Origin of the sequence: Glutamicibacter sp. NPDC087583, assembly GCF_044743685.1 — a bacterium.
Taxonomy (GTDB): Bacteria; Actinomycetota; Actinomycetes; order Actinomycetales; family Micrococcaceae; genus Glutamicibacter.
In genome coordinates this window covers 1-115,343 of the sequence record NZ_JBIUWY010000004.1, presented here as the reverse complement: position 1 = coordinate 115,343, position 115,343 = coordinate 1, and the positions used below count along the sequence as shown (strand labels likewise).

Genomic DNA, 115,343 nt, shown 5'->3' with positions numbered 1-115,343 from the left:
GCTGGCCCTGCGGTGCCCGCGAATCATCAAATTGCGAGGGCTGGGCAACAATCATGAACGGCTTCGCCGCTCCCCGGCGCACTGCGGCGCGTTCGGCCTTCCCGACCTGCGCCGCGGTGCCGCCCAGGTGCACGGTGCCGGCCTTGCCCAGAGTCTCGTCGCGCCATGGAACCGGTGCCGAAAGGACGTAGTGCACCAGGCAGCTTCCCGGCGAGCGCCGGATACTGCTCAACGCGTGCGAGAGCCGTTCAGGCAGGTGTCCTGTTGAAAGCTTGGCCGCGTTTTCGGCGGAGGTATCGAAGAGGATGCTCTGCGCAGAAAGCTCATCAACATGGTTGACGCGGGTGCCGGTAAGAATTTTTGCTCCATGAGCCATCGCTTCTTCGGCCAAGGCGTCGCTGATGGCTTGGGAACCTCCACGCGGGATGGCCCATCCCTTGCCGTGCGCTGTTGCTGCAAGGAACAGTCCTGCCCCGGCATTGGCCGGTCCGCGAGAGCCTCCCGCAACGTGGGCGGAACAGCCTGCGTAGAGCGCGGCGGCGCGTTCAAACTTTCCAGAAAAGAGTTCCTTGACGGCCATGCCCGCCACCGTGCTCACGGCAAAGGTCGCCAACGCTGCGGGGTTCGAGGGAACCCTCAGCAGAGGATTGAGCAGTGTCTGGCTGACCCCGTCAATCTGCTTGACCAGCGGGCCCAGGAGCCGGGTGTACATCTCGCCGTCCGCGCCTCCAAGTTCCTGCCCGGTGCGTTCCAGGTCCTTGTACGCGTAGGCGGTCCGGCGATCCAGCAGCACATGGGCGAAGGACAGCTCGGGGACGATGAACTCCACCTTGTCGTGGACGCCCAGTTCATGCATGGCTTGGGATTGCATGGCCATCGGATGCACTGCGCTGCCCAAATCGAATTTCGCTGCAGAACCATTCAGCGGCTGCGTTCTGGCGGCCCCGCCGATGGTGTCGTTGGCTTCATATACCGTGACGCTTAATCCAGCACGGGCAGCAACTGCTGCGGCTGCTAGCCCATTGGGCCCCGCACCGACAACGGCAACATCGCTCATGATTTATTTCCCGCCACTTCATTCGTTTTCTTGGATTGAGGCAGCAGTCCGCGCAGGGTCCAGCGGTCCTCCAGTCCGGCGAATGGGCCGGCCAAAGGATCATCCTGGCCCACGGCACGAATCGGGTCGTGGCGTGGATCAAGAATTGAACGTGCCACCAAGAACATCAGGTATCCCAGCATCACCATATGCGCCAGCACCAGCACCGCATAACCGGTCTCAGGGAAGGCCTTCTGCGCTTCTTCCGCAGAGAGGGAATCAAGGTAGAACCAAACAGCGTAGAAGTGCGCGATTTCCACGAGCATCCAGACAACGAATTCGCGCCAGCGCGGCAAGGCGAGGGCGAACAGCGGAATCAGCCAGACGATGAACTGTGGTGAATACACCTTATTGACCATGACAAAGGAAGCAATGATCAAGAAGGCCATGGAGGCCAGGCGCGGGGTGCGTTTAGCAGTCAAGCCCAGCACTGCGACGCCCACGCAGCACAGGAAGAAGAGGACCAGGCCGTAACGGGAAATCTGTTCGGCTTCAAAGAGCGGGACCCCTCCCCTGTTATCGGCGATGACATTCCATGCGTGCCAGAAGCTGGAGAAGCCTGCCCCGCGTTCAGAAGAGAAGTTGAAGAAGTGCATGAACGAGTCGGGGAACGCCAGCGCATAGGGAAGGTTCACCAGTGCCCATGTCGCCGCGGCGGTTCCGCCAGTCACCCAGAAGGTCTTGAGCCTGCCGGTGCGAATGGCCAATACCAGCACCGCGCCGAGGATGAAGAACGGATAGATCTTCATCGCGGCACCTAAGCCGATCAGCACCCCGGCAAGGACGGTGTGCTTTCGTGCGAATGCCAGCATGCCCAGGGCCAGCAAGGCCACAGCCCACATGTCCCAGTTGATGCTGCCGGCCAGGATGATGCCCGGGGCAATAGCCACCATTGCGGCATCCCACGGGCGGCGCCCGGTCATCCGCAGGGTGGCGATCACGGTGACCATCCACAGGATCGCAACGAGCAGCAGGTTGATGTCGAAGTACAGCAGCGAACGGTTTTCGATCCCCGTGGGGATGATCGAGGCAACGGCCGAGGCCACCGTGCTCATCAGTACCGGGTACTCGAACTGGGCGGTCGCGCTGAATGGCGCCCAGGGGTTCTCGGCGAAGCCGCGGGCGGAGAACAGCGGAACCCAGTCGCTGTAGCACGCATAGGCGTACGGGTTGTTGCCAGTCCACCCGTTGACCCGGCAGGGGTTCTTGGCAAGGAGCATCAGCAAGGCGCCCACGGTGGTCATCAGGATAATGACTCGTTCCACGCTGAAGAATCCTGGATCGACTCGGCCTGGATCGCTGTGTCGTCCCAGGCGGCCACCGATCATTGCGGTGAACTGTCGAAGGAACCCGTCAGCGCGTGATGGCACGGTAATCCGCAGGGGGCCACGCGTGGGCTGTGACTGGTTTGGCTCGTGCATACCCTCCAGCCTAAATGTTCTGTGCCTAAGCTCCGCCTTGCACACTCATGTTTCATTAGTCGCTTTGATCTTATATGCGGTTCCGAGGGCTCGAAATCCCTCTTCCGGATTCGCCTACTGGTACGTAAAACGCTTGCTGACCTCGCATTCAGCAAACAAACAGGTGATTACACCGGCACTTCACCGTGCGTTAACCCAGATGCCCCCTCTTAGTTAACTTGTGCCCATAGCGTCTTACTCGTGAGCAAAACCAACCAGCCAAATGCCATGGCGATCATCCCCGCCAGGGGAGGATCCAAGGGCATCCGGCTTAAGAACCTGCGTGAGATCGGCGGCAAATCGCTGCTGGGCCGCGCAATCGAATCAGCCAGATCCGCGGCGGCAGTCAGCGACGTCGTGGTCAGTACCGACCATGAGCAGATCAAGGCCGAAGCGCTTCGCTACGGGGCGCGAGTCATCGATCGACCGGCAGATATCGCCGGCGACACGGCCAGCAGCGAGTCAGTTGTGCTCCACGCGCTAGCGAATGCGGAATCTCAGCCAGAGATCACCGTGTTCATCCAGTGCACCAGCCCGTTCATCGATCCGGAGGATCTGGACGCAGCCATTGCGGCGGTTTCTTCGAAACGCGCCGACGTCAGCTTCGCAGCTGTAGCGGACCACGGTTTCCATTGGGGCCTGGATCCGCAGGGCGAAGCGGTCGCCGTAGGCCACGACAAGTTGCACCGTCCGCGTCGCCAGGATCGCGAACCGCGCTTCCGCGAAACCGGGGCCTTCTACGTGATGGATACCCGGGGATTCCGCGAGGCAGGGCACCGTTTCTTCGGAAAGGTCCGGGTTCACGAAGTTCCAGCAGAGCACGGCATCGACATCGATACCGAGGCAGACCTGCTGCTCGCTGGGCTGGCCGTTCCGGCCACCCGGGAACCGATCGAAGTCGACGCGGTCATCACGGATTTCGACGGGGTGCATACCCCGGACACCGCGTATGTCGATGAGCACGGAACCGAAACCGTGCGCGTCTCCCGCTCCGATGGAATGGGAGTGGCCCGGTTGCGGGCTGCCGGAGTGAAGTTCCTTATTCTCTCCAAGGAAATCAACCCTGTTGTCGCCGCCCGCGCCGCCAAGCTGAACGTCGAAGTGGCCCACGGAATCGACAACAAGGCCGAATACCTGGCCCGCTGGCTGGCTGACGAATCCATCAATCCGGCTCGTGTTGCCTACGTGGGCAACGACATCAACGATCTGGGCGCGATGGCATTGGTCGGCTGGCCGATCACCGTGGCCGATGCCCAGGAAGATGTGCACCGGGCAGCACGGTACAAACTGACCCGCAAGGGCGGGCACGGAGCGGTACGGGAACTAGCCGAACTGGTTCTCGCCGCACGCACCGCCACCAAGAGTTCTCCAAGTTTCACCCACTGAAAGGCAATACCCATGACTTCCATGACTACTGACATCAAGCCTGTTGCTATCGGCGACGTCCAGGTTGGCGCAGGCCAGCAGGTCTACGTCATCGGCGAGATCGGCATCAACCACAACGGCGACATCGAGATCGCCAAGCAGCTGATCGATATCTCTGCTGAAGCCGGTGCCAACGCAGTGAAGTTCCAGAAGCGCACCCCGGACATCTCCACCCCGATGGACATGCGCGACAAGATCCGCTCCACCCCATGGGGCGACATGACCTACCTGGACTACCGCTACCGCGTCGAGTTCGACCAGGCGCAGTACAAGGAGCTCATCTCCTACGCAGCTTCCAAGGGCCTGCACGCCTTCGCCTCGCCATGGGATGTTCCATCGGTCGAATTCATGGAAGAGCAGGGTGCAGTCACCCACAAGGTCGCCTCCGCATCGGTCACCGACATCGAGCTGCTCAAGGCCCTGGCGCAGACCGGCAAGCCGATCATCCTGTCCACCGGCATGTCCACCATCGAGCAGATCGACAAGGCCGTCGAGACCCTGGGTACCTCGAACCTGGTCATGATGCACGCTACCTCCACCTACCCGCTGCCTCCTGAAGAGGCCAACCTGCGCATGATCGAGACCCTGCGCGACCGCTACCAGGTCCCAGTGGGCTACTCGGGCCACGAGCGCGGCCTGCAGATCTCGCTGGCTGCTGTTGCCCTGGGCGCAGTGACCGTCGAGCGCCACATCACCCTGGACCGCACCATGTGGGGTTCGGACCAGGCCTCGTCGCTGGAGCCAAAGGGCTTCGAGTCGCTGATCCGCGACATCCGCATCCTGGAGCAGGCCATGGGTGACGGCGTGAAGAAGGTCTTCCCAGGCGAGCTGGCACCGCTCTCGCGCCTGCGCCGCGTCGACGCCTAAGCACGCCAACGTATCCGGCGGTTGGACTCACCGACGGGTCCAACCGCCGTTTATTTTTGTCTGCATGAGGAAGGCCTTGAAGCACAGATGAGTTTGATCCCCGGGCGCATTTCCGTGGTTATCCCCGCCTATAACCAAGAAGCATATATTTGCGATGCCTTGTCATCGCTGGTCCGGCAGAAGCTGGGACGCTGGGAGCTGGAAGTGCTCGTGGTTGATGACGCTTCCGATGACCAGACTGCTGCCCTGGTTCGCAGCTACCAAGACCAATTGCCTGGCCTGAACCTGATCTCGCTGCCTGAGAATGCCGGAGTTTCTGCCGCCCGCAATGCCGGGTTGGAACAGGTCACCGGCGAATACTTCACCTTCCTCGACCCCGACGACTGGTACTCCCCCGAGCATTTGGAAGCCCTGGCGGAATCCTTGACCGAACTGCACGTGGACTTCGTGCGTTGCGATCATGTGCGTGTCACCGGCACCAATCGCGTCATCCACCGCGCCCCGCAGGCGTTGCGCGGCATGCCGCTGAACCCGGCCGATGACATTGAACCTATCGATTCGCCGTCCATGGTGGACTACGCCTTCGTGTGGGCGGGCATGTACCGCACCGACCTGATGCGCGCCCGCGAACTGATGTACTTCGACGCGCAGTTGCACAGCGCCGAAGACCGCCTCTGGCTATGGAAGCTGCATCTGAACACCGAGCGCTATTCCGTCGTTTCCTCCCCCGGGGTGTTCTACCGCCGCGGCCTGCCCGGCTCGCTGACCCAGGTCTTCGACCACCGTCAGCTCGGCTTCATTCCGGCCTACTCGCAGATCCTCACCGAGGTGCGCTTGCACCCGGACGCGGATCGCCACCTGCCCAAGGCGATGCGGCAGTTCTTCGCCATCGTGTGCCACCACGAGAAGCGCGCGAAGAACTACCCGCCGGAAGTCCGCTTGGAGATGAAGCAGAAACTGCGCCAGGTATTCACCACTATTGATGCGCCGATGGCCCGCCAGGTTGCCCTCGAGATGGACGTTGCCCGTCGCCGCCATATTCTCTCCTTCCTCCAGCCAGGTCAGATCGGGGCCGCCAAGTGATCGCACTGATTGAAGCCAGCAGCTATTTCCAGCTTGCTTCTCTGGCCGCGATGGCCGATGCAGGACTGCTCCCCGAGGCAGATGAACGAATTCTCGTCTTGGCTAACGGCTCGCAGGTTCCGGAACTGACTACTGCGTTGGATGAAGTCCCGGGCTTCGAGAAGCTTGCCGCCCGCTTTGACCGCGTGGTGGATTTCGCTGCGCTGACCTCCCCGCGTCGCCCGGCACAGTTCAACCCGCGTGAGGACGAGCTGCATATTTTCGAACGCCTCCTGCGCAGCGCTTGGGATCTGGGCAATGAACCCTTGACCTTGGTTCTGGAATCCATCCAGGTCAATCCGGCGCGTGCGCTGGCGCGTATTTTCTTTGATGCCCAGCTGTGGATCCACTCCGACGGCTTGATGTCCTATGGCCCAACCCGTAATCGATTGCCAATGCCGCTTCGCCAGCGCGTCATGGGCACCATCCATGTGGACTTGGTTCCAGGACTGCAGCCTCACCTGCTCGCAGAGCTCGAGCCGCGGCGCGAGGTCTTGGCCACCGGCGGCCTGGCTGCAATCTTCGGCGAACTGGCCCAGGGGGCAGAATTCGATCTGCCAACCGGCAGTGCGCTGATCCTCGGCCAGTACCTGGGTTCCTTGGGCCTGATGGATGCCGAGGAAGAATTCGAGCTGCATCTGGAAATGCTCAACGAGGTGGCCCGCCGGGAAATTTCCACCGTCCTGTTCAAGGCGCACCCATCGGCCAGCGCCACCTCAGCGGCACGCTTGTCTGCAGCCGCCAGGGACATGGGGCTGGATTTCCGGTTGGTCGGCACCGATCATCTGGCGGAAACCGTCATCGCGGCGGTACGTCCAGCCGTGGTGATCTCCTGCTTCTCCACAGGCTTGGCCACCGCCAAGTACATCCTGGATACCGAGGTCTACGCAGTGGGCACCGGCAGACTGCTCCAGGCGCTGGCTCCCTACGAGAATTCCAACCGCATCCCGTTGTCCATCATCCATGCCTTGTTCGTCCAGGACGTGCCGGTTCCGGCGCACGGTGGCGGCAGCGACCGCCTCACCGAACTGCTGGCTGCCGTGGCCTACTGCATGCAGGCCGCGCAACTGCCTCACCTGCGCGAGCAGGCCGAGTCCTTCTTGTCCGCGCACTACCCGGAGTTCTCGGCTCATTTCAAGCGCCGGCGCATCACCAGGCTCGAGCTGCCTCCACGCTGGGCGCACATCAGCTCGCGCCGCTCGCTGCCTTCCAAAGTCCGCGGGGCCTCGCGCCGTGTGCTGCGCAATGGTTCCAAGCAGCTGGACACGCTTTCCAAATCCCTGAGCCGACTGGCAAAATGACCCTCACCATGATGAAACTGACTCAACATGACACCCACGAGGTGCCACGCCCGCGTTTCGGCACCGCGCACGTTTGGGTGGAGTCGCCACTGCAGCTGCTTTCGGCGGTAGAAACGCATGCAGCGGGGCTGCTGGGCACGGACATCCGGATCATCCCCCGTCAGGGAATGCCCCTGGAAGCCACGACGCAGGCAATGCTGAATCATGCCCCTGCAGGGGTTCATTTTGAACCGGCCGCTCGTAAGCCTCCGCAGCCCAAGGGCGCTGCCGATCGGTATGTCACCGGCGACGCCTACTCGGGCAAGATCCAGCGCACGCTGCTGGCAGGCGTACGGGCCAAGGAAATCGTGATCATCGATGACGGCATGGCTACGCTGGCCCTGATCAAGCAGCTCATTTCCGATGAGCCCACCCCGTTGGTGCGCGCCCGGACCAGGAATTCCGCAGCACGCGTGGCCATGGGATTGGCGACCTGGCATCGTTTGCGCCAGCTGGCCCGTGAAGATCGCCTGTTGATTGTTTCAGCGTTGTATGTCGACCCGGCATCCCGTCAGAAGATGGCTGATCTGGGGATCAAATTCGCGCAGCACAAGTTTGAATGGCTCGCTACCCAGCCGGTAGCCGAGCAGTTCACCGAATCTACCTTGCTGATCGGTTCGGCGATGGTGGCTGATGAGCTGATTTTTGAGCAGCCGTATCTGCGCTGGATTGAGCAGATCGCTTCCGAAGGCCCGGTTGCGTACTTCCCGCATCGCCGTGAAACTCCCGAATTGCTGGAGAAGATCTCGAGGATTGATCAGGTGGTGCTCAAGGAGCACACCGTTCCCATTGAAATGCGTTTGCGTGTCCTGCGACCAGGCCAGGAGATCCGCGCCTTGCCTTCCACGGTGATTCCATCCCTGCGCCTGCTGCTGGGTCCTGATGCCCGCTGCCTCTATCCGCAAGCCGTGATTGACAGCTGGTGGACCCCTGGTACCCCATCCGAGTTGCGCGAGCACCTATCCAGTTCATTGAAGGTGTGAATCAGCCGATGAAGCCATCAATACTTGCCATCGCCGACTCGGATTCCTATCTGAAGCTGGCAACGAGCTTCCTGAACCGCCTAGGTCCCGCATGGGATCGCAAGGTGTATTTGGCGCGGACCCCGGTGATGCCGACCGCCGACCAGATCGCAGCCGCCTTTGAAGGCACGGATCTGGATCCGGATATCCTGCAGGTGATTTCCGTATCCCAATTAGAAGCCGACACCGTAGATGAAGACATTGTTTTCGCTTCGGCCACCGGGCCGGTAGTTGCCGAGATCTACTCTCGCATGCTTCGCACCGAGCCGACTGATGGCCGGTGCACCGCACTGATTTCCGCCCTGCCTGGCGTGGCATTCCCCGCCACGCAGAAGGGGTGGAACTATCGTCGAGCCGGCGATGCGTTCATTTGCCATTCGCATGCCGAAGCCCGTGATTTCTCATTCATGATCGAAGGCCAGGTAGGGCACCAGCCGACCATCATGGTCAGCAAGCTCCCGTTCTTGCACTCGGCAGGATTCCCGCCAGCGCAAAAGCAGGTGGTCGAACGCTTGGTGTTCGCGCCGCAAGCGAAGGTACCTGCCCAAGAGAGCGAACGCGAGTCGATCCTGCTGGCTCTCGAGCAGGCTAGCAAGATGAATCCCGAACTTGAGGTGATCGTCAAGCTCCGCGCCAAGGCCGGTGAGCCCCAAACGCATCTCGAGGCGTTCCCGTACGATTCGCTGTTCGAGAAGTTGCAGTCCGAACGGCGGATCGGGCCCGAGTCGCGGCTTCGCTTCGATACCGGATCGATGAGTGAAGCATTGGCCGATGGCAGCGCCTTGGTAACAGTGTCTTCGACTGCTGCCTTGGAATCCATTGATCGCGGGTTGCCAACGCTGGTCCTTTCCGACTTCGGCGTCAGCGCGCAGATGATCAATACGGTCTTTGTTGCCTCCGGCGTCATCGGCACCTTGGATGACGTCGCCGGCTTGAGCTTCGGTGAACCTACCAAAGCCTGGTTGCGGGAAAACTACTTCCACAGGGTGGACCACAGTTTCGTTCAGTCCCTCGAGATTCTCGCGCAGCGAGCTCGAGCTGGAAAGCTGCACACTGATCCGGAAATGCTGGCGCATATTCGCCGCCAGCCATTGCGCCACCGCCTCAGAACAACGTTGCCTGCACCGCTAGTCAGGGTTTTGGTGAAGTTGCGGCACCAGTTCGGGCTAGCACGCAAAAATGGCGCCAACTCATGGTCATGACCAACTAGGTCTTAGCCCATGAAGTCACTTTAATGCCTGAATTGATCGTCATTGTCAGTAGTATCCAATCCTTAGGTGCTTTACCTGCTATTGGTGCAGCTGCGCTGAGACAGTGCAGTAATCACCTCGGTTTCGCTAGCCCAGAGAGGCCGCCCCGATAGTTATTCGGTGATACCGGGCACGATTGGGAATGTTTGCACTCCATTAAGACTTAAGATCATTGTGGGTCAATTTGCGCAATGCGCTTTTGCGCGCCCTATTGCCCAAAGGTTTTATACATTTCAATAAGGAGTTCATGTGTCGGCGAACCCGATTCGCGTTGCCATCGTAGGCGTAGGCAACTGCGCCACTTCCCTTATCCAAGGTGTTGAGTACTACCGAAACGCCGATGCTGATTCCACGGTTCCAGGTCTCATGCATGTGCAGTTCGGCCAGTACCACGTGGGCGACGTTCAGTTCGTTGCCGCCTTCGATGTCGACGCCAAGAAGGTCGGGCTCGACCTCTCGGAAGCCATCTTGGCCAGCGAGAACAACACCATCAAGATTGCCGACGTTCCAACCACCGGAGTGACCGTTCAGCGCGGCCACACCTTGGATGGCCTGGGCAAGTACTACCGCGAGACCATCGAAGAGTCTGCAGCCGAGCCAGTTGACATCGTCCAGTCCCTGAAGGACAACGAAGTCGATGTCCTGGTTTGCTACCTGCCAGTTGGTTCCGAGCAGGCCGCCAAGTTCTACGCACAGTGCGCCATCGACGCAGGCGTTGCATTCGTCAATGCCCTGCCTGTATTCATCGCCGGCACCCCAGAGTGGGCGCAGAAGTTCACTGACGCCGGTGTGCCAATCGTTGGCGACGACATCAAGAGCCAGATCGGCGCAACCATCACCCACCGCGTGATGGCCAAGTTGTTCGAAGACCGCGGCGTTGTCCTGGACCGCACCTACCAGCTGAACGTTGGCGGCAACATGGACTTCAAGAACATGCTCGAGCGCGATCGCCTGGAATCCAAGAAGATCTCCAAGACCCAGGCAGTCACCTCGAACACCTCCGCCGCCCTGGGCGAAGACGACGTGCACATCGGCCCAAGCGACTACGTTGCATGGCTTGATGACCGCAAGTGGGCTTTCGTCCGCCTCGAGGGCCGCAACTTCGGCGATGCTCCGGTCAACCTGGAATACAAGCTGGAAGTTTGGGACTCGCCAAACTCGGCCGGCGTGATCATCGATGCCGTACGCGCAGCGAAGATCGCCCTGGACCGCGGCATCGGCGGTCCGATCCTGTCGGCTTCGAGCTACTTCATGAAGTCGCCACCAGAGCAGTACGACGATGAGACCGCGCGCAACAAGGTGGAAGCCTTCATTCGCGGCGACATCGAGCGCTAGCCCTCCGCGTTAGCGGAAAGGCAATGGCCAGGACCGTTCGGTCCTGGCCATTGCTGTATTCGACAGTGCTCTGGATGCGGAGAAGCCCGCCGGCTTGCAGGCCGGCGGGCCTCTTGGCGATGCCTTGCGAGTTCATCATGGGTACCTCGGATTCTTGTTAGCGGGCAACGGTAATGGCGTTGCCGGCCTTAGCGAATTCGAAGGTACATTTCTGGTGGCACGTGGTTCTTCAGCTCACGCTGACGCATGCGGCGGTTGAACTCGGTGCTATCAAGGTTGGTGAACTTGCGCTTGTCTTGACGCTTTTTCATTTGCTGTCCCTCCCTTCGGTCAAAGTAGAAGGGGAGGGAAGATCTTGGCGCGTAGTTGAAATGGCGCGAGCTTTCAGGCTTTCTGGTCCTGCGAAGATTAATTCCGAGGTGCGAACTGCCCGTTGAGCGGATGAGGAGAACAGTGGACTAGGCATGAAAAAAGTTCCTAAGGGTGAGAGTCGATTACTGACCTGCAACCTCAGGAACTTATGCGGGATTTACCGTGAGTTAGGAATCCGCTTGTCCGGAGGTTGGGGAAATGAGCTTGCACAGACGAGACATGGGAGAGCCGCCAATAAATCGCGCTCCGCGATGAGTCTCTGTGTACCAATTGGTATTAATCATTTCGCCACCTCCTAAAATCTGCTCTCGTCCGGCCATGGATGCCATGGGGCCTCTTTGAAAAGTTTTCTCAATCCGCAAGTCTCATTGAGACTTCCCAATCACAGTATTCAGCATACATGGATTAACCCCGATGCGCTACAAATTTGCGCAGAAACTTTAAGCACTTTCCCGGGGACGGCAAAAGCACCCGAATCCATGCGGATTTCAGGTGCTTTTCCCTTGGTGCTCAGGTCAGAGGTTACCCCTCGGTAGCCGATTCCTGGGCTTCAGGCTGTTCTTTCCACCAGGCGCGCAAGCGCTCAGTGGCGATTTCCGCGCCCAGCGGGCCTTCGTCCAAACGCAGTTCCAAGAGGAACTTGTATGCGCGGCCAACGACCTTGCTCGGCTTGATTCCCAACAGGTGCATGATCTGCTCGCCGTCAAGATCCGGGCGGATTGACTGGAGCTCTTCTTGCTCGGCGATCTGCGCGATGCGCGCCTCGAGGTCGTCGTAGGCAAAAGCTAGGCGGTCGGCCTTCTTGCGATTGCGGGTGGTGACATCCGAACGGGTCAGGCGGTGCAGGTGCTCGAGCAGGTCTCCAGCATCGGTGACGTAACGGCGCACCGCCGAGTCGGTCCAGCCGGCCTCGCCGTAGCCATAGAAGCGCATGTGCAACTCGACCAGTCGGGCTACGGACTTGGTGGTGTCCTTGTCGAAACGCAGGGCGCGCATACGCGCCTTGACGAGCTTCGAACCCACCATGTCATGGTGGCGGAAGGATACCGCGCCGCTTGGTTCAAATTTGCGGGTCGCCGGCTTACCGATATCGTGCATCAGCGCCGCGAAGCGCAACACGAAGTTCGGGCCGGGAACAGGTCCCTCTTCGTCGGTTTCCAACGCCATGGCTTGTTCCAGCACGGTCAGCGAATGCTGGTAGACATCCTTGTGCCGGTGGTGCTCGTCAATTTCCAGACGCAGTGCCGAGACTTCGGGCAGCACCTTATCGGCCAGGCCAGTTTCCACCAGAAGGTCGATTCCCGCGCGCGGGTCTGCACCGTTGATCAGCTTGACCAGTTCATCGCGAACCCGCTCGGAGGAAATGATGTCGATCCGATCGGTCATTCCGCTCATGGCTTCGCGCACCTCTGGACTGACTTCGATCTTCAGCTGCGAAGCAAAACGGGCAGCACGCATCATGCGCAGCGGATCGTCAGAGAAGGAGATATCAGGTGCACCAGGGGTGCGGATGGACCCGTCTTCCAGCGAGCTTACGCCGTCGAAAGGATCCACCAGCTCGAGCTGCGGCAAGCGCAGAGCCATCGAGTTCATGGTGAAGTCCCGACGGAAGAGATCGTCGTGCAGGTTATCACCGAAGGCAACGATCGGCTTGCGCGACTCCTTGTCATAGGCATCAGCGCGGTAGGTCGTGACCTCTAGCGTGTGTTCGCCCTTCTTGAAGGCAATAGTTCCAAACTCGCGTCCCACATCCCAAACGTTATCGGCCCAGCCGGAAATCACCTTGATGGTTTCTTCCGGGCGAGCGCTGGTGGTGAAATCGAGGTCCGGGGATACGCGTCCCAAGTACAGATCCCGAACCGGCCCACCTACCAGCGACAATTCATGGCCCGCCCGAACAAAACGGTCGGCCAAGTCGAAAATAACCGAGGGCAGGATTTGACGCAGTGCGTCAGGCGAGGGAAGTGCATGCATAGTTACTTAAGCGTGCCAGAAATCCCGGAAGAATGCTTGAAATTCCGACGGATTTGCCTGCGAGATAACTTACTTGTCCACGTCGATCAGGCGGCGAACGGTACTTTCTCGATAGAGTGGTTCCATGAACCGACCGATCCCGTCTGCCCCAAAGCGCACCCCATTGACTGCGTCAATGGCTCGCGCGCAGGCAACTGGCGGTCACACGAGCCTGCCGACCGTGGAAGAAGTCTCTTCCGGCGGCATCGTGATCGACTTCAACGACCCCACCTTCCCAGTGGCCATCATTGCCCGGTACAACCGTGGCGGACGGCTGGAATGGTGCCTGCCCAAGGGCCACCCGGAGGGCGTGGAAACCAATGAGGAAGCGGCTATCCGCGAAATCGAGGAAGAGACCGGCATTGCCGGACGCATCCTCGCCCCGCTGGGTTCGGTCGACTACTGGTTCACCGTGACGAATTACCGTGTGCACAAGACCGTGCACCATTTCCTGCTGGAAGCTACTGGCGGGCATCTGACGATCGAGAATGATCCCGATCATGAAGCCGTCGATGTTGCCTGGGTCCCCATCGGTTCCCTGGGCAAGCGCCTGTCCTTCCCTAATGAGCGCCGGATCGCTGATCTGGCACGCGAGGTCCTTACAAAGCATGTCTCAGGTTCCTAATCCATCTGCGGGCTCCGATCAGCTACACACCGGAGCCATGGACGTAGTCGCCGGACCTCCCCCGCAGCAGGCAGCTCAGCCTGTTGGCTCGCGCTCCAGGATCTATGCCCTGATGGCCTCCGGCACGATGGTCTCCCGCTTGCTGGGCTTCGTGCGCACGGCCTTGCTGGCGATGGCCATTGGTTCGGTCACCTCGGTGGCTGACATCTTTGAAAAAGCCAATATCATCCCGACTATCATCTACATGCTGCTGGCCGGCGGCATTTTCAACGTCGTGCTGATCCCGCAGCTGATCAAGGCCTCCAAGGCGAAGGACTGCGGCGCCGCGTACACGTCGAAATTGGTGACGCTGACCGTCGTGGGCATGGGTATCCTGACTCTGATCCTCACGCTCTGCGCCAGGCCATTGATCACAGTGCTCACCAATAACTGGACCGAGCCGATGATCGCGTTGGGAACGGCCTTTGCCTACTGGTCGCTGCCGCAGATCTTCTTCTATGGGCTCTACGCAGTGCTGGGCCAGGTGCTGAACGCGAATGGCCGCTTTGCCGCATTCATGTGGGCTCCTGCGGTCAACAACATCATCCAGCTGATCGTCATTGGCGCTTTCATCCTGACTTTCGGCGCCTACTCTTCGGGCGACCCGATGCAGGATTGGAGCGGCGTCAAGACCATGTGGCTGGCTGGCGGTGCCACCTTGGGTATCGTATTGCAGTCGGTGGCGCTGTTCTGGCCACTGAAGAAGACCGGGCTGAAACTGACACTGGACTTCCAATGGCGCGGCATGGGACTGCGCCACGTGGGCAAGCTGGCGATCTGGACCCTGGCGGCCATGGTGATCGGCAATCTCTCCTCGCTGGTGTACTCCAAGATCGTGTCCGGAGCTACCGCGGCTCGAGCGCAGCTGCCTCCCGAACAGGCCGCCTCGGTAGCCGGCGAGTACGCGTTGAACACCTCGCAGTTGATCACCGTGCTGCCGCACTCCCTGTTCGCGCTGACCGTCGCCACCGTGCTGTTCAACGACTTCGCCCGGGCATTCACCGAGAACCGCCGCAAGGATGTTGGCAAGCTGCTCAATCAGGGCATGCGCTCCACCGCAATCCCTATCGTGTTCTGCACGCTGGTCTTCATCGTGCTGGCCGGACCGCTAGGCAGGCTCTTTGCCGGCAACTCCGAGAATGCTGCGCAGGCCGCGGGCGCTCTCGGGCAGCTGCTGGTGCTCACCGCCCTTGGGCTGCCGTTCAAGTCCTTGCAGTTCTTCATGCTGCGTGTCTTCTACGCAGAGGAAGATACCCGCACCCCGATGCTGATCCAGTCGGCCACCGCCGGGCTCGGATTGATCTTGGCGTTCGCCGCTGCCGCCGTGGTCGATCCGCTGCATATCGCCGCCGCCATTGCCTTCATCTACGGCTTGACCAACGTGCTGACCTGCGTCGGCACCCACTATCTGATCAAGCGCCGCTACGGCAACTACGGTGTTTCCTCTGTCATCGACACCTACATTCGAGTCGGTTGGATGGCTACGCTCTCCTCCATCATTGGATGCATCGCGCTCTGGCTGCTGGGTGGATTCAACTTCGGATTCGCCTACGACTCCGTATTCAGCGCCCTGGTTTCGGTGGCTATTGTCGCGCTGGTGATGGGCATCGTCTTCATTGGCTTGCTGTACAAAACCAAGGTCCCGGAGCTCCAGTCGTTCCTGGGTCCGATCCTTCGCAGAATCCCGGGACTCAATCGCTGATGGTCCGCTGAAACTTGCTAGTGATTCTGGGCAAATAGGCACCAAATAGCTTGATCTGACCGGTAACATGGCAGGTGGTGGTCCGTGGACCGCCACCGAACCAAAATCAACCCCTTGGAGATGCACGTGTCGCAGCCAATCGATGTCGGCTCTGTCCTCAGCGGTCGCTACCAAGTAACCGAGAGTGTCCTTTCATCAGCTGAAGGAGACTTGGTACTCGGTGGCGTAGACCAGGTACTGAACCGCTCGGTCAGCATCATGGTGGCTTCCGTGGAGAATTCATCGCAGCTGGCAACGAGCGCACGCGAAATCGCCATGGGCGAGCGCGCTTCGAACGTTCAGGTGCTGGATCTGGGCATCACCGATGCCAACCAGACCTACCTCGTCGCCAACACCGCGCGTTCCTCGGACCTGCTGGACCTGGTTTTGGAAACCGACGACGCTCCATATGTTGAGCCGTTCTTCACCGACACCCTGGGCACCGAGATCTTCGGCGAGTCTCGCCAGGCCGTCCCTGAGACCTACGAAGACGACAACGAGTACTACGACCAGCTGCAGTACGAAGACGAACCAGAGCAGCAGGGCAAGATCGGTTCCGCCTTGGCTGGTGGCTTCGCAGGACTGAAGAACCGGTTCGGCAAGAAGAACCAGGAACAGCCTGAAGAAGAACAGTTCGACCAGACTGCGCCTAATGAGCAGGTTCCCGCCACCATGGCTACCCCGGTTGCGCCAGCTGAAAAGCCAGCGGCCGAAGACAAGCCGAAGGTCTCCCGCCTGGAAGACGAAGACGAGCCTAATGTCACCGCAACTGCGGCACTGGCTGCCGCTGCGCAGTCCAAGGGCAAGACGCCGGCCAAGCCTACCCAGAAGCCTGCCGAGGAAGATGAGAAGCCGGCAAAGAAGAAGGCTGCAGCAGCTGGAGCCGTAGCCGGCGCAGGCGCCGCTGCGGGTGCCGCCGCTGCCGCTGCCTCGAAAGCCTCGACCTTCCCCGCAGCTGCCAAGAATGCTTCTGCCCAGGACCCCCAGGTCGGCGAAGAGGAAGAGGAAGAAGGCGGTTCCAAGGGAACTCGCCTGCTGGTTGGCGCCGTCTTGCTCATCGTGCTGATTGTTGCAGTCGTGTTCGCTTTCAACTTCCTTGGTGGGGACAAGAACACCACCGCCGATGGCGAGCAGCCAACTGCCGTGGAGTCCCCGGAAAAGCCATCCGAGACCGAGAAGGAAAAGGACTCAACCGAGGACGCCTTGCCTGCTCCGAAGATCGACGACGTATCCCGCCTGGTTCCCGGCAATCAGCAGCTGAACTCCGAAACCGATGGCAAGCTGGGCCAGATGATCGACGGCAACGCCTCGAGCACCTACTCAACGTACTCGTACACCACCGCTGATTTTGGCGGCTTCGCTTCCAACATGGTCTTCATCCTGGAACTGGACGAGCAGTCCAAGATCTCCGAGGTCAATCTCGAGGGCCTGAACGGCACCGGCGGCAACTACGAAATCCTCGTCGGCGAATCCGAAGACCTGGGCGATGCCAAGTCGGTAGCCAAGGGTTCATTCTCCGGTCCTTCGGTTTCGGTAACTGCCAAGGACGACGACAAGGACTACATGGAAGGAACCCACGTGTTCCTGGACATCACCGACCTGCCTCGCAAGGCATCCGGCGGCAATGATTCACGTCCATTCGGTCTCCAGATCGGTGAATTCTCCGCCAAGTAATAGAAGCGGAATTTTTTACGAAAGCAATGCGTTGAGGTGGATAGTGAGGTTAGACCTTGCTATCCACCTCGCATTATTAGAACGAAAGGGTTCTACCCCCGTGACTTCAGCACAGAACGACGAAATCCGCGACGTCATCATTGTCGGCTCCGGTCCGGCCGGTTACACCGCCGCGGTTTACACCGCCCGTGCGAATCTGAACCCACTAGTCATCGCCGGCTCAGTCACTGCCGGCGGCGAACTGATGAACACCACCGACGTGGAGAACTTCCCAGGCTTCCCCGAGGGCATCATGGGCCCAGACCTGATGGACAACATGCAGAAGCAAGCCGAACGCTTCGGCGCCGAGATTCTCTTCGATGACGTCACCGAAATGAACCTCGAAGGCGAAATCAAGACGCTGTCCCTGGCTGACGGCACCATCTACCGTGCTCGTGCTGTCATCGTCTCCACCGGCTCCGCCTACCGCGAGCTGGGCCTGCAGGACGAAAAGCGCCTCTCTGGCCATGGCGTCTCCTGGTGCGCCACTTGCGACGGGTTCTTCTTCCGCGACCAGAGAATCGCCGTGATCGGCGGTGGCGACTCCGCCATGGAAGAAGCACTGTTCCTGACCAAGTTCGCCTCCAAGGTCATCGTCGTGCACCGCCGCAACGAGCTGCGCGCTTCGAAGATCATGGCCGACCGCGCCCTGGCCCACGAGAAGATCGAGTTCATCTGGGACTCCGAAGTCATCGGCATCAACGGTGCCGATAAGGTCGAAGGCTTGGTTGTGAAGAACCGCACCAGCGGCGAAGAATCCACCGTGGATGTCACCGGTATCTTCGTGGCCATCGGCAACGACCCACGCGTGGATCTGGTCAAGGACCAGCTGCAGCTGACTTCCGAAGGCACCATCGCCGTTGAAGGCCGCACTTCGAAGACCTCGTTGCCAGGTGTCTTCGCTGCCGGCGACGTCATCGATTCCACCTACCGCCAGGCCATTACCGCGGCCGGCTCGGGCTGCGCCGCGGCCCAGGACGTGGAGTACTACCTGGCCAACGTTTCCGAAACCCTCGCTACCGCCTAATAGTTTTCTCAGAAAGGGGTTGTCTCTCATGAGCAACGCAAAAGCAGTAACTGAAGCAACCTTCCAGGCCGATGTCCTGGATGCCGACAAGCCAGTGATCGTCGATTTCTGGGCTGAATGGTGCGGCCCTTGCCGCCAGCTCGGTCCAATCCTGGATCAGATCGCAGAAGAGCACGCTGCGAAGGTCGACGTCGTGAAGGTCAACGTCGATGAGAACCAGGGCATTGCCGCGAAGTACGGCATCACCAGCATCCCAGCCGTATACGTCTTCAAGGGCGGCGAGCATGTCGCTACTTCCATCGGTGCCAAGCCGAAGGCTGTCATCGAGAAGGACTTCGCAGAATACCTGTAAGCCAAGAACATGATTGAAGTGGGGATCAACCGCAAGGTTGGTCCCCACTTCTTATTTAACCGTGGCGCCGCGAGAAGTTCACTTGCTTTCGTTCTCTGGCCGTTTCCGAGCCTTACCCCAGCTCAGGTTGAGCCGGTTCTTCATCTGAAGGCCCTTTTGACATGCTGTTGCGAATATCCAAGGTAAAATATTTGTTTTTATTATTCTGGCTCTGTTCTATGACGCTTTGCACAGTTCTTTGGCACCCGTCAGCCAAGATGCGCATTTCATGCTCAGCAATGGACCCGGCAAGTTCGGGTTCGCATTTGATCGTTTCTCTGGCCACCTAGACAGGTTCCCGAATTCTGAATCTTGATGTCCTATGCAAAATTCAGCGATCCGCAATCGCCGTATTTCTAGCCCTTCAACTTCGGCCCACAATTCCAGACTGCACTGTGAAGGGCCGCGGAAACGCATCCGGATACGCCGCACATGCTAGCTGATTGGATGTGCTTTCTGAGAGGCAGCCAAAACCAATTCCTCATGGGACTATCCGCTTCCGGTCGAAATTGCGTCAAATTCTGTCCATGGATAATCCAGGCCATGCCGACTGCCGCATCCCCGTGTCGCCGCGACACTCAGTTTTCATGGGCGTCTTTAGCTGGAACAGCATCTCTTGGTCTTGATTATTGGGGAGGGTTCAACGCGCAGTGAGAACTGCCAGGGCTAACGGAGTTCCAGGGAATTAGCGGAGCACTCCCCTTCCGCGTATCCACTGGTTGCTCACTGAGCCTACTGTTTCGCCGTCAATCGTCAGAATCCATGATGCTATCTCCTCCAAAGTCCGAACGGTTCAGCAACGAGTTCCTGAGGACGTTCTCTGGCTAAACTGGCACGCAGTAAGCAGAACAGAATCTTTCGGCTTGTGAGTTGTTGTCGTAAGTCAGTTGCTGCGGCCCAAACCATGTTTCGTGCCGATACGTCATCACCCACTGCGCAACTGTCACATGGGCCGCTGGGTAATGATGAGGTGCGACCTGTCGAAGATTGAATGAATCTGAGGTCGATTGCCGTGGAGCGAACGAGCCACATCATCGCTGAATAGCTGTTCATACCCATCGGGGCGAAGCTTGCCGGTAGAACCTGCATCAGGGACAAAGGCCTTAGACTCATGCTCGTTGCCCTACTGTCGACTCGCGAAGAGAAGGCCTGAATCTCCAATCTGCTAGTGATCGGAGGGGTTTCTCTCTGATCAGGTCATTGCAATTCTGCACTAGGTCCTAGTGCAATCAACTAACTCTGAACAGCGCGCTACCTATCTTTCGGGAAGTCGGTTTCCCCGAGGGCCAGTACTAACCCCACATATAAGTTCTTTCATTCACACGCTTCCCTCCTTCAGGTTCTCTTGCCTTTCAATTAATGGAGGTCTTCGCCCAGTTCTCCAACCCTGAGAAATTTAGGTTGATCACTACTACGGGCTTCGGCACCTGGGGCTTCGCACTCCACGGCATCATGCCTACCTATTGCGCGGCTGGTGCATGGACAGCTTGGTCCGAATTCCCGCGCTATTTACCTTGGGGCTTTTTTCTAGTGAATAGTTCCTTCGAACCGGGACAAAAGCAGGAGCGGGTTGAGCCGGGTTTGCGGAGACTCTAGTGAACCTATTTCACCGCTAATCCTCCTACTCTCTTGGATTGAAGGTTGTGATCCTTCTGGATTTCCCTTCGCTCACCTTGCTCATGAGCGGGATCTGGAGCGCTGCCGGGCCGCTCATGCCCGACAGGGCTCACGGAGACCCATACATCCGCCTAGGACGCGCTTCTGCAGCCTCATAAGTCACTCCTAAGGCTTTCTGGCCATCTGTTGCACGACCCCTCCCTAGGGCCTTGGCGTCATTTCCTCCTGTCAGCTGCTGGCGTTGAAGTGGTTGGACGATCGTATCCAGGCTTCACCTTCCGCGCGTATGGGACCAAGGGTCAAGTTATCCCTCGGCATCTCGCGACGCTCTTACTTTCCTGCACGCCGTGCGTGCTCGCCGGGTTTTTGGCGCTGGAACGAACTTCCTCATGTCCGCGCCGCAAGCCGCAGGCTGATCACTGTCCTCTCACGTAGGCACCGGCCAGACAGGTCCTCTCCGGCGCTCGTACAGGCCTACGCATGTATTCAGCAAGCTTCTTATGCCTCATCTCAGCAAAGGCTGTCAGCCTGCGGGTAGTGGGTATAGCATCATTAGCTATTCATCTCGGGGGCGGGGTGCCCAGGTCGTGCGTGGCCGCTCCATTCTGTGCAACGTCAACCCTGCATGTGCTTTCAGGTCGTTCTGGTTGTTTCACGTGAAACACCAAGCGCATCGTTGAGTTCAGGACAATCAAAGGGCGGTCAGGTTAATGTTTCACGTGAAACACGTTTCGCTTCGCAGACGTCAGCAGGTTCGAAGGGTGGTCTGGATCATGTTTCACGTGAAACGTTGCTTCAAGGCAGCTGCTCTCAGTGTTCATGTTGCGGTTCCGCCCGTTATCTTTTTGATAGTCCCTAAAAAGAGGATCATAGGGACTGTCGGCCGACCAATCTCGGCATGGTGTCTTGCCCCTGCTTATCCAATAGTCCGGGGGGTGTTGCCACCGAGATTGGGATGGCAGCGAGGTGATTGCTGATTAGGGGCGCGGCGCCAGGAGACTGGACGCCTGTCATAACGTGGATGTAAGACTTTGCTACCGGCGGTTGGTCGACCTTGAACAAAAACTAGTTCAAAGGAGCACTAGTCATGATCACCACAGACATCGAGATTTTCCTCGGACTGGACGTCGGGAAAACTGACCACTGGGCCTGCGCCGTCACCGGCGACGGCACCAAAATCTGGAACAAAACCCTGCCCAACGACGAAGCCAAACTCACCGCCGTGTATCAGAAGCTTTTAGCTCAAGGACATGTCTTAGTGATCGTTGATCAGCCAGCCACCATCGGCGCCCTGGCCGTTGCGGTCGCTCAGCACCTCGGCATTCCGGTGGCATACCTGCCCGGGCTCTCGATGCGGCGCATCGCAGATATGTATCCTGGGACGGCGAAAACAGACGAAAAAGACGCCTTCATTATCGCGGACTCTGCCCGCACCATGCCCCACACGCTGCGCAGCATTCAGCTCTCTGACGAAGAGGAAGCCACCTTAGGCATGCTCACCGGTTTCGACTTGGATCTGGCCCGTCAGATCACTCAGACCAGCAACCGGATCCGCGGTTTGTTCACCCAGATCCACCCGCCGCTGGAACGCGTTCTCGGCCCGTGGCTGGAGCATGACGCTGTGCTGGAGGTACTCGCCACCTGGCCCACCCCAGCGCAACTGAAGCACGCAGGCAAAGCGCGGATCGATGCGAAGCTCAAGAAGCAGGGAGCCCGCCGGCACACCGCGTGGGCCAGCGCCATCCTGGATGCACTGGATGAGCAAACAGTGGTCGTGGTCGGCACCGACGCTGCTGGCCTGGTCATCCCGCATCTGGCCCACCAGATGATCTCGTTGCATGCACAGCGCGTGGACGTGGCCACGCATTAGGAAGCCATGGTGGAGGCCCACCCTCTTTACCCGGTCCTGACATCCATGCCAGGGGTCGCCGTCAGGACCGCCGCGATCATCATCGCCGAGACCTCCGGCAAGACCTTCACCAGCGCCGCAGCGTTGTCCTCTTACGCTGGGCTTGCGCCAACCACGCGCCAGTCTGGCACCTCGATCAAGTCCGAGCGCGTCAGCCATTCAGGCAACAAACGCTTGAAACGCGCGCTCTTCCTCTCGGCGTTCGCCTCGATCAGGTTCGACCCGACCAGCCGGGCCTACTACGACCGGAAACGAGCCCAAGGCAAACGCCACAACCAAGCACTCATCGCACTGGCCCACCGCCGGCTCACGGTTCTGTTCGCCATGATCCGTGACGGGTCACTCTATGACGTTCCAGAGCTGAAAATAGCTTGACTTTTTACATAGGGGCACCCCCCACCAGTCGCAGTCGCCGATTCAAGAAATTCGAGAGACGGTGACACGATTTCATGACAGCTCGAACTCGGATTTCTAGAGATCTGGATGTCGGTTCGGCAAGGGTGCGCACCAATGTCAATCCCACACCTGCGTCAGGAATCTTAATGGAGTCGTTGCTTCTCATCAGCGTGCCCTGGCTCAGGGTGCGCGTAATGGCTTCGGGAAGGGCTAGTACCACTCCCCCATCGCACGGCATGGCGCATTCGACATAAGAAGTTCCGGTCATGCCCGCAACACCAACTGAAAATCGCCTTCTTATCGTCAAACGGAATCGGACCTGTACCGTCCAATTCTCCCTACGCCAGCTCGGCATTGGTCAGCAAACCGGACGGTTCTTCGCCCGATATGGATGGTTAGGCGAAGACAGCCTCTCCTCAGGGTGAACCAAGCAATCAGTATTCGCCGAGGCATCAACCTCGTCACCATTGGCCTCACCCCAGCGGACAATCGGCGGATTGGACCTGGTTAGCACCGACTTCTGTTAATAACGATCAGCTGCATCAACGGCCGCAGTACCGAATGGAATGTAATCCACCTTGACGATGATCAACAGTTTGTATTGCATAAGACGCAGCAACTCATGAGTCGATTTCCCTCCGTGATGCGCCGCCACCAACCTTTACGCGCAGCCAGAGCTGTTCATCGAAGAGCATTGGATACCACTGCCGGCAGGCTTTGACACCCAGCGCAATACGCGAGTTAGTATTCACCGCCCATGGCGGTCCTCTACAGGTCACGAGCATAGCTGTCGGGATGATCGCCGTCCTGGCCCGGCAGGTTCACGAGTCCATCCCTCATCATGTGCTGGATCAACATGCTACTTGCACGTCCGACAGATTGATGGCATTTTCATGGCTCTCGCCAACTGCTCAATCGTTTCTTCCGAAGTACGCATTACTGGACATCATGAAAGTCGTGGATGTCCAGGCAAGGGATTCTATTGCCGGCCGATACCTGGCGTGACGCGACCACGCAGCCGTGGTCGTGGCCAAATAACGGTTGTGCGTCGAATCTTGCTCAACGCACAACGCAGTAATCTGCACATGTGCCGGATCGGTAATCATCTGGTGCTTGTGAATATTCGGTGGTTTGAGAGCCACCCAATATTGCGCTTCTGGGCCAGTCGTTATTGTGGTTCAGATCCACCCAATAGTCTCCCTTAGAACCACCTGCCGGATCATCAGTCCGGCAGGCAGTCCTGAACGAGGATTCCATCGAATCAACGCCCCGTGGCTAATGCTCCGGCCGAGAGTACACCTCACACATGTTGCGCCCACCGGTCTCAACCCAAATCGTATCGTGCACGACATGATCCATGATCGCGTCGGCCAACGCACCAGCGTCCAGCCGGGCACGCCAATCCGATTGCTTGTACTGCGTACAGAAAATGGTGGATGCAGCGTCATACCGCCGCCCTATGAGCTCGAAGATGATTCTCAGCAACCCGCCGGCTGGAGGATCCAAAAGCCACTCATCCATCAGCAAGACGCAACCACCGGCGCGCGCGGACAGAATACTGGGTGGCTCAGAACCGCAATATTGGCGGCTCTCGAAAAGTCCAATATTCAGCTTGTCCAGCACCGCGGAGGATCAGCCACCACCGGCTGGCCGCAGACCCTCTATCCATGGTCACCGTGGAATCAACAATCCGGCCAATGTCTGAAGGATGCACCAATTAATTATTGCGGCCCAGACTCATGCTATAGGTCCTTCTCCATCGTGCCCGATGGCTGAGCCCGGTACTGATGGCATCGAAGGCGAGATGATCATTGTGCCTAGAGCCTACGGCGACCGGTCGATGCTCCGGACCTGGATCGGGCTGAACGGTGTTCATTGGCTTTCGGTAGACACCCGTCGAGCTGTTTGCTGAGATTCTGAAGGAAAGAGGATTCAAGCAACTGGTTGCATTCGGTTTGCTCTTTGAACTCAGAATCTCTCGGTGGAGCCAGAATGCTCCTGCTAGCCAGCGGCTCGGCAAGCACTGAATTGACTTCCGTGTCTTTCCTTTTGCTTCCGAATCGCGGATTCACGGTCCCAGATTCTGCTCTTGAGGACCGCGTCATCATCGTCGTTCTAGCTCCACATCCCAACGCTCAGATCCGGGCATTGCCAACTAGGAATCATCAGCGCTTTGAACACCCTCAAATGCGACAGCCTCATCATCAGCTCCGGCAGCATCAGAGCCTGGTCGGATCCGACAGATGTCCGTGGCTTGGGGAACCACAGATCCACTTGCGCGGCTTGCCCTGATTCGTGGAACATCCGGTCCGCAGGGCCCACGTTCGTGTATTCCGGACATATCAGTGCGACCCGGTTCTTCAACGTGGAGATGGAATTCGTTCATTCGATTCGTTCGTCGATGGCCGTCGCCGGCATGCGCGGATACTCGCAGACCAGCCTGCGGGTTTCTGGTTCGAAAGCGTCAGCGATGGAACCACGCTTCGTCTGCAGGTCATTTGCAGACTCGGTGACTGCCAATGCTGAACATACGGTGTTACGTGCGATGCCAAGTCGCCGCGAGTTCGCCGTTATTGGCACGCCTTCTGCTCAATGCAGTCGACGGATCTCTGCGTACTGTTCCACATTGATCCTTCCCTCAGAATGTCTGTTGAATGGATCAGGTGGGGTGAATATTCAAAAGTCGTTCAATGGTTAGCATTCAGTTAGCGTTGGCACCCCTCCGAACTTGCCCCCGGTTGGTCCTGCCATAAGTCCATAGCGGCCTTCCTTGGCCCTTCACGGCCTTCGTGCGAGCCTTCCTCTCCCCTACCCGACTCCCGGCCCTCGTGGCGTCGCTATACGCCCACCTTGCTGCTCAGAGAGTCATCACGGTATGCCTGACTATCTGATCTTGCTGTTCCAGAACATGCTGTATGCAGTCCTTACTCAACGCCGTTGCATATCTGCCCTAAGCAAGAACGATGAAACGTACCCTTGGAATCGCCCGATACGGCTTCTCGGTCCAAGGTTTTCGGAGTTGTGCTCAGTTGCGGACAGCATCCTGGCTCCCTTGCACATCAGTCCTCGAACAATCTAAGAAGCATGGCTGACACATGCCACTGCGCATTAGATGGAGTAGAGCCAGGCAGGGATAGACCGCGAAAACCATCAGTGTCTCTACTGATCGCACCTTGTGTTCTCCTTCGCACTGGAAGGTAGCCGGAATACTGTGCACCAAATGCGGCACCTATCGCCCCGGATGTCCTACCAAGCAGAATACTGGCGGCCCAAATCCGTATCCGCTGGGGTAGTTCCCGCAGCCAGGCGGGTCGAATCATGCGTTCTATCCTCTTCCCGTTCTCCGTAGAATTCATTAAGTGGAGGCATTTCGGTGACCTAAACTGAATGGCTCGCTGATCCTCAGGAGCAGGCATCGGAGAATGGTTACGAAGCGAGGTGAAGGGCTCGGCTCAGCGATGCGGTGCCAATCCCGAACCTGGTACGGTGTGTCCTGCTTTCTCTACATTTCTGGACAGCGTCGTGGCTACTTCGTGCTCATGCCATCGGCATGTACGTTCCCTCTTTGATAAGCCAACGGCGGATGCCAACAATCAGTTCTATGCTTGCTGTGGTTCATGATCCATTCGATGCGAAAGCTATGCGGGCACACCTAAGTATCCGTTTATGGACAGCAGCGGTTTCCTACCCACCAACGATTCGTCTCCATGTGCCGCCCTCATACTTGGTTGGCAGTAACCTCGCATGGAGTATTTGTTTCACGTGAAACACAGGCTCTAGATACAAGAAAGGCGCATGTTTCACGTGAAACATGCGCCAGTTCATGAAATTACGAGTTCATAGTCGGATCAATAACCTGCATGATGCGGTTCAGATCATCCACCGAAGCGAACTCGATGCTGACTTTGCCCTTGCGGCTGCCAAGCTGAATCTTGACGTTAGTGTCCAAGCGGTCCGCGAGCGAAGTTGCCAGGAAGTCCAGGCGTTCATTGCGCTGGGTCTCTCGCGCCTTCTTTGCTGGCTTTCGTGGCTTGTCGTCACTCAGTGCCACTGCTTCTTCGGTCGCGCGCACGGACAAGCCCTCATTGATGATTCGCTGAGCCAGCTGCTCGATGACTTCGTTGTTCGACAGTCCTAGCAACGCGCGCGCATGACCGGCAGAAAGAACGCCAGCCGCAACACGACGCTGAACGAGTGGAGGTAGTTTCATCAAGCGAATCGTATTGGAAATCTGTGAACGGGATCGTCCGATTCGTTCTGAAAGCACTTCCTGGGTGCAATTGAACTCTTCTAGAAGCTGCTGATAAGCAGCGGCCTCTTCCAGTGGATTCAGTTGTGAGCGATGCAGGTTCTCGAGCAAGGCGTCGCGCAACAGATCGGTGTCATGCGTGTCGCGGATAATGGCCGGGATAGTCGCTAGGCCAGCCGCCTGTGTCGCGCGCCAACGGCGTTCACCCATGACCAGCTCATACGGAGCGTCATCTTTCTCGCGGGAAGGGCGGACCACGATAGGTTGAAGCAATCCAATTTCGCGGATCGAATGGATGAGTTCATCCATGTGCTCCTGATCGAAGTTGGTACGCGGCTGCTTGCGATTTGGGTGAATCAGCTGGACGTCGAGTTCAGCGAACTGTGCGCCAGGAACTTCGACAAGATCGGGAGAGTCTGATTTTACAGGTTGCGGCTCGGTCTTCTTAGGTGCTGGTTTCTCAGCTGATGCGTCTTCCTGAGGTGCAGAGGTATTCTTTCCCCCAAGAGTTGTATTCAAGCCAGGCATAGTTGCGCGAGCGCGCTTTGCCGGCTTTGCGGGAGTGGTTGGCGCCTTAGGTGCCGAGGACTTGCGTCCCGGTTCGAAGAACATATCGACAGGACGTGTAGCGCGCGACTTCGACGCTTCCGCGGCCGGATCTACAGGAGCTGTTTCACGTGAAACATTCTGGTTTTCCTCAGGAGCCGCCGTCGCCGGTGAGCTGGAAATAAGGGCACCCAGTCCCCTGCCCAATCCCCGCTTCTTATCTGCCATGTTCTTCGCACGCCCTTTCATCCGAAATTTCAGCCCGAGACTAGTCTACTGTTTTTTGGCTTTGAACCGGGGATGCGCACAGTGCGTCAGCCGTGGCTCTCACCGTACGAATCTCGCATCCGCATCAGATAGATCTGGAAAAACAAACGAAAATCTAAGGGGATGATCTTTTCCAGCGTGAAACGTATTTATAAGGTCTTACGCGCCTCGTTCAGCCATCTCTACGGCTGCTTCGGAGTACGACAATGCACCAGTCGAATTTGGATCATAAGTAATGACGGTCTGCTGGTAGCTCGGCGCTTCAGAGATTCGTACCGAACGAGGGATGACGGCCTTGAGCACCTGCTCTGGGAAGTGCTCACGGACTTCGTTGGCGACCTGCGCGGCCAAATTCGTGCGACCGTCGTACATGGTCAGCAGTATCGTCGAAACCGTCAGCTTGGAGTTCAAATGCTTCTGGATCATTTCAATGTTCTTCAGTAGCTGGCTCAGGCCCTCGAGCGCATAGTACTCGCACTGGATTGGGATGAGAACTTCACGAGCGGCAACGAAGGCGTTAACGGTCAGCAGGCCTAGGCTTGGCGGGCAGTCGATGAAGACGTAGTCCAAGCGAGGCAGCCCCTTGCGCTGGCGGGTACGCGCGTAGTCATCCAGGGCGCGCTGCAGGCGCTGTTCGCGGGCTACTAATGAAACCAACTCGATTTCAGCGCCTGCCAGGTGAATGGTTGCAGGAGCGACCTGCAGGGTTGGCAAGTCTGGGCATGTAGCTACTACGTCAGCCAATGGAAGATCATTGATTAACACGTCATAAATGCTGTCTACTTCAGCGTGGTGTTCAATGCCCAGCGCGGTAGAAGCGTTGCCCTGCGGGTCGATATCAATGACCAGGACGTTTAGCCCGCCCTTGGCTAGGGCGGCGGCAAGGTTGACCGTGGTCGTCGTCTTGCCTACGCCACCCTTCTGGTTGGAAATGGTGAAATAGCGGGTCTTCTCAGGCATTGGCACCTTGCGGGCCTCCAAAGCTTCGCGACGACGATGTTCACTAGCTATCTGAGTAGCCAAAGGCGAGGACGAGTCGTTGAAATCAAACGCGCTATCCGATGAATCCTTAGTCTTAGACAAAGGTAAAACTCCTCCTCGTGAATTGATGCACCTAATGCTCATGGCGTGCACCGATAATGTTTCACGTGAAACATTCAAAACAAGTCATGCAGATTGCGAAATGGCTTCATCCTCGAAAACTATGAGGATGAAAGCCATTTCACTTCTATAACTATTTAACAGACTATCGCGTCAACGTTAGCCAACCTTGATGCGAACCACCGTGGTTGGCTCTGCAAGGATGCTTTCGCCCACAGTGAGCACTTCGGTTTCCCTGCCGCCAAGCTTGCGGATCGCCTTGGTAGCCTTAGCGATCTCTTCGACAGCGGAGCGGCCCTTGATGGCGATGAGCTCGCCCTGTCCGTGTAGCAATGGAATAGTCAGTCCAGCCAAGTTGGTCAGAGCAGATACGGCACGGGCCGTGACATAGCGTGCGTTGACGACGTCGACCATCTGCTCTGCACGGCCACGCATCACGGTGACGTTGTCCAGACCCAGATCATCGATAACCTCGGAGAGCCAGATGCAGCGGCGCTCCAGAGGCTCAATAAGCGTCAATTTGAGGTCCGCGCGGGCAATTGCCAAGCAGAGCCCTGGAAGGCCAGCACCGGAGCCTACGTCGGCTACCTCGGCGTCCTTCTCCATGACCTCTTCGATCACGGCGCAGTTGAGCACGTGACGGGACCACAGACGGGGTACTTCCCGTGGGCCAAGAAGCCCGCGCTCAATGCCCGAGGTCGCCAGATGCTCCACATAGCGCTTGGCAAGATCCAGGCGGTCACCGAAGATCTTCTCGGCAGCCAGGGTCTCTTCTGCAGTAAGGCTGAGGTCCTCAGTCATGGTCGTTGGTCCTTAGGTCGATCAGCACGCTCTCGCGTGATGGTTCTTAGCTGTCCAGTACCGAAATAACGATATGGCGTCGGGTCGATTCACCCTCGGATTCCGAGTGCAGTCCTGCATCGGCGATCACGTCGTGCACGAGCTTGCGCTCGTAGGCGCTCATTGGATCCAAGTGGGTCTTCTCGCCGGTTTCGCGTACCGACGCAATAGCATCTTCAGCGATCTTGCGGAGCAGTTCTGCGCGCTCTGCGCGGTAGCCGGCAATATCCAGGATCAAGCGCGAACGTTCACCGGTAGCAGTGAGCACTGCCAGCCGGGTGAGTTCCTGGAGGGCATCGAGGACTTCTCCATCCTTGCCTACGAGGCTCTCCAACGAGGCGTCTGCGTCCTCGGCAAGGATCGAGATGTAGGTGCGGCCACCGCGGATCTCGATGTCGATATCGCCGTCCAGATCTGCAATGTCCAGAAGCTCTTCGAGGTAGTCGGCGGCGACGTCGCCCTCGTCCAGAACTTCCTGGTCGTCTTCGATCTGGTTTTCCAGTTCTGGTGCGTCGATGTTCTCAGTTGCAGTCATGGCTACTTCTTCTTTCGACGGTTCTTGCGCTGCGGCTGTTCACGCTGGCCCTTGGCCTGCTGCTCTGCCGCGGCGGCGGCAGCGGCATCAGCGTCTTCCTTCTTCACGCCTACTGGAGGCAGGCCCTTGGCGGCGCGGCGAGCGTTAAGTTCGCGCTCTGCTTCCGAACCAGGGGTCGGGTTGTTGCGGATAACCCAGAACTGCTGGCCCAGGGTCCACAGGTTCGAAGCGGTCCAGTAAATCAGCACACCGATTGGGAAGTTGATACCACCGATACCGAAGACCAGGGGCAGGATGTACAGCATCATCTTCTGCTGCTGCATGAACGGGCCCTCGAGGGCCTCCTTGCTCATGTTCTTGGTCATCAGCTGTCGCTGGGTGAAGAACTGCGATGCGGTCATTGCAAGGATCATGACCACCGCAACGATGATCACTGCCCAGTTGATGGCACCGGAATTGATGGTGCCCAAGAAGGTCTCGGACAGCGGAGCGCCCAGGATCGAGGAATTGTCGAAGCTGCGGATGTGCTCAGCGGACAGAGCGCCGATCGAACGTCCATCATCGCTGGCGCGGGAGGCTTCGTTCAGAACGCGGAACAGCGCGAAGAAGAACGGCATCTGCACGAGCAGGGGCAAGCAGGAAGACAGCGGGTTGGTCTTATGCTTCTTGAACAGCGCCTGCTGCTCCTGAACCATAGCCTGGCGCGACATCTGGTCGGTCTTGCCCTTGTACTTGGCCTGCAGCTTGCGCAGATCAGGCTGCAGTGCCTGCATCGCGCGCTGGGACTTGATCTGCTTGACGAACACTGGGATCAGCAAAGTACGGATCAGCAGCACGAGGAAGATGATCGACAAGGTCCAGGTAACACCCGAATCCCCGTTCATTCCAATCGCGGTGAACAGTTCGTGGAATGCCCACAGAACCCACGAGACTACGTACGTAAACGGAGTCAGTATCGTGTCTAGGAAGTTGTTCATCAGTGGTCGAGCTCCTTGCGGCCGCTTTCCGCGGCGTCTTCATCGTCGGGAATCACAGGATGATTCAGAACTATGATCCTCGGCAGTTTGCCTTCTGGCCAAATCCTCGGTCCCTCAGGAACGTGGTCGACGCCTCCGTGGGACCACGGATTGCATCGGAGAATCCGCCAAGTGGTCAATCCGGCGCCTTTGACAACGCCGTGCTGAGTCACTGCTTCGAGCCCATAGGCAGAACAGCTAGGAAAGTATCGGCATACATCGCCATATAGTGGCGAGATGAGTTTTCGGTAAGTCTTGAGCAGCCCGATAACGATGTTGCGTGGGATATCGATGATGAACCACAGCAAACCGGTACGCGGAGCTAAGTCCTTACGCATCAGCGCGCCTCAATCTTGCGCAAAACAGCGGAGAAGGCTGAATTGACCTGGGAGTTGAGTTCTTCCCAAGAGAGTTCGGCGGCGCCAGGAAGTGCACGGAAGACGAAATCGACGTCGCCGTCCACGCGCCGCAGCTCGTGGGCGATTTCCCGCATTCGTCGTTTGGTGAGATTCCTTTTAACGGCAATACCTACAGCCTTGGAAACAATGAATCCAAACCTGTCACCAAGGAACTCTTCGGTTTCTCGGTGCCGTGCATATAGCACGACGTTCCGGCGTCCGCTTCGGACGCCGGAACGTACAGTGGCTGTAAGGTCTTGCGCTAGGCGCAGTCGCTGATTCTTAGGCAACATCGGCTTCGGGTTGCTCTTTAGCTGAGCTCGTTGAAGTCATGCTGCCAAGAGCTGTTTCGCAAATTTATGCGGACAGCTCGGTGCGACCCTTGCCGCGACGTGCCGAAAGGATGGCACGACCTGCACGGGTACGCATACGAAGGCGGAAGCCATGCTTCTTCGAACGACGACGGTTGTTAGGCTGAAAAGTCCGCTTGCTCACGGTGACACTCCAAAACGTTTTAGATGATGCGTACTACCCGTTACTAGCTAGCTGGATAACAACAGGATGACGCTCGTGCTTTTTATAAAATGCGCTTTTTTCGCGGGCTCTTCCAAAAATGAGCAAGTCGCAAAAAGATGCGCATAGGACTGAATAACAATAGAAAACTATGCGCGCAAGGTCAAATTGGCGCACGAGTTCTGCCCATGCTCCCTACTTCGAGAGTCGGCCTGTGAATAATCTACCCCAGACTTGTGGATTAAGGCTGTGCATAACGAAAGAAAATTCACAGTTTTCCGCAAAACAGCTAGTCATCTCGCAGCGAAAAACGCTTGATTTCAAGGGAAAACCCGTTTTCCACAGTAATAACACCCGGTTTTTCCACGGAGCTGTGCATAACTGTGTGGATGATGGATAGAATCAATGCAGACGTGGTCCAGAAAACGACGTTTCAGAAGCCTGGAAACAGGATTCTTGTGACCAAGATTGCATTTAAACGGAAGCGGGGCGCCCTTAGTGAGCAGCGACGAAACCAATAGCATTGGTAGCTCTTGGCGCCAAGTCATCCGGAAGATCGAGGATGATGATCGCGTCAAGGCGCGTTACCGTGCCTTCGTATCGCTGGCTAAACCTCAGGGACTAATCGGTACGACGCTCTTAGTTGCGGTACCCAATGACCTCACCCGCGATATTCTGCAGACTCAGCTGCGCGAGCCGCTGGATGAAGCACTGCGAGAAGTCTTCCAGGACGAGATCCGTTGCGCCGTCAGCGTTGATCTCTCGCTCTCGGATGAGCTCGAAGAAGATGAGCCTGAAGCCAAAGCCGCCGCGCCGTCAGCTCCAGCAGTCGTTGAGACTCCTGGTCCGCGCCCCCAGCCAGCACCGCAGCCAACTCCCCCATCGAATTCGCAGGAGTTCGGCCGGCTGAACCCGAAGTACATTTTCGACACCTTCGTGATCGGCTCATCGAACCGCTTTGCCCACGCCGCAGCCGTTGCTGTTGCCGAAGCGCCGGCCAAGGCCTACAACCCGCTGTTCATCTATGGTGATTCAGGTCTGGGCAAGACTCACTTGCTGCATGCCATTGGCCACTACGCACGCCATCTCTACAAGGGCATCCGCGTGCGCTACGTGAACTCCGAAGAGTTCACCAATGATTTCATCAACTCGATCCGCGACGACGAGGGCGCAAGTTTCAAGCAGACTTACCGCAATGTCGACATTCTGCTCATTGACGACATTCAGTTCTTGGCCAACAAGGACGCTACCCAGGAAGAGTTCTTCCATACCTTCAATGCGCTGCACAACCACAACAAGCAGGTTGTCATCACCTCTGATCTGCCTCCCAAGCAGCTGCAGGGATTCGAAGACCGCATGCGTTCGCGCTTCGAGTGGGGCCTGCTGACCGATATTCAGCCACCAGAGCTGGAGACGCGTATTGCGATTTTGCGTAAGAAGGCCGACGCTGAAAATCTTTCAGCTCCAAGTGATGTCATGGAGTACATTGCTTCGCGTATTTCCACGAATATCCGGGAACTCGAAGGTGCTTTGATCCGTGTCACCGCTTTCGCGTCGCTGAATAACCAGCCCGTGGACCTTGCATTGGCCGAAACCGTGCTCAAGGACTTGATCAGCGAAGACGGGGCCCAGGAAATCACGCCGTCGACCATCATCAAGCAGACCGCAGAGTACTTCGGACTGAGTATTGATGAGCTGAACAGCAAGTCGCGAACTCGTACTTTGGTCACCGCGCGCCAGATCGCCATGTACTTGCTGCGTGAGCTTACCGACATGTCGCTGCCGAAGATTGGTGCAGAACTTGGCGGCCGCGACCACACCACCGTGATTCACGCGGATCGTAAGATCCGTGAGCTCATGGCCGAGCGCCGAGCGATCTTTAATCAGGTCACCGAGCTAACCAACCGGATTAAGCAGAGCCAGCGGGAGCACTAGCGGCGAGAAATCACAGGTGTGGATAAGACTGTGGATGATTTGGTGACGACCTGCGGATAAGTGCGCAAACCATGTGGACGTTAAAAATCATGGAACTGAGTATCAACAGGATGGTGGAACTGAGTCTCATGTTCAACCACAGATTGTTCACATGCACAATCGTGGGCGGGTCTGGGGTTACAGGCCTTATCCACAGTATCCACAAGGGTTATTAACACTTCTCCTTTAAACCCTTAATCATCCAAATAACGAGTCCACTCCACACCCTCGAGCCAAATCCTGTGCAGAACAATTTTTTGTTGCATCGTCCACACTTCGTTCATTGAGCAGACGTTGCGCTATCAGGGCGTGGCAAGATTAGATGGATAAAACGTGCAATTACCTGCTCTATGCTTAAGAACTTGGCGAGGGAACAACCTTCTTGGCCTGACTTAAGACTTATGGGTTCCGAAAGGCGGATTTTTCGTGAAGTTCAGCGTTGAAAAGGATGTATTGGCAGACGCCGTATCCTGGACTGCCCGGTCCCTGGCACAGCGACCACCATCACCTGTTTTGGCTGGCATTCTCATCACCACCCATGAAGGCCTGGTTCGGCTCGAGGGATTCGACTATGAGATTTCCTCGCATATTGAGATTCCCGCGGACATTTCTGAGCAGGGTTCGATCTTGGTTTCCGGCAAGCTCTTGGCTGAGATCACCCGATCGCTGCCTAACTCGACGGTCACCTTGGAGACCGAAGGCTCGAAGATCTCGCTGACCTGTGGCCGTTCACGATTCCACCTGGCCACCATGCCAGTTGATGAATACCCAACCCTGCCTGAACTTCCAGCTATCGCCGGCACTATCGATGGCCAAGCATTCTCCGAAGCTGTATCGCAGGTTATCGTTGCGGCGTCCAAGGACGACACCTTGCCAGTTCTCACCGGCATCAAGGTTGAAATTGAAAATGACCTGATCACATTCTTGGCCACGGACCGCTACCGTCTGGCTCTGCGTGAACTCAATTGGACTCCGAACCAGGCAGAAATCTCGACCTCCTTCCTGATCAAAGCCAAGACCCTCAACGAAGTTGCCAAGACTCTCTCGAGCTCTGGCGAGCTGAAGCTTGCAATGAGCGAGAAGGGAGAAATGGTTGGCTTCGAAAGCTCCAACCGCCGGACCACTTCGCTGCTGATCAATGGCGAATACCCGAAGATCCGCTCGCTGTTCCCAAGCGACACCCCAATCCATGCCACCGTTCGCACCAGCGAGCTGATGGAAGCTGTTCGTCGTGTATCGGTGGTTGCCGAACGCAATACCCCAGTTCGCATGGCTTTTACCGATGGCCAGCTGACCTTGGATGCTGGCACCGGCGAAGACGCGCAGGCTGAAGAAGCTATTGTTGCGTCTCTTCGCGGCGAAGACATCGTCGTTGCCTTCAACCCGACCTTCTTGTCCGAAGGCCTGAACTCCTTCAATACCGATTTCGTGCGCTTCTCCTTCACCAGTGCGCCCAAGCCGGCCATGCTGACCGGCCAGAAGAAGCTGGACGAGGATGACCAGGACCAGTATCGCTACCTCGTGATGCCGGTTCGGTTGCCCAACTCGAACTAAGCCAATTTCGTGGTGGATGGCTAAAGCCATCCACCACCTTCTTTCTGTCAGGACCTCGGTGTATATCTCGCAGCTTTCACTCACGGGCTTCCGCTCGTATGCGCAGGCCGACGTGCACCTGGCCCCTGGGATCAACGTTCTGATCGGCCCCAACGGCGTCGGCAAAACCAATATCGTTGAGTCCGTTGGCTATTTGGCCAATCTCTCTTCGCATCGCGTGAGCAATGACGCCCCTTTGCTGCATTTCGGTTCTGAGCGCGCGCTGATCCGCGGCACCGTGCATCGCGGCCCGCAAACCACAGTGATCGAGGTCGAAATCACCAGTGGCAAGATCAATCGTGCCCGCATCAACCGGGCCAACCCGGTTCGCGCTCGGGAGATCCTGGGCATGGTGCGCACCGTGCTCTTCGCCCCGGAGGACATGGCGCTGATCAAGGGCGACCCGTCCAACCGCCGCAAGTTCTTGGACGAGCTCCTGGTAGCCCTGCGCCCGGTAGAAGCCGGCACCAAGAACGACTACGACCGCATCGTGAAGCAACGCAATGCCCTGCTCAAATCCATCCGCGGCAAGTCCAAGCTGAGCACCTCGCAGGAAAACACCCTCAAGGCCTGGGATCTGCAGTTGGCCTTGACGGGCGCTCGATTGATCCGCGGACGCCTTGACGTCCTGGCCTTGATTCGCCCGTACATGCAGGCCGCCTACGCGGATTTGGCCGATGGCGCGAAGGAAGCGCGCGCCGTCTACCGGTCCTCGCTCGAGGGCGAACTCGATGAAAACAGCCTTCCGGCAGAGGACCTTGAATCCTTGGACCAAGAAGAAATCCAGGAACTGCTGCTGAACGCCATTGAAGTTAATCGCAGTCGGGAAGTCGACCGCGGAATTTCGCTCTTTGGACCGCACCGGGACGATCTGACCCTGATCCTGGGACCGACCCCTGCCAAGGGCTATGCCTCGCACGGGGAAACCTGGTCCTTTGCCCTGGCCCTGCGCCTTGCCGCCTACCGTGTTTTCGGCGATGACGATCCGCGCCCAGGTTCCGGACCCATCCTGATCCTTGATGATGTCTTTGCCGAACTGGACACCACCCGTCGTGATCGTTTGGCGCATATCGTTGCCGGAGCCGAGCAGGTTCTGGTGACCGCCGCCGTTGTCGAAGATGTTCCAGAAGCACTGAAGGGACATTTCTTCCAGGTCTCCCCTGGCCAGGTTGTCGATGCATGAGCCATCAGAACGGGATGAACACCGCTTCGATCCAGAGATCGATGCGGCCAAAGCACTGCTCAACCGCATGCGGAAGCTCGCCGAAGAACGTGGCGAGAAGCGCATAGATGCGGCGCGCATGGACAAAGTGCGCAAGCGAAAAGCCGCCCGCCGCGGATTCGCCGCTGAAAAGCCGGAATCCGCCGAGGGGGCGATCCGCGATCCGCGCGCCATCGGCGAAGTAGTCTCCCGCTTGTCCAAGTCCCGCGGCTGGAACACCCAGGTCGCGGTCGGATCGGTACTCGGCCGCTGGCCCGACATCATTGGCGTGGAGAACGCGAAGCACTGCAAGCCGGAATCCTTTGAAGACACGGTGGTGGTGATGCGCTGCGATACAACAGCGAGAGCTGCGCAAATGCGCCTGCTCAGCCACGATATTCTGAAGAAATTCGATGCCGAGTTGGGTCCCGGGATCGTCACCGTGATCAAGGTGCTCGGGCCTAATGCTCCCTCCTGGCGCCATGGCATGCGTTCGGTGGCCGGCCGGGGTCCACGCGACACATACGGGTAGAAATTGCTGGCACGGCATATGGCGCACTCACGGACCCGGAGGGTGGATCCCCCCACACTTGATCGCCCCAACTGCCTCAGAACGTCAATTAGCAGCTTTTGGTGGGCGATTTAGGCCTCAAAGTCACCGTTTATTTTGGTCTACGCGGTAGAATTAGAGGTAGTGAAATGACTCCGCTGCGGGCTTGCCCGGCGGCGGTGTCCCTCCAGACCATGATTGCCTGACGCGCTGAATCCATTGCAGCGGGCAATCGCGCGCCAAATCCGAGGAGTTCGTAGCACCCGTGTCTACCGAAAATGCTTCACCGCAGGAACCGGCTGAAAGCCAAGCCCCCGCGGAATCGATGACTTCCAAAGTCGAACACACTTACGGCGCCCAGGATATTACCGTCCTCGAAGGACTCGAAGCGGTACGCAAACGCCCGGGCATGTACATCGGTTCCACCGGCCCTCGAGGCCTGCACCACTTGGTCTACGAAGTCGTCGACAACTCCGTCGATGAGGCGCTGGCTGGCTACTGCGACACCATCAACGTCACGCTGCAGGCCGATGGCGGCGTGCGCTGTGAAGATAACGGCCGCGGCATCCCAGTAGACATCCACCCAACCGAGGGCAAGCCAACCGTAGAGGTTGTCATGACCATCCTGCACGCAGGCGGCAAGTTCGGCGGCGGCGGCTACGCGGTCTCCGGCGGCCTGCACGGTGTGGGCATCTCCGTGGTGAACGCCCTGTCCGAGAAGGTCGACACCATCGTGCGCCGCCAGGGCCATGCGTGGCGCATCGGCTTCGGCAACGGCGGCCACACCGTCCAGGAGCTGACCAAGGGCGAAGAAACCGAGCTGACCGGCACCAGCCAGACCTTCTACCCGGATCCGGAAATCTTCGAGACCACCGAATTCGATTTCGAGACGCTTCGCGCCCGTTTCCAGCAGATGGCCTTCCTGAACAAGGGCCTGCGCATCACCCTCACCGATGAGCGAGTGCAGGACAACGAAGAGCCCGAGGCCGAGGTCGAGGAGGAAATCGAGAACCAGGTAGTCAAGCCGCGCACGGTGGACTACCTGTACAAGGACGGCCTGCTGGACTACGTCAAGCACCTGAACGCCGCCAAGAAGATCGAACTGGTCCACGACGAGGTCATCGCCTTCGAATCCGAAGATGCTGCCCGCGGCATCAGCCTGGAAATCGCGATGCAGTGGACCAGCGCCTACGCCGAATCCGTGCACACCTACGCGAACACCATCAACACCCATGAAGGCGGCACCCACGAAGAGGGCTTCCGCGCGGCCCTGACCGGCCTGCTCAACCGCTACGCACGCGATAACAAGATCCTGCGCGAAAAGGACGACAACCTCACCGGCGAGGACGCCCGCGAAGGGTTGACCGCCGTGATTTCGGTCAAGCTCTCCGAGCCCCAGTTCGAGGGCCAGACCAAGACCAAGCTGGGCAACTCGATGGCCCGAGGCTTCGTCCAGGGCGTGGTCAACGAGGAACTGGGCGACTGGTTCGAGCGCAACCCGAACGTGGCCCGCGACATCATCCGCAAGGCCCAACTGGCTTCGCAGGCCCGCATGGCCGCCCGCAAGGCCCGCGACAACGCCCGCCGCAAGTCGCCGATGGAATCCTTCGGCATGCCGGGCAAGCTCTCGGACTGCTCCTCGAAGAACCCTGCCGAGTGCGAAGTGTTCATCGTGGAGGGCGACTCCGCAGGCGGCTCCGCCAAGCGCGGACGCGACCCGCACACCCAGGCCATCCTGCCGCTGCGCGGCAAGATCCTGAACGTGGAACGTGCCCGCCTGGACCGCGCGCTGGGCAATGCCGAAGTGCAGGCGATGATCACCGCCTTCGGCACCGGCATCGGCGAAGAGTTCGACATGGCCAAGCTGCGCTACCACAAGATCGTGCTGATGGCCGATGCCGACGTGGACGGCCAGCACATCACCACGCTGCTGCTGACCTTGATCTTCCGCTTCATGCGCCCGCTGATCGAGCACGGCTACGTCTACCTGGCAGCCCCGCCGCTGTACCGCATCAAGTGGTCCAATGCGCCGCATGACTACGTGTTCACCGACAAGGAACGCGACCAGGAGCTGCTTGCCGGCCAGGCCGCCAACAAGCGCCTGCCCAAGGACAACGGCATCCAGCGCTACAAGGGCCTGGGCGAGATGGACTACTCGGAACTGTGGGACACCACCATGGATCCGGAACACCGCACGCTGCGCCAGGTCACCATGGACGACGCCGCAGCCGCGGACGAGGTGTTCTCCGTGCTGATGGGCGAGGACGTCGAGTCCCGCCGTAACTTCATCCAGCAGAACGCCAAGGACGTGCGCTTCCTGGATATCTAGCCGGCCGCCGCCACCACAGATATCCACCGAAGACTTTTTTGACTTGTAAGGGAAGAAATTGAGCGACGAGCAAACCCCTGAGAACGCACCAATGGACGGCGAGATCATCGAGCCGGTCCCAGAAGGCGGTCGCATCGACCAGATCGACCTGCAGACCGAAATGCAGCGTTCGTACCTCGACTACGCCATGGCCGTTATTGTCGGCCGCGCGCTGCCGGATGTGCGCGATGGCCTGAAGCCGGTGCACCGCCGCGTGCTGTACGCAATGTACGACGGCGGCTACCGCCCTGAGCGCTCGTACAACAAGTGCGCCCGCGTGGTCGGCGAAGTCATGGGCCAGTACCACCCGCACGGCGACACCGCGATCTACGATGCGCTGGTCCGCCTGATCCAGGACTGGGTCATGCGCTACCCGCTGGCCCTGGGCCAGGGCAACTTCGGCTCCCCGGGCAACGACGGCGCCGCCGCCCAGCGTTACACCGAAACCAAGATGGCCCCGCTGGCCATGGAAATGGTCCGCGACATCAACGAGAACACCGTTGATTTCCAGGACAACTACGACGGCAAGAACCAGGAACCAACGGTTCTTCCGGCGCGTTTCCCCAACCTTTTGGTCAACGGCTCCTCCGGCATCGCCGTGGGCATGGCCACCAACATCCCGCCGCACAACCTGCGCGAAGTCGCCGAGGGCGTGCAGTGGTACTTGAAGAACCCGGAAGTTTCGCGCGAGGAGCTGCTCGCCGAGCTGATGCTGCGCGTGAAGGGCCCGGACTTCCCATCCGGCGCCATGATCCTGGGCACCAAGGGCATCGCCGATGCCTACCGCACCGGCCGCGGCTCGATCACCATGCGCGCAGTGGTCAACGTGGAGGAAATCCAGGGACGCACCTGCCTGGTGGTCACCGAACTGCCGTACATGGCCAACCCGGATAACCTCGCGGTGAAGATCGCCGAACTGGTCCGCGACGGCAAGATCGCCGGCATCGCCGACATGCGCGACGAGACCTCGGGCCGCACCGGCCAGCGCCTGGTCATCGTGCTCAAGCGCGATGCCGTGGCCAAGGTAGTGCTGAACAACCTGTACAAGCACACCGAGCTGCAGTCCAACTTCTCGGCCAACATGCTCGCGATCGTCGACGGGGTGCCGCGCACCCTGCCGCTGGATGGATTCATCCGCCACTGGGTCACCCACCAGATCGAAGTGATCGTCCGCCGTACCGAATACCGTCTGAAGAAGGCCGAGGAAGAAGCCCACATCCTGCGCGGCCTGCTCAAGGCCCTGGATGCCCTGGACGAGGTCATCGCCTTGATTCGCCGTTCGGCTACCACCGAGGCGGCGCGTGACGGGCTGATGGAGCTGCTGGACATCGACGAGAACCAGGCCCGCGCCATCCTCGATATGCAGCTGCGCCGCCTGGCCGCCCTCGAGCGCCAGAAGATCCAGGACCGCCACGCCGAGCTCGAGCGCATGATCGCTGAATTCGAGGCGATCATCGCCGATCCGGCACGCCAGCGCCAGATCGTCTCCGAAGAACTGGCCGAGATCGTCGACAAGCACGGGGACGAGCGCCGTACCAAGGTGCTGATGGGCTACGACGGCGACATGAGCGTCGAAGACCTGATTCCCGAAGAGGAAATGGTCGTCACCATCACCCGCGGCGGCTACGTCAAGCGCACCCGCATCGACAACTACCGTTCGCAGGCACGTGGCGGCAAGGGCATCAAGGGCGCGAACCTGCGCGGGGACGACGTGGTGGAGCACTTCTTCGTCACCTCGACCCACAACTGGCTGCTGTTCTTCACCAACCACGGCCGGGTTTACCGCACCAAGTGCTACGAGCTGGCCGAGGCCGGCCGCGATGCCAAGGGCCAGCACGTAGCCAACGTGATGGCCTTCCAGCCGGACGAGCACATTGCCCAGGTGCTGGACCTGCGCACCTACCAGGATGCGGCCTACCTGATGCTGGCTACCCGCAACGGCTTGGTCAAGAAGACCCGCCTGGAGGATTACGACACTAACCGCACCGCCGGCGTGATCGCGATCAACCTGCGCGAGGACGATGAACTGGTCTCCGCGCAGCTGGTCAGCGAATCCGATGACGTGATGCTCGTCTCACGCAAGGGCCAGTCGGTCCGCTTCACCGCCACCGATACCGCGCTGCGCCCCATGGGCCGTGCAACCTCGGGCGTGACCGGTATGAAGTTCCGCGAAGACGATGAACTGCTGGCAGCCGATGTGGTCCGCGAAGGCTCCTATGTCTTCACCGTGACCAACGAGGGCTACGCCAAGCGCACCACCGTCGAGGAATACCGTGTGCAATCCCGCGGTGGTTTGGGCATTAAGGTGGCCAAGCTCAACGAGGAACGCGGTGAGCTGGTTGGCGCGCTGATCGTCGACGAGACCGATGAGGTCTTGGTGGTGATGGGCTCGGGCAAGGTGGTCCGCTCGGCCGTTTCGCAGGTTCCTTCCAAGGGCCGCGACACGATGGGCGTCATCTTCGCCAAGCCGGACAAGAAGGACCGGATCCTTGCGGTTGCCAAGAACTCTGAGACCGAGCTCGAAGAGAACTTGGAGGAAGATGCCGTAACGTTGGACGCAGAAAACACGATCGATGAGTCATCGGCTGTGCCAGAAAACGAATCCGGCGCGGAAAATGATGACAACACTAACGGAGGTAACGCATGAGCACGCCCTCGACGCCACGCCCCAGCGGCGGTGCCCCGAAGAGCGCAGCGCCGCGACCTACCCAGGTAAAGCGTCCAGCTCCGACCGGTACTGGCGCCCGTCCGGCTAGCGCCGGCGCACGACCAGCAGCAGGCCAGGCACGTCCAGCGGGCCAGCGCCCGACAGGAGCGGCGCAGCGCCCAACCAGCCAGCAGCGTCCGGCCAATGGCCAGGATCGCCTGGTTCGTCCAGCGCCCAAGGCGAAGGTCCGCAAGGCCCGCCTGCTGGTTTCCAAGGTGGAGCCCTTCTCGGTTCTGAAGCTGGCCTTCCTGCTCTCGGTAGCTTTCGGTGTGATCACCGTGGTTGCCGCCGTGGGCATCTGGGCTGTCTTGGATCTGACCGGAACCTTTGATGCGTTCAACCAGCTGATGCGCGAGGCCATTGGCGCCGACGGCAACTTCGACCTGCGCGACACCATGTCGCTGGGCCAGGTGGCTTCCTACGCGACGATCATCGCAGTGGTGAACGTAGTGGTAATTTCCGTGGTCTCCATGCTTGGCGCGGTGCTGTACAACATTGCTGCTTCACTGGTCGGCGGAGCCGGAGTGACCCTCACCGACGACTAGGAACACCCCAAGTCGAGCCCGGGATTCATGCTGTGATGCATGACACCCGGGCTCGATTTGTATCTTTGGGAGAACACCGGTAAAGTTTTATTTCGTTCCGAAGGGAACAAAAACAAAAGCAAGGGCGTATAGCTCAGGCGGTTAGAGCGCTTCGCTGATAACGAAGAGGTCCCAAGTTCAAGTCTTGGTACGCCCACGGAAACCTTGCTGGAGAGAAAGAGGGAGTAATGAAAAAGTTCCTGGTTCTCGCATCGATCGCGGCTGCTGCAGTAGTCTTGGTCAAGAAAGCGAAGGCTTCGTCGGAAACGAAGGAAACCTGGCATCAGGTAGCCGATAAAGTTTCCTAAAGCTTTTGGGGCCTTAGCTCAGTTGGTAGAGCGTCTGCTTTGCAAGCAGAATGTCAGGAGTTCGATTCTCCTAGGCTCCACAAAAGAAAGTGGCGGAAAGTGAAAACTTTCCGCTAATTCTTTTTGATTGATTCGGATGAATTGATCTTGGAGTGGAAACTTCAAAATTGAATACGGGGCCTTAGCTCAGTTGGTAGAGCGTCTGCTTTGCAAGCAGAATGTCAGGAGTTCGATTCTCCTAGGCTCCACATTTGCCAAAAGGCGGAAAGTGAAAACTTTCCGCCTTTTGCGTATCCAGAAGAAAATTCTATTTCGCTAGTGCCGGATCCGGGCCATCCGGACATGCTCATAGTGTCCAATAAGCTGCTCGCCAATGCTGTGCCAGGACCGATCCTGGACACTGCTAAGCGCAGCGCTGGCAAAAGCCAGCCGTTTCGCATCGTCATAGGCCAAGTCGCTGACCCGACTGCGCAGCTCACTAAGGTTTCCTGGCTGATAGAGCCAGCCCGTGCGCGAGGAATCCACCAGATCCAGCGGTCCCCCACGGCCTACGGCCACGACAGGCACACCACAGGCCATGGCTTCCTGAATGGTCTGGCAAAAGGTCTCTGAGGCGCCAGGATGCACAAAGATGTCCATCGAAGCCATGACCTCGGCCAAGCGTTCCCCGGAAAGGAAACCGGTGAAGTGGGCGTTGGGCAAAAGGCTGCGCAGTTCGTCCTCGAGTGGGCCGGAACCGACGATCACCAGCCGAGTATTCTCAAGACTCGCCAGGGCCTGCAGGTCCGCGACCTGCTTCTCTGCTGCCAGCCGGCCGACGTAGCCAATGACTACCTCGTCATTCGGGGCAACCGCCTGCCTGAACTGCTCGCTTCGCCGTCTTGGCGTGAACTGCGCTGTATCTACTCCCCTGCCTGAAATGGCAAGCCGCGGAACGCCCAGAGATTCGAGCTGGTGGTAGGAAAACGTGCTTGGAACCAGAGTGAGGTCCGCACCCGTGTGGATCGCTCTGACGTGATCCCAGAGCCTCTGCGTCAGCCACGGCATTTTGTAGCGTGCCGCGTAGCTGGGAACCTCGGTCTGATACAGCGCCACGGTGGGCAATTCGAGTTCCTGTGCAGCGCGCAGAGCCTGCCATCCAAGGATGAACGGGCTAGCCAGATGAACTACGTCGACGCGCTCTCGAGCCAGCATCTTGCGCAGGCGCGCCACACTGGTGGCAGCTACCCGAACCTCGGGATAGCTTGCCAAAGGCATCGACGGAACTGTGAGGATCTTGAAGCCCTGATAGAGCTTTGGCACGCCATGGCCCGACAGCTCCCCTGCCAGCGAGCCTGCAGGGGTAATGACCACGGCCTCCTGGCCAGTCTGCCTGAGGTGATCCAGCGTCTTGAGGATTGAGTTGGTGACCCCATTGAAATGGGGAAGGAACGATTCAGCGACGATTGCTACCTTCACATCTTCAGCATGCTTTTCGTCAATTACACGCAAGTGAATATGACAAGGGTAGTGGATTAACTTCAGCTGTCTCGTTGTGGCCGCAACTCTTTAGTGGCAAAATACCTAGGTGTCCTATGAACAGTCCAGCCCTTCCGCCGTGGCGGCAAATGCCAATAAGAACGAAAAAGACTCCCGCATCGCGGTGTTGCTATTCCCTGTGCTGATTTTGCTGGGCGGACTGTGCGGAATGCTCGTTCCCCAAGCGTTCGTGGGGTTTTCCGGATGGATAAATCCCCTGCTGATGGTGATCATGTTCTGCATGGGGCTGACGCTGACCTTGCCAGACTTCGCCCTGGTGTTCAAGAACCCGTTGCCGGTGCTCGGCGGTGTCGCAGCGCAGTTCATCGTGATGCCATCCATGGGCTGGCTGGTCGCCACGCTGCTGCAGCTTGAACCTGCCTTGGCCGCCGGCCTGATCCTGGTTGGCTGCGCACCAGGAGGCACGGCATCGAATGTGGTTTCCTACCTGGCTCGAGGCAATGTCGCCCTGTCCGTTGCCATGACGTCCGTGTCGACCTTGCTCGCACCGCTGTTGACCCCGGCGCTGGCCTTGTGGCTGGCTGGCCAGTACATGCCAGTCGATGCTGGATCCATGGCCGTCAGCGTCATCAAGATCGTATTGATCCCTGTGGTCCTAGGCATCGTCCTGCGCATGCTGTTCAACCAGTTCGTGGCGAAGATCGGTGGTGTGCTGCCATGGCTGTCGGTACTAGCCATCACCTTCGTGGTGACGGTCATCGTCGCGGGCAGTGCACAGACGATTTTGACTGCTGGCCTGCTGGTCCTGGTTGCGGTCATTTTGCATAATGCCCTGGGCCTGGCTTTGGGGTATGCCATGGGTGTCCTGTTGCGCGTTCCCGAAGCTTCCCGGCGAACAATCGCCATCGAAGTCGGCATGCAGAATTCAGGCCTCGCCGGTGGGCTAGCGAAGCAATACTTCTCGCCTGAAGCCGCTCTGCCAGGTGCCGTATTCTCTGTTTGGCATAACTTGTCCGGCGCATTGATCGCAGCTTATTGGCGGAGAAAAGACGCTAAATAGTTCGAGAGTGCGGCACGGATAAAAGTATTCCATCATAAGAATATCTTGACCTGTCCAAGTCTTCACCGGATCCGGCACGTTCCAAGTTCGAATGAAGCCCATGCGCTGGGAAACTGTAATCTTGGTTGGTGACCATCTTGCTTGCCTTGGTCGGAATTCTCGGGATTTCGGCATCTGGCCCCATTATTGCCGCCTTCCCTGGTGTCCCGGTTCTCTCCATGGCCTTTTGGCGCAATGGAGCTGCGGCGGCCGCGCTCAGCGCACCGGCACTGCGAAAGAACTCCACAACTTATCTGCAGATGACCGGGCGAGAATGGTTCTTGACCGGGGTAGCAGGTGTAGCTCTCGCACTGCATTTCGTGTGCTTCATGTATTCGATGCGACTAACCAGCGTGGCTGCTGGAACGGCACTGGTGTGCATCCAAGGTGTCTGGATCGCGATTTACCAGGTTCTTCGCGGAACCAAATATCGAACGCAGGTTTTCCTTGGCATGGGCATTGCGCTGCTTGGTGCAATCATCATCACGGGATTCGACATGGGGCTGGGACGTGATGCCATCATTGGCGACCTCTTGGCACTAGCCGGTGGCGTCTTGGCCGCTGTGTACACGCTGGCCGGATCCGTGGCTCGCAGGACCTTGGGAACTACAACGTATGCCTCGAGCTGCTATGCCATTACCGCCGCAGTGCTGCTAATCCTGTGTTTCCTGACTGGAACGCCGATTTGGGGTTTCGACGCCCGAGGATGGATGGCGATCATTCTGCTGACGCTTTGCGCGCAGATCTTTGGCCATACCGCCATGAATCATTTGCTCAGCGTGCTCGGTCCGCTCACGGTCTCGACGCTGATTCTGCTCGAGATTCCTGGCGCGGCAATCCTAGCGGCAATGTTCTTGGGGCAGGTAGTTCCTATCGCTACCTATGCCGGGTTGGCCGTGATACTTGTTGGGCTTGCCCTCGTGATTCGAGGGCAAGCCCAACCAAAAGCAGCCTAGACGGCTTTATTTGTCATCTTCGAGGATTTCGCGGATTTCTTCCACGCTGGCTTCACGCGATTCAACAGGCTCGTGCGGTTGTGCAGGAAGTGGTTCGTTTTCCCATGGATCCTCAATTGGTTTCGAGGCCTTCCACACAGCTACCAGCACTGCGACAAGTCCCGCAATCAAGCCAACGGCTAGTACTTTTCCTGCTTTGCTCTTCTTGCTCATGCATTGCTCCCGATCCGAAAAAATTCACGCTAACCGACAGTTCAAGACTAGGCAGTTCTATGCCCAGTGGCCAGCAGTATCGGACAAGCAACCTAAGAATGGTCCAAATTTTCTCTCAACGCGTACGTCAGTATTTAGCGGGTCGAGCATAGATCATGGAAGAATGAAGGCATGACCGCAAACGCAACTCATAAAGCCACGATTCACACTACTTTGGGCGATATCGTTGTCGATCTCTTCGGCAATCACGCACCAAAGACCGTAAAGAACTTCGTTGGCCTCTCGACCGGTGAGCAGGAGTGGGTACACCCAGAATCCGGTGACAAGAAGACCAACACCCCGCTGTACAGCGGAACCATCTTCCACCGCATCATTTCTGATTTCATGATTCAGGGTGGCGACCCACTGGGCCAGGGCTTCGGCGGCCCAGGCTACCAGTTCGATGATGAGATCCACCCAGAACTGAACTTCAACGAGCCTTACAAGCTGGCCATGGCCAACGCGGGCATCCGCATGGGCCGTGGAACCAACGGTTCGCAGTTCTTCATCACCACCGTTCCTACCACCTGGCTGCAGGGCAAGCACACCATCTTCGGTGAAGTCCTTGACGCTGACTCGCGCAAGATCGTTGACGCGCTGAACGCCGTTGCTACCGATGGCCGTGACAAGCCACTGGAAGACGTCGTTATCAACTCGGTCGACATCGAGACCCTGTAACAACACAGGCGCACCAACCCGAGGCTCTGACGATTCCCTAGCGGCATTGTCGGGGCCTCGAGTATTTAATCCTTCTCCCCCAACTCAAGGCAGGTACTGATGTCCTTTGGACAGGTTTTCCCAGAGGGCCAAGCAACTCCGACGTGCTATCGACACTCGCAGACGGTGTCCTATGTTTCATGCCACCGGTGCGGACGTCCGGTCTGCCCGCAGTGCCAGGTCTCTGCGCCTGTAGGTGTGCAATGCGTAGACTGCGTCGCGCAAGCCAATAAGAACCTGCCGCGGCAGAAGACCCAATTCGGTGGCCGGGCTCGATCCGGTGCTCCTGTTATCACCTACACTTTCATCGGCCTGAACGTGCTGGTGTATCTGCTGCAGTGGATCATCCCTGGATTCACCAATCAGCTTGTACTTGCGCCGGCTCTGGCCGCCTATGAGCCATGGCGCCTGATCACCAGCGCCTTTGCCCACTCCACGAGCTCCTTCTTGCACCTTGCCATGAACATGTACGGCGTCTACATCTTCGGCACCATGCTCGAACCAAGGATGGGACGGCTGCGCTTCACCTGGCTATACCTGCTCAGCGCTTTTGGCGGTTCACTAGGCGTTCTCCTGCTGAGCAACCCGATCAGCGCCACGCTCGGCGCTTCGGGCGCACTGGCAGGCTTGTTCCTCGCAACTTTCGTAGTGTTCCGTTCCAACAAGCAGGCACTTCGCTCCATGGGAATTATCCTGGCGCTGAATGTCGTTCTCGGCTTCGTTATTCCCAGTATTTCGTGGCAGGGGCATCTGGGCGGAGCGATATTGGGTATCCTCGCAGCCTGCTGCATTGTGCTGATCCCGCGAAGTAATCCACAGCGTGCGCGTAACCAGATACTTTTACTCACGGCCTTGTCGATTGCGTTGCTGGCAGCCCTTTACCTCTCCACGGAAGCAGTGAAGTGGCCCTTGGGATAGTTCGAAAAGAAGCAATGCAGTTATCCACACTGCTTATCCACACTGTTAATAACTTACAAGCGTGTAACTCTCGAGGCCTAGTGGTTATTAACAGCCCCAAGACCCCGTGATATCAGGGATATTCGCCTTGGAATACCCAATACTCACAACCTTGTCCCCAGTTGTGGATAACTTTTTAACAACCCCTGTAGATAGTGCATATACGAATCCACCGACTGTTAATAACTTCGGGTTCGAAAGTTTAAACGAATCATGAGAATCACGGTTCAATAAGCGGAATCACGCCTTATCCACAGCCGGAATCCACAGTGTTAATAACTTACAAGCATGTCATTTCAGTTTCCAATATTCCAGTTGACCTGTACTTTATCCGAAAAATCGTGAACTCTGCCCAAGTTCTCCCCAGCTGTGGATAACTTTGTGAACAACTGTTTATAAAAGTTGTTCACAGTCACTGTGGATAAGCGTGTTTGCCTGTGGATTACTTGGTGAGAACTGGCAGGATCAGCATGCTGGCAAAGATGAGCATGACGATTCCGATAAGTACATCAAGTACCTGCCACGCCTTGGGGTTGGCAAAGAGCGGGGCAAGGAAACGTGCGGCGTAGGCAAGTGCGAAGAACCAAGTGAAGCTGGCAATGATCGCACCAGTGGCGAAATAGGGTGCGCCTGCGGCTTGGGAAGTAGCAATTGAACCAAGAAGCAGTACCGTGTCGATATAGACATGTGGATTCAGCCAGGTGAGGGCCAACGTCGTTCCGATGATCGAGACGGCTGTTGTTGCACCGGGGAGCCCTGAGACTTTCAGCGCCTCGGGCTTCAGTGCTCGGCGGAAAGCGAAAATCGCGTAGCTTGCCAGGAAGATGAAACCGCCTATTCGCGCAATCACCAATATCCAGGGCGCTCGGTCGACAAGCGCTCCCATGCCGCTGGCTCCGGCGGCAATCAGGATCGCATCTGATAATGAGCACACCAAAGCGGTGATGAAAACATGCTCTTTCCTGATTCCCTGGCGCAGCACAAACGCATTTTGCGCACCGATGGCGACGATGAGGGACAGGCCAGTGGTAAAGCCGAAGAACAAGGATCCAGAGAGCATGTAGAAACTGTAAGAGATTAGCTGATCTGCGTCGAACTTAAGTTTCTGATTCTAGATTAGAGTTCCTAATGTGAACATGGATGTGGAACACCTCGAAACCCTGCTTGCGGTAGTTGATGCGGGAAGCTTCGATGATGCCTCGATTGATCTGGGAGTGACCGCTTCGGCCGTCAGCCAGCGCATCAAGGCCTTGGAGAACCGCCTGGGCGCAGTCCTGCTCGTCCGCAGTCGCCCGGTTAGGCCTACCGAGCATGGACTGAAAGTTCTGCGCTATGCGCGACAGATGACGCTGCTCAGTGCAGAGTTCTCCAAAGAGATAGCCTCCGAAAATCCGATCCCGATCGCCATTGGAGTCAACGCGGATTCGCTCTCCACTTGGTTCGGTCCGGTATTCTACGAGCTCGCGAAGTTCGAAGACCTCTCCTGTGAAATAGTGCGTACCGATGAAAACAGGGGACTGGAGCTACTTCGAACCGGTCGCGTCAGCGCCGTGGTCACCAATGCGGAGGAGAATATCCAGGGTTGCATCAGTGACAAACTGGGTGCACTGCGCTATCGCGCAGCCGCGCAAGCTTCGGTGGTCCAACGCCATGTACCTACTGGGGCCGTGGAAGAGCTCATTCGCACTCCGATGGTGGTCTTCGATCGTGAGGATCCCTTGCAGCATGAGATGCTCCAGCGGGTTGCCGGGGCTAAAGCGCGACCGGAAGGCCAAGTCCACCATGTTCCAGATTCCATGCAGTTCGTTGCGGCCATAGAAGCGGGGATGGGGTGGGGGATGGTTCCAGAAACGCAGCTGCAGAAAGCCAGCGGGCTGCAGGTACTCAACGAGCAATGGTTTATCGATGTGCCACTGTATTTTCAGCGCTGGGCTGTGGACTCGCAGATCCTCGCGAGGATAGGTGGCATTTTGGTCACAGCCGCGAGACAGCAAGGCCTGCATTTGCTAGCCTGAGGTGGTCACCAGCAATCATTGCTTGGACCCGGACGAGGGAGCCGTACCCGGAGCGCGACAAGACGGCCAGGAAGTATCTGGCATGCATTGGGTAATTTTGATCGTTTCCGGACTATTCGAAGCGGTATGGGCCATCGCTCTTGGCATGAGCGAGGGGTTCTCCAAACTCGTTCCGACCATCGTCTTCTTCGCGGCGCTGGTTGTGTCCATGGGTGGACTGGCCTACGCCATGAAGGAAATTCCCGTCGGCACTGCATATGCCATCTGGGTAGGCATCGGAGCCTCGCTTGCCGTCATTTACTCGATGGCCACCGGACAGGAAGCCTTCAGCGTACTGAAGATGGTCTTCATTCTCGGATTGGTTGGTTGCATCATCGGCTTGAAAGCCGTCAGCCACTAATATCAAAAGCCGCCATTAAACAACTTCGCCGGCCCCCTCAGCAGGGGGCCGGCGATACGGCTATTTCCAGCCCGTTGTCATGAAAAAGCCGACCATCGCAATACCGAAGCCGACAACGATGTTCCAACCGCCGATATTCGGAATCGGGTACAGGGTCTGCGAAACGTAATAAACGATGATCCACAGCAGGCCCAGAAGCATCAGTCCGAACATGACTGGCTTGTACCAGCCCGGCATCGGCTTATCGATGGCATGGGCGCTCTGGCGCGTCTCCTGCGGCTGTGAATTCTTCTTGCGTCGTGGCTTTGACTCCGGCACTCGAATGCTCCCTCGGCTTCATCTGCTTAATGTAGTAAATGTGGGTGACCTTCAGGTCTTCCCGGTAGGCTTGGGTGCAAGAATGCTGAGAACTGCTTAGTGCATTCCTACGTAGCTTCCATACTAGCCGTTACCCGCTGGAACTCTGGGTTTTGGCCAGTATCGACCCATCTTAGTTGACCTATTTCGCGCATTTCTTTCCCTTAAGGAGCCAGACCGCCGTGAACCGATCAGCCACTGCGCAGGGACGTCGCATGCAGCACCGACGACCGTCGGCAGGAAACCGTATTGCCGGATTCTTTGGCGAACTGCTGATCACCCTTGGCATCTTGCTGATGCTCTACGTGGTGTGGGAACTGTGGTGGACGAATATCGACTCGGCCCAGGCCCAGAAGGAAGTCACCGCAAACCTCGTGCAAGAACTTGGCGAGGTCGTGGTGCCGGAAGGCAACGAGGAGGAAGAGGAGAAGGACTACGGTCCGGCTCCGGTCACGGAAGTGGCTCCCGGAGAAACTTTCGGGATCATGTATTTCCCGCGCTTTGGCGCTAGCGGATCGCACCACCCGGTGACCTACGGAGTGGAAGACCACGTGATCGATAACCTCGGCATTGGCTATTACCCGACCACGCAGCAACCGGGGGAGCTGGGCAACTTCGCCGTAGCGGCCCACCGCCAGACCCATGGCCAGGTCTTCTGGGATATTGACAAGCTGCAAGACGGCGACAAGATCTATCTGCAGACTGCACAGGGGTATTACACCTACACCTGGTACGCCACCGAGATTGTGGCTCCATCCAATGGCGATGTCCTGTTGCCTACCCCGCACCAGTGGGGAGTGGAACCAACGAAGTCCATCTTGACCATGACCACCTGCCATCCGAAGTACTCGACCCAGCAACGCATGATCGCGTATTCGGAACTCACCGATTGGCGTCCACTGGATGCAGGTCCGCCGAAGGAAATCCGTGACATGGTCATCGACGCAACGAGCTAGGAGAAGAGATGTACGCCTGGATATTTAGAAATCTGCCCGGCCCTTTGTGGCTTCGTATTTTTGAAGCATTGATTCTCATTGCCGCGATCGTGCTATTACTGATGATGTACGTTTTCCCATGGCTGAACCAGTACATCAGCCCATTCACCGATTCAACGATTGGCCAGAGCACCCCGTGAGCAGCACCAGGATCCTCGTGATCGATAACTACGACAGCTTTGTGTACACCCTCGTGGGTTACCTGCAGGAGCTGGGCGCGGAAACCACCGTATACCGCAACGACGATTTGAGCGTTGGGGAAGCAACTAAGTTGGCTGCGGAATACGACGGTGTGCTGATCTCCCCGGGCCCGGGCGAGCCTGCAGGAGCGGGTGTCAGCATCGATCTGATCAAGTGGTGCGGGCAGCAGCGCAAGCCAATGCTCGGTGTCTGCCTTGGGCATCAGGCGCTCGCTGAAGCCTATGGCGGCACGGTCACGCACGCCGAAGAACTAATGCACGGCAAGACCTCGCTGGTGAGCCACGAAAACCACCCGGTCTTCAACCAGGTAGCCAACCCCTTCACCGCAACGCGCTACCACTCCCTGGCAGCCGTACGCGAGAGCATCCCTGCTGAGCTTGAAATCATCGCTGCTACCGCCGGGGGAGTCATCATGGGGCTGGCGCACCGGGAAGCACCACTATGGGGCCTGCAGTACCACCCAGAGTCGGTGCTGACCGAGCAGGGATACCAGATGCTGGGCAATTGGCTGGAATTCGTAGGACTTCAGGGGGCAGCCAAGAAGGCCACGACCCTGAGCCCGCTCTTCAGCGGAGAGTAGCCTAGCAGCCTATCGGTCGCGCCCGTTTTCCCGTGGCGGGTTAGTCCGATCTGGCGGGCCGTTCCCATTGGAAGGAGCCGGAGCGTCACTGGTAGGCGAAGCACTGTCGGACGGATCATCGGATTCTTCTGAATCTGGAGATTCGGTCTCGCTGGGCGATGGTTCTTCACTTGGTTCTGGTGCCGGCGGAGCCTTGGCCACAGAAATCTTCACCAGGCTTCCCTGAGCCACGTCCTCGGAGGCCTCGGGGGACTGCTTGAACAAGGTTCCCTCAGGGTAGTCGTCGGTTGCCACCTCATCGAACTGAACTTCCAACCCGATGTCGTCCGCAGAGAGCTTCTCTTCAGCTTCCTCACGGCTCATCTCGGTAACGACCGGAACGGTCACCATGCCGGTAGAAAGGATCAGGTCGACTTCGCTGCCGGCCTTCACCTTGGAGCCCAGCTCCGGGCTGGTGCCAATAACCCAGTCGGTTGGAATGGTTGCAGAGTTCTCCCGGCTGACTTCACCCACTTCGAGGCCAGCTTCACGCAGGGCATCGCGGGCAGCCGTCTCGGACTGGTTCGCCAGATCCTTGGGAATCGTGCGCTGTTCCGAACCATCGGAAATGAACAGCGCAACCGTGGATTCCTTGGAAACCATGGACCCTTCTGCCGGGTCGGTTCGGGTCGCCTTGCCCTGCTCTACTTCATCACTGAATTCCCGCTCTACACGCACCTGGAAGGTGGAATCGCGCAGCAATTCACGTGCGTCGTCTTCGGACATCTCCAGGACCTTGGGCACAGCAACTGGGGCACGCTTTTCAGCCTCGGCCTGGATCGAGCGGATCACCAGGAAACTGGCGATACCCACAGCGATCAGGGCAATGATGGTCAGCAGGATGATCAGGCCGCGGTTGGACTTGTGCCGTGCAGGGGCCTCGGGAGCCTCATCTTCGACGAAGACCGGGTGCTGGCTGGTGCCTGGCGCTGACTGCGCGATGAACCCGGTTTCAGTCTCGCCGTGCATGCCGTATATCGGCAAGGTGTAGGTTGATGGTGCCGGTTCGTCATCATGGAATTCAATGCCGTTCAGTGCATCTTCCAACGCAGCCGCGAAAGCGCCTGCGCTCTGGAAACGGTCATCGCGTTCCTTGGACAGAACCTTGGAAACGATCGGGTCGAAGATCGGGTCAACGTCGTGCTTGACCTCGCTGGGCGCTGACGGAATCTCGCCAACGTGCTGGTACGCGACCGAAACCGGCGAATCACCGGTGAACGGGGGGCGCTGGGTCATCAGCTCGTAGAACAGGCAGCCAACAGAGTAGATATCCGAACGGAAATCGACCTGTTCGCCGCGTGCCTGCTCAGGAGAGAAGTACTGGGCGGTTCCCACCACAGCGGCGGTCTGCGTCATTGTCGCCGATGTGTCCAAGGCACGGGCTATGCCGAAGTCCATCAGCTTCACGTGGCCGGCATCGGTCACCATCACGTTGGCCGGCTTGATGTCGCGGTGGACGACATTGTTATTGTGCGAATGATCCAGGGCATTGCATACGCCGCGGGTGACGTGCACAGCGAAGGAAGCGTCGACATCGCCCGAAGCGATCACCTGCTTCAGAGTCCGGCCGGTCACGTATTCCATGACCATGAAGGGCAAGCGCTCACGGCTATGATCGGTAGCAGGCAGCTCGCCGGTGTCGTAGACGGCAACGATATTCGGATGGCTCAGGCCCGCGACGGCCTTGGCTTCACGGCGGAATCGATTGACCACCATGGGGTTGCTTGCGGTATCCGGGCGCAGCACCTTGACCGCGACCTTGCGCGAAAGCACATGGTCGGTGGCAAGATAGACATCCGCCATGCCGCCGCGGCCTACCAGCGATTCGATCTCGTAGCGATCGTTGATCAATCGTGGCAAGCCGGGGGGCAAGGCTTCGACTTCACTCATGGCGCTTCGCTTTGGTCCGGCTCTGCAGCTTCTGGGGATTCAGATGCCGACGGGGTAGCGGACTCGGATGCTTCGGGTTCTTCTGGGCCCATGGAAATATCCAGGGTCACCGTGGTGCCCGGCTCTACTTCGCTGCCGGCTGGAACGTCCTGCGCAAGCACCGTGCCAGCGACCGAAGAGTCATGGCGTTCCTCGCCCTTGGCCACGGCCAGCCCAGCGTCCTGGATGCGCTTCTGCGCGGCTTCGTAGCCCATGCCGGTTACCGAAGGAACGCCAACGGTTTCGGGAGCCATGGCGTAGGTAATCGAAATGGTTTCGCCCTTTTCGACGCTGCCGGTCGGGTTCAGCGAAATGACTTCGCGTGGGTCGTACTCATTGGTTTCCTGCGGGGTCGCGTCAACGACCAGGCCCTTGCCCTCAAGCTCTGCCGTCACGGTGTCGATATCCTGGCCCACCAGCGAGGCCGGAACCTCTACGTAGGTCACGGTTTCACTCGGGGTCGAGGAAGAGGACTCGGAGGTCTCCGATGCTTCGGTGGTTTCTTCCGAAGGATCGGTGGATTCCTCGGTCGGAGAAGGGGATTGGGAAACATCGGTGCTCTGCGTGACCGAAGCCGTCGGCTGATTGTCCTTGTCGCTGCTCATGGCAGGGATCAGCCACGCCAGCAAGGCAATCACGGCGGCCAGCGCGATGATCACGATCAGCGGGACCAGCCAAGGGCTGCGTTTGGCCCCGGCCTCGCCAGCCGGATCCTGGGTATCCACGTCCTCGTCATCGAATCCGCCGGCTGCGGCACTGGACCCGGAGAAACCGCTGGTAGCGCCGGCAGGTTCCACCACGGTCGGCATCGCATTGGTCATCGTCGGCGCGGAATCAGCACGCGGCACCACCTGGGTGGCGTCGTTACCCATGTTGACCACTTGGGTTGCGTCGGTGGCGATACCGGTGGCCAGCATGCCGGGAACGGCCAAGGTCGCGGTATTGGTATCACCGGAGCGCAGTGCATCGGCGGCCTTCGCCAGCGCCGTTGCGTCCTTCGGGCGATCCGACGGGTTCTTGGCCAGCATCGACATGATCAGCTGGCGTACCGGTGCCGGGATGGTGTCCGGCAGCGCCGGGGGAGCATCGTTGACCTGTGCCAGGGCGATGGCGATCTGCGATTCGCCGGTGAACGGGCGGCGTCCTGCCAGGCACTCGTAGCCGATCACGCCCAAGGCGTAGATGTCAGAGCTGCCGGTGGCGATCTGCCCGGTGGCCTGTTCCGGGGCCAAGTACTGGGCGGTTCCCATTACCTGCCCGGTGGCGGTCAGCGGAACCTGGTCAGCAAGCCGGGCAATGCCGAAGTCGGTGATCTTCACGACGCCCGAAGGCATCACCAGGATGTTACCCGGCTTCACATCGCGGTGCACCAGGCCGTGCTCGTGGGCTGCTGCCAGCGCGCGGGCGGTCTGCGCGATCAGCGAGAGCGTACGGTCCACGTCGAGCTTGCGCTCGCGCTCGATAATGGTGGACAGCGGCGGGCCGGGAACCAGTTCCATCACCAGATAGGCGGAGCCCTGTTCCTCGCCGTAGTCGAAGACGCCAGCGATGCCAGGGTGGTTCAGCAGCGCGGTGTGGCGTGCTTCCACGCGGAAACGCGTCAGGAAGCTCTCATTATCGGTGTATTCCTCTTTGAGGATCTTGATCGCTACCAGACGTCCTAGGACCTGGTCTCGTGCCTTCCAAACTTCGCCCATGCCACCGATCGCAATGCGGTCGGTCAGCTTGTAACGACCGCCCAAGGTGGTGCCGGTTACTGGCCTCACTTGTTGAACACCGCCTCTAACATCGTCTTCATAAGTGCACCTGCCGTGTTGTGGCCGGTGTTGTAATCTACGTCTTGAATATTGACCGTGATGGCAACCTGCGGATCATCGGCCGGTGCGAAACCGGTCATCCAGGAGTTCACCATGCGGACTCCGTTCTCTGACGGTCGCTGCGAGGTGCCGGTCTTGGCTCGGAAATCCACGCCTGGAACGCGGGCATTCATGGCCGTACCGCTCACAACCGGGCCTTCCATCAGCTCGGTGAGCTGTTCGGCAACTTCCGGGGTGGTGGCCGTGGAGAACTTCTCCGGCTTCGGGTCCTCGATAACTCGAAGATCCGGCGCGATGACCTTGCCGATCAAATTCGGCTTCATGATCACGCCGTCATTGGCGATGGCCATGGCGGCCATGTTCATCTGCAGCGGAGTAGCCTTGTTTTCCCATTCGCCGATTGCCATCTGCGCCATCTGCGCTTCATTGGCCTCAGCAGAAGGGAACTCGCTTGGAACAACATTCTGCGGGATGCTCAGCTGCTGCCCGTAGCCGAAGCGTTCGGCAACCTCGGTGAAGGCATCCTTCCCGACGGTTTGGCTGATTTCCATGAACGGGGTGTTGCAGCTCTGGGCAAAGATGAACTCGAGCTTTGCCCGGGTATCGCGCGCGCAGATGCCCTCACTGAAGTTGTTCATCTGCCTAGTCGAATGCGGATAATTCACCGACACCGGATTGTCGATGGGGGTTTCCATATCGAACTTGCCCGATTCCAGGGCCGCAACGGTGCTGACGATCTTGAACGAGGAACCTGGGGTCACCGGGTTGCTGATGGCCGGGTTCCGGTAGGGGCTCAAGCCGTCGGTGTTGCTGATGTCCTTCAGGTTCTGGGCCGCCTGGGAGGTCGAGTGCACCGCCAGCAGGTTGGTGTTGTAGCTTGGCTTGGAAGCCATCGCCAGGATGTCACCGGTCTTCGGATTGGTCACGATGATCGTGGCCTTCAAGTCGTCAGGAATCGCTTCGAAGGCAGTCTTCTGCAACTGCCCGTCAATGGTCAGCTCAACCGAGGCGCCTTCGGAACGGGTACCGGTGAACATGGCCGACAAGCGGTCGAAGAGCAGATCCGAGCTCGTGCCGGTCAGCCAGTCGTTCAGCTGCGATTCGAGCTGGGTGGTGCCATTCGCGAGCGAATAGTAGCCAGTCAGGTGGGCGTAGGTTTTCGCGTCGTGGTAAACACGCTGGAATTCGAACTGGCCATCATCGGTCGGAACGGATTCGGCAATCGGCTTGCCGTCGACCAGGATCGCGCCGCGGGGCAGGTCGAACTCGCGGTAGAGTTCGCGCTTGTTCAGCGCATTCTCCGAGAGCGGCTTGGCGTCGAAGAACTGGATGTAGCTCAGTCCACCCAGGCAGATGACGAACAGGACGGTTAGCGCAACCCAAACGCGCTTGATTGCATGATTCACTTTTTCGTCACCGCCTTGGTGCTGGAGGTAAGGGCCGTGCTGGCACTTGCAAATTCATCGGTTGGTCCTACGCCGCCAGTCTTCGGGCGGCGCGAGTTGTGGGAGATCAGGAGCAGCAACGCGATGATGATCCAGTTCGCCAGCAGCGATGAGCCGCCGGCGGCCATAAATGGCGTTGCCAGGCCGGTCAGCGGGATCAGCCGGGTGACGCCTCCGATGATCACGATGCATTGCAGGCCCAGGGTGAAGGACAGGCCTGCAGCCAGTAGCTTGCCGAAGGTATCGGCCGAGCCCAAGGCGGCCCGCAAGCCACGGGAGACCAGCAGCATGTAGAGCAGGATGATCGCGGCCACGCCGATCAGGCCAATTTCTTCGCCGAAGGAGGCAATGATCATGTCGGAGTTGGCCAGCGGAACACGGTAGGGGGAACCCGCGCCCAGGCCGGTGCCGAACAAGCCGCCGTCAGCCATGCCGAATAAGCCTTCGACGATCTGCATGCTGCCACCCTTGGCCTGGTAGATCGCAGGGTCAAAGGCGTTGAGCCAGACGTCCAGGCGGCGGGTCACGTGGCTCATGGTCAGGCCCGCGACGATGCCGCCGGCGACAACCATCAAGGCACCGATGAGCACCCAGGAAATACGCGCGGTTGCCACGTAGATCATCACGATGAACAGGCCGAAGAAGAGGATCGCGGAACCGAGGTCTCGCTGCACCACGAGCACGCCGATGGAGAGCAGCCAAGCGATAACCATCGGAGCCATATCCCGCAGGCGGGGCAGCTGCAGCGGTCCGAACTTGCGGCCAGCCATCAGGATCAAGTCGCGGTTCGACGAGAGATAACCGGCGAAGAAGATCGACAAGGTGATCTTCGCGAGTTCGCCTGGCTGCAGTGAGAACATGCCCATGCGGATCCAAATGCGGGCACCGTTGATCGTGACACCCAGTTTGGGAATCAACGGAAGCAGGAGCAATACGACCGATAGCAGCAGGGCGATATAGGTAAACCGACGCAGCAGGCGGTGGTCCTTGATTGCCCAGAGAACGACCGAAGCAATGACGATGGCAATGGCAGTCCAGAGCAGCTGGCGCGCCGACTGGGACGTTCCTTTAGCCAGGTCAATGCGGTGAATCATGGCTAAGCCAAGGGAGTTCAACGCAATCGTAATCGGAAGTATTACTGGATCGGCATATTTGGCGAAGATGCGCAGCAGCACATGAACCGTCAGGGATAGTGCCGCCAGGATGCCCATCTGCACGTAGAAGTCGGTGCTGTCGACATCCTCGGTGGAGCTGCCCACCAGATAGAACGCGGCACCGCCCACGCAGAGGGCCAGCAGCACCAGCAGCAGCTCGAGATTGCGCCGAGGCACCGGTGCGGTTTGCACTTCGGTCATTGCATTATCTCCTGGCAGTAGGCGGGCAGTTCGAGCTGGTTGGCGGAATCCGAGGATCCGGGAACGGTGACCGGGCAGTTCTGCTTCGCGGTGACCAGGAGTTCCTGGATGATCATCTGGGCATGCTGCTGGTTCTCTGCCGAGATGGTCGATTCAACGCGGTGGCGTGAATACTCCGGCAGGGCTTCGAGCGGCACCTTGCTGACTGTGTCGACCTCGGAGAGCGAAATCGGTCCGAGCTCCTGGGGAACGCCCTTGTAGATTGCGACCTTTCCATCGACAGTGCCAACAAAGTACTGGGTCTGGGTCCACATGTAGCCCCAGACGCCCAGGGCAATGACGAAGAAAGCCGTCAAGGTCAGCAGGATCGGCATCATCCAACGGCGCTGCTGCACCGGAGCATCCAGTGGATCCAGCACCTCGCCGGCCGCCGGGGAACGGTGGGTCAGCAAGGCAGCTGCACGGCGTTCGCCGGTGTGCTGGGTCACCACCGGGATCTGGCCGGTTTGCGTCGCAAGCTGGGCGGCGCCCACCAGCAGGTGGGGACGCTGGGAAATCTCATGGCGGAGCAGCGAAGCGCTGGCTTCGACATCGCCTTCGGCGGCAATGGTGAGCTGGCCGGTATCCGGTGCGGGTTCTGGTTCGGCGGGCGCTTCGCCTTCGACGACAGCGTTTTCGACAACCTCGAACATCACCACGGTGACGTTATCCGGCGCACCATTCTTCAAGGTGACGGCAACCAGGTCGTTGACCGCTTCATCCATATCGGCGGTAGTGCGGATGATCTGCTCGATTACCGGAACCGGCACCGCGTCGGTGAGTCCGTCAGAGCACAGCATCCAGCGTTCGCCGGGTTCTGCCTCGAATTGGTCGACATCGAGTTCCGGGGAGGCATCCGAGTCGCCCAGCACGCGCAAGAGCACGTTCTTATGCGGGTGGACCTCGGCCTCGGCCGGCTTGATGCGGCCTTCGTCGACCAGCCGCTGCACGAAGGTATGGTCCTTGCTGATCTGCTCGAAGACCCCGTGCTTCAAGCGGTAGGCGCGGGAGTCGCCGATGTGCGCCATGTGCAGGGTACTTCCCGAGAGCAGCAGGGAAGTGACGGTGGTACCCATCCCCGAAAGCTTCGGGTTGGCGCCGACGAGTTCATTCAGCACCAAATTGGCGGCCTGGATCTCATCCGGCAGGGCATTTTGCGGATCTGCGGTGCCATCGTGGTCCAGATGCACCAAATCAAGCACGGTGGAGGCTGACGCCACGTCACCGCCGACGTGTCCGCCCATGCCATCGGCAAGCACCGCGAGGTACGCGCCGGCGTAGGCGGAGTCGTCATTCTTCTTGCGAACCCGCCCCACGTCGGATTTCGCAGCAAATTTTAGTTTGAGGGCCATAGGCTAGGGCTTCAATTCCAGGACAGTCTTTCCGATGCGGATTCGCTGGCCGGGCTCTACTGCCTGGGCGCGTGAGAGCTGGTTGTCACCCACGAAGGTGCCGTTGGTTGAGCCGAGATCTTCAATGAACCAGCGCGATCCCTGCGGGAACAGGCGGGCATGGCGTCCCGAAGCGTAGTCATCATCGAGAACGACGGTGGCATCCTGAGCTCGCCCGAACATGATCGGTTGGCCGCGGAGGGGAATGCTGCTGCCGGCCAGTGGGCCCTCAACAACTTCCAATGACGTGGCGGCCTTGCGCGCAGGCACTTCTGGTTCCGCCAGCTCTGGATTCTTCTTCAGTTCCCGAGCGCTGGGCTTGCCGGTGCGGGCCCGCGATCCGATGGCCAAGTCGCGGCGCATCGATCCGACAACGCTTAATACGAGCAGCCAGATGAGGACCAAAAAGCCCAATCGGAACAAGCTTAGAACCAGGTCGTTCACGCGCGGCCTCCGTTGTTCGAGGTAATCAGCCGAAAGACGATTTTTGTCTGTCCGATAGTAATGATCGAACCGTCAAATATACGGGTTTCTTCCGAAATCTTCTTGCCGTCCACGTAGGTTCCATTGGTTGAACCCAGATCGGTGACGACGAAACTGGTTTTGCCACGGGTTTCGACGCGCACATGCTGGCGGGAAACGCCGGAATCATCCACGGGAATATCGGTGCTGGCCGAACGGCCCAGCACGATGGAGTGGTGATGCAGGGCGTAGCGCTGTCCAGCGACCTCAAGAATTGCCTGCTTCTGCATGGGCTTCTTGGGGATCTCTGCAATCGGACGGACCGATGGACGTGGCTGTGCGGTTGTCGGCGGGGTGGCGGATGGCGCTGCGGGCGCTGCTGCTCGCTCCTTTACCGGAGCCGAGGCTGCTGGGCGCGAGCTGGACTCCTTGACCGTGCTGGCAATCTCCATTTCTCCGGGCTTGAAATCGTCCTTGGAAACAAAATGGATCGTGATGTCGCCGTGGACCGAGTAGTCCTGGGCTGCCGCATGTTCAGCGGTGACCTTTGCCATTTCGTTGACGACGCCCCGCCCCCAACCCTGCGCGGTGTTGTAGTCCTTGGTGCTCAGCGAGACAACGAAGTCATTGGCTGCAAGGCTGCGGCCCTCGCTGATCGGCATGATTCCGCGGTCCATGTCATTGCGTAGCGCGGTAGTCAGTTCGACTGGCTTGAGATCTGCGGTGCTGGTGCCACGAAAGAAGCTAGTGACGACCTTCTCTAAGCCGCGTTCGACATTGTCGAGAAAGCCCATTATTCGTGCTCCTTCCTTAGGGTCCATGGCTGGTTATTGCGAGCCTGCATTCACGCCGTCCAAGCTGTGAACACAGAACTTCATATTCGATCTTACTGTTTTCAGCTGTGCAAATGCCGAAAAATCCTTGAGCGGCTCAAGTGCGTCAATATCAACGATAAATGCCCCAAAAAGGTTTCCCATGTGTCCCTAACCACAAATCAGGGTTTCGATTAGGTGAACGGAAAATGAGTGTGTAAGCTATTTCTTGTTGCAAAGAACGATGGCAACGAAAACAGAATATGCGCGAGTGGCGGAATTGGTAGACGCGCTGGCTTCAGGTGCCAGTGATCGCAAGGTCGTGGGGGTTCAAGTCCCCCCTCGCGCACAAATGGAAAATAACCCTTGATCTTCGGATCGAGGGTTATTTTTTTGTTTAAAAGAGCAACTGAATCGTTATCTTGCAGGGTGTGTCAGTTTGCCGGTGGCGCGCTGACATTGACGCCCCGGCGCTTGAGCAGGGCGGCCAGTACGCCATCGCCTGCTACGAGTTTTCCGGTGTGCGAGCCATCGTAGATGGTGCCGCAGCCGCACGAGGGGCTGCGGTCCTGCAGGATCGCCTCGGTGATTCCCTGGTGCTGGACTAGATCCGAAACCTTCTGGGCACCAGCTATGAACTGCCCGCTGATGTCCTCGCCGTTGATGTCGATCACGCAGGCCCGGCCTTCCAGCACGTCGTGGCCATCGCCACCGACAATCTCTGCTGGCGGACGCGGAGTAGGGAGCTCACCCAATTCCTCAGCGCAGGCCGCAACGGCTTCTCCTCGTGCCACGGCCTCGACGATGGCAGGGTTTGCCTTCGCCTTGCCGTTGTAGCGGCAAGGGATGCCGGCCAGGCAGGAACTAACGAGCAGCGGAGGTTGGGTCATAACAGCAGTCTAGCCACGTGGAAGCGCAATGCCGCCGTGCCATAGACTGCCCTTGGACAACGGAGAAGGGGAATTCCCATGGCGGTATCCAATGAGATATTCGAACTGAATGGAACTGCAGATCTGGTCAACGATCGGAAGATAATCAGGCTCGACCAGGAATCCAGCGACAAGTTGCCAAGCCGCGGACAGGTTGCGGTGGAACTTCTCCAGGCGCATGAAGGCCACGTGGTCGTAATAGATCCCGACGGGCGCCGAGGCCACTGGTTGGCCCTCGATGGACAGGGCGCGCCCCAGCTGTTGGCCGAGGCGGGGGATCAAGTGGAATTGACCGCCCGGGTCGCTAGAACCTGGCCGGAAACAGGGATTCCGCAAGACCTGGCCAGCGCCCTGGGCGAGGCTGGGGATCTGGATGAGATGTGGGCAGGGCTCACTGCCATGGCCCGCTGGGAATGGGTACGCTGGATCGGTGCGACCAAGAACCCTTCCACGCGCGAACGCCGAGTGGAGGCCAGTATTTCCAAGCTGCGTGATGGCAAGCGCCGGCCGTGCTGCTTTGATTTGTCCTCATGCACCGATCCCGAAGTTTCGAAGAGCGGAAAGCTAATCCAGTAGCACCCAGCTGCGCGCGGCGGATTCGATGCCGGTGCCCGGTGGGGTTGCCGGGCCGGTAATGAGGCCCAGCACTCCGCTGGACATGACGATCAGCCCCAAGGCAATCAGCAGGGCGATGGCGGCAGTGACCTTGGCAGGCCATTTATGCATGTTCACCGGTTAGTCTCCTTTGTTGCCCAGCGTCGATCCGCGGACAATCAACGAACTGGGCAGCATTGTCTGCAGTGGGTCAGGGATCTTTCCATCGAGCAGCGCGCGCAGCTTCAATGCGGCCTGGCGTCCGCCTTCCTGGGCGTTGAGCTGCACGGAAGTGATGGAAGGGCTGGACGTTGCCGAGTAGGGAAGGTCGTCGAATCCGGCCACCGCAAGCTGCTGCGGAATGCGGATACCAAGCAGGCGCGAAGCATGCAGCACGCCGAAAGCGTGGTTATCGGTTGCGCAGCCCAGTGCGGTCACGCCCGATTCATGCCACTTGGGCCAATGCTGGCCAAAGGCTGCTGAAGCCGCAGTGACGTCGATCATCGAGCTGGCAACAGAAGATGGCAGCACTTCGATGCCGTACTCCCTTGCCGCCGCCAGGAAGGCCTCGCGGCGCACTGCCAGGGTCTCGGTGCCGGTGCTGGCATCCAGGTAGGCGGCCTTGGTGTGTCCCTGTGCAGCGAAATGGGCTACGACTTCCCGCGCTCCCTGGGCGACGTCCATATTCACGGCAGGAATCGATGGATCGATGCCCGGGGCATCCAGGGCCACCAGCGGGAGGTTGCTCGAAATTTCCTCGAGGAAATCCTGGCTTGGGGCATGGACCAGCAGCCCGGCCGGACGGAGGCCCATGATCTTCCTCGTTTCGCTGGCGCTGGGGGAGACGCCGGCATCCGTGACCGAGAGCAGGAGCTGGTAGTCGCTAGCCAATACCGAGCGCACGCCAGCGATCACCTTGGCAAAGAAGGGGTTGGAGATATCCGGGGCCACCAGGACCACCAGCGAACTGACGCCCTTGGCCAGCGAGCTGCCGATGCTGTCGACGAAGTAGCCCAATTCGCGAATTGATTCACGCACGCGCTGCTCATTCGCGGCCGAGACCCGGCCCGCCGACTTCCCGTTGGCAACAAGAGAGACCGTTGCGGTGGAAACGCCGGCGTGTTCGGCTACCATCGCTGCGGTCACGCGGCGTGGAGCGCGCGAGTTGCCGGACTTCTCACCATTCTTCATGGCTCCATCGTAGTCGGAGTTGTGACACGCGACAGCTTTGCGTTAAGCGCTTGACGATAGCATGGGGACGCGAAAGAATTATCAAAGGATGCCTATCCGCCCCCACGACTTAGCTACCGGCCACCAGCTGGCAGAGCGAAGGAAGAAACCATGACCCAGGACAGCAATGCCCCGCGCAAGATCATTTTGGACTGCGACCCGGGTCATGATGACGCCGTGGCAATGATTCTTGCCCATGGCAATCCCAAGATCGACCTGCTGGCCGTGACCACCGTGGCCGGCAACCAGACCCTGGATAAGGTCACTGCCAACGCGCTGGCCGTGGGTACCATCGCCGGCATTACCGGCATTCCCTTCGCGGCCGGCTGCGCCCGTCCGCTGGTGCGCGAAGTGGAAACCGCGGGAGACGTCCACGGGGTTTCCGGGATGGACGGGCCGGCCCAGCCGGAGCCGGGCATCGAACTCGATGGGCGCCACGCCGTGGACGTCATCATCGACCTGGTGATGAGCCATGAACCCGGTGAAATCACCTTGGTGCCCACCGGCGCATTGACCAATATCGCCTTGGCGGCCCGGAAGGAACCGCGCATCGTTGAACGCGTGCGCGAAGTGGTGCTGATGGGCGGCGGCTACCACACCGGCAACTGGTCGGCGGTGGCAGAATTCAATATCAAGATCGATCCTGAAGCTGCGCACATCGTCTTCAACGAGGCCTGGCCGGTGGTGATGGTCGGATTGGACCTGACCCACCAGGCGTTGGCCACCTCCGAGGTGGTTGAACGCATCGAGAAGATCGGCACCGGCCCATCGACCTTCGTGCGCGAGCTGATGGACTTCTTCGCCCGGGCCTACCGAGACCACCAGGGCTTCGATGCACCGCCGGTGCATGACCCATGCGCCGTGGCCTACGTGATCGACCCGGATATCGTGCGCACTGTCAAGGCCCCGGTCAGCGTTGAGCTGCGTGGCGAGCTGACCTTGGGGATGACCGTCACGGACTTCCGCGCGCCGGCTTCCGCCGACTGCAATACTTCCGTGGCGGTGGACCTGGATCACGAAGGCTTCTGGAATCTGGTGGTCGATGCGCTGGAACGTATCGGCGAGGTCACGCTCGGAAAATAGAACAACTTTGGCGCAATGTGGGGCAGGTCAATGCCAATCAGGCAAAGACCTGCATAAACTGGAGCCATACGCAGAGCAGGAGGCACCATGGCGGACAAAACCCCGCACCAGAACGTGACTTTCCCTTCTTCAGGCACGCAAGCGCATGGCTATCTCGCATTGCCGGAGTCCGGCAAGGGCTCTGGGGTCATCGTGATCCAGGAATGGTGGGGACTGACCGACCATATCCGCGACGTTGCCGACCGGTTGGCCGCGCAGGGCTTCGTAGCTCTGGCCCCGGACCTCTATGGCGGCTGGATCACCCACGACGGTGAAGAAGCCGGGCAGATGATGTCCCAGCTCCCGGAAGCCGCCGGTGCCCAGCTATTGGGCGGTGCCGTGGACTACCTGCTAGCCAATGAGCATGTCTCCAGCGAGAAGCTGGGCGTGATCGGCTTCTGCATGGGTGGCGGTTTCGTGCTGCAGATGGCTGCCCAGCAAGGCGAGAAAATTGCCGCGGCCGTGCCTTTCTACGGCGTCGGACAGGGTGTACCCAACGATTTTTCCGGAGTCCGCGCGGCCATCCAGGGCCACTACGCGAACCTGGACCAGATGTACTCGCCAGCTCAGGCGAAGGCTCAGGAAGAGCAGATTCGCCAGGAATCAGGCGCGGAAGTCCAGTACTTCTACTACGATGCCGATCATGCATTCCACAACGACGAGAACCCCGCCGGCAACTACGATCCCGAACAGGCCGCCATCGCATGGCAGCGCGCCGTGGACTTTTTGCAGGCTAAAGTGGCCTAAAGGCCATAAAGTGTTACCCATCACTTAATGCATCACTCATATAAGGAGAACAATATGTCTGAAACCATCATCGTAGGCGTAGACGGTTCCGAAACCGCACAGCGCGCAGCCCGCCGCGCTGCAGAACTCGCCGTCAAGCTCGACGCTGACCTGGTGGTCATCACCGCTCACGCATCGGATAACACCGAGGTCGTTTCCATCGGTTCCGATACCTGGATCCTGGACGACGCAGAGCAGGCCCGCAAGCTGGCTCAGCGCGTAGCCAACGACGTGAAGAACGCTGTCCCAGGCGTCAAGATCACCGCTGCTGCCGGACACGGCAAGCCAGGTGACGTACTGATCTCCGACGCCGAAGACCGCAAGGCTTCGATGATCGTTGTCGGCAACGTAGGCATGAAGGGCCTGGGCCGCGTGCTCGGTTCCGTTGCTTCCTCGGTTGCCCACTCGGCACCATGCGACGTTCTGGTCGTCAAGACCGACAAGTAAGCCCCCAGGCTTGCGCGAATGCAGGCGGGCACCGGTTCACCGGTGCCCGCCTGCACCATTTAACCCGGCAGAGCGTAGGCTTAACCCGTGCAAAAACTTCGAATCGCCTACGCAACCGGCGTCACCCCCGGCAAATGGATGGACCGCTTCCAGGAACGCTATCCTGCCATCGAGCTGAAAGCGTGGCGCCTGGATGAGGGGGAAATCCTGGACCTGCTGGCCAATGGCGAGGCCGACGCGGTATTCGTGCGCTACCGCGGGGACTCGCCCAAGGACGCAACGCGCCACGTCATCCCGCTTTACGAGGAACTCGAAGTGGTCTGCGCGGGCAAAGACCACAACGTGGAGTACTTCGAAGAATCCGTTCCGCTGGAGACCGTAGAGTCCTTCCCGCAACTCGACTTGGCCGACTACCCGGAATCCGTGGGCGGCGTTCCGGTAGCGATGGAAGTTGTCGCTTCCGGAGCCCAGGTGCTGCGCACCACGCAGTCCATTGCCCGGCTCTTCGCCCGCAAGGACGTGGTGGTGCGCTTCATTGACGACGGTTCGCCAACCCAGGTGGGCATCGCCTGGCCTACCGCCACCGAAGACACCGCCTTGCTCGAAGAATTCATCGGCATTGTGCGCGGACGTACCGCCAGCTCCTCGCGCCAGACTTCGGTGCGCAACCAGGAGCAGAAGGCCAAGCGCGTCAATGAGCAGAAGAAGGCCAAGGCGAAAGCCCAAGCCAAGGCAAAACAGCAGGCCAAGAGCTCATCCAAGAAGCCGCAGGGTGCCAGGGCAAAGCCACGCAAGCACCGCTGACAATCCAATACGTGACGCGCGTTACGTGAGAGAGTTAGGGGTATGAAGCAATTCGATACCCTCAGCCTGAGCACCCAGCGCTCGGCCCTCATCCTGACCGTCAACCAGCCGAAGTCGCTGAACGCGTTGGCAAAAGAGGTCGTCAACGACCTTGAAGCCTTCCTGGACTGGTTCGAGGCCACCGGCTATGAATACCGCGGCGTGATCCTCACCGGTGCCGGCGAGAAGTCCTTTGTCGCCGGCGCCAATATCGTGCAGCTGCGCGAAATGGACCCGGCGGCGGCGCTGGCCTACGGGCGCCAGATGCACGCGGTCACCGAACGCCTGGAGAAGCTGCAGGTTCCAGTGATCGCCGCAGTCAACGGCTTCGCCCTGGGCGGCGGCTGCGAACTCGCCCTGGCTTGCGATTTCATCTACGCTTCCGAGACGGCCAGCTTCGGCCAGCCGGAGGTCAACCTCGGGCTGGTGCCCGGCTTTGGCGGCATGGTGCGCCTGCCGCGACGCGTCGGCAACGCGATGGCCCGTGAATTGGTTTTCACCGGCCGCCGAATCAAGTCCGAGGAAGCATTGCGCATTGGCCTGGCCAACCGCGTTGTCCCGGCCGGGGAACTGATGGACCAGGCCGTGGCCACCATCGAGGAGATCGCGAAGGTGGCACCGACGGCCGTTGGCAATGCCAAGGCCGCGATGGTGGACATGGACGCGCTGAACACCCATGACGCCCTGCTGGTTGAAGCACAGTCCTTCCAGCAGGCCTTCGGAACCGCCGACTCGGTGGAAGGCCGTGCCGCCTTCGTCGAAAAGCGCGCCGCGGTCTTCCCGGGCAACTAGCCGGGGCGCCGACCATGCACTACGGGGCGCACCCGGACCAGCAGGTCCAGTTCTACGAGCCGGAACGCACCACCGCTCGCGGAGCGGTGATGATCATCCACGGCGGATACTGGCGTGAAAAGTACACCGCTAGCCTTGGCGTGCCCCTGGCAGAGGATCTCGCCGCCCGCGGGATCCCTGCCTACAACCTCGAATACCGGCGTGGGCCGGGCAGCGCGGCGAGAATGCTGGCCGATGCCCGGCTCGCGCTGGGCCTGGTCAAGGAAGAAGGGCCGATCACGCTGATCGGCCATTCAGCCGGAGCGCAATTGGCCTGCGTGCTGGCCGCCCATGATGCACGGGTCTCCCAGGTGATCAGCCAGGCCGGGGTCCTGGACCTTGAAACGGCGCAGCGCCTGAAGCTCAGCGGCAGCGCAGTGGACGAGATGCTCGCAGGCGCGCCATTGGGCGCCTGCAATCCGGTGGAATTATGGCCAATGCATGCCCGTGTCGTAATCTTTCATGGACGGGACGATGGCGATGTTCCGGTAAGAATTGCCCGTATCGCAGCCCAGAAAGCGGCTGCGCTCGGACAGGAGCACAGCTTCTCGCTGTTCGCGGGAGACCACTACACCTGGATCGATCCGCACAGCAGCCAATGGGCTGCCTGCGTGCGTGCCCTGTCCCCACTGCATTACTGAAGGAGCAGCATGAACCCGACCGTGATCGGCGAGGCCCTCGTTGACGTCCTGGCCTCCGGCATTGCCCCAGCCCAGGAGTTCGTTGGCGGCAGCCCGTTGAACGTCGCGGTTGCGCTCTCCCGCCTGGGGTACCCGGGAACCTTGATTTCCCGCTGGGGCGCCGATGACAAGGGCCGCAAGATCGAGGATTACCTCAAGGACAACAACGTGGCATACCTGGGCGGAGCCGATGACCAGGCCACCGTCATTGCCCATGGCATCCTCGACCCGGCCGGCGGCGCGGCCTTCGCGTTCAACGCCTACTGGCAGATGCCGACCATCGGGCCGGAGCTGGCCCAGGATGCCGAGCTGGTGCACACCGGCTCCATCGCCACCCTGTTCAGCCCCGGAGAACTGCTGCCGCTGCTTTCGGCCGCGCGCACCCATGCCACCATCAGCTACGACCCGAACCTGCGCCCGTCGCTGGTCACCAACCATTCGCAGACCGTGGCCGAGGTCGAGCGATTCGTCGGCCAGGCCGACGTGGTGCGGGTCTCCGGCATCGACCTGAAGTGGCTGTACCCGATGCGCTCGGTCCAGGACTCGGCCCGTGCCTGGCTGGACATGGGTCCGGCGATCGTGGTGTCCACCGCAGGCTCGCGCGGGTCCTGGGGCGTCGTTCGCGCCGGCGACTCCGAATTCACTGCGCCGTCGGTGGAAGTCACCGATACCGTGGGTGCCGGCGATACCTTCACCGCCGCGCTGCTGTGCTGGCTGGCCGAACATGGCCTGATTGGCGCGGCCAACCGCGAAAAGCTGAACCAGCTGCAGATTGCGGAGCTTTCGCGAGCCCTGGAATTCGCGGCCATGGCCGCCGCGGTGACCGTGCAGCGTGCCGGGGCGAACCCGCCACGCCGCCAGGAGCTGTAGATGATCAAGCTGATCGCCTCGGACCTCGACGGCACCATTGTCGCCAAGGACGGCACCATCTCCGAACGCACCCAACGTGCCTTCATCCAAGCCCGCGACGCTGGCATCCAGATCGTCTTTGTCACCGGACGCCCCTTCCGCTGGCTGAGCCCGATCATTGAAGCCTTCGGCGGGATGGGCACGGTTATCTGCTCCAATGGCGCGGTGCTCTACGACCTGGAACAAGACGAAGTGATCTGGTCGCGCACGCTCAGCGCGGCTACCGCGCGGCGGGCGAGCGAAATCATCCTGGAGCTGGAACCGCGCGCGTCCTTCGCTGCCGAGACCACCAAGGGGCTGCACCTGGGTGAAGGCTTTGCCGACCGCCACCACAACTTCGGGGTGCAGGCAGTCCTGGATCTGGCTAGCGAGTCAATTGATTCCGAGGGCATCGTGAAATTCCTTGCCCGCTCCCAGCACCTGCCGATAGACAAGTTCTATTCCTCGGTTGAGCCGCAGCTGGCAGAACTGGTATCGGTGACCCACTCCGCCTTCGACGTTTCCCTATTGGAAATGGCTCATGTGGATATCCACAAGGCCACCACGCTGCATGAATACTGCCAGCGCCTGGGAATTGCCGCAGCTGAAGTGATGGCCTTCGGCGACATGCCCAACGACATCGAAATGCTCGAATACGCCGGCCACGGCTACGCGATGTCCTCCGGACACCCCATGGCGCTGGCTTCCGCCCGCTTCCGTGCACCCTCGCTGGCCGATGACGGGGTAGCCCAGGTCATTGAAGGCCTGCTGAAATGACCTACGCCTTTTCGCACCGCGGCGTACGCACGGGCAACGAGGAAAACACGCTGGCAGCCTTCCAGCGCGCCGCAGACCTGGGCATCACCCATCTGGAGTCGGATGTGCACGCCTCCGCCGACGGCACGGTCTACCTGTTCCATGACCAGAGCCTGGACCGGGTAACCGACGCGAGCGGGAATTTCAACGACTTCACCGACGAGCAGCTGGCAACGGTGCGGGCCGGCGGGGAACCGCTGTGCACGCTTGATGAACTGCTCGACGCGTTCCCGCACGCCACACTGAACCTGGACGTCAAGGACGAGCACGTGATCGGCCCGCTGGCCGAGCTCATCGAGCGCAGGAAAGCCCATCGGCAAATTGCCCTCGCGTCCTTCTCCACGGCACGCAGCGCCGCGGTCGGCCACCTGCTTTCCGCTCCGATACGGCGCTCGCCGGGTCAACGGGAAATTGTCGCCATCTGGCTGTGCGCCCACCTGCTGGGCTGGGTTCCCAAGCGGCTGCTGGCAGGCTTCTGGGCGGTCCAGGTGCCGCTGAACCAGGGCATGCTGCCGGTAGCGACCCGTCGATTCATCAAGGCGGTCCACCGAGCCGGCGCCCAGGTGCATGTCTGGGTCATCAACGACGAGCCGACCATGCGGCTGCTGATGGAGCGCAAGGCCGACGCCATCATGAGCGATGACGCGGCCTTGCTGGCCAGGGTTCTGGGCTCTTGAACTGCGGCCCTAGGAGATATCCAGGGTTCCCAAAACGGTCTCGGCGTGCTCCTGCAGTTGCTCGTCGCTGGCATCCAGGAGCAGGCGCAACCAGGTCTCGTGCTGCGACAGCGGCGCAACCAGGCAGGCTGGATTAATCAGGTCGTACAGCTCATCTGCTGAGCCGTAGGCAGAGAACTGGTCCAGGTACGCGAAAAGCACCTTCATCACTCGCTCATCACCGGTATCGCAATCCCACGCTTCGCACATGGCGGCCAGCGGCGTGTTCAGGGATGAGAAGGGGTGAGCCCAGTGCGCGGAGGACAGATTCAGGATGCGGCCGTGGTCTCCGGCCTCGGCAGGAACCACCACCTGCGACAGATCGAAGTTGCCCTGCTCGATGCTCAACGGCACCGCACCGGCATGAAGGGCAGCGGTGGCCCTCCTCAACTCATCGAGATGCGAAACCATCTTGTCCGCCATGGATCCATCCAGGTACAGCGGGTGTGCCGGGTCCAGGGACACATGCATCATCAGCGCCTGCTCGTACTGCTCGGGCAGGAACTGCGGGTCCACCACGGTGACCCCGGAATCAAAGAATTCTTCCTCGTGGCCCATCAGTGCGACCTGAAAGGAACCGAGCGAGGCCATGGCCAGCTCCCAGTTCTCCACCGAATCGCCCAGATCCGCCAGGGTGTGCCCGAAATCCGGGCTGAGCATGTAGCCGGCGATCCGGTCGATAGCCAGTGGCATCACCACGCGATCGGGCAGCAGCTGGCCGGCAGCGACCGTGATCGCTGGTTCCGAAGCCAGCCCCGGAGCGTTGGCGCTGAAGATCAGATCTGCGGCACCGGTCTGAACCGCCGCCTGGATCTGGTGCAAATCTGCGGGCCAAAAATCCGGTCCTGCGGTGCGCTGAATGCCATATGCCTCGCACGCAGCATCGATCCACTCGGCGGTTGCCTCACGCCAGTCTTCGCTATTCCATACATCTATCCACTGAGCCACATTCTTATCGTAGTATGTCGAAGCAAGCGCGTTCAGTTGCTACGGTAAGGACTACGGCCAGTAATTCGCTCCTCTTTCGAAGGATTTCGATTGTGAACGCTTTTCGTCCTGAGTACCGACATCGTGATTACAAGGCCGTCCTCTTTGATCTGGATGGCGTGATCACTCCTACCGCGTTGCTGCATCGCAAGGCGTGGGAAGAACTTTTCACCACCTTTTTCGACAAGCACCCGGGCGTGGCCCCATACACTGCCGAGGACTATTTCAACCTGCTTGACGGCCGTCCGCGTTATGACGCGGTGGCGGCCACCCTCGAATCCCGCGGCATCAGCTTGCCCCGCGGGGATGAAAGCGATCTGCCGGGGGAGGGCAGCATCTGCGCGCTGGGCAATATGAAGAACGAAAAGTTCACCCAAGTGCTGCAGCGCGACGGGATCGACCCCTATGCCGGCTCCGTGGCCTACCTGCAACAGGTGCTGGATGCCGGGCTGGACGTCGCGGTGGTGTCCTCCTCGCGCAATGCCAGCGTGGTACTTGCTGCCGCAGGACTGGCCGAGCACTTCCCATTGGTGATGAGCGGCCAGGAAGCTGCTGCGCGCCGGCTGGCGGGCAAACCGGCCCCGGACACGTTCCTGGCTGCCGCCGCCGATCTGGGTTGGCGTCCGGAAGAATGCGCCGTCATCGAGGATGCCACCAGCGGGGTGAGGGCAGCGCGTGCCGGAGGCTTCGGAGTCATCGGCGTGGCCCGCGAAGGCAATGAGGCCGCCTTGCTGGATGCAGGGGCCCATTTTGTGGTTCATGACCTTTCCGAACTGGTCTCCGAGCAAGCAGCCAAGGCCTGGGAAGAGGACTCCTGGTCGCTGTGGCGCGGGAACCAGCGAGACAGCGATGGCGCCGAAGACACCGTTTTCTCCCTGGGCAACGGTTTTCTGGGTGCACGGGCTGCGCAACTGGGTCTGGGGGACCAAGGAGGCGGCACATTCATCAACGGGCTGCATGAGACCTGGGAAATCCGCCATGCCGAGAGCGCCTTCGGGCTGGCCGAAACCGGACAGACCATGATCAGCGCCCCGGATTTCCGGACCATGCGCGTGTTCATCAATGACGAAGCCCTGGAAGTCGGCCGCACGGAGATGCTGCGTGATGAGCTGCGCCTGGATTTCCTTGACGGGACGCTGACCGCGCACACCCTGTGGCGAACTGCCGAGGGGCACCGGGTAGCCGTCACTGCCCGCTCAATGATTTCCTTCACGGATCGCCACGTGGCGCTGCAGGACGTGCACGTGCGCCTGCTCGATGCTCCGGCGCAGGTGCTGATCCAGTCTTCGGTCATCGGGTACCGCTCCAGCCGGAAGGTGGCTTCCCCGGAGGAAACCGATGCCGGGGTTCCTGCCGATCCGCGCAAGAGCGAGGAAGCCAGGGCCAACCCGCTGCATCCGGCGGGCACCCACCGCGATGGCGCCCGGCTGGGCATCTCGTACCAGGTCTTCGGATCCGGGATGTCGGTAGCAGCAATGGTGGAGCACGAGGTGGCCACCACTGGCGGAGCGCAGGCGGAGCTGTCCGTGGTCCGCAAGGTGGACGATGACCGCGCCGATGAAGTGATCAGCACCAGGCTGGAAGCCGGGCAAGGCGTGCGCGTCTCCAAGTACGCGGTCTACCACTCCTCGCGGCGCCATCCTGCCCAGGAGATGCTCTTGCGTTCTGAGCGGGCCTTGGAGCACCTGGTGCCGTTGGGGATTGACGAGCACTTCCGCACCCAGCGCCGTTTCATGGCCGACTACTGGGACCGCAGCGATGTGGTGGTGGAGAGCGATGAGCCCGAGCTGCAGCGCAAGATCCGCTGGAACCTGTTCCAGCTCGCCCAAGCTGCCGGACGTGCCGACGGCCTGGGCATCAGCGCCAAGGGCGTGAGCGGCAACGGCTATTCCGGGCACTATTTCTGGGATACCGAAATCTATGTGATGCCGTTCTTGACCTATACGAACCAGCAGTGGGCGCGCAACACGCTCCGCGCCCGGGTCTCGATGATTCCTGCAGCGACCCGGCGGGCGCTGATCATGAACGAGGAAGGCCTGCTCTTCCCGTGGCGCACGATTAACGGCGAGGAAGCCAGCGCCTATTATCCGGCTGGCACTGCGCAGTACCATATCAATGCCGACGTGGTGTATTCGCTCAACCGGTACCTCGGGGTCATGGAGGATGACGAGTTCCTGCTGGCCGGCGGCGCCGAAATCCTCGTGGGAACTGCGCGCATGTGGGCCTCGCTGGGGTTCTGGCGTGGCGAGCAGGGCAATGAGTGTTTCCATATCCATGGGGTCACCGGGCCCGATGAGTACACCGCGGTAGTCAACGACAACCTCTACACCAATGTCATGGCGCGCTTCAATTTGCGCCGCAGCGCCCAGCTGCTGGCCGAAATGGCCCAAGAGCATCCGCGCGAGTTCGCGCAACTGGCCAGCAGGCACTCATTGGAAAACGAGGAGATCGCCCTGTGGCTCAAGGCCGCTGATTGCATGCACATCCCGTATTCCGAAACGGTCGGAATCCACCCCCAGGACGAGCATTTCTTGAACCGCGAAGTCTGGGACCTGGCCAATACCGGTGCGGATAAGCGGCCGTTGCTGCTGCACTACCATCCGCTGGTGATCTACCGCTTCCAGGTCATCAAGCAAGCCGACGCGGTGCTGGCTTTGTGGCTGCGTTCCAGCGATTTCACCGCCGAGCAGAAACTTGCGGATTTCAACTACTATGACCCGCTGACTACGGGCGACTCGACACTGTCGGCGACAGTGCAATCGATTCTCGCCGCCGAGGTGGGCTACCGCGATCTTGCCTGGGAGTATTTCGAGCACGCGCTGAACGTGGATCTGGAAAACCTGCATGGCAATACCGCTGACGGCGTGCATGTGGCATCGACCGGTGGCGTCTGGTCGGCGCTGATCTACGGCTTCGCGGGACTGCGCGACGATGACGACCAGCTGCGCTTTGATCCGCGGCTCCCGGAGAAATGGCGGGCCCTGCGCTTCAACCTCGGGTGCCGGGGCATGAGGATTTCCGTGGGCTTGCGGGCTGAAGCCATTGATTTCACCCTGCACGGAGCCTTCTCCCGTCCGATCTGGGTGCGCGGCCAGCAGGTGGACCTGCAGCCGGGGCAGACAGTCAGCGTGGCGCTCGCCGGCCAGGGCCCGACGCTGGAAGGGCGGCCAAGCTTGGAGCATGTGCTCTCGCTGCAAAGCGACGTCGGCGTGGATGTGCCCAACAAGGCCTGGTAAGCATCCGGGCACGCAAAAGGAGGCAGGAACCATCTTGGTTCCTGCCTCCTTTGCGCAATCCGCAATGCCCTGCGGGTGGTGCCTAGAGGGTCATCTCCTCGAGTTGGCGCCCCTTGGTTTCCTTGACCAGGAAGATCACGAAGATCAGGGAAAGCAGCGCGAAGAATGCGTAGATGCCGTAGGCCAATGCCAAGCCTGCCTCGGCGAGGGCCGGGAAGGTGGTGGAAACGGCGAAGTTGGCGATCCACTGCGCCGAGGCTGCCACTCCGAGTGCCATGGCGCGGATCGAGTTCGGGAAGATCTCGCCGAGCAATACCCATACGGCCGGACCCCAGGTGGCGCCGAAGCCGACCACGAACAGGTTGGCCGAGACCAGGGCGACGATGCCCCAGCTGCCCGGCAGCGACACGGCGCCGTCGATGGTGACCGACTGCGCGAACGCTACCGCCATCATGCCCAGCGACACGGTCATGATGGCTGAGCCGATGGTGAGCAGCAGCTTGCGTCCCAGCACGTCGATCAGAAGCACCGCCACGATCGTTGCCAGCACGTTGGTCGCCGAGGTGATCAGCGAAATCGTGAAGGAATCCGATTCGGCAAAGCCGACGGACTTCCACAGCGTCGTGGAGTAGTAGAAGATCACGTTGATGCCGACGAACTGCTGGAAGACCGAGAGCAGGATGCCGACCCACACCAGCGGGTGGAAGCCGAAGCGGCCCAGCAGGTCCTTGAAGACCTGGCGGCGCTCGATGTGCACGGTGGAGCGGATCTCTTCGATCTTCTTTTCGGTATCCGTGCCGGCGTTCATGCCCATATCGCGGGTCAGCACGGTAGCTGCTTCAACGAAGCGGCCGCGCTCGACCAGGTAGCGGGGAGATTCGGGCAGGCGCAGCGAGAGCAGGCCGTAGAGCACTGCTGGAACCAGCAGCGACAGGTACATCCAGCGCCAGGCCGCCAGGCCGAACAAGCCGACGGCATCCGCCGAGCCCATGACGAAGACCAGCAGCGCGCTGACCAGGAAGGCCACGAAGATGCCCAGCACGATGGCCATCTGCTGCATGGTGCCCAGGCGTCCGCGATGCGCGGCCGGGGAGACTTCGGCAATGTAGGCAGGGGCGATCACCGAGGCGAAGCCCACGCCGATGCCGCCGACAATGCGCCAGATGATCAGGTCGGTTACGCCGAAGCACAGGCCGCAGCCGATGGCTGATGCTGCCAGGAGGATGGAGGCGAAGAGCATGGTGCGCACGCGTCCCACGCGTTCGGAGACCACACCCGCTATCCAAGCTCCCAGTGCTGCGCCGAGCAGGGCGCAGGAAACGGTGAATCCGATGGTTACCGCGTTGAGCCCGAATTCGTGCTCGACAGCGTCCACGGTGCCGTTAACGATTGATGAGTCATATCCGAAAACGAACCCACCCAATGCCGCCCCGAGGGCGATGAAGATGAGTCGCGCGGAGAGTTTTCCGTCTGATGTAGTCGCAGTCACAATGAGCCATGCTATCGGATTCGAGAGCCGCAGAATCCCGATTTCCCGATTTTTTATGGGAGATCGATCACAAATTGGAAGGAGTCCTTACTTCAAGACCGGGGAGGCCCAGTGCGCGTCGCCGGTTCATGACTGGCCAGCTCCCGAATTCTTGGCAAAAAAGCAGGCCGGCATTGCGAGTTATCGCGATGCCGGCCTGCGGGGAATTTATTTGCTAGCTATCCGCAGGCTTCTGCGAGTCCGCCAAATCGTTGCCGCGCATCTTGGCGACGATACTCATCAGGTGGAAGACCACCAAGGTGGCGATCGAGCCCAGGGCGATGCCGCCCAGCTGGAGCTGGCCGAAAGCGATTTCCTTGGTCACCGCAATGGCGATAATCAGGCCGGTGCCGGCGGTCATCAAGTTGATCGGGTTGCCGAAATCCACCTTCGCCTCGATCCACAGGCGCGCGCCGACGATGCCGATCATGCCGTAGAGCACGATGCCCAAGCCGCCGATCACGCCTTCTGGAATGGTGCCGATCAATGCGCCGAACTTCGGCAGGAAGGCCAGGGCCACGGCCACAATCGCAGCGATCCAATAGGCCGCGGTCGAGTACACGCGCGAAGCGGCCATCACGCCGATGTTCTCGGCATAGGTGGTCGTGGCCGAACCGCCGCCGAAACCGGCGAGCACGCTGGCAGCGCCATCGGCCATCAGCGCACGGCCGTTGAACTTCGACAGGTCGCGATTGGTCATCACGCCCACGGTGCGCACATGGCCGATGTTCTCGGCGATCAGCACGAACACCGCAGGCAGGAACATCAGCGCAGTGTCGAAGTGGAAGGTCGGGGTGTGGAATTCTGGCAGTCCGATCCACTCCGAGGCAGCAACCGCCTTGAAGCTCACCTGCCCCTGGGCCAGTGCAACAAGGTAGCCGCAAAGAAGTCCCATGAGGATCGACAGCCGGCCCAGCAAGCCCTTGAACGCAACGGTCGCGACCACGGTAAAGATCACCGTGAGGAAAGTGGTCAGCGGGAACTCGGTCATGGGAACCAGCGTTGCGCTGGCCAAATTCAGGCCGATGAGCGCCACGATGGTGCCCATGACCACCGGCGGCATCAGGGCGTGGATCCAGCCGGTGCCGGTCTTCTGCACGATCAGCCCGACAACGAACAGCAAGGCCCCGGTCATCACGATGCCGCCCAGCGCGCCGGACATGCTGTGCGACTGGGTGGTCGAGAGGACCGGGGCAATCATCGCAAAGGACGAGCCGAGGTAGCTGGGCACCTTGTTCCTGGTCATCAGCAAGAAGATGACGGTGGCCAGGCCGGTGAACAGCAAGGTCGTGGTGACCGGGAAGCCGGTGATGGTTGGCACCAGGATGCTGGCGCCGAACATCGCCAGGATGTGCTGGGCTCCGATGGAAACGGTCTGCGGCCAATGCAGCCGCTCATCCGGGGCAACTACCTCACCTGGGGTGATGGTCCTGCCGTTGCCGTGAATGCTCCAACTCATGATTCCTCTTCCCGGGCCCTGCGGGTTTTAGGCCGTAGAGAAGTCTACTCGGTTCTCGTGCGCCTGCGCGAAGAAAGAGCGCTCATGTTCCGCCGAGCGGATGAAAGCGGCCTCCATGCGGGCCCGCAGCTGCGGATCTGCCTGCTCGAACGCCTGGCGGACCATTTCGATGGCCTGCTCGGTGGCGGAATCGAATTCCTCGGATGCATAGGTTTCCAGCCATTGCCGATAAGGATGCTCGGCATGGTTGGCTGCCGACAACCGCTTGCCGATGTCCTGGTACAGCCAGTAGCAAGGCAGGATCGCGGCAATCAGCTCCCCGTAGCTCTCCTGGCTGGCGGCCAGGTGGTTGGTGTAGTTCAGCGTGGTGGCGCTGGGCGTATCAGCGAACTCGTCCAGGTAGCTGCCGTGCAGCTGCAGCTCGCCATCGAGGATGCCGTTGGCGCCACGCGACCAGAAACGCTGGGCACCGAGATCCGGCGCCATCGAGCTGGCCAGCGAAAGCACCTTGGCATAGCGCAGCAGATACAGCGCATCCTGGGCGATGTAGTAGTGGAAGTCATCCCGGTCCAAGGTGCCCTCGGATAGCCGGGTGATGAAATCCAGCTGGTCGATTTCCTCGCGGATCGGCTGGATCTTCTGCCACCAGTCGCCCATGGGATCTGCCGTGCCGAAGAAGTCGATGAAGTGGTTGACCGGGCCGTGGCCGCTGCCCACCTGCAATTGGTCGGCCGCTGCGATGGCCTTGGAGAGGTAGGACTTGGACTGCTCCAACGCGGCGATCCAATCTCCAGTGGCAGCGAAGCGGGTAGCCAGAGTGCTGGAAAGGGTGCAGCCGGTGCCGTGGGTGTTCCTGGTGGCATGGCGCGGGCCGTGCAGCTCCAGTTGCACCCCGCCCGCCGACACCAGGGCATCGGGGCAATCCGCCCCGGCCAGGTGCCCGCCCTTGGACAGCACCAGCGTGCCGTGCTTGGCAGCCAGCCGCTGGGCCTGGCGCAGGGCTTCGTCCCAGGAAGGGGCCACAGGCTCGCGCAGCAAGCTGGCCAGCTCCAGCAGGTTCGGGGTAATCACCGTGGCGCGATCCAGTAGCGAATCAAGGGCGGATTCGTCGTCGAGCAGGCGATCCCCGCTGGTCGCCACCATGACCGGGTCCAGCACGACGGGGGCGTCAACAGTTTCCAGCCAGCTGGTGACTGCGCGGATCACCTCGGCGTTGGCCAGCATCCCGATCTTGATCGCATCGATGCGGATATCTGTACTCACGGCTTCGAGCTGCGCGAGGACGAAATCGCCGCTGATCGCCTGAACTCCGGATACCCCATGGGTGTTTTGCGCAGTCAAAGCGGTGATCACGCACATTCCGTAGCCGCCGTTGGCGGCAATGGCCTTCAGATCCGCTTGGATTCCGGCGCCGCCGGAAGGATCGGAGCCTGCGATGGATAGGATGTTCATTTCGAGGCCTCCCAGGCTGCGACCAGCTGCGCGCTGGCAAGTTGCGGATCTTCGGCGTTGCAGATGGCGCGGACCACGGCCAGGCCTGCGCCGCCGCCGGCGCGGATCGCGGCGGCATCGTCTTGGGTAATTGCGCCGATCGCTACGCAGGGCAGCTTGGCCAAGGCAGCGGCTCGCGCAAAGCCGTCCAGCCCCAGGGGAGCAGGATGGTCTTTTTTCGTCGGAGTGGCGCGGATGGCTCCTACACCGAGGTAGTCGATCACCGAGGCGTCCTTGTTCGCCTGGGCCAATTGCTCATCGCTGGAAGCACTCAAGCCGATGATGCCCTCGCCGATGATCTGGCGAGCCAACTGTACCGGCACATCTTTTTGCCCGATATGGATGCCGTTCACTGCTGCGCCAGCAGCCCGTGACGCGAGGTAGACGTCAATGCGGTCATTGATCAGCAACTGGGCTTTGCCCTCGGTGAGCTTGGCAGCCGCGCAGGCCAGCTCGAAGAATTCCCGGGCGCTTTCATCCTTGGCGCGCAGCTGGATCCACCCGATCCCTCCGGCGACGGCGCCCTCGATAACTTCCAGGGTGCTGCGTGGGGTGCAGCTGGCAGTGTTGGCTACTAGATAAGCGCCGTAATTATGCATGGTTCAATTCCTCGTACTTCAAAGTCTTCAGTTCCCCGGGATCGGCAGCCGACAGCGCATCAAGGAAGGCAACTGCGAAGCTGCCCGGACCGGAGCTGCCAGCCAGGGCCTTTTCCGCGGCCAGGCCATAGAAACCGTGGGCTGCGATGGTGGCCTCGAACGGGTCATCGTGGACCGCAACCATCCCGGCGCAGACCGCGCCCAAGGCGCAGCCGCCACCTGTCATCCGGGTCAAGCCAATTCCGTTGGTATGCACCAAGACGGTACGCGCGGCGTCGATGATGGCGTCAGCCTGGCCGGAAATGGCCACTACGCAGTCGTGTTCCGTGGCCAGTTCGCGTCCCGCCGCCAAGGCGGCAGAAACCTCATCCAAGGCATCGACACCGCGCGAAGCAGATTGCCGGCCGGCCAGGGCCAGGATTTCCGAGGCGTTGCCGCGAATCAGGGTCGGGCGTTGCCGGACAATGCGCCGGGCAAACTCCGTGCGCACCGGAAGCGCTCCCACTGCCACTGGATCCAGGACCCAGGGGGTGCCTGCAGCGCTCGCCGACTGCACAGCTTCTTCCATGGCGGTCAGCTGTTCAGTGCTTGGAGTTCCCAAATTCACCAATACGGCTGAAGCTGCCTTCGCGAATGGGCCGGCCTCTCCGGGCAGATCCGTCATGGCCGGGGAAGCCCCGGATGCCAGCAAGACATTGGCGGTGAAATTGGATACGACGGTATTGGTCAGGCAAAAAACCAAAGGTGATTGTTGCCGGTATTTTTGGGCAACTGCATGCAAAGCCATGCGACATCCCTCCGCTAGCGTGAACTAGATCAGGTTCTACGGGTCTTATCTCAGTCGGTTGATCCGACACCCCGTGTCACTGCCATAGAGCGTACGCACAACCGGTTCCGAGGACAAGTTACTTACGCTCGCGCCGCGCCACCAAGGCCTTGAGCGTGGCCGCATCCACCTTCTGCGCGGCCGCCAACGCCCAGAGGTGATCCACGGCGGCCAGGAGATCTTCACTGGTATCCACCGGCTGCGGCCGCTCGTTGACCACTGTGCCGGCACGGCGCCGGGAGGTGATCAGCTCTTCGGCTTCCAGCTCCTTGTAGGCGCGCGCCACTGTACCGGCAGCGACGCCGAGGTCCGTGGCCAGCGCACGCACAGTAGGCAGCTTGCTTCCCGAGGGCAGATCGCCCAAGGAGATCAGTGAAGCAATCTGCGAGCGGATCTGCTCATAGGGCGGGGTAGCTGCTTGGAGGTCAACACTGATCTGCGTGCTCATGAAGTAGCTGCCGGCTGATGTTCCCGCACGAAGGCGCTACCGGGGCGCTCTAGGAAAATGACTGCTGGGACAACGAAGATAAGCAATGCAAAGAGTCCCAGCCCGGCCGGGAATCCGTAGCCAATGAGCAGCATGGCTACCACTGCACTGGTGTTAACACGCATTGAACGCAGTTCCAGGACCTTGCGGTACCAGATTTCTTCGGCCGACGAGACAGCCCAGGGAATAATTGCCCGGCGGGAGAACCAGACGAATCCAAGATGGGTTGCCAGCAACAGCAGGATCAATCCTGCAACCATTGTCTTGCCTGGAGGCACGAAGCCCCACAAATAGTCCAGCGGCGGATCGAGCAGAAAATAGGTGCTGGTGGCAAACAGCAAGCCAGCGGCGATGTAGGACCACAAGGGCAGGGGCGCGTGGTACTTGGGTGCTGCAGACGCCTGCCGGGCCACCGTGCTGACGTAGCTGAGATAAAGCGCATTGAGAACGGCATAGCTCAAAGCCGCACCGGCAAAGATCATTAAGATCCACGTAGTTCGCTCATTGGTAGGCATCTGGAGCTCGTCATCCAGTGGCAAGAATGACCAGCCGATTGCAACGCTGAGCAAGGTGAGTGCTGCAGTTACGTATTGCAAGGTGAATAGTTGATCACGCAAACGCGAGAAGGCGGTCCGTTCCCTGGTGGTGGATTGAGCTGAGAATGTAGAGCGCGGTCCCCAGAAGAGCAACGTGAGGGCGACCGCAAGGGCGCCATAGCTAACGAACTCGTACTGTCCATCCGGCGAATTAGCCTGCGAGTAATTGACCACCGACACGGTGAAGGCCAGCAAGACGATGCCGATATTGCGCATCAAGCGGTTGAGCCAGACTGTGCGCAACGCTTGGTTGTCTTCGGCCGAGATGCCGGCCAAGGCAGGTCTTTTCAGGATAACTACGGTAATCACAGCCGCGGCCACGATGATCCCTGCCAGGGCCACGATGAATACCGGGAGCATCTGTGTGCCCGGCAACCGCCCATCATACGGACCCTCCGACGTGTATGAATAGATGCCGTCAAAATCAAAGGTCGTGAATTCCGAGGCCGGAACGCCAACGAGCCCTTCGACTTTGGACGCCGGCCACAGGGAGCCGACCGCGATCAGCAGCAAAAGCCCAACGAAAGCCCCTAGGGCCTTGGGAAACGGAGTTGTCAGGCTGCGGGCCTCTAATGAAGCGGTGCGCACTGGCTGGAGTTCCTTGGGCCAAGTGAACAAGCCGATGAGGTAAACCAGAAGAACCCAGATCCCCGGAGTGAGTGCTTCAGCGAGAGCCGAACCTGAATTGGGCTCGGTCATTGAAACGCGCCAGGTCTCAGACAAATCCCATGAGGTTGAAGCAAAGAATGCGATCAATGCGCACCAGAACGAGTGGGATCGGGCCCGGTCGATAGCTGGTGTTCCACGCCTGTGCGCCACCGAACGCAACCAAACGCAGATGATTGCGGCAACGAAAGCGATGGATATGGCGCTCGCCGAGAACTGGTTCATGGAAATCAATGTATCAACTATTTGATACATATTGAATCCTCTGGCGAATTAAACGATGAAAAATAGTCCCAGTGACGTACGCTCAAATCATGGGTCTGTTTACTTCCACTCCGTTGCCCGAACCGGTCGGTGATTCCGCACCTCCGGTGGACGAGCATCCATCGCGCATAGCAACAGTTCTGAGTCATTTGCGGCGTTCTGCGGACACGCGGATCACGCATCCGCGACGCTTCCGCCTGCAGCAGCTCAAGGCACTGGAGAAGATGCTGGAAGAGCATCTGGAAGACTTCGTCCAGGCCTTGGCTGAGGACTTGGGCAAGAGTGCCACCGAAGCCAAATTCTCCGAAATCGACGTGGTGCGCGCGGAAATAGATTTCGCCCAGCGCCACCTCGTTGAGTGGATGGATTCCACCAGTGTCAAGGTTCCGCTGGCCTTGCAGCCAGCCATGGCCAAGGTCGAGCCGCGCCCGCTGGGGGTCGTGCTGATTATCGGAGCCTGGAACTATCCGGTTCAGCTGGTGCTCGCACCGCTGGTCGCGGCCATTGCTGCCGGCAACGCTGCGGTCATCAAGCCATCCGAGCTGGCTCCTGCGACCTCAGGCGCCTTGGCCAAGTTCCTCCCGGTCTACCTCGACGAACGGGTTTACGCGGTAGTTGAAGGCGGCGTGGATACCTCCACCGAGTTGCTTGCCGCCCGCTGGGACCACATTTTCTACACCGGCGGCGAACGCGTGGCCAAGATCGTGGCTGCCGCGGCCGCGAAGCATCTGACGCCTACCACCTTGGAATTGGGCGGAAAATCGCCGGCCGTGGTGGAGAACGATTCGTTGGCTTCCGCGAAGCGCTTGGCTTACGCCAAGTTCATGAATGCCGGCCAGACCTGCGTGGCGCCGGATTACGTATTGAGCGTGGGCGACTCGTCTGAGCTCATCAGGCGCCTGGGCCAGGCCATCACCAGCTTCTACGGCAAGGAACCGCTGACCCATCCGGACTTTGGCCGCATCGTCAGCCGCAAGCACTTTGAGCGGCTGCTGTCGATGTTCGAGCAAGGCGAGGTGGTTTTCGGCGGCGAGTACGACGAGGATACCCTGCGCATCGCGCCGAGCATCATGCGCAATGTGGACCTCGAGGGAAGTTTGATGACCGAAGAGATTTTCGGTCCGATCCTGCCGGTGATCGAAGTGGAAACCTTCGAGGAAGCCCTCGAATTCATTGCCCGGCGGCCGTCGCCGCTGGCCGCTTACCTGATGAGCGAAAGCCCGCGCCTGCAGTCGATTTTCTCTGATCGGGTGCGAGCCGGCTCCATTGTGCATAATGCTCCGTTGGCCCAGATGATCGTTCCAACCCTGCCTTTCGGCGGTGTGGGACCGAGCGGAATGGGGGCCTACCACGGCAAGCACGGGTTCGAACGGCTTTCGCAGATGCGCTCGGAATTCAACAAAACAACCGTCGTTGATACCCTGAGCGCAATATATCCTCCATATTCATGGGCCAAGCGAAAGATTATTGATCGCTTACTGTAGCGCGGTTCATAGCTTTATGGCTTGTCAGGGTGCTTGGATTGATAGGTTGGAAATTTTCAAGCATCAGGAGATGTAACGCATGACTGAGCCCGCACCGTCCCAGGACGGTTTGAAGCGTGGCCTCAAAGCTCGCCATATGCAGATGATTGCCATTGGCGGCTCGATTGGTACCGGACTATTCGTCGCGTCCGGCGGCACCATTGCCCAAGCTGGCCCCGGTGGCTCGCTGGTGGCCTACGCGCTGATCGGCATGATGGTGCTGCTCTTGATGCAGTCGTTGGGAGAAATGAGCGCCCGGCTTCCGGTCGCCGGCTCCTTCCAGACTTACGCAACGGTCTTCGTGAACCGCCACTTCGGCTTCGCGATCGGCTGGAACTACTGGTTCAACTGGGCCATTACCGTGGCTGCCGAACTGGTGGCAGCTGGCATCATCATGTCCTACTGGTTCCCTGATGCCCCGGGATGGATCTGGGCGGCCATCTTCCTGGTGCTGCTCACCGGATTGAATGCGCTGTCCGCCAAGGCCTTTGGCGAGGGCGAATACTGGTTGGCCGCGATCAAGGTCATCACCGTGGTGGTCTTCTTGATCTGCGGTGTCGCGATGATCTTCGGCATCCTGGGCGACTCCACCCCTGGCTTCAGCAATTGGACCGATGGCGAAGCGCCATTTGTTGGCGGCTGGCTGTCCATCGTCTCGGTCTTCATGATCGCCGGTTTCTCCTTCCAGGGAACCGAACTGATCGGCGTGGCCGCCGGTGAAGCCGAGAACCCCCAGCGCGACATCCCACGCGCCATCAAGGCGATCTTCTGGCGCATCATGCTCTTCTACATCGGCGCGATCTTCGTCATTGGCATGCTGATCCCGTATATGGATCCATCCCTGCTCTCTTCCGAGGCATCGGATATCACCACCTCGCCATTCACCCTGGTCTTCGAACGTGCGGGCGTAGCCTTCGCCGCGGCACTGATGAATGCGGTGATCCTCTCGGCCATCCTCTCCGCAGGCAACTCCGGCCTATATGCCTCTGCGCGCATGCTTTATTCGATGGCGTTGGACGGCAAGGCTCCAAAGATCTTCGCCCGCTTGAACAAGCGCGGCGTTCCCATGCCGGCAATGCTTCTAACCGCCTCGGTAGGCCTTTTCGGCTTCCTGACCGCGATTGTCGGCCAGGGTTCGGCATATACCTGGTTGCTGAACGTTTCGGGTCTCTCCGGCTTCATTGCCTGGGTGGGTATCGCAGTGTGCCACTACAAATTCCGTAAGGCATATATTGCCAGCGGGCAGGATCTCGCGAACCTGCCGTACAAGGCGCCACTGTTCCCGTTGGGACCGATCCTGGCTTTCGTGATCCTGATCGTGGTGATCGTCGGCCAGAACTACCAGGCGATCGTGGATGGAAACTTGCTGCAGATGGCTTCGAGCTACATTGGCTTGCCGATCTTCCTGCTGCTCTGGCTGGGCCACTGGCTGGCTACCCGCAAGCAGCCAGCCGTGGCCATCGATCCATGGACCGCAAAGCTGCACTAGCCAGCTAGCGCAGCATCAACAATCACCCGAGCTTCAGCCAGCACCTGCTGCAGATGCTCGGGTGATTTTGTTGATTCTGCATAGATCTTGTAGATGTCTTCCGTGCCCGATGGGCGCGCGGCAAACCATGCGTGCTCGCTGGAAACCTTCAAGCCGCCAATGGGGAAGCCGGCCGCTTGCGTGGCCTTGGCGGTAATCGGATCCGATGCCAGTTCGGTAGCGGTGACCATCGATGGGTCCAGCTTGCCCAGTACGGCCTTCTGCTCGCGGTTTGCGGGCGCGTCAAAGCGGTCGTAGAAGCTGGGGCCGTGGCGCTCTACCAGTTCGGCATGCAGCTGGCTGGGGCTCTTGCCGGTTACTGCGCGGATCTCGCTGGCCAGCAGGGCCAGCATCAGGCCGTCCTTGTCGGTGCTGAATGCCTTGCCGGAGAAGTCCAAGAAGCTTGCCCCGGCCGATTCCTCGCCGCAAAAAGCGACCCTGCCGGAAGCCAGCGGTTCAACGAAGTACTTGAAGCCCACCGGTACCTCGCGCAGGGTCCGGCTGTGGGAAGCCACCACCTTGTCGATGAGCACCGAGGAGACCAGGGTCTTGCCGATCTGGGCATCACCTGGCCACTGCGGACGGTGGGTGAGCAGGTAGTCGATGGCCACGGCCAGGAAGTGGTTCGGATTCATCAGGCCGGCATCCGGGGTGACAATGCCGTGGCGGTCAGCATCGGCATCGTTCCCGGTCGCGATGTCGTACTTCTCGCGATTGGCCACGAGGGAGGCCATTGCATGGGCGGAGGAGCAATCCATGCGGATCTTCCCGTCCTTGTCCAAGGTCATGAAGCCGAAGCGCGGATCCACGGACTCGTTGACCACTTCGAGGTTCAGGCCGTATCGGCGGCCGATTTCGCCCCAGTAGTGCACCGAAGCCCCGCCCAGCGGATCTGCGCCAATGGAAATGCCGGACTCGGCGATGGCCTTGAAGTCGATGACTTCAGCCATATTGGCGATGTACAGTTCGCGGAAGTCGAAAGGCCGGGCATTCGGCTCGCCGCGCTTGACCGCTCCGCTGGCCAGCAATTCGTTGGCCCGTGCAGCGATGGGTCCGGTGATTCCGGATTCTGCCGGTCCGCCATGCGGCGGGTTGTACTTGATGCCGCCGTCGGTTGGCGGGTTGTGCGATGGGGTGATGATCAGGCCATCGGCCTGTTCGCCGCCGCTAGCGTTATGTACCAGGATTGCGTGGCTGACCGCTGGAGTGGGAGTCAGTCCGTCATCGGCGAGCACGGTGACGCCGTTGCCTGCCAAGACTTCAAGGGCGGTGCGGTATGCGGGCGCGGAGAGTGCGTGGCTGTCCTTGCCCACGTACATCGGGCCGGTGATCCCCGCACCGTTGCGGTAGTCGACCACGGCCTGGGTGATCGCAGCGATATGCGTTTCATTGAAGGTTGTGTTCAGGGAGCTTCCGCGATGTCCCGAGGTGCCGAAAATGACGGCCTGGTCGGGGTTGCCGCTGGAAGGAACCAGGGTGCTGTAGGCATCGAGTACCTCCTGCAAATTGATCAGGTCTGATTCTTGGGCTGGCTGGCCAGCTCGGAGGTGTGCCACAGATTGCCTTTCAGATTGATGCGCTTATCGCAGTTTCGTAGAAGAATGGTAGGCAAATGAGCTACTACCAGTATCCGCAGAACCCCTACCAACGACCGCCTGAATCCGCCGGCCTCTCGGTGGCTTCCCTGGTGCTTGGCATCTTGTCGTTGCTAGGCTTCACTGTCATTATCCTTGTTCCGCTGGCCGGAGTCATTACCGGGCACCTGGCCTACCGGCGTGAACCCAGCTCCCGGGGCTTGAGCCTGGCCGGGCTAATTACCTCATGGATTGGATTGGCACTAGCCATAGTCATTTATGCGGTAGCCATCTGGTTCTTCTGGGCATTGTCAACCGGGTTCGGCTACGACTCGTATTACGACAACGTGACCTTCTCACAAGGGCTTCTTCGATAATCCCCGGGCATGAAAAAAGCGGTTGGTTCAAATGAACCAACCGCTTTTCGCATGATCGAACGCCTAGAGGATCGGGCCCATCAGCTTCTTCAAGGCCGGGGTAGCTGCCATCATGGCAATACCCAGGACAACAGCGGTGCCGCCCATGGCGATGAAGTACGGGATCTCGTTGCCCTCGGTGTAGTAGCCGGCCAGCACACCCGACAGGGTGGTGCCCAGCGAAACCGACAGGAAGAACAAGGCGATCATCTGGGTGCCGAAGGCGGCTGGAGCCAGCTTGGTGGCAATTGCCTGGCCCACTGGCGAGAGCAGCAGCTCGGCAAAGGTGCACAGCAGCAGGATGCCGACCAGCGCCAGCAGCGGGGTCTTCACGAAGGATTCCAGCGGGATGAACAGCAAGAAGGCCGCACCCACAACCACCAGTGCCAGGCCGAACTTCATTGATGTGCGTGGCTGGCGCTTGCCCAGTTTGGTCCACAATGCGGCGAAGATACCGGCGAAGATGATGATGAAGACCGGGTTGATCGAGGTAACCCAGCTCGGTGGCATTTCCCAGCTGCCCAGGTGGCGGTCCAGGCGCTGATCCGAGTAAGCGGCAATGAAGGTGAACTGCTGCTGGAACAGGGCCCAGAAGGCAGCCGAACCGATGTAGAACGGAATGAATGCCCAGACTTGCTTGCGCTCGGTGGCGTCAACCTTCTTGCTGCGCAGGATCAACGCGAAGTAGATGATCGAAGCGGCGATCACCACGTAGGCGATGGTGCTTGCCAAATTCTCCGGAGTCACGATCTTGGATGCGAAAGCGGCAATGATCAGAACGATCACGGCAGCGAAGATGACCACATAGCGGTTGCGCTCAGAGGCAGGCAGCGGGTTGCTTGGGATGCGGCCGGAGTCCGGCAGCTTCTTGCGTCCAAGGGCATAGATCCCCAGGCCGATAGCCATGCCGACCGCGGCAGCGGCGAAGCCGATGTGGAAGCCGTACTGGACCTGCAGCCAACCGGTGAGCAGTGGGCCGAGCAGCCCGCCGATGTTCACGCCCATGTAGAACAGGGAGAAGCCGGCATCGATGCGCGGATCTTCCTTGGAGTACAGGGAGCCCACCAGGGCTACAGCGTTGGCCTTCAGGCCGCCGGAACCGACGGCAACGAAGATCAGGCCGATAACCAGTCCGGCATAGCCGGGCAGGAGCGCCAGGCCAATATGGCCGATCATGATCGCGATAGCCGAGAAGAACAGGACGCGTTCCGAGCCGAACAGGCGGTCGGAGAGCCACGCGCCCAGGATGGTGGACAGGTAGACAGCGCCGCCGTAGGCGCCGACCAGCGACAGAGCCAGACCCTGGTCCATGCCCAGGCCGCCGTCGGTGACCGAGTAGTACATGTAGTAAGCCAGCAAGCCCTGCATGCCGTAGAAGGAGAATCGTTCCCACATTTCCACGCTGAAGAGGCTTGCGAGCGCACCGGGGTGACCGAAGAAGGTCTTTCCGGAAGCTTTGGTGCTCGTTGTTGCAGTAGACATACGTAATATTTTTCGCCCTTGCCCACCCGAGTACCTACTTATATGGGAAAGGTCACACCTGTATCTGGGCTGCCAGCGCGAGCAGCAGTCCTTCGTCCGAGCGCGGGGAAATCAGCTGAATACTCATTGGTAACCCCTCGTTGGAGTGGCCTACCGGAACGGTGATGGCCGCTACTGAGGCGACGTTCACCATGGAAGTGTAGGGGGTGTACTGGCACTGCAACATATAATCCACATCGGCTGTGGATTGTGTATAGTGCCCGATCTTCGGCGGGATCGAGGCCATGGCAGGGGTGGCCACGACATCGTAGGCGGACCATTGGCGCACGAAGTCGGCCGCAATCTGCTTCAACCTCGAACCTGCCTGCAGGCTCTGTTCCAGCGAGCGGTCGGCGGCACGTCGGCGGAAATCCCTTGCCAAATCGCCGAGCAGCGAATCATCCGCGACCGGAACGTCCTTCAGCCCATTGGTCCACACCGCCGCGAAGGTTTCCGGATAGTCCGTGGCGTAGTGCAGGTTGGCCGGCTGGACGCGATGCCGTTCTCCAAGGCGTTCAAGGCCCTGGGCAAATGAAGCCCGGGCTTCTTGCGCCAGGGTAATTTCATAGACCGGTTCAAACGGGGAATGGATGCTGTACCCAATCTTCAGCCCGTCCAGGCGCTGGGGGTAGCTTCCCTGCAGCAACGGCAGATAGTGGTCCTTGCCGCGCATGGCGTCAAGCAGCAAAGCCGCATCCAAGGCATCATGGGCCAACGGTCCGCTAACCGCTAGCTTCGGTGCGCCCATGGGATCGGTGTAGCCATCAAGGATGTCGCTGGGAACGCGGCCCAAAGAAGGCTTCAGGCCTACCAGCCCGCAGGCGGCCGCGGGGATGCGAACCGAACCGCCGCCATCAGAGCCCGGACCCAGCGGAATCATGCCGGCGGCAATCGCCGCGGCCTGCCCGCCAGAGGAACCGCCCGACGAGCGCGTGGGATCAAAGGGATTGCGTGATGGGGGCGCCACGAGGTTCTCTGAATAGCTGCTCAGCCCGAATTCCGGAACCTGCGTCTTGCCCAGGACCACCACGCCCTCGGCGCGCAGCCTGGCCACCAAGGAGTGATCACGTTCAGCGACCATCGCAGGCATCGCCGCAGTGCCATAGGTGGTAGGCATCCCGGCCACGTCATTGAGGTCCTTGAACGCGGTGGGGAGCCCATGCAGGCGGCCAATGTCGCCACGGGCATGCGCCTGGTCCGCCGCTGCCGCGGCCTCCATCGCATTTTCTGCCACGTGGACGAAAGCACCTAGGTCCGCCTGCTCTTCGATGCGCTTGAGGTAGTGCTCGGTGACCTCGCGGCTTGAACGCTCGCCGCGGGCCAGCTCGTCTCGCAATTTCAGGGCGCTTGAGGGAAACATGTCGGCTTTCGACGCAGGAAATGACTAGTCTTATAAGCAAACACCCTATGTGAGAGGAATGCTAGCCGTGAGCGATTTTGAGACTGTTTCGGTCAATGATGTCCCGAAGGATGCCTTCATCCTTGACGTGCGCGAAGACTTCGAATGGGAAGCCGGCCGTGCTGCCGGAGCAACCCATATTCCCCTTGGCTCCTTGCCAGAGAAGATTTCCGAGCTTGACCCGGATGTAGACACCTACGTCATCTGCCGTACCGGTGGCCGTTCGGCCCAGGCCGCATCGTGGCTCACCGTGATGGGCTACACCGCCTTCAACGTCGCCGGCGGTTCCGATGCGTGGATCGAAGCGGGCTTGCCAATGGAAGCGGATAACGGCCAGGAGCCAACCGTACGATGAACTATGCCTATCTGGGACCTGCTGGCACTTTCACCGAGTCGGCCCTGCTGCAGGTTCCCGGGGCTGCCGAGGCGCAGCGGATCGCGGCCTCCAACGTCAACGTGGCGCTGACCATGGTGCGCGAGGGGACCGCGGACGCGGCGATGGTCCCGATCGAGAACTCGGTAGAAGGCGGCGTTTCGGCCACCTTGGACGCCATTGCGCAGGGCGAAGCCCTGCAGATTGTTTCCGAAATCCTGGTTCCGATCACTTTCGTGCTGGCGGTACGCCCCGGCATCGACTCGCTGGAGCAGATAAGGCAGATCTCCACCCACGGGCATGCCTGGGCGCAGTGCCGCTTATGGGCCGAAGCGAATATTCCCGGGGCCGCATTCACCCCGGCTTCTTCCACGGCAGCCGGCGCCCTGGCTCTCGAAGAGGACGAACCGCCGCATGATGCGGCGATCTGCTCTCCGCTGGTAGCCCAGGAGCGCGGCCTGAAGGTGCTGGCCAGCGGGGTCGAGGACAATATCGGCGCGGTGACCCGCTTCATCCTCGTGACTCGTCCGGGAAGGATTCCGCAGCCTACCGGCGTGGACAAGTCAACGCTGATCCTGCCGCTGCCCGAGGACCGTCCCGGTGCGCTGATGGAAATTCTCGAGCAATTCACCGCCCGCGGCGTGAACCTCTCGCGCATCGAATCGCGTCCTACAGGCAAGAGCCTGGGCGAGTACTTCTTCTCCGTCGATATCGAAGGCCACGTGGCCGAGGAACGCGTTGCCGCCGCCTTGTCGGGGCTGCACCGGCTGTCCCCGCACCTGCGCTTCCTCGGTTCCTACCCAGCCGCCCAAGGCCTGGAGCCGGCCGTGGATACCCATAATTCAGATGCGGCATTCAGTGAAGCCCGTGCCTGGGTGCAGTCGCTGCGCGACCGGCTTTAAGCAGGCAGCGCGAAGGCCCGGCCTAGCTCCCCGCAAGGGGAAATCGGCCGGGCCTTCGGCATGCGCTACGGGGTGCGCAGGCGCAGGGCGCTCGGGTTCACGGACACCTGCAGTTCGTTGACCTGGCCGGTGGGGTCCCCGTCGATCTGGGTATTCATCGGCTCATCGCAACGCAGCGATACGCCAGAGGTCTGGTAGAAGCTCATCACCGGAATCTTGTTCTTGGCGCGGAATGCGGTCTTGAGCAGGATCCAGGTCCAGCCGGCGGCCGAGCGGGGAGAAAGGATCACTGCGTCGAGCACGCCGTCGTCGATCTTGGCGTCGGGCACGAAATCCAGGCCCTGCAGCTTTCCGCAGTTGGCGAAGAGCACCGAACGGACCTTGCGGGTCTGCCAGCTCTCGTCGCCCAAGAGCTTGAAGCTGACCTTCTTGCGCTGGCCCGGCAACTGGCGCAGGCCGGCTTCCGAGTAGGCCAGCCAGCCAACCTTGGATTTCAGCTCTTCGTTGGTGTCGTCAAACAGGTCGGCGTCGGTGCCCACGCCGGCGATGACCAGGAAAGCATGATCCGCCTCCTTGCCGTCCAGCAGCTGCAGCTTCATGTGCCCGACGTCGATCCGGCGAACCATCCCGCGCACTGCCACCAGCGCCGCGGTGTGCAGGTCATCGAGCGGAATATCCACGTTGCGGGCCAGCAGGTTGCCAGTGCCCAGCGGCAGGATTCCCAGGGATGCGCCGGTGCCTTCGAGCACTTCCGCGACGGCGCGGATGGTTCCGTCGCCACCTGCGGCAATAATTGTGTCGCATTGCGCATCGAGTGCTTCACGGGCTGCATCCTGGCCGGCGTTGTCCTTGGTCGTTTCAAGGACCAGCGGTGCTTCCAGGCCCGCTTCAGCGCAGACGCGGACCACGGCTTCCCTTGCTTCGTCAGCACCTGACTTGGAAGGATTGATGACCAGGGCCACCTTGGTAGCCGCTGCCTGTTCAGCCGCTTCGGGCTGCTTGATCAGCGGTTTGCTGTAGTTCGAAAGCTTGCGCACCGAATACCAACTGGTCGCCGCGGCGGCAGCTGCAGCAGCCACGGCAGAGAAAACGATCACACGATTTGTCTGCATAATGCTCTCATCGTACTCATGATTGCTACCCTTAACATGTGATCGACCTGAAAATGCTCACCGAAAATCCGGATTTGTACCGTGCCTCGCAACGCGCGCGCGGTGCCGACGAGTCGTTAATTGACCAGCTGCTGGCAGCTGACACGGCACGTCGTGAAACCATCGCCACCTACGAGCGCCTGCGTGCCGAGCAGAATGCGTTCTCCAAGAAGGTCGGCAAGGCCAAGGGCGACGAGCGCGCCGCCCTGCTTGCCGAGGTCAAGGAGCTCGCTGCCGCGGTGAAGTCCGCCCAGGCCGAGTCCGACGCGGCCTCCGCCAAGTGCACCGCACTGCAGCGTTCCATCCCCAACCTGATCATCGACGGCATCCCGGCCGGCGGCGAGGATGACTTCACCGTCGTCAAGCACGTGGGCACCGCCCGCGACTTCAAGGCCGAGGGCTTCGAGCCGCTGGACCACCTGCAGATCGCCGAGAAGCTGGACGCCATCGACATGGAACGCGGCGCCAAGGTTTCCGGCTCGCGCTTCTACTTCCTCAAGGGCATCGGCGCCCGGCTGGAAATCGCGATGATGAACATGGCCCTGGATGTGGCCATGGCGCACGACTTCATCCCGATGATCACCCCGACCCTGGTCCGCCCCGAAACCATGCAGGGCACCGGCTTCGATGTCGAGCACGACGACGAGATCTACAAGCTCGAGCGCGACAACATGTACCTGGTCGGCACCTCGGAGGTGGCCCTGGCCGGCTACCACGCGGACGAGATCATGGATCTGGCCGACGGCCCGATCCGCTACGCCGGCTGGTCCTCCTGCTACCGCCGCGAGGCTGGTTCGGCTGGCAAGGACACCCGCGGCATCATCCGCGTGCACCAGTTCAACAAGCTGGAGATGTTCGTCTACGCCAGCGTCGAGGACGCCGAAGCAGAGCACCAGAAGCTGCTGGCCATGGAAGAGGACATGCTCGGGCGCATGGAACTTCCCTACCGCGTGATCGACACCGCCGCCGGGGATTTGGGCATGAGCGCCGCGCGCAAGTTCGACTGCGAAGCCTGGGTTCCTACCCAGGGCACCTTCCGCGAACTGACCTCGACCTCGAACTGCACCACCTTCCAGGCCCGCCGCCTGAATATCCGCGAACGCGAGATTATCGACGGCAAGGCCGGCAAGACCCGTTCGGTGGCGACGCTGAACGGCACCCTGGCGACCACCCGCTGGCTCGTGGCGATTCTGGAAAACCACCAGAACCCGGACGGTTCGGTCAACGTGCCCAAGGCGCTGCAGCCTTACCTTGGCGGACTCGAAGTACTCAAGTAGCCAATGACCGGCCATTTGCCGGCTGCCCCTCGCGGGCAGCCGGCAAATGCTTTTAACCGGTTGTTCACTTGGCGCTGTGCCTTGGGTCATCGCCAAAAACCCGCGGTGGTGGTTAACTTGAGCCATGACTGTTATGACTAAGCTCGGCAACGATGACCGGCTGACCAAGCAAAAATTGATGATTTGCCTTGACGTGGATGGCACCATCGTCAACCACCAGGGGGAAATGAGCCAGCGCGTGCGCGATGCCGCGCGGGCTGTAGTGGCCCAGGGCCATGAGGTAATCATCTCCACCGGCCGCTCCTTGGGTGCGGCCCTGCCCATCATGGCGGAACTGGGCATCGACCATGGCTATGTCGTGGTCAGCAACGGCGGCGTGCTCGCAAAGGTGTGCCAGGATGAAGTCGAGATCCTGCACCGCGAGATCTTCGACCCGTCGACAGCGCTCAAGGCGCTGCGCGACCAGCTTCCCAAAGCCAAGTACGCCTTGGAAAACGAGCGCGGCGAATTCCTTTCCAGCGAAACCTTCGGCGACATGAGCTTTGGCGCCGAGAGCAAGGTCGTTGATTTCGGCGAGCTGGTCAACAGCAAGGCCGTGCGCGTGGTGGTTTTCTCCACCGACAACACCGCCGAGGAATTCGGGCATGCCGTGCAGAGCCTGGGGCTCTCCGGGGTGACCTACTCGGTGGGCTGGACCGCTTGGCTGGATATTGCCGCCGAGGGTACCACCAAGGCCAGCGGCCTGGAGCGGCTGCGGGCGATCCTGAAGTTCGATTCGAAGGACTCGCTGGCAGTAGGCGATGGCCGCAATGACGTCGAAATGCTGCAGTGGGCCGGACATGGCGTGGCCATGGGCCAAGCGCCGGATGAGGTCAAGGCAGCGGCCGACGCCGTGACTGAAGGCGTTGACCAGGATGGCCTGGCCATCGTCCTGGAAGGGCTGCTGGGCAGCTAGCACCAGAGTCTAGAGCTGGTCGGTGTATTCCAGCAGCCGGGCGATCGCTGCCCGCGCGCCCAGCTCGTCGTTGTAGCCCGAACGCACGATCGCCGCAGATACTGCCTGGGGAGTGATTCCCAGGATCCCGGCGACCGCTTTTTGCTGCCCGCGCACACCGGGAGTCAACAGGTCAACGACGGACCATTCGGCCTCGGTGCGGGTGCGGATCCACTGTCCGAGCATGCGCAGCAGGCCCTCGAGCTCGCCGTCCATCTCGTCATTGCCCGAGGAAACGCAGATCGGGACCCTTTCGCCGCGGTGGCTGGCCGCCTCCAGCGCGCCGAGCGCGCGCCGCGCCGCCCTGCCCTCGACCAGGTCGGCCTCTGCGGGCACCGGCTCGTACAGGCTGCCGATGCCCAGCCCGATATTGCAGAAGTTCAGCCGTGCCACGCGCAGCAGCGCGTCGACGGCGGCATCGGGGTCACTGGGCACTCCGAGCAGCAGCTGCCCGCTGAGCGCGGTGAACGGCGCGTGGGTGTCGACTTGTTCCAGCTGGTGCCAGAGCTGCTCGCTGGCGGCGGCAACATCGGTGACCGAGCGGGGCCGGGGGCTGAGCGCAACGACAAACATGATTCAAGTATTGCGTGTGCAACCGGGTTTGTCGCGCACTGTGCGGCACTTGGCGGCTAACGGTGCTGCTCCAGCCTGATGCTGGTCCGCCGGCTGGCGGGGTCAGGAGGAACTAGGACAGGGTGCTGCTGGGCGCGCCCTGCTGGGCGGGCAGCGCAACGGTCGTGTACTTGAAGAAGAACTGCGTAGCGGGGCCAATCAGCAGCGCATAAGCCACCGTGCCCACGCCCACCGGACCGCCGAGCAACCAGCCGATCCCCAGCACGCACACCTCGATAATGGTGCGCAGCAGGCGGATCGATTTGCCGGTGCGCAAATGCAGCCCGGTCATCAGGCCGTCGCGCGGGCCGGGGCCGAAATGGCAGCCGATGTACAGGGCGCCGCCAAGGCCATTGACGGCGATGGCGCCAACCAGGGTCAGGATCTGCCAGCCCAACCCGTGGACATCAGGGATGAGCCAGAGAAAGAAGTCCAGGCCAAGCCCGATGAGCAGCACATTGGCGACGGTGCCCAATCCTGGCCACTGCTTGAGCGGAATCCAGGCCAGCAGCACCACGACGCCGACGATGATCACTATCGTTCCCAGCGACAGCGGAATGTAGTTGGCCAGGCCCAGGTGAAGCACATCCCACGGATCCACGCCGAGCTGGGCGCGGATCAGCAGTGCCATGGCCAGCGCAAAAAGCAAGAGGCCGATGAACAGATTTGCAAGACGCAGGGGGAGCTTTCCGGCACGCAGCTGATCGAGCGGAGTGAGATTATGCAGGGTCATGATGCTTCAAGGCTAGCCCTGCGCTGAACCCCGGCAGTAATCCCGCAAGTATCAGATGGTCACATTCCTAGTCCCAGTCCAGCCATGGTGCAGCGAGCCCCGAGACAACCAGGGCGAAAGCTCCGATGAAAAGAAAGCCGATGGCAAGCGAAAAAAGAACCATCCAGCGGGTGGGACTGCTATTCATTATCGGATCCAGGCTTTCGTTTCATCATGATCCCGGTCAAGCGGGCCACCGAGTAGACGGCGCCAAACAGGGGAATAGGCATGGCTAGGGCCAGCGGTATGGCGGTGCGCACACAGCGTTCGCGGAGGAACTGCACCAGCACAAAGAGCGTGCCCAGCGCCCACAGCACCAGAATGCCAACTTCCAGGCCGTCCAGTGCCATTACCGCTTCCATGAAAGCAGTCTATCCACCGGGGGCGAGGCTTCCCAGTATCGCAATGCCCAGGGCCGACGATAGCTGGCTCAGGTCCCCGGGCCGAGGTTGGCTGGCCGATGCGTCGGTTTCAGCACCAACCGTGGCTTGAACCCCTGGCGGGCGCAGTGCGGGAACATGGATGAACAATGCCGGGACCGGTTGGGAATACGCCAAATACGCAATGTGGTTGCACACGAAACGCCCGGCATCCTCGGAGACCCTTGCCTCATAGCCTGCGGCGAGCAGGGCGCGGACGGCCGCTGCTGGATCAAGTGTGGCATCCAAGCGTCCCGGCGCATTCGCCTTGATGGCCGCTGACCGTGGCTGGGCGCCATCATTGTCGGGGATGCGGGCATCATCTTCGTTAAAAGCCCATCGCTCCGGCGTGATTGCATTCCGGCCGCCGGCTTCGCCGACGCAAATCAGCGCATCGGGCTGGTGCTTCGCCAAGAGCGATTCGAGTGCTTTGCCGGAGGCCGCGAAGGACACCGGAAGCATGGCGGTGAGGACCTGATGCTCGCCCAGCTGCCTGGGAAGGCTGGAAACGGCTTCCTGGCTGGCATTGAATTCGTCGTTGCCGAACGGCTCGAAACCGGTGACCAAAATATGCATGGACCCATTATGGACCCAAACTGTCGGTGTCCGCTGATAGGACTGAGGCAATGGTCCGCTCGACAGTTTTTGGTTAGGTGCTCATGGTAATCGCGGTTTTTGTACTCGTCATCCTTAATATTCTGGCAACGGCATGTATTGCCTTGCTGCTGGTGCGCAGGACATCCGGCTCTGATGGCACCCAGATCCAGGACTCGGTACGTGCTGCTAATGCGGAGCTCCGGCAGGAACTGGGGACCCAGCGCACCGAACTGCGCCAGGGGATGGGCGAAGTGCGTACCGAGATCGACGCCAAGCTGACCGCGATGGCAGAAGCCAATGCGAACCGCCATCTGCAGGTCCAGGGGCTGCTCCAGCAGGAAATGGAGAAACTGCGCTCGGGCAATGAAGCCAAACTCGAGAAGATGCGCGAGACGGTGGACGAGAAGCTCCAGGGGACCTTGGAGAAGCGGCTGGGCGAATCCTTTGAACTGGTCAGCAAGCGGCTGGAAATGGTGCAGAAGGGGCTGGGGGAAATGCAGAGCCTGGCCCAGGATGTCGGCGGGCTGAAACGCGTGCTCACCAACGTGAAGAGCCGTGGTGCATGGGGCGAAGTGCAGCTTTCGCGCCAGCTGGAAGACATCCTCACCGCAGAGCAGTACGAGCAGAACGTGGCGGTCGTGCCCGGCAGCCGCGAGGTCGTGGAGTTCGCGGTGATCCTGCCCGGGCGGGATGCCGGAACGATCTATCTGCCAATCGACTCCAAGCTGCCGCAAGAGGACTACGAGCGCCTGCTCGATGCCCAGGAGCACGGAGACAAGGCCGTCATCGCCGCTGCGGGCAAGGCGCTGGACCGGGCGATCCTTGAGCAGGCCAAGCTGATCTCCAGCAAGTACATCGCCCCGCCTTACAGCACCGACTTCGCCATCATGTACCTGCCCACCGAGGGGCTGTTCGCCGAGGTTGTGCGCAGCCCGGGGCTGGCCAGCAAGCTGCAGGCCGAGCACCGGGTGCTGGTCACGGGGCCGACCACCCTGATGAGCCTGCTGAACTCCTTGCAAATGGGTTTCCGGACACTGGCCATTGAGAAGCGCAGCAGCGAGGTATGGCAGGTGCTCTCGGCGGCCAAGGAAGAGTTCCGCAAGTACGGAGATGTCTGGGACAAGCTGGGTAAGCAGCTGGCCACAGCGCAGAACACGGTGCGCGATGCCGGTACCCGGACCCGTGCGGTGGAGCGGAAACTCAAGGACGTGCAGACCCTGGAAGTTTCCGCGCAGGAAGATGTGCTCAGCGGAATGCTGCCTGAAGCCTAGCGCCGGGCAGGTCCGGGTCTCCGGCAGTGAACCGGCAGCAAAAGCAATGGCGGCGACCCCCGATTCGGGGGTCGCCGCCATGTTCGGCTTGAGCCTAGTGGCTAGGCCTTGAAACGCTCGATGGAGCGAGCCAGCTCGGCTTCGGCAGCCTCGCGGCCTTCCCAACCCTCGGCCTTGACCCACTTGCCTGGTTCCAGGTCCTTGTAGCGGGTGAAGAAGTGCTCGATCTCCTTGATCAGCCATTCGTCGATGTCTTCAAGTTCCTTGATGTGGTCAAAGCGCTTGTCGGCAGGAACGCACAGCAGCTTGGCATCGCCACCGCCATCGTCGGTCATGTTGAATACGCCAATTGGGCGTGCTTCGACAACAACACCTGGGATCAGGTCAACACCCGGGATGAAGACCATGGCGTCCAATGGATCGCCATCTTCGCCCAGAGTATCGTCGAAGTAGCCGTAGTGGGTTGGGTACTGCATCGAGGTGAACAGCACGCGATCCAGGCGCAGGCGGTGGGTCTCGTGGTCGATCTCGTACTTGACGCGCGATCCGGTGGGGATCTCGATGGTCACGTCGTGGCTCATGAAAAGCACACTCCTAAACTAGTCTTAGGGATATCCGCTAATAAGGGTATCGCCCCATTGCGCCTGATGGATAAAACTGCGAGAGGAATGTAACCATATGAACACTGCCGCCCGACGCGCTATTACGCTGGGGGTGGCGATTGTTGCCATGGTTGCAGTGATTGCCGCGATGCTGCTGGCCCCGCGATTCTTCACCGGAGAGCCCGAGGCTTTCTACACCCCGGCCAGCGCGCAGCTGGCCGATAAATCCCCAGTCGCCGTGCGGGACCTGGACCCCAACGCCGCGCAACCGGACCCCGGGATCCTCGCCGCGAAGCTGGATGGCATCCTGGCGGACAAGCCCGACCGGACGTCCTTCAACGCCCAGGTGGTCGACGTGGCCACGGGCACAGTCCTGTATGACAGGAACTCCGAAATAAATGGCACCCCGGCCTCCAGCCTGAAGGTAGTCACCGCCATCGCGGCCCTCGATGCCCTCGGCGGCGACACCCAGCTGTCCACCAGCGTGCTGCTCGATGGCGGCACATTGATCCTGCGCGGCGGGGGAGATGTGCTGCTGGGCGACGGGGAATCGGACCCGGCGCACCCCAAGGGCTATGCAGGACTGGCAACCCTGGCCAAGCAGACCGCCGAAGAACTTGAAAAGCGCGGCATCAGCGAGGTCAAGCTGTGGCTGGACGACTCGCTGTTCGGCGATGCGCACAGCAACCCCGCCTGGGACAAGTCGCTGTTCACCTCCAATAACATTGGCCAGGTCTACCCGATTGCGCACTACGCCGGGCGTGCCGGGGAAAGCACCAGCACCGCCTACCAGTCCGACCCGGCCGCGCAGGTCCGCAAGGTCTTCGCCCAAGCCCTGGGCGAGCAGGTCAAGGTGGATGAGGGTGGCCGCGGCCCCTATGCGGGGGGCGAGCAGATCACCGAAGTGAAGTCCGCACCGCTGCGCGATGTCATCAAGCACATGCTGCTGGTTTCGGATAACTACATTGCCGAATCCATGGGCCGCCTGGTGGCGCTGGACCGCCAGATGCCCGGGGAACAGGCAGGGGCCGCCGTCGCTGCTGTGGCCCAGGCCCATGGGGCTGCTGGACACACGCTCGTGGACACCAGCGGCCTGGCTGCCAGGAACCGGATTTCGCCCGCGGCGCTGACCGCGGTACTGCGCTCGGCCGCCACCAGCAAGAAGCCGGAATTGCGCGAGGTCGTCTACTCGCTGCCGGTCGCCGGCTACAACGGCACCTTGATGAACCGCCTGGGCGGTGCCGGAACACTTGGCCTGGTCCGCGCCAAGACCGGCTCGCTCACCGGCGTGGCCACGCTGACGGGCATGGCCATGACCGAAGACGGGCGCCTGCTCGCCTTCTCGATCTATGCCGATCAGCCCAACGGAACACTCGCACCCCACAAGCCAACCATTGACTCTGCTGTCACCGCCATCCGTGGCTGTGGCTGCCGGAGCTGAACGCCGCAGGAGCAGCAAATGAACCAGTTCGTCGATTGGAAGCTGGCGGCCAAGGCCGCGAAAACCCTGATGCCCGCCGGGCCGGGGATCCAGGCCCAGGATGCCGCGCGGATCATCGAGGAACTGCGCATCGCCGCCGGCGAAGGCCTGGTGGAGGCCGAGAAGGTTTCCAAGCTGGCTGCTTCCGCGCCCTCGCAGACCCTGGTGGTGGACCGGTCCGGCTGGGCCAAGGCCGTCAGCCAGAATTTCGCGGCCCTGCTCCCGGCAGCGCGTCAGGACGTCCCCGGTGTGGTCCCCTTGATTGCCGGCGCAGAACTTGGCGCGGTGCTCTCGGTGCTGGGCACCCGGGTGCTGGGCCAGTTCGACCCGTTCGTCGGCCCGCGCCTGCTGCTCAACGCCCCGACCATCACCCAGATCCGCGGCGAGCTGAATGTGAACGCCCGCGACTTCTACCTGTGGATCGCCACCCACGAGCAGACCCACCGCCTGCAATTCGAGCACGCTGCCTGGATCCCCGGGGTCATGAAGCAGACCCTGGCCGAGGCCTTCGAGCCGCTGGCCGGCACCACCCACTCCATGGGCGAACTGGGTGAACGCCTGAAATCCATGAAGTCCGAGGTCAGCGAACTGACCAGCATCATGTCGGTGCTCGAAGGCCACGCCATGGTCGTGATGAACGATGTCACCTCGATCCGCAGCATCAAGACCATCCGCCGCCGCTTCGAAGCCCGTGGCGAGAACCGTTCGGCCCTGGCGATCCTGCTGGGCAAGCTGCTGGGATTGGATGCCAAGGCGCTGCAGTACAAACGCGGGGCAAAATTCGTGCGGCATATCGTCGACGCGATCGGCTACGAGGGCTTCAACGAAATCTTCACCGCCCGCGAGATGTTCCCGAGCGCCGGGGAACTCGATGACCCGGAACGCTGGCTGGCCCGCACCCGATGAGCCGCGCCCTTCACCTTGCCCGCGCCGCCATCAGTGCCAGCAGCGCGCCCGGGCTGAACCTGATCGGGGTTTCCGGCGGTGCCGACTCGCTAGCCCTGGCCATTGCCGCCGCGACGCTGCCCGCTTCCTTCGGCGCCGTGGTCATCGATCACGGCCTGCAGCCCGGCAGCGCGCAGGTGGCCGAACGCGCCGCCGGGCAATGCCGCGACCTGGGATTGGACCCGGTGGCGGTGCTCCAGGTCGAGACCTCGGCCGATGAGGCTTCGGCCCGCACGGCCAGGTACCAGGCCTTTGAAGCAGCCCTGCAGCAGTTCAACGCGCAGGCATTGATGCTCGCCCACACCCGCGACGACCAGGCCGAGCAGGTGCTGCTGGGGCTGCTGCGCGGATCGGGAACCCGCTCGCTGGCCGGCATCCCTGCCCGGCGCGGAGCCTACCGGCGCCCCCTGCTGGAACTGTCCCGGGCGCAAACCGAGGAAATCTGCCGGCAGGCGGGGCTTGGCTACTGGGAAGATCCGAGCAACGCGGACACCGGGTACAAGCGCAACCTCATCCGCCATAGGATCCTGCCCTTCTTGCGCGAGGAACTTGGCGAGCATGTTCCCGAAGCCCTGGCGCGCACCGCCAGCCTGGCCGCCGCCGATGCCCAGGCCCTCGACGAATGGGCCCAAGCGGCCAAGGACGAGCACGGGTTGGCGATCCCGGACCTGGCCAAGCTGCCGGTGGCCATCAGCTCGCGAGTATTGCGCCTGGCCGCCATGGAAGCCGGGGCCAGGAATGTGGGCCATGAGCGAACGGCGGCGCTGTGCGCGCTGGCCGGGCTCGGCGTCCCCAAGTCCAAATCAGCTGGTCCTGTGCAGCTGGATGGCAGGATCAGCGCCTTCCGGCGGCAATCGGTGATCGTTTTCACCACAACCGGCTAAACAACCTTCCGCTAAATGTGGCACTCTAGGTAAGTACCACACCTCTAGAATCAGGAGAATTCTCGTGGATTCCAATGCAGTCAAAGCCGATCTTGCGCACGTTCTGTACACCAAGGAAGAAATCCAGGCCCGCGTGGAAGAACTTGCCGCGCAGATCGACAAGGATTACGAAGGCCGCGACATCCTCGTGGTAGGTGTGCTCAAGGGCGCCGTGATGATCATGGCTGACCTGGTTCGCGCACTGAACTCCCACCTGACCATGGACTGGATGGCAGTGTCCTCCTACGGTTCGGGTACCCAGTCCTCCGGTGTGGTGCGCATCCTCAAGGACCTGGATTCCGACCTCATGGGCAAGCACGTGCTGATCGTCGAGGACATCATCGATTCCGGCCTGACCTTGTCCTGGCTGAAGTCCAACCTGGAATCCCGCGGCCCGGCCTCGGTGGAAATCTGCACCCTGCTGCGCAAGCCGGAAGCAGCCAAGGTAAAAATCGACGTCAAGTACGTCGGCATGGACATCCCGAACGAATTCGTGGTGGGCTACGGCCTGGACTTCGCGGAAAAGTACCGCAACCTTGATTGCGTGGGCACCTTGGCCCCGCATATTTACCAGTAGGGAACTTTTCTCGCCAATGGGGCGTTGAGAAATATCGAAGGTGGCGTGACCCGGACGCCAGAGCAGTGCGTGAGGGGGATGCGCCAGGCGCGGGGCCTGTCGGATCAATGAAAACGAAGAAGCTTTTTAACAGCTGGATCATTTGGGTCCTGGTCGGCGTAGTCGCCGTGGTGTTGTTCCTGCCGATGGTCTTCGGCAATAACTCGGCCAAGGTGGACACTTCCGTAGGCCTGCACCAGCTCACCAGCGGCAATGTCACCGAAGCGAAGATGTTCGACGGCGACCAGCGCGTGGATCTGAAGCTGCGCGACTCGCTGAAGGTCGATGGCGTGGACAAGGGCACCTCGGTGAGCTTCTACTACTCCACCGCCCGTGCCGAACTGGTGGTCGATGAGATCAACAAGGCCAACCTGGGCAAGTTCACCGACCAGCCGGTGGAAAGCAACTGGCTGCTGTCGATGCTCGGGATCATCATCCCGTTCCTGCTGATCGCCGGCATCTTCTGGTTCATCCTCGCCCGCTCCCAAGGCGGCGGCTCCAAGGTCATGCAGTTCGGCAAGTCCAAGGCGAAGCTGATCACCAAGGACATGCCGCAGGTGACCTTCAAGGATGTCGCCGGCGCCGACGAGGCCGTGGAGGAACTCCACGAAATCAAGGAATTCCTGCAGGAACCAGCCAAATTCCAGGCCCTGGGCGCGAAGATCCCCAAGGGCGTGCTGCTCTACGGCCCTCCGGGCACCGGCAAGACCCTGCTGGCCAAGGCCGTAGCCGGCGAGGCGGCGGTACCGTTCTACTCGATCTCCGGTTCGGACTTCGTGGAGATGTTCGTCGGCGTGGGCGCCTCGCGCGTGCGCGACTTGTTCGAGCAGGCAAAGACCAACTCCCCGGCGATCATCTTCGTTGACGAAATCGACGCCGTCGGCCGCCATCGCGGCGCCGGCATCGGCGGCGGCAACGATGAGCGCGAGCAGACCCTGAACCAGCTGCTGGTGGAGATGGACGGCTTCGACGCCACCACCAACGTCATCCTGATTGCCGCGACCAACCGCCCCGACGTGCTGGACCCGGCGCTGCTGCGCCCGGGCCGCTTCGACCGCCAGATCCCGGTGGAGGCACCGGATCTGAAAGGCCGCGAGCAGATCCTGGCCGTGCACGTGAAGGGCAAGCCGATGGATGCCACCGTGGACCTGAACGCCGTCGCGAAGAAGACCCCGGGCTACACCGGTGCCGACTTGGCCAACGTGCTCAACGAGGCCGCGCTGCTCACCGCCCGCTCCAACGCGAACCTGATCGACGACCGCGCCCTGGACGAGGCCATCGACCGCGTCATGGCCGGCCCGCAGAAGCGCACCCGCCTGATGGACGAGCACGAGCGCAAGGTCACCGCCTACCACGAGGGCGGCCACGCGCTGGTGGCAGCGGCCATGAACCAGACCGCACCGGTCACCAAGATCACCATCCTGCCGCGCGGCCGCGCGCTGGGCTACACCATGGTGGTTCCCGAATCCGACAAGTACTCGGTCACCCGCAACGAGCTGCTGGACCAGATGGCCTACGCCATGGGCGGGCGCGTCGCCGAGGAGATCGTCTTCCACGATCCGTCCACCGGCGCCAGCAACGACATCGAGAAGGCCACCGCCACCGCGCGCAAGATGGTCACCGAATACGGCATGAGCGAGAAGGTGGGCGCCGTGCGCCTGGCCGGCTCGGCTGCCGAGCAGGGCATGGGCACCGCCTCCCGCGACTTCTCCGACGAAATGGCCCACCTGGTGGACCAGGAAGTGCGCGAGCTGATCGAGCAGGCGCACAACGACGCCTACCAGGCGCTGATGGCCAACCGCCATGTGCTCGACCGCCTGGCCCTGGCGCTGCTGGAGCGCGAGACGCTGAACCAGAAGGAGATCGCCGAGATCTTCTCCGACCTGGTAAAGCGCGACAAGCGCGAAGTCTGGCTGAGCAACGAGGCCCGTCCGGTGCACCAAGAGGGCCCGATATTAAGCCCCAAGGAGCGCGCAGCTTCCTCGACCGACTAGGATCGAAGCGTGAGTGAACTACAAGAGATTGATCAGCCGCGGATCGCGGCAGCCGTGCGCGAGATCCTGGAAGCCATTGGCGAGGATCCCGACCGCGACGGCCTGGTAGACACCCCGAAGCGGGTGGCCAAGGCCTATGCGGAGTTCTTCGCCGGCTTGCACCAGAAAGCGGCAGACCACTTGTCCACCACCTTCGACATCGAGCACGATGAGATGGTGCTGGTCAAGGACATCCCGTTCTACTCGACCTGCGAGCACCACCTGGTGCCCTTCTACGGTTCGGCGCATATCGGCTACATCCCGGGCAAGGGCGGCAAGGTCACCGGCCTGTCCAAGCTGGCCCGGCTGGTCGAGGTGTACGCCCGCCGCCCGCAGGTCCAGGAGCGCCTGACCACCCAGATCGTCGATGCCCTCGTGGAGCACCTGAACCCCTCCGGTGCGATCGTCGTCGTTGAATGCGAGCACATGTGCATGTCCATGCGCGGGGTGCAGAAGCCCGGCGCGAAGACCGTGACCAGTGCGGTGCGCGGGCAGCTGCGGGAAACCGCCACCCGTGCCGAAGCCATGAGCCTGATCCTCGGAAAGTAGGAACCCCCATGTCGCTTGGAGCGATCCCGGGCACCGGCCCGAACACCAGCCCATTGCCGGTGATCCGCAAGTCCAGCAAGAAGACCATGGCCGACCTGCCAACCGGCCGCACCCTGGTCATGGGCATCCTGAACGTCACCGAGGACTCCTTCTCGGATGGCGGGAAGTACCTGTCCGGCGATGCCGCGATCGACCAGGGCCTGAAGCTGCTGTACTCGGGTGCCGACATCATCGACGTGGGCGGCGAATCCACCCGCCCGGGCGCCACGAACGTGGATCCTGCCCTGGAGCGCGAGCGCATCATCCCGGTCATCGAAGCCCTGGTGAAGGCCGGCGCGGTGATCTCCGTGGACACCATGCATGTCTCCACCGCCCGCGCGGCCATCGCCGCCGGCGCGCACCTCATCAACGACGTTTCCGGCCTGACCTATGAGCCGGGCATGCCGGAGCTGATCGCGGAAACCGGCGTCCCCTACGTATTGATGCACCGCCGCGGCACCGCGCAGGACATGGTTTCCGAGGCGAACTACCAGGACGTGGTCACCGAGGTCATCGCAGAATTGCGCATGCTGCGCGATGAATTCGTCGCCAAGGGCGTGGCCCCGGAGCAGATCATCATCGATCCGGGACTGGGCTTCGCCAAGGATGCGCAGCACAACTGGGCGCTGCTGGCCAACGTCCCTGCCATCGAGGAGCTGGGCCACCGGGTGCTGATCGGCACCAGCCGCAAGCGCTTCCTGGGCGAACTGCTGGCCGAAGGCTCCAAGAGCCGCGCGCCGATGGAACGCGATTCCGCGACCGCCGCGACCACCGTGCTGGGCGCCCGCGACAAGGTCTGGGCAGTGCGCGTGCACGATGTCACCGGCAACCGCGACGCCATTGAAGTCGTGCAGGCCTATGGATCGCATTAGCATCTACGGAATTTCGGCCACCGGCTACCATGGCGTTTTCGACCATGAGAAGCGCGACGGCCAGGAATTCATCATTGACGTGGTGCTGCACGTGGATATCTCACGTGCGGCAGCCAGCGACAATGTTCTTGACACGGTGCACTACGGCGAAGTCAGCGAGCTGGTAGTCCAGCAGATCCAGGCCGGCCCGTGGGACCTGATCGAGAAGCTGGGCAGCGAAATCGCCGAGGCGATCCTCGCCGCCTACCCGGGCGTGTTCACCATCGACGTGGTGGTGCACAAGCCGCAGGCTCCAATCCCGGTACCGTTCACCGATGTCACCATCTCGCTGACGCGGCACCAGAAGCAGCACACCGCGATCATCGCGTTGGGCGCCAACCTGGGTGATCCGCAGGCTACCCTGGCCGCCGCGGTGCAGGACCTCGGCGCAGAAGTCGAGCTGCTCAAGGTTTCCCCGCTGGCCATCACCAAGCCGGTAGGCGGTCCGCCGGAACAGCCCGATTACACCAACCAGGTCGTCCAAGTGCGTACCCGGCTGGCCCCGCATGAGCTGCTGGATCTGTGCCAGTGGATAGAAGCCAAGCACCACCGCACCCGCGAAGTGCGCTGGGAAGCGCGCACGCTGGATCTGGACCTGATCGCCTACGACCAGCTGAACCTGGATGATGAGCGGCTGACCCTGCCTCATCCGCGCGCCGCGATCCGCGGCTTCGTGCTGGCCCCGTGGAGCTGGATGGATCCGGACGCGGTGCTGAACGGGCAACTGGTTTCCCGTTTGGCCGCCGAAGCTGCCGATACGAAGGACATCATCCGGCTATGGCCAAGCTGAAGCTGCGCTGGCTGCTCTGGTGCGCCGGGCTCGGGGCCGTGGCCGGCTGGATCGCGTTGCGCCTGCTCACCGCGGCAGGCAGGTACGCGCCGGTGCTGGACTACTCCGCCCTGTACTCGCTGGGCGCGGTCTGCGCGGTGATCCTGTTCCTGGGGATCCGCGTGAAGCGCTCCACCCTGGGCAAATCGGGCTTCGAGCCGATCGCCGCAGCTCGTACCCTGGTTCTGGCCCAGGCCTCGTCGTATGCTGGTGCGGTGATTGCCGGTTGGCATGTTCCGGCCATCATCACCCTCTGGGCGGCCACTGGGATCACCCCCACCCTGACCCGCGGCCTGGTGCTGACTGGTGCTGGTGTCCTCATGGTGATTATTGGGTATATTGTTCAGCAACTGTGCAAACTACCTCCAGAGGATACCGATGGCAACAGCGACTCCGTGGTCACCGAATAACTTCACCCCAGCCCACCGGGACTACGCCAAGGTCAAGTTCACCACCTGGGCAATCACCTGGGGCCTGTTCCTGCTGGCGGCACTGGTCCCTGCCGTGCTGGCAGTCACCGGCGTCGGCATCCCGCTGTGGCTGGTGCTTTCCCCGGTCCTGCTGGTGCTGGCGATCGCGTTGCCGGCATTGCGCATCATCCGCCGCCAGGTCGCCGCACTGGGCTATCTCGAACGCGAAGAAGACTTCATCGTCCGGTCCGGGGTGATGTGGCGCAAGCAGGTGGTCATTCCCTACGGCCGCATGCAATACGTCGAGGTCAACAGCGGGCCGCTGGAGCGCCGCTATGGGCTATGCCAGCTAACGCTGAACACCGCCGGCAGCGCTGCCACCGCGCACGTCTACGGGTTGCCCGAGCGCGAAGGGCAGGCCCTGCGCGAACGGCTTGTGGCCGCCGGCGAAGAGAAAATGCTATGAGCCAGGCCGAAGAACTGGCCACCGGAGACAGTGCCGAGCCATGGCAGCGGGTGCATCCAGCCAGCCCGTTCGTCCACGGCTGGCTGGCCATCATCGGCCTGGGCTACATCTACTGGCAGAACACCGACGACCTGTCCTGGGCGGAGCGCTTCTCCGGCACCAGGTTGATGTGGACCGTCGCGGGCGCCGGCATCGCACTGGCCGTGGTGCTCATCTTCTACTTCCTTTCCTGGTACTTCACCCGCTATAAGCTCACCAGCACCCACGTGTACGTGAATTCCGGGATGCTATTCCGCAGCCAGAAGCAGGCGCGCATCGACAAGGTGCAAGGCATAGACATTGCCCAGCCACTGGTAGCCCGGCTGCTGGGTCTCGCCGAACTGCGCTTTGACGTGGCCGATTCCTCCGAGTCGGTGCTGCGCCTTTCCTTCCTGCGCAAGGCCGATGCCCACGCGCTGCGCGTGGTCATCCTGGAGCGGGCCCGCGGCGAAGAACCTGCCGCTGCCCAAGAAAGCGGCTCCCACGACGCGGCGGATCGCGCGGCAGCCCAGCCGCAGGCCGCCGCGGACGCATTGCCGCTGATGGCCAACGTGCCCATTGGGCGCCTGATTGGCTCCATGTTCCTGCAATTGCCGGTGATGTTCGGGGTGCTCGCATGCCTAGCGATGCTGGTGCTTTGGCTTGCCGGGGTCGACGGAATCATCGCGGCCCTGGTCCCCGCGGCCTTGGCCTTCGGCAGCTTCTACTACAAGCAGCTGAACCAGGGCTGGAACTTCACCGCCAGCGCCTCGGACACCGGCATGCGCATCAGCTACGGACTGGCTGACACCCGCCAGCACTCCATTCCTGCCGGCCGCGTCCAGGCCATTTCGGTGACGGCACCCTTCTTCTGGCGGATGCTGGGCTGGTACAAGGTGGAAGTCAACGTGCTGGGCACCAAGAGCGATGACGCGGATAACCTGCAGGTGCTCCCGGTGGGCGACTTCGAGTCGGTCGCCCGCATCATGGGGATCCTGCTGCCGGATCTTGGCGTCGCCAACCAGCGCGAGGTGCTGGCCACCGCGGTGAGCACCGGATGCGAACACGGTTTCACCGGCTCCCCGGAACGCGCCAAGCCGCTATCGCCCGGGGCATGGAAGCACCAGGCGTTCCTGGCCACCGGCACCACGGTGATTTCCCGGTATGGCTGGCTGGCCCGGCAGGCCAGCTTCGTGCCGCATAACCGGGTGCAGGGCATGAGCTGGGGCCAGGGGCCGTGGGAGCAAGGACGTAAACTGGCCGGTGTCCGCTTGCACTGTGCCGGCGGAAACATCATCGGATACCTGCATCAGATTGATGCGGACACCGCAGCAGAATTTATTCGGGCGCAAACCCGGCGCCTGGTTGAAAGGTAGAAGTGGACGCACCACGCTTGGGAATCGGCATCATCTCCGCCGGCAAGGTAGGCACCGTGCTTGGTGCGGCGCTGGCAGCCAGCGGACACCGGATCACCGGAATCCACGCCGTCTCGGAGGATTCGCGCGATCGCGCCGACGCCTTGCTGCCCGGCGTGGAACTGCTGGACCCAGCAGAAATCCTGCGCCGCAGCGAACTGGTGCTCTTTGCGGTACCCGACGACGTGCTCGGCGAACTGGTGTCCGGACTGGCAACGGGCGGCCATATCGCCGCCGGGCAGTTGATCGCGCACACCGCCGGGCGGTACGGCACCTCGATCCTGCAACCGGCCTTGGATGCTGGCGCCTTTGGACTGGCAATCCACCCGGCCATGACCTTCACCGGCATGAGCATGGACCTCCAGCGCCTGACCGACTGCGTCTTCGCGGTCACCGCGGACGAGGCCATCCTCCCGGTAGCCCAGGCGCTGGTGGTGGAAATGCGCGGGGAGCCGGTGGTGATCGCCGAGCAGGATCGTGCCAGCTACCACGCGGCCCTGGCCCATGCGGCAAACCACCTGAACACCATCACGGCGCAATCGGCGGACATCCTGCGCCGGATCGGCGTGGAAGAACCATCCAATACCCTGCGCGCCCTGATGTACGCGAGCCTGGATAATGCCCTGCGTTCCGGCGCGGGCGCACTGACCGGCCCGGTAGCACGAGGCGATAGCGGAACGGTCACCGCGCACCTGCAGGCGCTGGCCGACGCCCCGGCGGAAACCAACAATTCCTATCGGAGCCTCTCGCGCGCTACCGCGCTGCGCGCCGCAGAACGCGGACTGATCTCCCAAGGCACGCTGGAAGAGCTTCTGCGAGTTCTAGAATAGAAGCGTGAAAACCCCGAAGATTGTAAAGACCCGTGCCGAGCTGAAGGCTGCTATTGCCGCAGCTAACCCGGGATCGCTGGGCTTCGTGCCCACTATGGGAGCCCTGCACCGCGGACATGCTTCGCTGTTCAAGGCCGCCCGCGCAGAAAACGAACTGGTAGTCATCTCCGTATTCGTCAATGAGCTGCAGTTCAACGATGCCAGCGACTACGCCAACTATCCGCGCCAGCTTGACGCTGATGTGCAGCTGGCCGCGGCCGCCGGCGTCGATCTTGTCTTTGCCCCGGACGCTTCCGAGATCTACCATGCCGGCCTTCCGCTGGTGAAGTTGAGCTCCGGCGCGCTGGGCGAAATGTATGAAGGCGCCTCGCGTCCAGGCCACTTCGATGGCATGCTGGCCGTAGTCGCCAAGCTGCTGCACTTGACCGACCCGCGTCGGGGCGAATACCGCGCCTACTTCGGCCAGAAGGATGCCCAGCAGCTGATGCTGATCCGCCGCATGGTTGCCGACCTGGACTATCCGGTAGAACTGCGTGCGGTGCCGATCGTGCGCAGCCCGAAAGGCCTGGCGCTTTCCAGCCGCAATGCATTGCTCAGCGAGGAAGAGAAGGAAGCAGCCTTGGTGCTGCACCGTTCGATCCAGCTGGTTGCCGACCGTGCGGCACACAATGAACCGCTGTACATCGAGGATGCCATCGGCATGTACCAGATGGCCCCGCTGGTGGAGCTGGACTACTTCGCCGTCGTTGACCCGGATACCCTGCAGGAACTGGCATTCAACTGCCAGGACACCCCCTTCACCGGCGAGGGCTTGATCCTTGTCGCGGCGAAGGTGGGCAACGTCCGTCTGATCGACAACCAGCCGATCTAGGCAAAGCGTCGAGCAGCCTGCCCGAGGACCTGGCGGAAGCCGCACAGCTCCTGCATGATTTCGGCGGCGGGCTGCTCGGGGCCAACGAACTGCACTGCCTCACCGGCATAGACCGGGGCTATGTCCGTCAGCGCTTCGGAGCGGGCCTGATCCATCTGCTCGCGCAGCGCATCGTTCGGCTCCCAGCTGGAAAGATCCGCGTGCTTGTCGCTGAACTCATTGCGCAGCGCCCGTCCGCCGAACTCGGGCGCCCATGGCAATTGCTGGGCGAGATCGAAGGCGCGGGTATAGATAGTGTCATCCAGGCCCGCATTGCGTGCTGCGCTCTTCATGTTCCCGTGCCCGCTGGACTCTGCTGCCGAGAGGAAACGGGTCCCGATCCAGGCAGCTTCCGCGCCAGCTGACAGCACCGCGGCGATACCTCGCGCAGTGCCGATGCCTCCGGCCGCCACCACAGGCTTCTGGTGCTGGGCGGTTGCCAGCTGCAGCAGCGGCAGAGTTCCGGCTTCATTGCGGCCATGTCCGCCACCTTCTGCGCCACGGGCAATGATGATGTCGATGTCATCAGCCATCGCGCGTTCCAGATCTGCCGCATTGCCTACCTGCATGGCGGTCAGAACTCCAGCCTCATGGGCTACCGCCGCGGCCCGGGTGACATCGCCGAAGCTCAAGGTCACCAACGAGGGCCCGAACTCCAAGAAGGCCTCTAGCGGGGAGAGATCCGTTTCCAACGCCCAGGCCATGAAGCCGACGCCCCATGGAATACTCAGGGATTCAACGAATTGCGTTTGCTGTTCAATCCAGTCAGCTGTGGGAGTTGCAGGCGAACCGATCATCCCTACACCTCCCGCGTGGGAAACAGCTGCAGCCAAGGCGCCGCCAGCCGCGCCAGCCATAGATGCATTGAAGATGGGTTCACGGTATCCAAGGAGTCTTTGCAGGTCGCTCATGAGCCCAGACTAGAACAGCGAAATGAATGTGACCTAGAACGCGGCCCCTCGATTTGTAAGTGCCCAAGAACCTGTGTATAGTTTTTATCTGTTGCCGGAACGGAAACAACACGGAATCTACCGTTTGTTTACCCGGCAGCCAATCACTTTTCACTGAAGGTTTTCCGCCGATTTTGATCGGATCAGGAAGTCTGGTAAGTTGGAAAAGTTGCTCCGGAGCGAAGCAGTCATCGAAGGATTGGTGGTTGTGGTGTCGAGAGTGTTTGTTGTTTGAGAACTCAATAGTGTGCCAAGTTTGT

Annotated in this window: 108 protein-coding genes, 4 tRNA genes, 1 pseudogene and 2 riboswitches (1 of these 115 running past the window's edge); of the genes and pseudogenes, 67 read left to right on the top strand and 46 right to left on the bottom strand. The window is 60.6% G+C overall.

What is annotated here, in order from left to right; translation table 11 throughout:
* Window positions 1–1,057, bottom strand: partial view of an NAD(P)/FAD-dependent oxidoreductase gene (locus ACIOU9_RS12025; protein WP_133833772.1) — the 5' portion only. 380 nt of this gene lie to the left of the window's left edge; only the first 1,057 of its 1,437 coding nucleotides appear in the window; it begins with the start codon at window positions 1,055–1,057; its stop codon lies off the left edge, out of view.
* Window positions 1,054–2,517 (bottom strand): glycosyltransferase family 87 protein, encoded by a 1,464-nt coding sequence (locus tag ACIOU9_RS12020; protein WP_133833771.1) that lies wholly within the window; start codon window positions 2,515–2,517, stop codon window positions 1,054–1,056. The genes ACIOU9_RS12025 and ACIOU9_RS12020 overlap by 4 nt, the downstream gene beginning before the upstream one ends.
* Before the next feature lie 240 nt (window positions 2,518–2,757).
* Here ACIOU9_RS12020 and ACIOU9_RS12015 point away from each other — a divergent pair, with 240 nt between their 5' ends.
* The 7 genes from ACIOU9_RS12015 (at window position 2,758) to ACIOU9_RS11985 (ending at window position 10,917) form a co-directional block, all read left to right on the top strand.
* On the top strand, window positions 2,758–3,942 hold the full coding sequence (locus ACIOU9_RS12015) for a cytidylyltransferase domain-containing protein (protein ID WP_402697027.1): 1,185 nt from the start codon (window positions 2,758–2,760) through the stop codon (window positions 3,940–3,942).
* A gap of 12 nt (window positions 3,943–3,954) precedes the next feature.
* A complete protein-coding gene (locus ACIOU9_RS12010; protein ID WP_105656602.1) occupies window positions 3,955–4,848 on the top strand; it encodes an N-acetylneuraminate synthase family protein in 894 nt (297 codons plus the stop codon).
* 87 nt (window positions 4,849–4,935) lie between these two features.
* A complete protein-coding gene (locus ACIOU9_RS12005; protein ID WP_105656603.1) occupies window positions 4,936–5,931 on the top strand; it encodes a glycosyltransferase family 2 protein in 996 nt (331 codons plus the stop codon).
* Window positions 5,928–7,271, top strand: a complete 1,344-nt coding sequence (locus ACIOU9_RS12000; protein ID WP_105656604.1) for a polysialyltransferase family glycosyltransferase — start codon at window positions 5,928–5,930, stop codon at window positions 7,269–7,271. The genes ACIOU9_RS12005 and ACIOU9_RS12000 overlap by 4 nt, the downstream gene beginning before the upstream one ends.
* A gap of 11 nt (window positions 7,272–7,282) precedes the next feature.
* The gene (locus ACIOU9_RS11995) at window positions 7,283–8,293 is read left to right on the top strand and encodes a hypothetical protein (protein ID WP_402697025.1); all 1,011 of its coding nucleotides are present in this window, start codon (window positions 7,283–7,285) and stop codon (window positions 8,291–8,293) included.
* Window positions 8,294–8,301: 8 nt separating this feature from the next.
* Window positions 8,302–9,534: a DUF6716 putative glycosyltransferase gene (locus ACIOU9_RS11990; RefSeq protein ID WP_286134086.1), complete on the top strand. Its 1,233-nt coding sequence runs from the start codon at window positions 8,302–8,304 to the stop codon at window positions 9,532–9,534.
* Between the two features lie 297 nt (window positions 9,535–9,831).
* Window positions 9,832–10,917 carry an inositol-3-phosphate synthase gene (locus ACIOU9_RS11985; protein WP_105656607.1) on the top strand — a complete coding sequence of 362 codons (1,086 nt, stop codon included), beginning with the start codon at window positions 9,832–9,834 and terminating at the stop codon, window positions 10,915–10,917.
* 188 nt (window positions 10,918–11,105) lie between these two features.
* Here the strand turns inward: ACIOU9_RS11985 and ACIOU9_RS11980 are convergent, their stop codons facing one another.
* A complete protein-coding gene (locus ACIOU9_RS11980; RefSeq protein ID WP_255209577.1) occupies window positions 11,106–11,228 on the bottom strand; it encodes a hypothetical protein in 123 nt (40 codons plus the stop codon).
* A 583-nt stretch (window positions 11,229–11,811) separates the two neighbouring features.
* Entirely contained in the window at window positions 11,812–13,263 is a 1,452-nt protein-coding gene (locus ACIOU9_RS11975) for a CCA tRNA nucleotidyltransferase (RefSeq protein WP_105656608.1), read from the bottom strand.
* 124 nt (window positions 13,264–13,387) lie between these two features.
* Here ACIOU9_RS11975 and ACIOU9_RS11970 point away from each other — a divergent pair, with 124 nt between their 5' ends.
* The 5 genes from ACIOU9_RS11970 to trxA all read left to right on the top strand — a co-directional run bounded on the left by ACIOU9_RS11970 (window position 13,388) and on the right by trxA (window position 18,799).
* A complete protein-coding gene (locus tag ACIOU9_RS11970; RefSeq protein ID WP_105656609.1) occupies window positions 13,388–13,927 on the top strand; it encodes an NUDIX domain-containing protein in 540 nt (179 codons plus the stop codon).
* Between the two features lie 37 nt (window positions 13,928–13,964).
* Window positions 13,965–15,668, top strand: coding sequence for a murein biosynthesis integral membrane protein MurJ (gene murJ / locus ACIOU9_RS11965; RefSeq protein ID WP_402697023.1), 1,704 nt, complete (start codon window positions 13,965–13,967; stop codon window positions 15,666–15,668).
* Between the two features lie 126 nt (window positions 15,669–15,794).
* Window positions 15,795–17,381 (top strand): hypothetical protein, encoded by a 1,587-nt coding sequence (locus ACIOU9_RS11960; RefSeq protein WP_402697021.1) that lies wholly within the window; start codon window positions 15,795–15,797, stop codon window positions 17,379–17,381.
* Window positions 17,382–17,481: 100 nt separating this feature from the next.
* Complete coding sequence (gene trxB, locus ACIOU9_RS11955) at window positions 17,482–18,447, top strand: thioredoxin-disulfide reductase (protein WP_402697019.1); 966 nt, start codon at window positions 17,482–17,484, stop codon at window positions 18,445–18,447.
* A gap of 28 nt (window positions 18,448–18,475) precedes the next feature.
* A complete protein-coding gene (trxA, locus tag ACIOU9_RS11950; protein ID WP_105662206.1) occupies window positions 18,476–18,799 on the top strand; it encodes a thioredoxin in 324 nt (107 codons plus the stop codon).
* A gap of 112 nt (window positions 18,800–18,911) precedes the next feature.
* Here trxA and ACIOU9_RS11945 read toward each other — a convergent pair whose 3' ends face one another.
* Window positions 18,912–19,124 carry a hypothetical protein gene (locus ACIOU9_RS11945; protein ID WP_133833767.1) on the bottom strand — a complete coding sequence of 71 codons (213 nt, stop codon included), beginning with the start codon at window positions 19,122–19,124 and terminating at the stop codon, window positions 18,912–18,914.
* A gap of 2,418 nt (window positions 19,125–21,542) precedes the next feature.
* Between ACIOU9_RS11945 and ACIOU9_RS11940 the strand changes: the two are divergent.
* Window positions 21,543–22,739, top strand: a pseudogene (locus ACIOU9_RS11940) (IS110 family transposase).
* A gap of 1,296 nt (window positions 22,740–24,035) precedes the next feature.
* Here ACIOU9_RS11940 and ACIOU9_RS11935 read toward each other — a convergent pair.
* The 9 genes from ACIOU9_RS11935 to rpmH all read right to left on the bottom strand — a co-directional run bounded on the left by ACIOU9_RS11935 (window position 24,036) and on the right by rpmH (window position 32,207).
* Window positions 24,036–24,383 (bottom strand): ATP-binding protein, encoded by a 348-nt coding sequence (locus tag ACIOU9_RS11935; RefSeq protein WP_105656614.1) that lies wholly within the window; start codon window positions 24,381–24,383, stop codon window positions 24,036–24,038.
* A gap of 2,206 nt (window positions 24,384–26,589) precedes the next feature.
* Window positions 26,590–27,783, bottom strand: a complete 1,194-nt coding sequence (locus tag ACIOU9_RS11930) for a ParB/RepB/Spo0J family partition protein (protein WP_332486933.1) — start codon at window positions 27,781–27,783, stop codon at window positions 26,590–26,592.
* Window positions 27,784–27,981: 198 nt separating this feature from the next.
* Entirely contained in the window at window positions 27,982–28,905 is a 924-nt protein-coding gene (locus ACIOU9_RS11925; RefSeq protein WP_105658699.1) for a ParA family protein, read from the bottom strand.
* 177 nt (window positions 28,906–29,082) lie between these two features.
* The gene (gene rsmG, locus ACIOU9_RS11920) at window positions 29,083–29,724 is read right to left on the bottom strand and encodes a 16S rRNA (guanine(527)-N(7))-methyltransferase RsmG (RefSeq protein WP_105662203.1); all 642 of its coding nucleotides are present in this window, start codon (window positions 29,722–29,724) and stop codon (window positions 29,083–29,085) included.
* 46 nt (window positions 29,725–29,770) lie between these two features.
* Window positions 29,771–30,298, bottom strand: coding sequence for a R3H domain-containing nucleic acid-binding protein (locus ACIOU9_RS11915; RefSeq protein WP_133833763.1), 528 nt, complete (start codon window positions 30,296–30,298; stop codon window positions 29,771–29,773).
* A gap of 2 nt (window positions 30,299–30,300) precedes the next feature.
* A complete protein-coding gene (gene yidC / locus ACIOU9_RS11910; RefSeq protein ID WP_105658696.1) occupies window positions 30,301–31,275 on the bottom strand; it encodes a membrane protein insertase YidC in 975 nt (324 codons plus the stop codon).
* Window positions 31,275–31,652 carry a membrane protein insertion efficiency factor YidD gene (yidD, locus tag ACIOU9_RS11905; protein ID WP_105662201.1) on the bottom strand — a complete coding sequence of 126 codons (378 nt, stop codon included), beginning with the start codon at window positions 31,650–31,652 and terminating at the stop codon, window positions 31,275–31,277. Before yidD ends, yidC begins: the two co-directional genes overlap by 1 nt.
* The gene (gene rnpA / locus ACIOU9_RS11900; protein ID WP_105658694.1) at window positions 31,652–32,005 is read right to left on the bottom strand and encodes a ribonuclease P protein component; all 354 of its coding nucleotides are present in this window, start codon (window positions 32,003–32,005) and stop codon (window positions 31,652–31,654) included. The genes yidD and rnpA overlap by 1 nt, the downstream gene beginning before the upstream one ends.
* 64 nt (window positions 32,006–32,069) lie before the next feature.
* Window positions 32,070–32,207, bottom strand: a complete 138-nt coding sequence (rpmH, locus tag ACIOU9_RS11895; RefSeq protein WP_075972541.1) for a 50S ribosomal protein L34 — start codon at window positions 32,205–32,207, stop codon at window positions 32,070–32,072.
* 516 nt (window positions 32,208–32,723) lie between these two features.
* On the opposite strand from rpmH, the gene dnaA reads away from it, so the two are divergent.
* The 11 genes from dnaA to ACIOU9_RS11840 all read left to right on the top strand — a co-directional run bounded on the left by dnaA (window position 32,724) and on the right by ACIOU9_RS11840 (window position 43,758).
* Entirely contained in the window at window positions 32,724–34,160 is a 1,437-nt protein-coding gene (dnaA, locus tag ACIOU9_RS11890; protein WP_105658693.1) for a chromosomal replication initiator protein DnaA, read from the top strand.
* A 465-nt stretch (window positions 34,161–34,625) separates the two neighbouring features.
* Entirely contained in the window at window positions 34,626–35,753 is a 1,128-nt protein-coding gene (gene dnaN, locus ACIOU9_RS11885) for a DNA polymerase III subunit beta (protein WP_402697016.1), read from the top strand.
* 58 nt (window positions 35,754–35,811) lie between these two features.
* Window positions 35,812–36,975, top strand: coding sequence for a DNA replication/repair protein RecF (gene recF / locus ACIOU9_RS11880; protein ID WP_105658691.1), 1,164 nt, complete (start codon window positions 35,812–35,814; stop codon window positions 36,973–36,975).
* On the top strand, window positions 36,968–37,525 hold the full coding sequence (locus ACIOU9_RS11875; protein ID WP_105658690.1) for a DUF721 domain-containing protein: 558 nt from the start codon (window positions 36,968–36,970) through the stop codon (window positions 37,523–37,525). The genes recF and ACIOU9_RS11875 overlap by 8 nt, the downstream gene beginning before the upstream one ends.
* A 343-nt stretch (window positions 37,526–37,868) precedes the next feature.
* The gene (gyrB, locus tag ACIOU9_RS11870) at window positions 37,869–39,872 is read left to right on the top strand and encodes a DNA topoisomerase (ATP-hydrolyzing) subunit B (RefSeq protein WP_219844139.1); all 2,004 of its coding nucleotides are present in this window, start codon (window positions 37,869–37,871) and stop codon (window positions 39,870–39,872) included.
* 58 nt (window positions 39,873–39,930) lie between these two features.
* Window positions 39,931–42,558 (top strand): DNA gyrase subunit A, encoded by a 2,628-nt coding sequence (gene gyrA / locus ACIOU9_RS11865; protein WP_402697014.1) that lies wholly within the window; start codon window positions 39,931–39,933, stop codon window positions 42,556–42,558.
* Window positions 42,555–43,163 (top strand): DUF3566 domain-containing protein, encoded by a 609-nt coding sequence (locus ACIOU9_RS11860; RefSeq protein ID WP_402697013.1) that lies wholly within the window; start codon window positions 42,555–42,557, stop codon window positions 43,161–43,163. Before gyrA ends, ACIOU9_RS11860 begins: the two co-directional genes overlap by 4 nt.
* A gap of 122 nt (window positions 43,164–43,285) precedes the next feature.
* Window positions 43,286–43,359: transfer RNA gene (locus tag ACIOU9_RS11855), tRNA-Ile, on the top strand.
* Between the two features lie 31 nt (window positions 43,360–43,390).
* On the top strand, window positions 43,391–43,510 hold the full coding sequence (locus tag ACIOU9_RS11850) for a DLW-39 family protein (protein WP_219844366.1): 120 nt from the start codon (window positions 43,391–43,393) through the stop codon (window positions 43,508–43,510).
* A 7-nt stretch (window positions 43,511–43,517) separates the two neighbouring features.
* A tRNA-Ala gene (locus ACIOU9_RS11845) sits at window positions 43,518–43,590 on the top strand.
* A gap of 95 nt (window positions 43,591–43,685) precedes the next feature.
* A tRNA-Ala gene (locus ACIOU9_RS11840) sits at window positions 43,686–43,758 on the top strand.
* A gap of 67 nt (window positions 43,759–43,825) precedes the next feature.
* Here ACIOU9_RS11840 and ACIOU9_RS11835 read toward each other — a convergent pair.
* Window positions 43,826–44,968: a glycosyltransferase family 4 protein gene (locus tag ACIOU9_RS11835; protein WP_402697012.1), complete on the bottom strand. Its 1,143-nt coding sequence runs from the start codon at window positions 44,966–44,968 to the stop codon at window positions 43,826–43,828.
* A 109-nt stretch (window positions 44,969–45,077) separates the two neighbouring features.
* Here ACIOU9_RS11835 and ACIOU9_RS11830 point away from each other — a divergent pair, with 109 nt between their 5' ends.
* Window positions 45,078–46,049 (top strand): bile acid:sodium symporter family protein, encoded by a 972-nt coding sequence (locus tag ACIOU9_RS11830; protein WP_402697010.1) that lies wholly within the window; start codon window positions 45,078–45,080, stop codon window positions 46,047–46,049.
* A 128-nt stretch (window positions 46,050–46,177) separates the two neighbouring features.
* Entirely contained in the window at window positions 46,178–47,044 is an 867-nt protein-coding gene (locus ACIOU9_RS11825; protein ID WP_402697008.1) for a DMT family transporter, read from the top strand.
* A gap of 6 nt (window positions 47,045–47,050) precedes the next feature.
* Here ACIOU9_RS11825 and ACIOU9_RS11820 read toward each other — a convergent pair whose 3' ends face one another.
* Window positions 47,051–47,257, bottom strand: a complete 207-nt coding sequence (locus ACIOU9_RS11820; RefSeq protein WP_105658684.1) for a hypothetical protein — start codon at window positions 47,255–47,257, stop codon at window positions 47,051–47,053.
* A gap of 171 nt (window positions 47,258–47,428) precedes the next feature.
* On the opposite strand from ACIOU9_RS11820, the gene ACIOU9_RS11815 reads away from it, so the two are divergent.
* A complete protein-coding gene (locus ACIOU9_RS11815; RefSeq protein WP_105658683.1) occupies window positions 47,429–47,974 on the top strand; it encodes a peptidylprolyl isomerase in 546 nt (181 codons plus the stop codon).
* A 237-nt stretch (window positions 47,975–48,211) separates the two neighbouring features.
* Window positions 48,212–48,931: a rhomboid family intramembrane serine protease gene (locus ACIOU9_RS11810; RefSeq protein WP_166650743.1), complete on the top strand. Its 720-nt coding sequence runs from the start codon at window positions 48,212–48,214 to the stop codon at window positions 48,929–48,931.
* Between the two features lie 481 nt (window positions 48,932–49,412).
* Here ACIOU9_RS11810 and ACIOU9_RS11805 read toward each other — a convergent pair whose 3' ends face one another.
* Window positions 49,413–50,030 (bottom strand): LysE/ArgO family amino acid transporter, encoded by a 618-nt coding sequence (locus ACIOU9_RS11805; protein ID WP_105658681.1) that lies wholly within the window; start codon window positions 50,028–50,030, stop codon window positions 49,413–49,415.
* A gap of 76 nt (window positions 50,031–50,106) precedes the next feature.
* On the opposite strand from ACIOU9_RS11805, the gene ACIOU9_RS11800 reads away from it, so the two are divergent.
* Both ACIOU9_RS11800 and ACIOU9_RS11795 read left to right on the top strand, forming a co-directional pair.
* Entirely contained in the window at window positions 50,107–50,985 is an 879-nt protein-coding gene (locus ACIOU9_RS11800; RefSeq protein WP_133833754.1) for an ArgP/LysG family DNA-binding transcriptional regulator, read from the top strand.
* A gap of 5 nt (window positions 50,986–50,990) precedes the next feature.
* Window positions 50,991–51,056: riboswitch (guanidine-III (ykkC-III) riboswitch) on the top strand.
* Window positions 51,057–51,067: 11 nt separating this feature from the next.
* Window positions 51,068–51,385 (top strand): multidrug efflux SMR transporter, encoded by a 318-nt coding sequence (locus ACIOU9_RS11795; protein ID WP_105658679.1) that lies wholly within the window; start codon window positions 51,068–51,070, stop codon window positions 51,383–51,385.
* A 60-nt stretch (window positions 51,386–51,445) separates the two neighbouring features.
* On the opposite strand, the gene ACIOU9_RS11790 is transcribed toward ACIOU9_RS11795, so the two are convergent.
* The gene (locus ACIOU9_RS11790; protein ID WP_105658678.1) at window positions 51,446–51,703 is read right to left on the bottom strand and encodes a cell division protein CrgA; all 258 of its coding nucleotides are present in this window, start codon (window positions 51,701–51,703) and stop codon (window positions 51,446–51,448) included.
* A gap of 221 nt (window positions 51,704–51,924) precedes the next feature.
* Here ACIOU9_RS11790 and ACIOU9_RS11785 point away from each other — a divergent pair, with 221 nt between their 5' ends.
* The 3 genes from ACIOU9_RS11785 to ACIOU9_RS11775 are packed head-to-tail and all read left to right on the top strand — an operon-like array spanning window position 51,925 to window position 53,518.
* The gene (locus tag ACIOU9_RS11785) at window positions 51,925–52,698 is read left to right on the top strand and encodes a class E sortase (protein WP_332730521.1); all 774 of its coding nucleotides are present in this window, start codon (window positions 51,925–51,927) and stop codon (window positions 52,696–52,698) included.
* 8 nt (window positions 52,699–52,706) lie between these two features.
* Window positions 52,707–52,877, top strand: a complete 171-nt coding sequence (locus ACIOU9_RS11780; RefSeq protein ID WP_013347422.1) for a hypothetical protein — start codon at window positions 52,707–52,709, stop codon at window positions 52,875–52,877.
* Entirely contained in the window at window positions 52,874–53,518 is a 645-nt protein-coding gene (locus ACIOU9_RS11775) for an aminodeoxychorismate/anthranilate synthase component II (RefSeq protein WP_105658676.1), read from the top strand. Before ACIOU9_RS11780 ends, ACIOU9_RS11775 begins: the two co-directional genes overlap by 4 nt.
* A gap of 9 nt (window positions 53,519–53,527) precedes the next feature.
* Here ACIOU9_RS11775 and pknB read toward each other — a convergent pair whose 3' ends face one another.
* From pknB to ACIOU9_RS11740, 7 genes are read right to left on the bottom strand one after another with little or no spacing between them, the layout of a single operon-like run.
* A complete protein-coding gene (gene pknB / locus ACIOU9_RS11770) occupies window positions 53,528–55,447 on the bottom strand; it encodes a Stk1 family PASTA domain-containing Ser/Thr kinase (RefSeq protein ID WP_105662198.1) in 1,920 nt (639 codons plus the stop codon).
* Window positions 55,444–57,252: a protein kinase gene (locus ACIOU9_RS11765; RefSeq protein WP_402697005.1), complete on the bottom strand. Its 1,809-nt coding sequence runs from the start codon at window positions 57,250–57,252 to the stop codon at window positions 55,444–55,446. Before ACIOU9_RS11765 ends, pknB begins: the two co-directional genes overlap by 4 nt.
* Window positions 57,249–58,709, bottom strand: coding sequence for a peptidoglycan D,D-transpeptidase FtsI family protein (locus ACIOU9_RS11760; protein WP_402697004.1), 1,461 nt, complete (start codon window positions 58,707–58,709; stop codon window positions 57,249–57,251). Before ACIOU9_RS11760 ends, ACIOU9_RS11765 begins: the two co-directional genes overlap by 4 nt.
* A complete protein-coding gene (locus ACIOU9_RS11755; RefSeq protein ID WP_400341857.1) occupies window positions 58,706–60,103 on the bottom strand; it encodes an FtsW/RodA/SpoVE family cell cycle protein in 1,398 nt (465 codons plus the stop codon). Before ACIOU9_RS11755 ends, ACIOU9_RS11760 begins: the two co-directional genes overlap by 4 nt.
* The gene (locus tag ACIOU9_RS11750; protein WP_402697002.1) at window positions 60,100–61,494 is read right to left on the bottom strand and encodes a PP2C family protein-serine/threonine phosphatase; all 1,395 of its coding nucleotides are present in this window, start codon (window positions 61,492–61,494) and stop codon (window positions 60,100–60,102) included. Before ACIOU9_RS11750 ends, ACIOU9_RS11755 begins: the two co-directional genes overlap by 4 nt.
* A 3-nt stretch (window positions 61,495–61,497) precedes the next feature.
* Window positions 61,498–61,977: an FHA domain-containing protein gene (locus tag ACIOU9_RS11745; RefSeq protein ID WP_105658670.1), complete on the bottom strand. Its 480-nt coding sequence runs from the start codon at window positions 61,975–61,977 to the stop codon at window positions 61,498–61,500.
* Complete coding sequence (locus ACIOU9_RS11740; RefSeq protein ID WP_402697000.1) at window positions 61,974–62,789, bottom strand: FhaA domain-containing protein; 816 nt, start codon at window positions 62,787–62,789, stop codon at window positions 61,974–61,976. The genes ACIOU9_RS11745 and ACIOU9_RS11740 overlap by 4 nt, the downstream gene beginning before the upstream one ends.
* A 283-nt stretch (window positions 62,790–63,072) precedes the next feature.
* Between ACIOU9_RS11740 and ACIOU9_RS11735 the strand changes: the two genes are divergently transcribed.
* Window positions 63,073–63,156: transfer RNA gene (locus ACIOU9_RS11735), tRNA-Leu, on the top strand.
* An 85-nt stretch (window positions 63,157–63,241) separates the two neighbouring features.
* On the opposite strand, the gene ACIOU9_RS11730 is transcribed toward ACIOU9_RS11735, so the two are convergent.
* The gene (locus tag ACIOU9_RS11730; protein ID WP_133833747.1) at window positions 63,242–63,697 is read right to left on the bottom strand and encodes a DUF523 domain-containing protein; all 456 of its coding nucleotides are present in this window, start codon (window positions 63,695–63,697) and stop codon (window positions 63,242–63,244) included.
* A gap of 78 nt (window positions 63,698–63,775) precedes the next feature.
* Between ACIOU9_RS11730 and ACIOU9_RS11725 the strand changes: the two genes are divergently transcribed.
* Entirely contained in the window at window positions 63,776–64,312 is a 537-nt protein-coding gene (locus tag ACIOU9_RS11725) for a YdeI/OmpD-associated family protein (RefSeq protein ID WP_105658667.1), read from the top strand.
* Here ACIOU9_RS11725 and ACIOU9_RS11720 read toward each other — a convergent pair.
* Both ACIOU9_RS11720 and ACIOU9_RS11715 read right to left on the bottom strand, forming a co-directional pair.
* Window positions 64,301–64,468 carry a hypothetical protein gene (locus ACIOU9_RS11720; protein ID WP_166650740.1) on the bottom strand — a complete coding sequence of 56 codons (168 nt, stop codon included), beginning with the start codon at window positions 64,466–64,468 and terminating at the stop codon, window positions 64,301–64,303. The two genes, ACIOU9_RS11725 and ACIOU9_RS11720, sit on opposite strands and share 12 nt — an antisense overlap.
* A 3-nt stretch (window positions 64,469–64,471) precedes the next feature.
* The gene (locus tag ACIOU9_RS11715; protein ID WP_402696998.1) at window positions 64,472–65,521 is read right to left on the bottom strand and encodes a LacI family DNA-binding transcriptional regulator; all 1,050 of its coding nucleotides are present in this window, start codon (window positions 65,519–65,521) and stop codon (window positions 64,472–64,474) included.
* A 150-nt stretch (window positions 65,522–65,671) separates the two neighbouring features.
* Here ACIOU9_RS11715 and ACIOU9_RS11710 point away from each other — a divergent pair, with 150 nt between their 5' ends.
* The 9 genes from ACIOU9_RS11710 (at window position 65,672) to ACIOU9_RS11670 (ending at window position 72,650) form a co-directional block, all read left to right on the top strand.
* Window positions 65,672–66,643, top strand: coding sequence for a nucleoside hydrolase (locus tag ACIOU9_RS11710; protein ID WP_402472082.1), 972 nt, complete (start codon window positions 65,672–65,674; stop codon window positions 66,641–66,643).
* 87 nt (window positions 66,644–66,730) lie between these two features.
* A complete protein-coding gene (locus tag ACIOU9_RS11705) occupies window positions 66,731–67,429 on the top strand; it encodes a dienelactone hydrolase family protein (protein ID WP_402696996.1) in 699 nt (232 codons plus the stop codon).
* Window positions 67,430–67,483: 54 nt separating this feature from the next.
* On the top strand, window positions 67,484–67,915 hold the full coding sequence (locus ACIOU9_RS11700; RefSeq protein WP_038992696.1) for a universal stress protein: 432 nt from the start codon (window positions 67,484–67,486) through the stop codon (window positions 67,913–67,915).
* An 87-nt stretch (window positions 67,916–68,002) separates the two neighbouring features.
* Window positions 68,003–68,719, top strand: coding sequence for a LysR substrate-binding domain-containing protein (locus tag ACIOU9_RS11695; RefSeq protein ID WP_402696995.1), 717 nt, complete (start codon window positions 68,003–68,005; stop codon window positions 68,717–68,719).
* A 42-nt stretch (window positions 68,720–68,761) separates the two neighbouring features.
* Window positions 68,762–69,550, top strand: a complete 789-nt coding sequence (locus ACIOU9_RS11690; protein WP_402696993.1) for an enoyl-CoA hydratase/isomerase family protein — start codon at window positions 68,762–68,764, stop codon at window positions 69,548–69,550.
* A 14-nt stretch (window positions 69,551–69,564) separates the two neighbouring features.
* Entirely contained in the window at window positions 69,565–70,230 is a 666-nt protein-coding gene (locus ACIOU9_RS11685; RefSeq protein ID WP_402696992.1) for an alpha/beta hydrolase, read from the top strand.
* 9 nt (window positions 70,231–70,239) lie between these two features.
* Window positions 70,240–71,139, top strand: a complete 900-nt coding sequence (locus ACIOU9_RS11680; protein ID WP_105662189.1) for a PfkB family carbohydrate kinase — start codon at window positions 70,240–70,242, stop codon at window positions 71,137–71,139.
* Window positions 71,140–71,934, top strand: a complete 795-nt coding sequence (locus tag ACIOU9_RS11675) for an HAD family hydrolase (RefSeq protein WP_105658659.1) — start codon at window positions 71,140–71,142, stop codon at window positions 71,932–71,934.
* Window positions 71,931–72,650 (top strand): glycerophosphodiester phosphodiesterase family protein, encoded by a 720-nt coding sequence (locus ACIOU9_RS11670; protein ID WP_402696990.1) that lies wholly within the window; start codon window positions 71,931–71,933, stop codon window positions 72,648–72,650. The genes ACIOU9_RS11675 and ACIOU9_RS11670 overlap by 4 nt, the downstream gene beginning before the upstream one ends.
* 9 nt (window positions 72,651–72,659) lie before the next feature.
* Here ACIOU9_RS11670 and ACIOU9_RS11665 read toward each other — a convergent pair whose 3' ends face one another.
* Window positions 72,660–73,637 (bottom strand): hypothetical protein, encoded by a 978-nt coding sequence (locus tag ACIOU9_RS11665; RefSeq protein ID WP_133833737.1) that lies wholly within the window; start codon window positions 73,635–73,637, stop codon window positions 72,660–72,662.
* Between the two features lie 92 nt (window positions 73,638–73,729).
* Here ACIOU9_RS11665 and ACIOU9_RS11660 point away from each other — a divergent pair, with 92 nt between their 5' ends.
* Window positions 73,730–76,912 carry an HAD-IA family hydrolase gene (locus ACIOU9_RS11660; RefSeq protein ID WP_402696988.1) on the top strand — a complete coding sequence of 1,061 codons (3,183 nt, stop codon included), beginning with the start codon at window positions 73,730–73,732 and terminating at the stop codon, window positions 76,910–76,912.
* An 82-nt stretch (window positions 76,913–76,994) separates the two neighbouring features.
* Here ACIOU9_RS11660 and ACIOU9_RS11655 read toward each other — a convergent pair whose 3' ends face one another.
* The 7 genes from ACIOU9_RS11655 to ACIOU9_RS11625 form a co-directional block, all read right to left on the bottom strand.
* Complete coding sequence (locus ACIOU9_RS11655; RefSeq protein WP_332498247.1) at window positions 76,995–78,401, bottom strand: sugar porter family MFS transporter; 1,407 nt, start codon at window positions 78,399–78,401, stop codon at window positions 76,995–76,997.
* Between the two features lie 214 nt (window positions 78,402–78,615).
* Window positions 78,616–79,899, bottom strand: a complete 1,284-nt coding sequence (locus ACIOU9_RS11650) for a uracil-xanthine permease family protein (RefSeq protein WP_402696987.1) — start codon at window positions 79,897–79,899, stop codon at window positions 78,616–78,618.
* Window positions 79,900–79,926: 27 nt separating this feature from the next.
* Complete coding sequence (gene thiD / locus ACIOU9_RS11645; RefSeq protein ID WP_402696985.1) at window positions 79,927–81,351, bottom strand: bifunctional hydroxymethylpyrimidine kinase/phosphomethylpyrimidine kinase; 1,425 nt, start codon at window positions 81,349–81,351, stop codon at window positions 79,927–79,929.
* Entirely contained in the window at window positions 81,348–81,989 is a 642-nt protein-coding gene (gene thiE, locus ACIOU9_RS11640; protein WP_402696984.1) for a thiamine phosphate synthase, read from the bottom strand. Before thiE ends, thiD begins: the two co-directional genes overlap by 4 nt.
* Window positions 81,982–82,776: a hydroxyethylthiazole kinase gene (gene thiM, locus ACIOU9_RS11635; protein ID WP_402696982.1), complete on the bottom strand. Its 795-nt coding sequence runs from the start codon at window positions 82,774–82,776 to the stop codon at window positions 81,982–81,984. Before thiM ends, thiE begins: the two co-directional genes overlap by 8 nt.
* Window positions 82,766–82,860: riboswitch (TPP riboswitch) on the bottom strand. It overlaps the preceding gene by 11 nt.
* Window positions 82,861–82,894: 34 nt before the next feature.
* On the bottom strand, window positions 82,895–83,263 hold the full coding sequence (locus ACIOU9_RS11630; protein WP_105658650.1) for a GntR family transcriptional regulator: 369 nt from the start codon (window positions 83,261–83,263) through the stop codon (window positions 82,895–82,897).
* On the bottom strand, window positions 83,260–84,597 hold the full coding sequence (locus ACIOU9_RS11625) for a hypothetical protein (protein WP_041648256.1): 1,338 nt from the start codon (window positions 84,595–84,597) through the stop codon (window positions 83,260–83,262). The genes ACIOU9_RS11630 and ACIOU9_RS11625 overlap by 4 nt, the downstream gene beginning before the upstream one ends.
* Between ACIOU9_RS11625 and ACIOU9_RS11620 the strand changes: the two genes are divergently transcribed.
* From ACIOU9_RS11620 to ACIOU9_RS11610, 3 genes are all read left to right on the top strand, one after another.
* Window positions 84,584–84,814: a hypothetical protein gene (locus tag ACIOU9_RS11620; RefSeq protein ID WP_041648259.1), complete on the top strand. Its 231-nt coding sequence runs from the start codon at window positions 84,584–84,586 to the stop codon at window positions 84,812–84,814. The two genes, ACIOU9_RS11625 and ACIOU9_RS11620, sit on opposite strands and share 14 nt — an antisense overlap.
* 64 nt (window positions 84,815–84,878) lie before the next feature.
* Entirely contained in the window at window positions 84,879–86,312 is a 1,434-nt protein-coding gene (locus ACIOU9_RS11615) for an aldehyde dehydrogenase family protein (protein WP_105658648.1), read from the top strand.
* Between the two features lie 79 nt (window positions 86,313–86,391).
* Entirely contained in the window at window positions 86,392–87,840 is a 1,449-nt protein-coding gene (locus ACIOU9_RS11610; RefSeq protein WP_105658647.1) for an amino acid permease, read from the top strand.
* On the opposite strand, the gene pgm is transcribed toward ACIOU9_RS11610, so the two are convergent.
* The gene (pgm, locus tag ACIOU9_RS11605) at window positions 87,837–89,435 is read right to left on the bottom strand and encodes a phosphoglucomutase (alpha-D-glucose-1,6-bisphosphate-dependent) (RefSeq protein WP_402696980.1); all 1,599 of its coding nucleotides are present in this window, start codon (window positions 89,433–89,435) and stop codon (window positions 87,837–87,839) included. The two genes, ACIOU9_RS11610 and pgm, sit on opposite strands and share 4 nt — an antisense overlap.
* Before the next feature lie 56 nt (window positions 89,436–89,491).
* Between pgm and ACIOU9_RS11600 the strand changes: the two genes are divergently transcribed.
* On the top strand, window positions 89,492–89,830 hold the full coding sequence (locus ACIOU9_RS11600; protein WP_105658645.1) for a DUF4190 domain-containing protein: 339 nt from the start codon (window positions 89,492–89,494) through the stop codon (window positions 89,828–89,830).
* A 63-nt stretch (window positions 89,831–89,893) separates the two neighbouring features.
* Here the strand turns inward: ACIOU9_RS11600 and ACIOU9_RS11595 are convergent, their stop codons facing one another.
* Together ACIOU9_RS11595 and ACIOU9_RS11590 are read right to left on the bottom strand one after the other, a co-directional pair.
* Window positions 89,894–91,351, bottom strand: coding sequence for a peptide MFS transporter (locus tag ACIOU9_RS11595; RefSeq protein WP_105658644.1), 1,458 nt, complete (start codon window positions 91,349–91,351; stop codon window positions 89,894–89,896).
* 52 nt (window positions 91,352–91,403) lie between these two features.
* Window positions 91,404–92,750 carry an amidase gene (locus tag ACIOU9_RS11590; protein ID WP_332498965.1) on the bottom strand — a complete coding sequence of 449 codons (1,347 nt, stop codon included), beginning with the start codon at window positions 92,748–92,750 and terminating at the stop codon, window positions 91,404–91,406.
* A gap of 67 nt (window positions 92,751–92,817) precedes the next feature.
* Between ACIOU9_RS11590 and ACIOU9_RS11585 the strand changes: the two genes are divergently transcribed.
* On the top strand, window positions 92,818–93,144 hold the full coding sequence (locus ACIOU9_RS11585; RefSeq protein ID WP_105658642.1) for a rhodanese-like domain-containing protein: 327 nt from the start codon (window positions 92,818–92,820) through the stop codon (window positions 93,142–93,144).
* Window positions 93,141–94,064 (top strand): prephenate dehydratase, encoded by a 924-nt coding sequence (gene pheA, locus ACIOU9_RS11580; RefSeq protein WP_105658641.1) that lies wholly within the window; start codon window positions 93,141–93,143, stop codon window positions 94,062–94,064. The genes ACIOU9_RS11585 and pheA overlap by 4 nt, the downstream gene beginning before the upstream one ends.
* Before the next feature lie 65 nt (window positions 94,065–94,129).
* Here pheA and ACIOU9_RS11575 read toward each other — a convergent pair whose 3' ends face one another.
* Complete coding sequence (locus ACIOU9_RS11575; protein ID WP_402696977.1) at window positions 94,130–95,176, bottom strand: diacylglycerol/lipid kinase family protein; 1,047 nt, start codon at window positions 95,174–95,176, stop codon at window positions 94,130–94,132.
* A 38-nt stretch (window positions 95,177–95,214) separates the two neighbouring features.
* On the opposite strand from ACIOU9_RS11575, the gene serS reads away from it, so the two are divergent.
* Window positions 95,215–96,492: a serine--tRNA ligase gene (serS, locus tag ACIOU9_RS11570; RefSeq protein ID WP_105658639.1), complete on the top strand. Its 1,278-nt coding sequence runs from the start codon at window positions 95,215–95,217 to the stop codon at window positions 96,490–96,492.
* Window positions 96,493–96,616: 124 nt separating this feature from the next.
* Window positions 96,617–97,447 (top strand): HAD family hydrolase, encoded by an 831-nt coding sequence (locus ACIOU9_RS11565; protein WP_105662175.1) that lies wholly within the window; start codon window positions 96,617–96,619, stop codon window positions 97,445–97,447.
* Window positions 97,448–97,456: 9 nt separating this feature from the next.
* Here ACIOU9_RS11565 and ACIOU9_RS11560 read toward each other — a convergent pair whose 3' ends face one another.
* From ACIOU9_RS11560 to ACIOU9_RS11545, 4 genes are all read right to left on the bottom strand, one after another.
* The gene (locus ACIOU9_RS11560) at window positions 97,457–98,059 is read right to left on the bottom strand and encodes a hypothetical protein (protein WP_105658637.1); all 603 of its coding nucleotides are present in this window, start codon (window positions 98,057–98,059) and stop codon (window positions 97,457–97,459) included.
* 112 nt (window positions 98,060–98,171) lie between these two features.
* A complete protein-coding gene (locus ACIOU9_RS11555) occupies window positions 98,172–98,831 on the bottom strand; it encodes a hypothetical protein (RefSeq protein WP_332487016.1) in 660 nt (219 codons plus the stop codon).
* Between the two features lie 179 nt (window positions 98,832–99,010).
* Complete coding sequence (locus ACIOU9_RS11550; protein WP_133833724.1) at window positions 99,011–99,232, bottom strand: hypothetical protein; 222 nt, start codon at window positions 99,230–99,232, stop codon at window positions 99,011–99,013.
* A gap of 9 nt (window positions 99,233–99,241) precedes the next feature.
* Entirely contained in the window at window positions 99,242–99,865 is a 624-nt protein-coding gene (locus ACIOU9_RS11545; RefSeq protein WP_332487018.1) for a pyroglutamyl-peptidase I, read from the bottom strand.
* An 83-nt stretch (window positions 99,866–99,948) separates the two neighbouring features.
* On the opposite strand from ACIOU9_RS11545, the gene ACIOU9_RS11540 reads away from it, so the two are divergent.
* The gene (locus ACIOU9_RS11540) at window positions 99,949–101,157 is read left to right on the top strand and encodes a DNA recombination protein RmuC (RefSeq protein ID WP_332487020.1); all 1,209 of its coding nucleotides are present in this window, start codon (window positions 99,949–99,951) and stop codon (window positions 101,155–101,157) included.
* 101 nt (window positions 101,158–101,258) lie between these two features.
* Here ACIOU9_RS11540 and ACIOU9_RS11535 read toward each other — a convergent pair whose 3' ends face one another.
* Window positions 101,259–101,738, bottom strand: a complete 480-nt coding sequence (locus ACIOU9_RS11535; protein WP_105658632.1) for an inorganic diphosphatase — start codon at window positions 101,736–101,738, stop codon at window positions 101,259–101,261.
* A gap of 97 nt (window positions 101,739–101,835) precedes the next feature.
* Here ACIOU9_RS11535 and dacB point away from each other — a divergent pair, with 97 nt between their 5' ends.
* The 13 genes from dacB (at window position 101,836) to panC (ending at window position 114,094) form a co-directional block, all read left to right on the top strand.
* Window positions 101,836–103,200, top strand: a complete 1,365-nt coding sequence (dacB, locus tag ACIOU9_RS11530; protein ID WP_332498966.1) for a D-alanyl-D-alanine carboxypeptidase/D-alanyl-D-alanine-endopeptidase — start codon at window positions 101,836–101,838, stop codon at window positions 103,198–103,200.
* Window positions 103,201–103,218: 18 nt separating this feature from the next.
* Complete coding sequence (locus ACIOU9_RS11525; protein WP_105662169.1) at window positions 103,219–104,145, top strand: zinc-dependent metalloprotease; 927 nt, start codon at window positions 103,219–103,221, stop codon at window positions 104,143–104,145.
* Entirely contained in the window at window positions 104,142–105,068 is a 927-nt protein-coding gene (gene tilS / locus ACIOU9_RS11520; RefSeq protein ID WP_332503220.1) for a tRNA lysidine(34) synthetase TilS, read from the top strand. The genes ACIOU9_RS11525 and tilS overlap by 4 nt, the downstream gene beginning before the upstream one ends.
* 64 nt (window positions 105,069–105,132) lie before the next feature.
* Window positions 105,133–105,684 carry a hypoxanthine phosphoribosyltransferase gene (gene hpt, locus ACIOU9_RS11515; RefSeq protein WP_402696974.1) on the top strand — a complete coding sequence of 184 codons (552 nt, stop codon included), beginning with the start codon at window positions 105,133–105,135 and terminating at the stop codon, window positions 105,682–105,684.
* Between the two features lie 107 nt (window positions 105,685–105,791).
* Entirely contained in the window at window positions 105,792–107,717 is a 1,926-nt protein-coding gene (ftsH, locus tag ACIOU9_RS11510; RefSeq protein ID WP_105658628.1) for an ATP-dependent zinc metalloprotease FtsH, read from the top strand.
* A 9-nt stretch (window positions 107,718–107,726) separates the two neighbouring features.
* On the top strand, window positions 107,727–108,305 hold the full coding sequence (gene folE / locus ACIOU9_RS11505) for a GTP cyclohydrolase I FolE (protein WP_286134348.1): 579 nt from the start codon (window positions 107,727–107,729) through the stop codon (window positions 108,303–108,305).
* An 8-nt stretch (window positions 108,306–108,313) separates the two neighbouring features.
* The gene (gene folP / locus ACIOU9_RS11500) at window positions 108,314–109,216 is read left to right on the top strand and encodes a dihydropteroate synthase (protein WP_105662168.1); all 903 of its coding nucleotides are present in this window, start codon (window positions 108,314–108,316) and stop codon (window positions 109,214–109,216) included.
* Complete coding sequence (gene folK / locus ACIOU9_RS11495; RefSeq protein WP_166650737.1) at window positions 109,203–110,045, top strand: 2-amino-4-hydroxy-6-hydroxymethyldihydropteridine diphosphokinase; 843 nt, start codon at window positions 109,203–109,205, stop codon at window positions 110,043–110,045. Before folP ends, folK begins: the two co-directional genes overlap by 14 nt.
* Window positions 110,033–110,494, top strand: coding sequence for a DUF3180 domain-containing protein (locus ACIOU9_RS11490; RefSeq protein ID WP_402696972.1), 462 nt, complete (start codon window positions 110,033–110,035; stop codon window positions 110,492–110,494). The genes folK and ACIOU9_RS11490 overlap by 13 nt, the downstream gene beginning before the upstream one ends.
* Window positions 110,463–110,960, top strand: a complete 498-nt coding sequence (locus ACIOU9_RS11485; RefSeq protein ID WP_105658624.1) for a PH domain-containing protein — start codon at window positions 110,463–110,465, stop codon at window positions 110,958–110,960. Before ACIOU9_RS11490 ends, ACIOU9_RS11485 begins: the two co-directional genes overlap by 32 nt.
* A complete protein-coding gene (locus ACIOU9_RS11480) occupies window positions 110,957–112,354 on the top strand; it encodes a PH domain-containing protein (protein WP_181148927.1) in 1,398 nt (465 codons plus the stop codon). Before ACIOU9_RS11485 ends, ACIOU9_RS11480 begins: the two co-directional genes overlap by 4 nt.
* 2 nt (window positions 112,355–112,356) lie before the next feature.
* On the top strand, window positions 112,357–113,223 hold the full coding sequence (locus ACIOU9_RS11475) for a DUF2520 domain-containing protein (RefSeq protein WP_332487033.1): 867 nt from the start codon (window positions 112,357–112,359) through the stop codon (window positions 113,221–113,223).
* Between the two features lie 4 nt (window positions 113,224–113,227).
* The gene (gene panC / locus ACIOU9_RS11470; RefSeq protein WP_402696970.1) at window positions 113,228–114,094 is read left to right on the top strand and encodes a pantoate--beta-alanine ligase; all 867 of its coding nucleotides are present in this window, start codon (window positions 113,228–113,230) and stop codon (window positions 114,092–114,094) included.
* Here the strand turns inward: panC and ACIOU9_RS11465 are convergent.
* Window positions 114,091–115,044: an NAD(P)H-dependent flavin oxidoreductase gene (locus ACIOU9_RS11465; protein ID WP_402696968.1), complete on the bottom strand. Its 954-nt coding sequence runs from the start codon at window positions 115,042–115,044 to the stop codon at window positions 114,091–114,093. The genes panC and ACIOU9_RS11465 overlap by 4 nt on opposite strands.
* Window positions 115,045–115,343: the final 299 nt, after the last annotated feature.

Coding starts and splice junctions, on each gene's coding strand:
- ACIOU9_RS12020 (WP_133833771.1), bottom strand. CDS start 2,517: ATGCACGAGCCAAACCAGTCACAGCCCACGCGTGGCCCCCTGCGGATT.
- ACIOU9_RS12010 (WP_105656602.1), top strand. CDS start 3,955: ATGACTTCCATGACTACTGACATCAAGCCTGTTGCTATCGGCGACGTC.
- ACIOU9_RS12005 (WP_105656603.1), top strand. CDS start 4,936: ATGAGTTTGATCCCCGGGCGCATTTCCGTGGTTATCCCCGCCTATAAC.
- ACIOU9_RS11995 (WP_402697025.1), top strand. CDS start 7,283: ATGAAACTGACTCAACATGACACCCACGAGGTGCCACGCCCGCGTTTC.
- ACIOU9_RS11990 (WP_286134086.1), top strand. CDS start 8,302: ATGAAGCCATCAATACTTGCCATCGCCGACTCGGATTCCTATCTGAAG.
- ACIOU9_RS11980 (WP_255209577.1), bottom strand. CDS start 11,228: ATGAAAAAGCGTCAAGACAAGCGCAAGTTCACCAACCTTGATAGCACC.
- ACIOU9_RS11975 (WP_105656608.1), bottom strand. CDS start 13,263: ATGCATGCACTTCCCTCGCCTGACGCACTGCGTCAAATCCTGCCCTCG.
- ACIOU9_RS11970 (WP_105656609.1), top strand. CDS start 13,388: ATGAACCGACCGATCCCGTCTGCCCCAAAGCGCACCCCATTGACTGCG.
- murJ (WP_402697023.1), top strand. CDS start 13,965: ATGGACGTAGTCGCCGGACCTCCCCCGCAGCAGGCAGCTCAGCCTGTT.
- trxA (WP_105662206.1), top strand. CDS start 18,476: ATGAGCAACGCAAAAGCAGTAACTGAAGCAACCTTCCAGGCCGATGTC.
- ACIOU9_RS11930 (WP_332486933.1), bottom strand. CDS start 27,783: ATGGCAGATAAGAAGCGGGGATTGGGCAGGGGACTGGGTGCCCTTATT.
- rsmG (WP_105662203.1), bottom strand. CDS start 29,724: ATGACTGAGGACCTCAGCCTTACTGCAGAAGAGACCCTGGCTGCCGAG.
- ACIOU9_RS11915 (WP_133833763.1), bottom strand. CDS start 30,298: ATGACTGCAACTGAGAACATCGACGCACCAGAACTGGAAAACCAGATC.
- yidC (WP_105658696.1), bottom strand. CDS start 31,275: ATGAACAACTTCCTAGACACGATACTGACTCCGTTTACGTACGTAGTC.
- yidD (WP_105662201.1), bottom strand. CDS start 31,652: ATGCGTAAGGACTTAGCTCCGCGTACCGGTTTGCTGTGGTTCATCATC.
- rnpA (WP_105658694.1), bottom strand. CDS start 32,005: ATGTTGCCTAAGAATCAGCGACTGCGCCTAGCGCAAGACCTTACAGCC.
- ACIOU9_RS11875 (WP_105658690.1), top strand. CDS start 36,968: ATGCATGAGCCATCAGAACGGGATGAACACCGCTTCGATCCAGAGATC.
- gyrB (WP_219844139.1), top strand. CDS start 37,869: ATGACTTCCAAAGTCGAACACACTTACGGCGCCCAGGATATTACCGTC.
- ACIOU9_RS11860 (WP_402697013.1), top strand. CDS start 42,555: ATGAGCACGCCCTCGACGCCACGCCCCAGCGGCGGTGCCCCGAAGAGC.
- ACIOU9_RS11850 (WP_219844366.1), top strand. CDS start 43,391: ATGAAAAAGTTCCTGGTTCTCGCATCGATCGCGGCTGCTGCAGTAGTC.
- ACIOU9_RS11820 (WP_105658684.1), bottom strand. CDS start 47,257: ATGAGCAAGAAGAGCAAAGCAGGAAAAGTACTAGCCGTTGGCTTGATT.
- ACIOU9_RS11815 (WP_105658683.1), top strand. CDS start 47,429: ATGACCGCAAACGCAACTCATAAAGCCACGATTCACACTACTTTGGGC.
- ACIOU9_RS11805 (WP_105658681.1), bottom strand. CDS start 50,030: ATGCTCTCTGGATCCTTGTTCTTCGGCTTTACCACTGGCCTGTCCCTC.
- ACIOU9_RS11800 (WP_133833754.1), top strand. CDS start 50,107: ATGGATGTGGAACACCTCGAAACCCTGCTTGCGGTAGTTGATGCGGGA.
- ACIOU9_RS11795 (WP_105658679.1), top strand. CDS start 51,068: ATGCATTGGGTAATTTTGATCGTTTCCGGACTATTCGAAGCGGTATGG.
- ACIOU9_RS11780 (WP_013347422.1), top strand. CDS start 52,707: ATGTACGCCTGGATATTTAGAAATCTGCCCGGCCCTTTGTGGCTTCGT.
- pknB (WP_105662198.1), bottom strand. CDS start 55,447: ATGAGTGAAGTCGAAGCCTTGCCCCCCGGCTTGCCACGATTGATCAAC.
- ACIOU9_RS11755 (WP_400341857.1), bottom strand. CDS start 60,103: ATGACCGAAGTGCAAACCGCACCGGTGCCTCGGCGCAATCTCGAGCTG.
- ACIOU9_RS11750 (WP_402697002.1), bottom strand. CDS start 61,494: ATGGCCCTCAAACTAAAATTTGCTGCGAAATCCGACGTGGGGCGGGTT.
- ACIOU9_RS11740 (WP_402697000.1), bottom strand. CDS start 62,789: ATGGGCTTTCTCGACAATGTCGAACGCGGCTTAGAGAAGGTCGTCACT.
- ACIOU9_RS11730 (WP_133833747.1), bottom strand. CDS start 63,697: ATGACCCAACCTCCGCTGCTCGTTAGTTCCTGCCTGGCCGGCATCCCT.
- ACIOU9_RS11725 (WP_105658667.1), top strand. CDS start 63,776: ATGGCGGTATCCAATGAGATATTCGAACTGAATGGAACTGCAGATCTG.
- ACIOU9_RS11715 (WP_402696998.1), bottom strand. CDS start 65,521: ATGAAGAATGGTGAGAAGTCCGGCAACTCGCGCGCTCCACGCCGCGTG.
- ACIOU9_RS11710 (WP_402472082.1), top strand. CDS start 65,672: ATGACCCAGGACAGCAATGCCCCGCGCAAGATCATTTTGGACTGCGAC.
- ACIOU9_RS11705 (WP_402696996.1), top strand. CDS start 66,731: ATGGCGGACAAAACCCCGCACCAGAACGTGACTTTCCCTTCTTCAGGC.
- ACIOU9_RS11700 (WP_038992696.1), top strand. CDS start 67,484: ATGTCTGAAACCATCATCGTAGGCGTAGACGGTTCCGAAACCGCACAG.
- ACIOU9_RS11690 (WP_402696993.1), top strand. CDS start 68,762: ATGAAGCAATTCGATACCCTCAGCCTGAGCACCCAGCGCTCGGCCCTC.
- ACIOU9_RS11685 (WP_402696992.1), top strand. CDS start 69,565: ATGCACTACGGGGCGCACCCGGACCAGCAGGTCCAGTTCTACGAGCCG.
- ACIOU9_RS11680 (WP_105662189.1), top strand. CDS start 70,240: ATGAACCCGACCGTGATCGGCGAGGCCCTCGTTGACGTCCTGGCCTCC.
- ACIOU9_RS11675 (WP_105658659.1), top strand. CDS start 71,140: ATGATCAAGCTGATCGCCTCGGACCTCGACGGCACCATTGTCGCCAAG.
- ACIOU9_RS11670 (WP_402696990.1), top strand. CDS start 71,931: ATGACCTACGCCTTTTCGCACCGCGGCGTACGCACGGGCAACGAGGAA.
- ACIOU9_RS11650 (WP_402696987.1), bottom strand. CDS start 79,899: ATGAGTTGGAGCATTCACGGCAACGGCAGGACCATCACCCCAGGTGAG.
- thiD (WP_402696985.1), bottom strand. CDS start 81,351: ATGAACATCCTATCCATCGCAGGCTCCGATCCTTCCGGCGGCGCCGGA.
- thiE (WP_402696984.1), bottom strand. CDS start 81,989: ATGCATAATTACGGCGCTTATCTAGTAGCCAACACTGCCAGCTGCACC.
- thiM (WP_402696982.1), bottom strand. CDS start 82,776: ATGGCTTTGCATGCAGTTGCCCAAAAATACCGGCAACAATCACCTTTG.
- ACIOU9_RS11630 (WP_105658650.1), bottom strand. CDS start 83,263: ATGAGCACGCAGATCAGTGTTGACCTCCAAGCAGCTACCCCGCCCTAT.
- ACIOU9_RS11625 (WP_041648256.1), bottom strand. CDS start 84,597: ATGACCGAGCCCAATTCAGGTTCGGCTCTCGCTGAAGCACTCACTCCG.
- ACIOU9_RS11615 (WP_105658648.1), top strand. CDS start 84,879: ATGGGTCTGTTTACTTCCACTCCGTTGCCCGAACCGGTCGGTGATTCC.
- ACIOU9_RS11610 (WP_105658647.1), top strand. CDS start 86,392: ATGACTGAGCCCGCACCGTCCCAGGACGGTTTGAAGCGTGGCCTCAAA.
- ACIOU9_RS11600 (WP_105658645.1), top strand. CDS start 89,492: ATGAGCTACTACCAGTATCCGCAGAACCCCTACCAACGACCGCCTGAA.
- ACIOU9_RS11595 (WP_105658644.1), bottom strand. CDS start 91,351: ATGTCTACTGCAACAACGAGCACCAAAGCTTCCGGAAAGACCTTCTTC.
- ACIOU9_RS11590 (WP_332498965.1), bottom strand. CDS start 92,750: ATGTTTCCCTCAAGCGCCCTGAAATTGCGAGACGAGCTGGCCCGCGGC.
- pheA (WP_105658641.1), top strand. CDS start 93,141: ATGAACTATGCCTATCTGGGACCTGCTGGCACTTTCACCGAGTCGGCC.
- ACIOU9_RS11575 (WP_402696977.1), bottom strand. CDS start 95,176: ATGCAGACAAATCGTGTGATCGTTTTCTCTGCCGTGGCTGCTGCAGCT.
- ACIOU9_RS11565 (WP_105662175.1), top strand. CDS start 96,617: ATGACTGTTATGACTAAGCTCGGCAACGATGACCGGCTGACCAAGCAA.
- ACIOU9_RS11560 (WP_105658637.1), bottom strand. CDS start 98,059: ATGTTTGTCGTTGCGCTCAGCCCCCGGCCCCGCTCGGTCACCGATGTT.
- ACIOU9_RS11555 (WP_332487016.1), bottom strand. CDS start 98,831: ATGACCCTGCATAATCTCACTCCGCTCGATCAGCTGCGTGCCGGAAAG.
- ACIOU9_RS11550 (WP_133833724.1), bottom strand. CDS start 99,232: ATGGAAGCGGTAATGGCACTGGACGGCCTGGAAGTTGGCATTCTGGTG.
- ACIOU9_RS11545 (WP_332487018.1), bottom strand. CDS start 99,865: ATGCATATTTTGGTCACCGGTTTCGAGCCGTTCGGCAACGACGAATTC.
- ACIOU9_RS11540 (WP_332487020.1), top strand. CDS start 99,949: ATGGTAATCGCGGTTTTTGTACTCGTCATCCTTAATATTCTGGCAACG.
- ACIOU9_RS11535 (WP_105658632.1), bottom strand. CDS start 101,738: ATGAGCCACGACGTGACCATCGAGATCCCCACCGGATCGCGCGTCAAG.
- dacB (WP_332498966.1), top strand. CDS start 101,836: ATGAACACTGCCGCCCGACGCGCTATTACGCTGGGGGTGGCGATTGTT.
- ACIOU9_RS11525 (WP_105662169.1), top strand. CDS start 103,219: ATGAACCAGTTCGTCGATTGGAAGCTGGCGGCCAAGGCCGCGAAAACC.
- tilS (WP_332503220.1), top strand. CDS start 104,142: ATGAGCCGCGCCCTTCACCTTGCCCGCGCCGCCATCAGTGCCAGCAGC.
- ftsH (WP_105658628.1), top strand. CDS start 105,792: ATGAAAACGAAGAAGCTTTTTAACAGCTGGATCATTTGGGTCCTGGTC.
- folP (WP_105662168.1), top strand. CDS start 108,314: ATGTCGCTTGGAGCGATCCCGGGCACCGGCCCGAACACCAGCCCATTG.
- folK (WP_166650737.1), top strand. CDS start 109,203: ATGGATCGCATTAGCATCTACGGAATTTCGGCCACCGGCTACCATGGC.
- ACIOU9_RS11490 (WP_402696972.1), top strand. CDS start 110,033: ATGGCCAAGCTGAAGCTGCGCTGGCTGCTCTGGTGCGCCGGGCTCGGG.
- ACIOU9_RS11485 (WP_105658624.1), top strand. CDS start 110,463: ATGGCAACAGCGACTCCGTGGTCACCGAATAACTTCACCCCAGCCCAC.
- ACIOU9_RS11480 (WP_181148927.1), top strand. CDS start 110,957: ATGAGCCAGGCCGAAGAACTGGCCACCGGAGACAGTGCCGAGCCATGG.
- ACIOU9_RS11465 (WP_402696968.1), bottom strand. CDS start 115,044: ATGAGCGACCTGCAAAGACTCCTTGGATACCGTGAACCCATCTTCAAT.